The organism is Magnetospirillum moscoviense (genome assembly GCF_001650635.1).
Classification (GTDB): Bacteria; Pseudomonadota; Alphaproteobacteria; order Rhodospirillales; family Magnetospirillaceae; genus Magnetospirillum; species Magnetospirillum moscoviense.
Window position 1 is genome coordinate 1 of the sequence record NZ_LWQU01000130.1, and the last position, 115,343, is coordinate 115,343.

The 115,343-nt window shown below is 65.3% G+C and carries 87 protein-coding genes and 1 pseudogene (1 of these 88 running past the window's edge); 40 read left to right on the forward strand and 48 right to left on the reverse strand.

Annotation, left to right across the window (positions count from 1 at the left end):
* Positions 1 to 491: 491 nt before the first annotated feature.
* The 5 genes from A6A05_RS08160 to A6A05_RS08180 form a co-directional block, all read right to left on the reverse strand.
* Entirely contained in the window at positions 492 to 917 is a 426-nt protein-coding gene (locus tag A6A05_RS08160; protein WP_068499279.1) for a hypothetical protein, read from the reverse strand.
* On the reverse strand, positions 914 to 2,224 hold the full coding sequence (locus A6A05_RS08165) for a methyl-accepting chemotaxis protein (RefSeq protein ID WP_068499280.1): 1,311 nt from the start codon (positions 2,222 to 2,224) through the stop codon (positions 914 to 916). Before A6A05_RS08165 ends, A6A05_RS08160 begins: the two co-directional genes overlap by 4 nt.
* Before the next feature lie 128 nt (positions 2,225 to 2,352).
* The gene (locus A6A05_RS08170) at positions 2,353 to 2,883 is read right to left on the reverse strand and encodes a PAS domain-containing protein (RefSeq protein WP_068499282.1); all 531 of its coding nucleotides are present in this window, start codon (positions 2,881 to 2,883) and stop codon (positions 2,353 to 2,355) included.
* Positions 2,884 to 2,907: 24 nt separating this feature from the next.
* Positions 2,908 to 3,213, reverse strand: a complete 306-nt coding sequence (locus A6A05_RS08175) for an STAS domain-containing protein (RefSeq protein WP_068499516.1) — start codon at positions 3,211 to 3,213, stop codon at positions 2,908 to 2,910.
* A 111-nt stretch (positions 3,214 to 3,324) separates the two neighbouring features.
* Complete coding sequence (locus tag A6A05_RS08180) at positions 3,325 to 5,091, reverse strand: M3 family oligoendopeptidase (protein WP_068499283.1); 1,767 nt, start codon at positions 5,089 to 5,091, stop codon at positions 3,325 to 3,327.
* A gap of 67 nt (positions 5,092 to 5,158) precedes the next feature.
* Here A6A05_RS08180 and A6A05_RS08185 point away from each other — a divergent pair, with 67 nt between their 5' ends.
* Positions 5,159 to 6,964: an AMP-dependent synthetase/ligase gene (locus A6A05_RS08185; RefSeq protein ID WP_068499285.1), complete on the forward strand. Its 1,806-nt coding sequence runs from the start codon at positions 5,159 to 5,161 to the stop codon at positions 6,962 to 6,964.
* A gap of 66 nt (positions 6,965 to 7,030) precedes the next feature.
* On the opposite strand, the gene A6A05_RS08190 is transcribed toward A6A05_RS08185, so the two are convergent.
* A complete protein-coding gene (locus A6A05_RS08190) occupies positions 7,031 to 8,011 on the reverse strand; it encodes an NAD-dependent epimerase/dehydratase family protein (protein ID WP_068499286.1) in 981 nt (326 codons plus the stop codon).
* 189 nt (positions 8,012 to 8,200) lie between these two features.
* Here A6A05_RS08190 and A6A05_RS08195 point away from each other — a divergent pair, with 189 nt between their 5' ends.
* A complete protein-coding gene (locus A6A05_RS08195; RefSeq protein WP_068499288.1) occupies positions 8,201 to 11,581 on the forward strand; it encodes an indolepyruvate ferredoxin oxidoreductase family protein in 3,381 nt (1,126 codons plus the stop codon).
* Here the strand turns inward: A6A05_RS08195 and A6A05_RS08200 are convergent.
* Positions 11,578 to 14,814 carry a FecR domain-containing protein gene (locus A6A05_RS08200; protein ID WP_172822226.1) on the reverse strand — a complete coding sequence of 1,079 codons (3,237 nt, stop codon included), beginning with the start codon at positions 14,812 to 14,814 and terminating at the stop codon, positions 11,578 to 11,580. The genes A6A05_RS08195 and A6A05_RS08200 overlap by 4 nt on opposite strands.
* A gap of 211 nt (positions 14,815 to 15,025) precedes the next feature.
* Here A6A05_RS08200 and A6A05_RS08205 point away from each other — a divergent pair, with 211 nt between their 5' ends.
* On the forward strand, positions 15,026 to 18,655 hold the full coding sequence (locus A6A05_RS08205) for a tetratricopeptide repeat protein (protein ID WP_068499291.1): 3,630 nt from the start codon (positions 15,026 to 15,028) through the stop codon (positions 18,653 to 18,655).
* Positions 18,656 to 18,951: 296 nt separating this feature from the next.
* On the opposite strand, the gene A6A05_RS20760 is transcribed toward A6A05_RS08205, so the two are convergent.
* The gene (locus A6A05_RS20760) at positions 18,952 to 19,215 is read right to left on the reverse strand and encodes a DUF1127 domain-containing protein (RefSeq protein WP_156520957.1); all 264 of its coding nucleotides are present in this window, start codon (positions 19,213 to 19,215) and stop codon (positions 18,952 to 18,954) included.
* Positions 19,216 to 19,397: 182 nt separating this feature from the next.
* Here A6A05_RS20760 and A6A05_RS08210 point away from each other — a divergent pair, with 182 nt between their 5' ends.
* Entirely contained in the window at positions 19,398 to 19,865 is a 468-nt protein-coding gene (locus A6A05_RS08210) for a RidA family protein (protein ID WP_068499518.1), read from the forward strand.
* Positions 19,866 to 19,873: 8 nt separating this feature from the next.
* On the opposite strand, the gene A6A05_RS08215 is transcribed toward A6A05_RS08210, so the two are convergent.
* Positions 19,874 to 21,073 (reverse strand): GGDEF domain-containing protein, encoded by a 1,200-nt coding sequence (locus A6A05_RS08215; RefSeq protein ID WP_068499519.1) that lies wholly within the window; start codon positions 21,071 to 21,073, stop codon positions 19,874 to 19,876.
* Between the two features lie 193 nt (positions 21,074 to 21,266).
* Between A6A05_RS08215 and paaI the strand changes: the two genes are divergently transcribed.
* The 11 genes from paaI (at position 21,267) to A6A05_RS08270 (ending at position 33,180) form a co-directional block, all read left to right on the forward strand.
* Positions 21,267 to 21,719: a hydroxyphenylacetyl-CoA thioesterase PaaI gene (gene paaI / locus A6A05_RS08220; protein ID WP_068499292.1), complete on the forward strand. Its 453-nt coding sequence runs from the start codon at positions 21,267 to 21,269 to the stop codon at positions 21,717 to 21,719.
* Positions 21,716 to 22,918, forward strand: a complete 1,203-nt coding sequence (pcaF, locus tag A6A05_RS08225) for a 3-oxoadipyl-CoA thiolase (RefSeq protein WP_068499293.1) — start codon at positions 21,716 to 21,718, stop codon at positions 22,916 to 22,918. The genes paaI and pcaF overlap by 4 nt, the downstream gene beginning before the upstream one ends.
* A 68-nt stretch (positions 22,919 to 22,986) precedes the next feature.
* Complete coding sequence (gene paaK, locus A6A05_RS08230) at positions 22,987 to 24,315, forward strand: phenylacetate--CoA ligase PaaK (RefSeq protein ID WP_068499296.1); 1,329 nt, start codon at positions 22,987 to 22,989, stop codon at positions 24,313 to 24,315.
* Between the two features lie 210 nt (positions 24,316 to 24,525).
* Positions 24,526 to 24,885: a HigA family addiction module antitoxin gene (locus A6A05_RS08235; protein WP_068499298.1), complete on the forward strand. Its 360-nt coding sequence runs from the start codon at positions 24,526 to 24,528 to the stop codon at positions 24,883 to 24,885.
* A gap of 1,577 nt (positions 24,886 to 26,462) precedes the next feature.
* Positions 26,463 to 27,032, forward strand: coding sequence for a GAF domain-containing protein (locus A6A05_RS08240; protein ID WP_216635774.1), 570 nt, complete (start codon positions 26,463 to 26,465; stop codon positions 27,030 to 27,032).
* Between the two features lie 436 nt (positions 27,033 to 27,468).
* Entirely contained in the window at positions 27,469 to 27,726 is a 258-nt protein-coding gene (locus tag A6A05_RS08245) for a type II toxin-antitoxin system RelB/DinJ family antitoxin (protein ID WP_068499301.1), read from the forward strand.
* Positions 27,713 to 27,994: a type II toxin-antitoxin system YafQ family toxin gene (locus tag A6A05_RS08250; RefSeq protein WP_068499303.1), complete on the forward strand. Its 282-nt coding sequence runs from the start codon at positions 27,713 to 27,715 to the stop codon at positions 27,992 to 27,994. The genes A6A05_RS08245 and A6A05_RS08250 overlap by 14 nt, the downstream gene beginning before the upstream one ends.
* Before the next feature lie 82 nt (positions 27,995 to 28,076).
* Positions 28,077 to 29,207, forward strand: coding sequence for an efflux RND transporter periplasmic adaptor subunit (locus A6A05_RS08255; RefSeq protein WP_068499305.1), 1,131 nt, complete (start codon positions 28,077 to 28,079; stop codon positions 29,205 to 29,207).
* Positions 29,204 to 32,275, forward strand: coding sequence for an efflux RND transporter permease subunit (locus A6A05_RS08260; protein WP_068499307.1), 3,072 nt, complete (start codon positions 29,204 to 29,206; stop codon positions 32,273 to 32,275). The genes A6A05_RS08255 and A6A05_RS08260 overlap by 4 nt, the downstream gene beginning before the upstream one ends.
* A 70-nt stretch (positions 32,276 to 32,345) precedes the next feature.
* Positions 32,346 to 32,537: a hypothetical protein gene (locus A6A05_RS08265; RefSeq protein WP_068499308.1), complete on the forward strand. Its 192-nt coding sequence runs from the start codon at positions 32,346 to 32,348 to the stop codon at positions 32,535 to 32,537.
* 31 nt (positions 32,538 to 32,568) lie between these two features.
* Positions 32,569 to 33,180 carry a LysE family translocator gene (locus tag A6A05_RS08270; protein WP_068499311.1) on the forward strand — a complete coding sequence of 204 codons (612 nt, stop codon included), beginning with the start codon at positions 32,569 to 32,571 and terminating at the stop codon, positions 33,178 to 33,180.
* Between the two features lie 29 nt (positions 33,181 to 33,209).
* Here A6A05_RS08270 and A6A05_RS08275 read toward each other — a convergent pair whose 3' ends face one another.
* Positions 33,210 to 33,509, reverse strand: coding sequence for a type II toxin-antitoxin system RelE/ParE family toxin (locus tag A6A05_RS08275; protein ID WP_068499317.1), 300 nt, complete (start codon positions 33,507 to 33,509; stop codon positions 33,210 to 33,212).
* Positions 33,499 to 33,744 (reverse strand): type II toxin-antitoxin system ParD family antitoxin, encoded by a 246-nt coding sequence (locus tag A6A05_RS08280; RefSeq protein ID WP_068499319.1) that lies wholly within the window; start codon positions 33,742 to 33,744, stop codon positions 33,499 to 33,501. Before A6A05_RS08280 ends, A6A05_RS08275 begins: the two co-directional genes overlap by 11 nt.
* 95 nt (positions 33,745 to 33,839) lie before the next feature.
* On the opposite strand from A6A05_RS08280, the gene A6A05_RS08285 reads away from it, so the two are divergent.
* On the forward strand, positions 33,840 to 34,262 hold the full coding sequence (locus A6A05_RS08285) for a VOC family protein (protein WP_068499321.1): 423 nt from the start codon (positions 33,840 to 33,842) through the stop codon (positions 34,260 to 34,262).
* A 196-nt stretch (positions 34,263 to 34,458) separates the two neighbouring features.
* Here A6A05_RS08285 and A6A05_RS08290 read toward each other — a convergent pair whose 3' ends face one another.
* The 10 genes from A6A05_RS08290 to A6A05_RS08335 form a co-directional block, all read right to left on the reverse strand.
* Complete coding sequence (locus A6A05_RS08290; protein WP_068499323.1) at positions 34,459 to 34,791, reverse strand: ATPase inhibitor subunit zeta; 333 nt, start codon at positions 34,789 to 34,791, stop codon at positions 34,459 to 34,461.
* A 44-nt stretch (positions 34,792 to 34,835) separates the two neighbouring features.
* Entirely contained in the window at positions 34,836 to 36,128 is a 1,293-nt protein-coding gene (locus A6A05_RS08295) for a Ni/Fe hydrogenase subunit alpha (protein WP_068499324.1), read from the reverse strand.
* A complete protein-coding gene (locus A6A05_RS08300; RefSeq protein WP_068499326.1) occupies positions 36,121 to 36,897 on the reverse strand; it encodes an NADH-quinone oxidoreductase subunit B family protein in 777 nt (258 codons plus the stop codon). Before A6A05_RS08300 ends, A6A05_RS08295 begins: the two co-directional genes overlap by 8 nt.
* Positions 36,898 to 36,899: 2 nt before the next feature.
* Positions 36,900 to 37,736, reverse strand: a complete 837-nt coding sequence (locus tag A6A05_RS08305; RefSeq protein WP_068499329.1) for an FAD/NAD(P)-binding protein — start codon at positions 37,734 to 37,736, stop codon at positions 36,900 to 36,902.
* A 2-nt stretch (positions 37,737 to 37,738) separates the two neighbouring features.
* Positions 37,739 to 38,323, reverse strand: coding sequence for a cyclic nucleotide-binding domain-containing protein (locus tag A6A05_RS08310; RefSeq protein WP_068499330.1), 585 nt, complete (start codon positions 38,321 to 38,323; stop codon positions 37,739 to 37,741).
* Between the two features lies 1 nt (position 38,324).
* Positions 38,325 to 39,461, reverse strand: coding sequence for a 4Fe-4S dicluster domain-containing protein (locus A6A05_RS08315; RefSeq protein WP_068499331.1), 1,137 nt, complete (start codon positions 39,459 to 39,461; stop codon positions 38,325 to 38,327).
* A gap of 114 nt (positions 39,462 to 39,575) precedes the next feature.
* On the reverse strand, positions 39,576 to 45,569 hold the full coding sequence (locus tag A6A05_RS08320; RefSeq protein WP_156520958.1) for a cadherin-like domain-containing protein: 5,994 nt from the start codon (positions 45,567 to 45,569) through the stop codon (positions 39,576 to 39,578).
* A 27-nt stretch (positions 45,570 to 45,596) separates the two neighbouring features.
* Positions 45,597 to 46,946 carry an HlyD family type I secretion periplasmic adaptor subunit gene (locus tag A6A05_RS08325; RefSeq protein ID WP_068499333.1) on the reverse strand — a complete coding sequence of 450 codons (1,350 nt, stop codon included), beginning with the start codon at positions 46,944 to 46,946 and terminating at the stop codon, positions 45,597 to 45,599.
* A gap of 1 nt (position 46,947) precedes the next feature.
* Entirely contained in the window at positions 46,948 to 48,921 is a 1,974-nt protein-coding gene (locus tag A6A05_RS08330; RefSeq protein ID WP_245644232.1) for a peptidase domain-containing ABC transporter, read from the reverse strand.
* 31 nt (positions 48,922 to 48,952) lie between these two features.
* Positions 48,953 to 50,401 carry a TolC family protein gene (locus tag A6A05_RS08335; protein WP_245644233.1) on the reverse strand — a complete coding sequence of 483 codons (1,449 nt, stop codon included), beginning with the start codon at positions 50,399 to 50,401 and terminating at the stop codon, positions 48,953 to 48,955.
* Between the two features lie 190 nt (positions 50,402 to 50,591).
* On the opposite strand from A6A05_RS08335, the gene A6A05_RS08340 reads away from it, so the two are divergent.
* From A6A05_RS08340 to A6A05_RS20095, 7 genes and pseudogenes are all read left to right on the forward strand, one after another.
* The gene (locus A6A05_RS08340; protein WP_068499337.1) at positions 50,592 to 53,426 is read left to right on the forward strand and encodes a cache domain-containing protein; all 2,835 of its coding nucleotides are present in this window, start codon (positions 50,592 to 50,594) and stop codon (positions 53,424 to 53,426) included.
* Positions 53,423 to 54,151 carry a response regulator transcription factor gene (locus A6A05_RS08345; protein WP_068499339.1) on the forward strand — a complete coding sequence of 243 codons (729 nt, stop codon included), beginning with the start codon at positions 53,423 to 53,425 and terminating at the stop codon, positions 54,149 to 54,151. Before A6A05_RS08340 ends, A6A05_RS08345 begins: the two co-directional genes overlap by 4 nt.
* A gap of 120 nt (positions 54,152 to 54,271) precedes the next feature.
* Complete coding sequence (locus A6A05_RS08350; RefSeq protein ID WP_068499341.1) at positions 54,272 to 55,894, forward strand: acyl-CoA synthetase; 1,623 nt, start codon at positions 54,272 to 54,274, stop codon at positions 55,892 to 55,894.
* A gap of 25 nt (positions 55,895 to 55,919) precedes the next feature.
* Positions 55,920 to 57,680, forward strand: a complete 1,761-nt coding sequence (locus A6A05_RS08355; protein WP_068499520.1) for an acyl-CoA dehydrogenase — start codon at positions 55,920 to 55,922, stop codon at positions 57,678 to 57,680.
* A gap of 157 nt (positions 57,681 to 57,837) precedes the next feature.
* Positions 57,838 to 58,062: a hypothetical protein gene (locus tag A6A05_RS22100; RefSeq protein ID WP_082910800.1), complete on the forward strand. Its 225-nt coding sequence runs from the start codon at positions 57,838 to 57,840 to the stop codon at positions 58,060 to 58,062.
* A gap of 204 nt (positions 58,063 to 58,266) precedes the next feature.
* Entirely contained in the window at positions 58,267 to 59,886 is a 1,620-nt protein-coding gene (locus A6A05_RS08360; RefSeq protein WP_068499342.1) for a GGDEF domain-containing protein, read from the forward strand.
* A 162-nt stretch (positions 59,887 to 60,048) separates the two neighbouring features.
* Positions 60,049 to 60,240: pseudogene (locus A6A05_RS20095) on the forward strand (transposase); the annotation flags it as partial.
* A gap of 33 nt (positions 60,241 to 60,273) precedes the next feature.
* Here the strand turns inward: A6A05_RS20095 and A6A05_RS08365 are convergent.
* The 11 genes from A6A05_RS08365 to A6A05_RS08415 all read right to left on the reverse strand — a co-directional run bounded on the left by A6A05_RS08365 (position 60,274) and on the right by A6A05_RS08415 (position 71,122).
* Positions 60,274 to 61,083, reverse strand: a complete 810-nt coding sequence (locus A6A05_RS08365) for a universal stress protein (protein WP_068499343.1) — start codon at positions 61,081 to 61,083, stop codon at positions 60,274 to 60,276.
* 20 nt (positions 61,084 to 61,103) lie between these two features.
* The gene (locus tag A6A05_RS08370; protein ID WP_068499344.1) at positions 61,104 to 62,087 is read right to left on the reverse strand and encodes a branched-chain amino acid ABC transporter permease; all 984 of its coding nucleotides are present in this window, start codon (positions 62,085 to 62,087) and stop codon (positions 61,104 to 61,106) included.
* Positions 62,088 to 62,091: 4 nt separating this feature from the next.
* Positions 62,092 to 62,979, reverse strand: coding sequence for a branched-chain amino acid ABC transporter permease (locus A6A05_RS08375; protein WP_068499345.1), 888 nt, complete (start codon positions 62,977 to 62,979; stop codon positions 62,092 to 62,094).
* A gap of 78 nt (positions 62,980 to 63,057) precedes the next feature.
* Complete coding sequence (locus A6A05_RS08380; protein WP_068499347.1) at positions 63,058 to 64,281, reverse strand: ABC transporter substrate-binding protein; 1,224 nt, start codon at positions 64,279 to 64,281, stop codon at positions 63,058 to 63,060.
* Positions 64,282 to 64,429: 148 nt separating this feature from the next.
* Positions 64,430 to 65,140, reverse strand: a complete 711-nt coding sequence (locus A6A05_RS08385; protein WP_068499350.1) for an ABC transporter ATP-binding protein — start codon at positions 65,138 to 65,140, stop codon at positions 64,430 to 64,432.
* Complete coding sequence (locus tag A6A05_RS08390) at positions 65,133 to 65,897, reverse strand: ABC transporter ATP-binding protein (protein WP_068499352.1); 765 nt, start codon at positions 65,895 to 65,897, stop codon at positions 65,133 to 65,135. Before A6A05_RS08390 ends, A6A05_RS08385 begins: the two co-directional genes overlap by 8 nt.
* A gap of 309 nt (positions 65,898 to 66,206) precedes the next feature.
* Positions 66,207 to 66,947, reverse strand: coding sequence for a phosphocholine cytidylyltransferase family protein (locus A6A05_RS08395; protein ID WP_068499354.1), 741 nt, complete (start codon positions 66,945 to 66,947; stop codon positions 66,207 to 66,209).
* On the reverse strand, positions 66,947 to 67,525 hold the full coding sequence (locus A6A05_RS08400; protein WP_068499356.1) for a gamma-glutamyl-gamma-aminobutyrate hydrolase family protein: 579 nt from the start codon (positions 67,523 to 67,525) through the stop codon (positions 66,947 to 66,949). The genes A6A05_RS08395 and A6A05_RS08400 overlap by 1 nt, the downstream gene beginning before the upstream one ends.
* The gene (locus tag A6A05_RS08405; protein ID WP_068499358.1) at positions 67,522 to 69,831 is read right to left on the reverse strand and encodes a PEP/pyruvate-binding domain-containing protein; all 2,310 of its coding nucleotides are present in this window, start codon (positions 69,829 to 69,831) and stop codon (positions 67,522 to 67,524) included. The genes A6A05_RS08400 and A6A05_RS08405 overlap by 4 nt, the downstream gene beginning before the upstream one ends.
* A 2-nt stretch (positions 69,832 to 69,833) precedes the next feature.
* A complete protein-coding gene (locus A6A05_RS08410; RefSeq protein ID WP_068499363.1) occupies positions 69,834 to 70,610 on the reverse strand; it encodes a class I SAM-dependent methyltransferase in 777 nt (258 codons plus the stop codon).
* On the reverse strand, positions 70,607 to 71,122 hold the full coding sequence (locus tag A6A05_RS08415; protein WP_068499364.1) for an adenylyl-sulfate kinase: 516 nt from the start codon (positions 71,120 to 71,122) through the stop codon (positions 70,607 to 70,609). Before A6A05_RS08415 ends, A6A05_RS08410 begins: the two co-directional genes overlap by 4 nt.
* Before the next feature lie 158 nt (positions 71,123 to 71,280).
* On the opposite strand from A6A05_RS08415, the gene A6A05_RS08420 reads away from it, so the two are divergent.
* Both A6A05_RS08420 and A6A05_RS08425 read left to right on the forward strand, forming a co-directional pair.
* Entirely contained in the window at positions 71,281 to 71,865 is a 585-nt protein-coding gene (locus tag A6A05_RS08420; RefSeq protein WP_068499365.1) for a TetR/AcrR family transcriptional regulator, read from the forward strand.
* Positions 71,858 to 75,289, forward strand: a complete 3,432-nt coding sequence (locus A6A05_RS08425) for an acyl-[ACP]--phospholipid O-acyltransferase (protein ID WP_068499369.1) — start codon at positions 71,858 to 71,860, stop codon at positions 75,287 to 75,289. Before A6A05_RS08420 ends, A6A05_RS08425 begins: the two co-directional genes overlap by 8 nt.
* 70 nt (positions 75,290 to 75,359) lie before the next feature.
* On the opposite strand, the gene A6A05_RS08430 is transcribed toward A6A05_RS08425, so the two are convergent.
* Positions 75,360 to 76,178: a tail fiber protein gene (locus A6A05_RS08430; RefSeq protein WP_172822227.1), complete on the reverse strand. Its 819-nt coding sequence runs from the start codon at positions 76,176 to 76,178 to the stop codon at positions 75,360 to 75,362.
* Between the two features lie 220 nt (positions 76,179 to 76,398).
* On the opposite strand from A6A05_RS08430, the gene A6A05_RS08435 reads away from it, so the two are divergent.
* Entirely contained in the window at positions 76,399 to 76,701 is a 303-nt protein-coding gene (locus A6A05_RS08435) for a hypothetical protein (RefSeq protein WP_156520959.1), read from the forward strand.
* A gap of 7 nt (positions 76,702 to 76,708) precedes the next feature.
* Here the strand turns inward: A6A05_RS08435 and A6A05_RS08440 are convergent, their stop codons facing one another.
* From A6A05_RS08440 to A6A05_RS08450, 3 genes are read right to left on the reverse strand one after another with little or no spacing between them, the layout of a single operon-like run.
* Positions 76,709 to 78,049 carry a tetratricopeptide repeat protein gene (locus A6A05_RS08440; RefSeq protein WP_068499374.1) on the reverse strand — a complete coding sequence of 447 codons (1,341 nt, stop codon included), beginning with the start codon at positions 78,047 to 78,049 and terminating at the stop codon, positions 76,709 to 76,711.
* Positions 78,046 to 79,230 carry a hypothetical protein gene (locus tag A6A05_RS08445; protein ID WP_156520960.1) on the reverse strand — a complete coding sequence of 395 codons (1,185 nt, stop codon included), beginning with the start codon at positions 79,228 to 79,230 and terminating at the stop codon, positions 78,046 to 78,048. The genes A6A05_RS08440 and A6A05_RS08445 overlap by 4 nt, the downstream gene beginning before the upstream one ends.
* Positions 79,227 to 79,820, reverse strand: coding sequence for a hypothetical protein (locus A6A05_RS08450; RefSeq protein WP_068499376.1), 594 nt, complete (start codon positions 79,818 to 79,820; stop codon positions 79,227 to 79,229). The genes A6A05_RS08445 and A6A05_RS08450 overlap by 4 nt, the downstream gene beginning before the upstream one ends.
* A 214-nt stretch (positions 79,821 to 80,034) precedes the next feature.
* On the opposite strand from A6A05_RS08450, the gene A6A05_RS08455 reads away from it, so the two are divergent.
* Complete coding sequence (locus A6A05_RS08455) at positions 80,035 to 82,869, forward strand: DUF2135 domain-containing protein (RefSeq protein ID WP_082910802.1); 2,835 nt, start codon at positions 80,035 to 80,037, stop codon at positions 82,867 to 82,869.
* A gap of 51 nt (positions 82,870 to 82,920) precedes the next feature.
* Here A6A05_RS08455 and A6A05_RS08460 read toward each other — a convergent pair whose 3' ends face one another.
* The 3 genes from A6A05_RS08460 to A6A05_RS08470 are packed head-to-tail and all read right to left on the reverse strand — an operon-like array spanning position 82,921 to position 85,638.
* Positions 82,921 to 83,661, reverse strand: coding sequence for a hypothetical protein (locus tag A6A05_RS08460; protein WP_156520961.1), 741 nt, complete (start codon positions 83,659 to 83,661; stop codon positions 82,921 to 82,923).
* A 37-nt stretch (positions 83,662 to 83,698) separates the two neighbouring features.
* On the reverse strand, positions 83,699 to 84,190 hold the full coding sequence (locus A6A05_RS08465) for a hypothetical protein (protein ID WP_156520962.1): 492 nt from the start codon (positions 84,188 to 84,190) through the stop codon (positions 83,699 to 83,701).
* Complete coding sequence (locus tag A6A05_RS08470) at positions 84,187 to 85,638, reverse strand: DUF6531 domain-containing protein (RefSeq protein WP_068499379.1); 1,452 nt, start codon at positions 85,636 to 85,638, stop codon at positions 84,187 to 84,189. The genes A6A05_RS08465 and A6A05_RS08470 overlap by 4 nt, the downstream gene beginning before the upstream one ends.
* A 316-nt stretch (positions 85,639 to 85,954) precedes the next feature.
* Here A6A05_RS08470 and A6A05_RS08475 point away from each other — a divergent pair, with 316 nt between their 5' ends.
* Genes A6A05_RS08475 through A6A05_RS08500 form a run of 6 tightly spaced genes read left to right on the forward strand, consistent with a single transcriptional unit; the run spans position 85,955 to position 89,333 of the window.
* On the forward strand, positions 85,955 to 87,103 hold the full coding sequence (locus A6A05_RS08475) for a radical SAM protein (RefSeq protein ID WP_068499383.1): 1,149 nt from the start codon (positions 85,955 to 85,957) through the stop codon (positions 87,101 to 87,103).
* Positions 87,096 to 87,596, forward strand: coding sequence for a peptidoglycan-associated lipoprotein Pal (gene pal, locus A6A05_RS08480; RefSeq protein ID WP_068499385.1), 501 nt, complete (start codon positions 87,096 to 87,098; stop codon positions 87,594 to 87,596). The genes A6A05_RS08475 and pal (A6A05_RS08480) overlap by 8 nt, the downstream gene beginning before the upstream one ends.
* Positions 87,597 to 87,605: 9 nt before the next feature.
* Positions 87,606 to 88,115, forward strand: coding sequence for a peptidoglycan-associated lipoprotein Pal (gene pal / locus A6A05_RS08485; RefSeq protein ID WP_425411939.1), 510 nt, complete (start codon positions 87,606 to 87,608; stop codon positions 88,113 to 88,115).
* An 11-nt stretch (positions 88,116 to 88,126) separates the two neighbouring features.
* A complete protein-coding gene (locus tag A6A05_RS08490) occupies positions 88,127 to 88,444 on the forward strand; it encodes an OmpA family protein (RefSeq protein WP_156520963.1) in 318 nt (105 codons plus the stop codon).
* Entirely contained in the window at positions 88,441 to 88,746 is a 306-nt protein-coding gene (locus tag A6A05_RS08495; RefSeq protein ID WP_068499389.1) for a hypothetical protein, read from the forward strand. The genes A6A05_RS08490 and A6A05_RS08495 overlap by 4 nt, the downstream gene beginning before the upstream one ends.
* A gap of 29 nt (positions 88,747 to 88,775) precedes the next feature.
* Complete coding sequence (locus A6A05_RS08500) at positions 88,776 to 89,333, forward strand: hypothetical protein (RefSeq protein WP_156520964.1); 558 nt, start codon at positions 88,776 to 88,778, stop codon at positions 89,331 to 89,333.
* A gap of 59 nt (positions 89,334 to 89,392) precedes the next feature.
* On the opposite strand, the gene A6A05_RS20765 is transcribed toward A6A05_RS08500, so the two are convergent.
* The 4 genes from A6A05_RS20765 to A6A05_RS08515 all read right to left on the reverse strand — a co-directional run bounded on the left by A6A05_RS20765 (position 89,393) and on the right by A6A05_RS08515 (position 96,229).
* Positions 89,393 to 89,656, reverse strand: coding sequence for a hypothetical protein (locus A6A05_RS20765; RefSeq protein WP_156520965.1), 264 nt, complete (start codon positions 89,654 to 89,656; stop codon positions 89,393 to 89,395).
* 237 nt (positions 89,657 to 89,893) lie between these two features.
* Complete coding sequence (locus A6A05_RS08505) at positions 89,894 to 91,210, reverse strand: HlyD family type I secretion periplasmic adaptor subunit (protein ID WP_068499393.1); 1,317 nt, start codon at positions 91,208 to 91,210, stop codon at positions 89,894 to 89,896.
* Positions 91,207 to 92,076, reverse strand: a complete 870-nt coding sequence (locus tag A6A05_RS21280) for a 6TM ABC transporter family protein (protein ID WP_068499395.1) — start codon at positions 92,074 to 92,076, stop codon at positions 91,207 to 91,209. Before A6A05_RS21280 ends, A6A05_RS08505 begins: the two co-directional genes overlap by 4 nt.
* Before the next feature lie 166 nt (positions 92,077 to 92,242).
* Positions 92,243 to 96,229 carry a calcium-binding protein gene (locus A6A05_RS08515; protein ID WP_068499397.1) on the reverse strand — a complete coding sequence of 1,329 codons (3,987 nt, stop codon included), beginning with the start codon at positions 96,227 to 96,229 and terminating at the stop codon, positions 92,243 to 92,245.
* A gap of 555 nt (positions 96,230 to 96,784) precedes the next feature.
* Here A6A05_RS08515 and A6A05_RS08520 point away from each other — a divergent pair.
* Positions 96,785 to 97,153, forward strand: coding sequence for a PRC-barrel domain-containing protein (locus A6A05_RS08520; RefSeq protein ID WP_068499400.1), 369 nt, complete (start codon positions 96,785 to 96,787; stop codon positions 97,151 to 97,153).
* Here the strand turns inward: A6A05_RS08520 and A6A05_RS08525 are convergent.
* The 4 genes from A6A05_RS08525 to A6A05_RS08540 all read right to left on the reverse strand — a co-directional run bounded on the left by A6A05_RS08525 (position 97,141) and on the right by A6A05_RS08540 (position 107,109).
* Complete coding sequence (locus A6A05_RS08525) at positions 97,141 to 97,608, reverse strand: transglycosylase SLT domain-containing protein (protein WP_172822229.1); 468 nt, start codon at positions 97,606 to 97,608, stop codon at positions 97,141 to 97,143. The two genes, A6A05_RS08520 and A6A05_RS08525, sit on opposite strands and share 13 nt — an antisense overlap.
* 91 nt (positions 97,609 to 97,699) lie before the next feature.
* Positions 97,700 to 98,017, reverse strand: coding sequence for a BON domain-containing protein (locus A6A05_RS08530; RefSeq protein WP_068499403.1), 318 nt, complete (start codon positions 98,015 to 98,017; stop codon positions 97,700 to 97,702).
* A gap of 97 nt (positions 98,018 to 98,114) precedes the next feature.
* Entirely contained in the window at positions 98,115 to 98,510 is a 396-nt protein-coding gene (locus A6A05_RS08535) for a PRC-barrel domain-containing protein (protein ID WP_068499405.1), read from the reverse strand.
* Between the two features lie 112 nt (positions 98,511 to 98,622).
* On the reverse strand, positions 98,623 to 107,109 hold the full coding sequence (locus A6A05_RS08540; protein WP_068499407.1) for a glycoside hydrolase family 94 protein: 8,487 nt from the start codon (positions 107,107 to 107,109) through the stop codon (positions 98,623 to 98,625).
* A gap of 530 nt (positions 107,110 to 107,639) precedes the next feature.
* Between A6A05_RS08540 and A6A05_RS08545 the strand changes: the two genes are divergently transcribed.
* The 6 genes from A6A05_RS08545 to A6A05_RS08565 all read left to right on the forward strand — a co-directional run bounded on the left by A6A05_RS08545 (position 107,640) and on the right by A6A05_RS08565 (position 115,000).
* Positions 107,640 to 111,992 carry a CheR family methyltransferase gene (locus A6A05_RS08545; protein WP_281193261.1) on the forward strand — a complete coding sequence of 1,451 codons (4,353 nt, stop codon included), beginning with the start codon at positions 107,640 to 107,642 and terminating at the stop codon, positions 111,990 to 111,992.
* A gap of 328 nt (positions 111,993 to 112,320) precedes the next feature.
* A complete protein-coding gene (locus A6A05_RS20105; RefSeq protein ID WP_082910807.1) occupies positions 112,321 to 112,479 on the forward strand; it encodes a DUF3309 family protein in 159 nt (52 codons plus the stop codon).
* Between the two features lie 198 nt (positions 112,480 to 112,677).
* Complete coding sequence (locus A6A05_RS08550) at positions 112,678 to 113,583, forward strand: OmpA family protein (protein WP_068499411.1); 906 nt, start codon at positions 112,678 to 112,680, stop codon at positions 113,581 to 113,583.
* A 63-nt stretch (positions 113,584 to 113,646) separates the two neighbouring features.
* The gene (locus A6A05_RS08555) at positions 113,647 to 113,889 is read left to right on the forward strand and encodes a hypothetical protein (protein ID WP_068499412.1); all 243 of its coding nucleotides are present in this window, start codon (positions 113,647 to 113,649) and stop codon (positions 113,887 to 113,889) included.
* A 32-nt stretch (positions 113,890 to 113,921) separates the two neighbouring features.
* Positions 113,922 to 114,428, forward strand: coding sequence for an OmpA family protein (locus A6A05_RS08560; RefSeq protein WP_068499413.1), 507 nt, complete (start codon positions 113,922 to 113,924; stop codon positions 114,426 to 114,428).
* A gap of 71 nt (positions 114,429 to 114,499) precedes the next feature.
* Positions 114,500 to 115,000: a hypothetical protein gene (locus A6A05_RS08565; RefSeq protein WP_068499414.1), complete on the forward strand. Its 501-nt coding sequence runs from the start codon at positions 114,500 to 114,502 to the stop codon at positions 114,998 to 115,000.
* A gap of 103 nt (positions 115,001 to 115,103) precedes the next feature.
* On the opposite strand, the gene A6A05_RS08570 is transcribed toward A6A05_RS08565, so the two are convergent.
* Positions 115,104 to 115,343 carry the end of a lipid A deacylase LpxR family protein gene (locus A6A05_RS08570; RefSeq protein ID WP_068499415.1) on the reverse strand. 789 nt of this gene lie beyond the right edge of the window, so 240 of the gene's 1,029 nt are visible here — the last part of the coding sequence; its start codon lies off the right edge, out of view; its stop codon occupies positions 115,104 to 115,106.

The window sequence follows — 115,343 nt, forward strand, 5'->3', positions numbered from 1 at the left end:
GGCATCTCTGAAATCCAGCGCCTGGGCCAAGCCAGGACGAAGCCGCCTGCGCGAAACTATTGACAGCGAACATGAGAGCAGGCTGCTAAAAAACTCGCTCCGCCTTCCATTCCAGCGTCACCCCCGCGCAGGCGGGTGTCCATGTTGGGGCGAAATGAATATCCCTACCACAAGATATTGAGTGGCTGCTGCATGGATTCCCGCTTTCGCGGGAATGACGGGAGTTTTTCCGCAGCCTGTTAGATTGACTCACGCCCCCACACTGCGACATGGACATCCCTGATTGCCCGGCCAAGCCCGACAGCGATAATAAAGAATGGCTTGCATCGCCTACGACTTTCGCGACGACGTCGTCCTCAAGGTCAGAGCAGCCCAATTCAGGGGGTTCTCACCGTACCCTCGGGGGGCACGACCCGCTTTCGAAAGCGGGGAGACCAAAAGAAAGCAGGCGGGCGACCCGTTAATATTTTACCGAAATAAGCCCAAGCGAATCAGGCCAAGGCCAGGACACTCGACACCGCCATCGCCAACAGCAGCGGCACCAAGATCAGCAGCGGCAATCCGCCTGGCCGGCGGAGCAGCGGGACGGCCACCACCAGCCCCCACGCCACCAGCACCAGCGTCACCACGACGGCGAATTCGCCCGGCCCGTGCGGGCGGAACAGCGGGAAGCCCCAGCGGGTTTCAACGAAGACGCCAGAGGGGTTGAACAGCGCCGCCAAGCTGCCGGCCAGGGCCAGGGCATAGGGGCGGCTGACGGCGCAGCCGCAGCCGCCACCAACCCGGGCGGCGGCATGGATGAACATGGCGGCAGCCAGCGGCCGCAGGCCGACGGCGATCAGACCGACCGGTTCAGGGAAGATCGGCGCGACCAAGGCCGCCACCACCAGGACGGCGCAAGCCCCCAGCCCGATCACCGCACTTTCTGCAGGTATTGCTCGACCCGGCCGCTCAAGGATTGCACCACCTCGCTCAGCAGGTTGGCACTCCAGATCACGCGGATGGTGCCGCCGCAGGCCTGGGCCGACACCTGCGACACCACCGCCACCGAGTGCGACACCTCTTCCGCCTTTTGCGCCACGTCCTCGATGTTGGCCGAGATGTCGCGCGTTGCCGCTTCCTGCTTCTGCACCGCCTGGGCGATGGTCGCGGTGATCTCGTCCATCTGGCGGATGGTGCCGACGATCTCGTCGATGGCCGACACCGCCTCGCGCGCCGCGCTCTGGATGGCGCCGACCTGACTGGTGATGTCCTCGGTGGCCCGGGCCGTCTGGTTGGCCAGGCTTTTCACCTCGTGCGCCACCACCGCAAAGCCCTTGCCGGCTTCGCCCGCGCGTGCTGCCTCGATGGTCGCATTCAGGGCCAGCAGGTTGGTCTGGCTGGCGATCTCGCTGATCAACTGGACCACCGTGCCGATCTTCGTGACCGCCTGGGCCAGGCCGTTAACCCGCTGCGAGGTCGAGGAAATATTGGCCACCGCCTCGTGGGCGACCGAGCTGGACAGCGTCACCTGCTGCGAGATTTCGTTGATGGCTTCGGCCAGTTGGCGGGTCACTTCCGACACCGCCTGGGCGCTTTCCGAGGTCGCCTGGGCGGCGTCGCCGACATCGATCGAGCGCGAGCCGGCCCGTTCCGACCGTTGGGCCATCTGGTCGGCGGTCTTGGCGATGCCGTCGGTCGACTTGGCGACCTGGCTGACCATCGCCTTGACCGCTTCCTCGAAGTCGGCGGTTTCCTTGCCGCGTTCCTCCATGTCGCCCAGCACCTTGTTGATCAGGCGGGCGAAGGTCAGGAAGTCGCCGCGCAGCCCCTCTTCCGGGATGATGCGGAAATATTCCTTGCGGCCGGCCCGGGCCATGGCGGCGCCGGTATCCTTGGCGAATTCCTCGGACAGGTCCAACAAGCGGTTGACGCCGTGCAGCAACCGGCCCAGATCGTCGTCGCGGCCGATACGCAGGATGCGGGCGTTGAGGTCGCCGGCCGAGGCCGCCATCACCACATCGGCCGAACGGCGGATCAGCTCACGCTCGGTCGCGCTCTGCCCGCCGCCACCGCCGGCCAGCCCGATCGCCGCCAGGGCGGCCCCCGCCATCGCCAGCAGCAGCACCCCCAGGGCGACACCATCCAGCCCGCTTTTCACCGCCAGCGCCAAAGCGGCCGCCGCCAGAAGGACCAAGCCGATCCAGCCCCACAGGGCCTTGCCGCCGGAAGTTGGGCTCGACATCGGTGCCTCCTCGTGTGGTGTTTCTGAAATTCGCATGGCAATTCGAATTGCAGAATCACCACACAATTCAACAAATGAGTGGCCTGCTTATCCCCGGAATTCGCTATGCGAATTTCGGGGGCAGGACACTACCGACAAATAGCGAAAATCAGCTGGTCGTAACTGGAAAATCCCAACTGGCCGACCGTGGCCTTCAGGGCGGCATAGGATTGCTCCAGGCCGGCCTTGCGATCGGGATTGGATTTTTCGATTTCCAGCAACTGGGCGTAAAGCGGCTTGACGGTGTCGACCGCCGATTGCTTGGGCACCCGCCGATTGGAATGATAGCCGACGATGGCGCCGTCGGGGCCGAAATTGGGGGTGACGTGGGCGAACACCCAATATTCGTCGCCGTTCTTGGCGCGGTTCAGCACATAGGCAAAGATTTCGTCGCCCAGCTCGATCACGTCCCACAGCAGGCGGAACACGCAGCGCGGCATGGCCGGATGACGCAGGATCGAATGGGGGGCGCCCAGCAACTCGTCCTCGGAATAGCCGCTCATGGCGATGAAGACGTCGTTGGCATAGGTGATCTTGCCGGTCCGGTCGGTCTTCGACACGATGATCTCGTCGGGGCGGAATGACCGCTCCTTGCCGGTCAGAAACAGATCGGCCGCCATCTCAGCTCTCCTGACCAGAAATCATCATGGGATGATCTCGAAGGTCTTTGCGGCCTCGGTCAGCTCAAGCAGGCGGGCGACCTTGTCCTTCGGTCGGGCCAAGGACAGCTTGGCCCCGATGGCGGCGACGTCTTCCTGGGCGATGTACAAAAGGCCCAGCCCGACGGAATCGATCATCGTCAGTTCCGACAGGTCGAAGACCACCGCCTGGGGGCGCTTCGCGACGATGTTGGCCAGCAACTCGCGGAATTCGACGTTGACGGTGAAGTTCATTTGTCCGGTGAACGTCACGGTGACGGTCCCGGACTGTTCGCTGAACCGGTAACTCATGCCATATCCCCTGAACAGGACCATGCGACGCACAGCCCACTAACCATTCGGTTATAGTATGAACCCGCAGGCAGGATTGGAAAGTGGAATTCTCATCTCTCCACTAACTTATCACATGGCTTCAAGTTCATCGATAAAGCCCACCACCACGTCCAGTCCCTGGCGCCAGAAGGCCGGGTCGGCGGCGTTCAGACCGAAGGGCGCCAGCAGATCGCCGTGGCGCAGGGTGCCGCCGGCCTTCAGCATGTCGAGATACTTGTCCTGGAAGCCCGGTGCGCCCTGCTGGTAGACCGAGTAAAGCGAATTGACCAGGCAATCGCCGAACGCATAGGCGTAGACATAGAACGGCGTGTGGACGAAGTGCGGGATATAGGTCCAGAACGCCTTGTATTCGTCGTGGAAGCAGAGCGCCGGCCCCAGGCTGTCGGTCTGGATCTTCATCCAGATTTCGCCGATCCGTTCGGCCGACAATTCGCCCGAGCGGCGTTCTTCGTGCACCATGCTCTCGAATTGGTAGAAGGCGACCTGGCGGACCACGGTGTTCAGCATGTCCTCGACCTTGCCGGCCAGCATGGCCTTGCGGCGCTTCGGCGTGGCGGCGCCCGCCAGCATCGACTGGAAGGTCAGCATCTCGCCGAACACCGACGCGGTCTCGGCCAGGGTCAAGGGGGTGTCGGCCATCAGGCCGCCCTGGCCGGCGGCCAGGACCTGATGGACGCCATGGCCCAATTCGTGGGCCAGGGTCATGACGTCGCGGGTCTTGCCCTGGAAGTTGACCAGCAGATAGGGGTGGACGCTGGTGACGGTCGGATGGGCGAAGGCGCCCGGCGACTTGCCGGGCCGAACCGGCGCGTCGATCCAGTTGGAATCGAAGAATTTCCGCCCGATTCCGGCCAATTCGGGGCTGAAGGCCTGGTAGGCGGTCAGCACGGTGTCACGCGCCTGACCCCAGGTGAAGGTGGTATCGTCGTCATCGGGCAGCGGCGCGTTGCGATCCCAGTAATCCAGGCAACCAACGCCGAACCACTTGGCCTTCAGCCGATAATAGCGGTGGCTCAATTGCTCGTAGCACGAGCTGACGGCGGCGACCAGGGCATCGACCACCTCGTCTTCCACCTGGTTGGACAGGTTGCGCGACGATTGCGGCCGGGCGTAGCGGCGCCACTTGTCCTCGATCTCCTTGTCCTTGGCCAGGGTGTTGGTGATCAGCGCGAACAAGGGGGCGTTCTCGCCCAGCACCATTCCCAAGCCCTTGGCGGCCTCGCGGCGCTTGGCCGGGTCGCGGTCGCTCATCAGATGCAGGGCCTCGGCCGAGGTCAGCGACTGGCCGCCGATGGGAAAGCGCAGCCGGGCCATGGTCTCGTCGAACAGGCGGTTCCAGGCGGCGCGCCCGGCCACCGACTTCTCGTGCAGCAGCTTCTCGCACTCGTCGGACAATTGGTGATCGCGGAACACCCGGACGTCGCGCAGCCACGGCGCATAATGGCCGGCGGCCGGGTCGGCCTGCTTGGCGGCCAGCACCGCATCGTCCAGGCGGTTGATTTCCAGCGTGAAGAACAAGGTGTGGGTCGAGATGTCGGTCACCCGTTCCTGGATGCCCTGATAGAAGCGGGCGCGTTCCGGGTCGGTCTGGTCGCCGGAATAAAGCAACTGGGCATAGGACAGGGCGCGATAGATCACTTCGCCCAGGCGCTCGTAAAGGGCGATGGCGGCACCGAACTCGGCCCCCGACAGATCGGCCAGCCGACCGGCGAAGCGCTCGGAAAAAGCCTTGGCCTGGGCCTCGGCATCGTCGAGATCGCGGGCCAGTTCGGGCGAATCGGGCGCGGCATAAAGGTCGGACAGATCCCATTCGGGAAGGGTGTCGATGTGGTTCATGCCGGGAGCCTCCTTGCCATCGGACCGAAAAACGCGTTGAACTAACAGCTAAGGGAGGGAGGCCCCCATGTCCATCGATTACGACGCGGCCCGCAGCATACCGGCCATTTTCCTGGCGCAGGCCGACCAATTGGGCGACAAGCCCTTCCTGGCGGCCAAGCAGGGTGGGGCTTGGTGTTCCATCTCGTGGGCCGAGGCGCGCGACCGCGCCCTGGCCCTGGCCTCGGGCCTGAAGGGTTTGGGACTGGCCCCGGGCGACCGGGTCATGCTGGTGTCGGAAAACCGCCCGGAATGGGCCATCGCCGACCTGGCCATCATGCTGGCCGGCGGCATCACCGTGCCGGCCTATGTCACCAACAATGCCGCCGACCATTTGCACATCCTGACCGATTCGGGGGCGCGGATCATCCTGGTCTCGACCGCCGCCCTGGCCGAGCGGGTACTCGAGGCCGCCGTCCGCTCGGCCCGACCGCCGACAATCATCTGTCTGGACATGCCCGAGCGCCACCAGGCCCATCAGGTCACGGTGCTGGACTGGGCCGAAACCGCCCAGGCCGAGCCCGACGTCGTCCAGCTCATTCGCCGTCAGACCGCCGACATTCGCCGCGACGACATAGCCTGCCTGATCTACACCTCGGGCACCGGGGGTGCGCCAAGGGGGGTCATGCTGTCGCACGGAGCCATGATCGCCGATTGCGCCGGCGCCTTCCGGCTATTGGAACGGGTCCGCCTGGCCGACGAGGTCTTCCTGTCGTTCCTGCCGCTGTCGCACGCCTATGAACACACCGTCGGGCTGATCTTCCCCATCACCATCGGCGCCCGGATCGTCTATGCCGAGGGGCTGGAGCAATTGGCCGCCAACATGGCCGAGATCCGGCCCACCATCATGACCGCCGTGCCGCGCCTGTACGAAAGCATGCGAGCGCGCATTCTCAAGGCGGTCGAGCGCCAAGGCGGCGCCAAGGCCAAACTGTTCCACCAGGCCGTTGACCTGGGCCGGAAGCGATATCTGCACGGGCGGCTGGGGCCGCTGGACTGGCTGGCCGACAAGGCGCTGGACCGGCTGGTGCGCACCAAGGTCGCGGCTCGTTTCGGCGGCCGCCTGAAGGCGCTGGTGTCGGGCGGCGCGCCCCTGGCGCCCGAGGTCGGGTTGTTCTTCACCGCGCTGGGCGTGCCGATCCTGCAGGGCTATGGCCAGACCGAGGCCGGGCCGGCCATCTCCTGCAGCCCGCCCGACCGTATCCGCATCGAGACGGTCGGCCCGCCGCTGGCCGGCATCGAGCTGGCCATCGCCGAGGACGGCGAGATCCTGGTCCGCGGCGAGGTGGTGATGACCGGCTATTGGAACGACCCCGCCGCCACCGCCCGCACCATCGACACCGACGGCTGGCTGAAGACCGGCGACATCGGCGAAATCGATCCCGACGGCTATCTGCGCATCACCGATCGCAAGAAGGACATCATCGTCAACTCGGGCGGCGACAACGTCTCGCCGCAGCGGGTCGAGGGGCTGTTGACCCTGCGCCCGGAAATCGCCCAGGCGATGGTGCATGGCGACCGCCGCCCGCATCTGGTGGCCTTGCTGGTCCCCGACGGCGACTGGGCGGCCCAGTGGGCCAGGGACAATGGCCAAGCCGGCGAGTTGGCCGAGTGGTGCGCCCTGCCCGCTTTTCGCCGCGCCGTCGCCGACGCGGTCGATCATGTCAATGCTGGATTGTCACCGATCGAGAAGGTCCGCCGCTTCGTCCTGTGTGCCGAGCCCTTCACCACCGACAACGGCATGATGACCCCGACACTGAAGGTCCGCCGCCATGTGGTGCGCGAACGGTTCGGCGCCCAGCTCGAGGCCCTTTATCATACGAAATCCGAATAATTCGGATTTCAAGGCCCTCGCCGGGCGGGGCCTGCGGCCCCTTGGCCGCGCCCTATGGGCGCCGGATCACAGCCCGTGATAGGTCTTGAACCACTCGATGAACTTGGGCACGCCTTCCGCGATCGGCGTCGTCGGCGCGAAGCCGACGTCACGCTGGATGGCGGTGATGTCGGCATAGGTTTCCTTGACGTCACCCGGCTGCATCGGCTCGAGCACGTATTCGGCCTTGCGGCCCAGGCACTTCTCGATCAGCCCGACATAATCCATCAGGCTTTCGGAAGAGTTGTTGCCGATATTGTAGATGCGATAGGGCGGCAGGCCGCCTTCATCCTTGGGCGGATTGTCCAGCACCCCGATGACGCCCGAGACGATGTCGTCGATATAGGTGAAGTCGCGGCGCATGTCGCCATTGTTGAAGACATGGATCGGCTTGCCGTCGACGATGGCCCGCGCGAACAGGAAGGCGGCCATGTCGGGGCGCCCCCACGGGCCGTACACCGTGAAGAAGCGAAGTCCGGTGGTCGGCAGCCGGTACAGGTGCGAGTACGAATGGCTCATCAGCTCGCACGAGCGCTTGGTGGCGGCATAAAGCGAAATCGGGGTATCGACCCGGTCATCGACCGAGAAGGGCAGCTTGGTGTTGGTGCCATAGACCGACGACGAACTGGCATAGACGAAATGGCGGCAATTGGGATTGTTGCGGGCCATTTCCATCAGGACCAGATGACCCTCGACATTCGAGCGGGTGTAGTCGTGCGGCGCCTTCAGCGAATGGCGCACGCCGGCCTGGGCCGCCAGGTTGATATAGGCGGTGATGTCGGGGAACAACTCGGCCACTTCGGCCATGGCCGGGCGTTCGGCGATGTCGGCCTGGATGAAGGAAAAGCCCGGATGCTCGGTCAGCCGCGCCAGACGGGCGCGCTTCAGGGCCGGATCGTAATAGGGGTTGAGGTTATCGACCCCGACGACCTTTTCACCGCGCTCCAGCAGGCGAAGCGAGGTGTGGTAACCGATGAATCCGGCGGCGCCAGTGACGAGAACGCTCATGAGACGACCCTGATATGAATGACGCCCTTGATATACCCCGGACGGCCCCGGAAATCACCCCCTCAAATTGGCCGGCGAATTGGCAAGTTTGTTGCCTGATCGACATCAATTTAATGATTTGATTGCGTTTTTTCGCCACCTCTTCCGAAATCCGCCTTTCCTCCCCACGTCAAATCAAGGGAGGCCACCATGTCCGTCACCCCGAATCTGACCCTGGATCACAAATATACCGCCCGTTCCGGGCTGGTGCTGCTGTCGGGCATCCAGGCCCTGGTGCGGCTGCCGATGCTGCAGCGCGCCCGGGACAAGGCCGCCGGCATCAACAGCGCCGGCTTCATCTCGGGCTATCGCGGCAGTCCGCTGGGCGGGCTGGACAAGGAATTGTGGCGGGCCGAGAAATTCCTGAAGCAAGCCGACACGGTGTTCCGCCCCGGCCTGAACGAGGATCTGGCCGCCGCCGCCATCTGGGGCAGCCAGCAGGTCACCTTGTTCGAGGGCGCCTTGGTCGATGGGGTGTTCGCCCTGTGGTACGGCAAGGGCCCCGGCCTCGACCGTTCGGTCGATGTGTTCAAGCACGCCAATTCGGCCGGCACCGCCCGCCATGGCGGCGTGCTGGTGGTGGCCGGCGACGATCACGGCTGCAAATCCTCGACGCTGGCGCACCAGTCCGAACAGGTGCTGATGGCGGCCCAGATGCCGGTGCTGAACCCGGCCAACGTGCAGGAACTGGTGGATTACGGATTGCTGGGCTGGGCGCTGTCGCGCTGGTCCGGTCTATGGGTGGGCTTGAAGGCGATCACCGAGACGGTGGAAAGCTCGGGCCTGGTCGATGTCGATCCGTGGCGGCTTGCCATCCTTACCCCGGGCCAGCGGCCGGACCTGGCCATCCGCTGGCCCGACCGCTTCCTGGAACAGGAAATGCGTCTGATGGGGCCGAAGATCGAGGCGGCCCTGGCCTTCGCGCGGGCCAACCATCTGGACCGGGTGGTGGTGGATTCGCCCCAGCCGCGCTTCGGCATCGTCACCACCGGCAAGGCCCATCTGGACGTGCTGCAGGCGCTGGACGATCTGGGCATCGACCTGGATTACGCCGCCCGCATGGGCCTCAAGGTCTACAAGGTGGGCATGAGTTGGCCGCTGGAGGCCGACGGCATCCGCGCCTTCGCCGAGAGACTGGACGAGATTTTAGTGGTCGAGGAAAAGCGCCCGGTCATCGAGGACCAGCTGAAGGCCCAGCTTTACAATTGGCGGGAAGACGTGCGCCCGCGCGTGGTCGGCAAGCAAGACCAGGACGGCGCGCCGCTGCTGCCCAGTCATGGCGAGCTGACGCCGGCGATGATCGCCCGAATCATCGCTGCCCGCATCGGCCGCTTCTACACCTCGCTTGGCATCCGCGAGCGCCTGGCCTGGCTGGATGCCAAGGAAGCCGCCTTGCAGGCCGTGCCCCAGGGCTTTGCCCGCGTGCCCTATTTCTGCGCCGGCTGCCCGCACAACAGTTCGACCAACGTGCCCGACGGCAGCCGCGCCGCCGCCGGCATCGGCTGCCATTACATGGCCACCTGGATGCCCGAGCGCCGCACCGAGACCTTCACCCATATGGGCGGCGAAGGTGCGCCATGGATCGGCCAGACCCCGTTCACCACCACACAGCACATCTTCCAGAATCTGGGCGACGGCACCTATTACCATTCCGGCCTTCTGGCCATCCGCGCCTGTGTCGCGGCCAACGTCAACATCACCTACAAGATTCTTTACAACGACGCCGTGGCCATGACCGGCGGCCAGCCGGTCGATGGGCCGCTGTCGGTGCCGGCCATCGCCGCCCAGGTCCGGGCCGAGGGGGTGACCCGCATCGCCGTGGTGTCGGATCGTTCCATCGCCTATGCCGACCAATTGCCGCCCGGCACCAGTACCCATCACCGCGACGACATGGACGCGCTGCAGCGGTCCTTGCGCGAGCATCCCGGCGTGTCGGTGCTGATCTACGACCAGACCTGCGCCGCCGAGAAGCGTCGGCGCAGAAAGCGCGGCCTGATGGACGACCCGCCCGAGCGGGTCTTCATCAACCAGGCGGTGTGCGAGGGCTGCGGCGATTGCGGCGAGGTGTCGAACTGCGTCGCGGTGGTGCCGGTGGAAACCGAGTTCGGCCGCAAGCGGGCCATCGACCAATCGGCCTGCAACAAGGACTTCAGCTGCCTGAAGGGCTTCTGCCCCAGCTTCGTCACCGTCACCAACGCGACGCCCAAGCGGGCCGCTGCCGCCGACTGGGCGGGCGATTTGCCGTCCCCCACCCTGCCCGATAGCCGCCAACCCTTCGGCATCATCGTCACCGGCATCGGCGGAACCGGAGTGGTCACCGTCGCCCAGGTGCTGGGCATGGCCGCCCATCTGGACGGCAAGGCGGTCACCGCGCTCGATCAGACCGGTCTGGCCCAGAAGAACGGCGCGGTGGTCAGCCATGTGCGGCTGTGCGACGACCCGGCCCGCCTGCATGCCGTGCGCATCGCCGATGGTGGCGCCAATCTGCTGCTGGCCTGCGACATGGTGGTGGCCGCCGGGTTCGACACCCTGGCCAAACTGAAGGCCGGCCGCACGGCGGCCATCATCAACGACCACCAGACCATGCCGGCCAGCTTCACCCATGCGCCCGATTTGGCCTATCCGGCCGGCTCGATGCATGACGCCATCAATAATGCCGTTGGAGGGGCCGGCCACTTCATCGATGCCGGTCGCATCGCCACGCGATTACTGGGCGACGCGCTGGCCACCAACCTGTTCCTAGTCGGCCTGGCCTGGCAAAAGGGCCTGATCCCCCTGTCGGAAGAGGCCATCGACGGCGCCATCGCCCTGAACGGCGCCATGGTCGAGTTCAACCGCGCCGCCTTCCTGTGGGGCCGCCGCGCCGCTCACGACCGCAAACAGGTCGAGGCCCTGGCCGATCCCCACCCCGCCCCGGCCCTGTCACAAAATCTGGACGAATTGATCGCAGCCCGGATGGTCCATCTGACCGCCTGGGGCGATCAAGCCTGGGCGGCGCGCTACCGCACCTGGGTCGAGCGCGCCCGCGCCGCCGAAACCGACCTGGCCCCGGGCTCGACCCGCCTGACCGAGGCGGTGGCCCGCTCGCTGGCCAAGCTGATGAGCTATAAGGACGAATACGAGGTGGCAAGGCTGTATGGCGGCCTGGACGACCAATTGAAGGCCCAGTTCGAAAGCTGGGACAAGGTCCTGCCGCACTTGGCGCCCCCGTGGCTGGGCACCCGCAAATACAAATTCGGCCCATGGATGCTGACCCTGTTCGAAGGCCTCAAGCACTTGAAGAGCCTGCGCGGCACCTGGCTCGATCCGTTCGGATATTCGGCCGAGCGCCGGCTGGAACGCGCCTTGATCGACGAGTATCAGCGGGTGCTGGACGACCTGCTGTCGAACCTGACCGCCGACAAGTTGGACCTAGCAACCGAGATCGCCCGTCAGCCGCTGGCGATGCGCGGCTTCGGCCATGTCAAGGCGGCCAACGTCGCCAAGGCGCGGACGGAAACTGAGCGGCTGATGAGTGTGTGGAAAGGTTAATTGCCGCGATCGACGTCGCTGTTGGCGATGCCGGCCAGGCTGGTCACGCCGTCCAGGGTGGCGATCTGGTAGGAATTGCTGGTGCTCGCCGCTTCCTGCGCCTCGGTGTACCACACCTGCAGCGGATTGCTGCCGTCACCGATGATAACGATTGCCTTGCCGGTCGAGGCGTCGCCGCCATTGAGGTCGGTCGCCGTTGCGGTCAGGGCGGTGGCGGTCTCGATATACTCGATCGACCCGGCGGTCACGCTGAGCGCCCCCGACGTGCCCATGGCGAAGGTCGGGTTGGACAGGCGGACGACATCGACACCCGAGGTGAAGCCGTAAATGGTGTCGGTGCCCAGCGACATGTCGGCGACCACACCGTTGACCAGCGGCGTGCCGTACTGGCGGAACTCGAACACGTCGGCGCCGTTACCGCCGGTCAGGCTGTCAGTGCCCTGGCCGCCGATCAGGGTGTCGCCGCCCATGCCGCCGATCAGGGTATCGCCGCCCTTGCCACCCCACAGGATCAGGGCCGCCGAGGTCTCGCCCGAGCCGTCGAGAATGACCGTCGAGGTGGTCCCGTTGGTGTGGGCATCGACCGTTAAGCCGGTGGTCGGCGCCGTCGAATCGGCCAGCGTGACGTTGAAGGAACTGTCGTAATTGCTGTTGCCGAGATTGATGGTCTCGAAACCGGTGATGTTGTCGAAGGTCATCTGGCCGGGCATGGTGCCCAACAGGTCCAGCGTGTCGGTGCCGGTGCCGCCGTCCAGGCTCATGGTGTCGGCGGTCGCAAAGGAATTGCAGATCACGCTGATGGAATCGTTGTCGGCCCCGCCGGCCAACGACACCAACCCGCCGCCAAAGCGCAAATCGATGGTGGCGTTATCGATGCCGGCCCCGAAATCGAGATTATGCAGATGCCCGAAATTCTGGAACGGCTGGGTGATCAGATTGTCATTGCCGCCCGACAGGGTCAGGTCGCCGGCATCCCAGGCCAGCACCTTGAGCTTGGCCGCCCCACCATCAAAGACCGAGGGCGAACCGGAATAGCGGTCGAGTGCCTCGAAATCGGCGCCCATCTGACCGGTGACGCCGGAAATCACCAAGGACAGACCCCACATGCCGTCCTGGCCCCAGCCGCTGGCGGTGGTGCTGGTGGTCAGGTCGGTGCTGGTCAGGCCGGAAAAGTTGAAATGGTTGAGGTTGCTGTCCGGCCGGCTGTCGGCGTTGGTATCGACATTGTCGGTGGCAGTCGATCCGCCCGCCAGCAGCAGGTTGCCGCCATTGCTGATGGAGAAGGTGTCGCCGCCGCCTTTGCCGAACGCCACCAGCCCGGCCATCATCAGATCGTCGGGAATCGCGATGGTATCGGCGGACGAACTGCCGGCATAGGCATAGCCGGTCTTGTCGGCCCCCATGTTCTTGATCGGCACGACGCTGCTTAGGGATTGCGGACCGCTGCCATAGCTGAACGAGGAGCTGCTGGTGTAGTCGGTGATGACCTGGGACGACGAGAACAGAAATTCCTCGATGCCCGAATAGGTCATGACATCGGCCAAGGTTCCCGACAGCGTCGAATAGAAGAAGGCCTGGCCGGAATTGAGGGTCGCCTGGTCGGTGACGATCTTGACCCACATGTCGTCCATGCCGTCGATCGCCAGTTGGTCGGTGCCGTCACCGCCGCCGATACTGTCGGTGCCGCCGACGGTCGAGTTGGGGTCGTCGTGAATATAGAAACTGGTGTTCTCGCCCGCCGACCCGGTGACGGAATCGTTGCCCGCGGTCAGATTGATCTTTTGGGAAAAGGTGGTCGGATTTTCCACGTCCAATTGCGGCATGTTGGGGTCGTTGGCCAGCAGATTCTCGATAAACGCCTTCTCGGCCTGGTCGCTGACCGCCGCCAGGAAATCCTGGAATGTCTGGTTCTGATTTTCGGGCGCGAACTGCTCGGCGACGTCGCCGATTTCGGCCAACGGATTGAGCATGTCGGCGATGCTTTGACCGCCGCTCAAGAATCCCAGCGAGCCGAAGGCGTCGCCATACATGGCGCCCGGCTGGGTGAACACCCCGTAGATCGAGCCCGACACCCCGCCCGGCAGGTCGGTGGCCGACAGGAACAGATCGGCGGCGGCCTGCAATTCGGCCAGCGCTTCCTTGGCGGCTCCTTCCGGGATCAGCCCTTCCTTGACCGCTTCCTTGATCGCCTCTTCGGCGGCGGCCTGGCCTTCCTTGGCGGCCGCTTCCTTGGCGGCGGCGGCCTCGGTGCCGGTGGCGCCGGCGTTCGGGCCGCCCTCGGCCGGTCCCTGCTGGCCCTGCTGCTGTTGCTGCTGTTGGTTCTGCGGCGAGATCGGGTTCTGCCCCGGCGGCGGCGGTGCCGGGCGGGCCGAGATGGCGTCGCCGTACTGCGCCTGCACCTGGGCCTGTGTCAGCGTCACCGGCGGCGGCGGCGGCTGGGTGAAGCTGGTCAGTTGCATGCTTTGGAACGGCTGGCTCATCACCTGGGTACCGCCGGCGGTGGCGATCGAGATTTGGCCGGTGCCGGCGCCCTGGTCCAGCAGGGTGACGGTGTTGTTGCTGCCCTCGGCGGCGGCGAAGCCGGCCACCGTGGTCCCGCGCACGCCGATGGTCATCACCGGCGTCCTGACCTTCATGGCATCGGGCGCCGCCTTGGCCACCTCGCCCGAGACGAACGAGAAGGTGCCCTGCACCACCGAGACCTGGGAATGCGCCTCGTTGGGCCGGCCGGGATCGAACACCATGTCGTCCAGCACCATGCGGCCCTTGGCGCCCAGCGCGAAGGTCGAACTGTCGGCCAGGATCAGGCCGACCGCCCCCTTGTCGCCGGTTTCGATGACGTCGCCCTGGGCCAGCTTGGCGTTCAGGGCCAGCGGCTCGCGGGTGCCGTCGCCATGGCGTACGAAGGCCGGCCCGCTGACCTTGCTGACGATGCCGATATATTGCAGCGCCCCCATCGGATCGCCGGCCTGTGCGAACATGCCCGGCGCCAGCGGCCCGGCCAGGATCAAGGCCAGATCGGCGGGAATCTGAGCGCCCGAGGCAGTGGCCAGGCTGGGCGGATTCGGCTGTTCGTACCAGCCGGCCACCATCACCTGCTGGCCGTCCTCGCCCTTCAGGATCAGATCGTGACCCGAACGGACGAACTGGGCGGTCAACAAAAGATCGCCGCCGGGCACGATGACAGTCCCGCCCGAGTGGGCTTGGACAACCACCTGTGGCGTGATCTTCACCACGAGCTTCGGAACTGGCGACACCGCGTTCATCGGACCAATGCCCCCCTTCAGGCATCCAAGGCTCGACTAAGACTCCTGCCCTAATTATGCCACAAGTGCGGCTTCGACGCTAACCTCATCCTTTTTGGCAAGCCTGCTCGCTTTGCGCTTGACCCCTGCGGATTCGCGCGGTTGACTGCCTTTCAGGGAGCGTTCGAGGGGAACCGGTATGAGCGAGGACCATCTTGCCGGATTTGGGGCAGGCAACGCCGGATTCGGCAGCTTCGAGCTGGCCGCCGCCGAGGCCGCCCGCGCCACCGGCGACCTGGTCACCGCCCTGCATTGGTACGATTCGGTCCTGGCGCTGGACGCCGGCCATGTCGAGGCCCAGGTCGGCCGTTGCGGCGTGCTGCGCATCATGGGCAAAACGCGCGAGGCGATGACGGAACTGGCCCGCATCCTGGCGGTCCACCCCAAGAACTTGCCGGCCCGGTTGGAACTGGCGCTGACCCTGCAACGCATGGGCCGCAGCGACGAAGCCCGCACCACCTATGCCATGCTGGTCCGCGAACCCAATGCGCCGTCCGAGGCCTGGCACGGATTGGCCCTGGTCCTGCTGGCCGAGGGCAAGGAACAGGCCGCCGAGACGGCGCTGCGCCGCTCGCTGGCCCTGGCCCCCAACCGCATCGAAGGCCGCCAGCAACTGGCCGACCTGATCGCGCGCCGCCAGGACCTGGTCACCGCCGCCGATCTTTACCACGACATCCTGGCCATCGCCCCCGATTCCGCCGCCGCCCACGCCGGCCTGGGCCAGGCGCTGATCGGCATGGGCCGCATGGACGAGGCCCGCGATCAGTTGGAACGCGCCCTGGCGCTGGAATCCGAGAATTCCACCGCCCATCTGGGCCGCGCCCGCATGAATTTGCTGGAAGGCAACCTGGCCGCCGCCTGGGACGACATGGAATGGCGCTGGCGCCAGTCGCCGCGCCCGCGCCCGCAAGCCCCCGGCGAGCCATGGGGCGGCAACCACGAGGTGACCGGCCGCACCATCTTGCTGTGGAGCGAGCAGGGCATCGACGACACCTTGCAGATGCTGCGCTATGCCCAGATCTTCGCCGCCAAGGGCGCCCAGGTCGTCCTGGCCCTGCCCGAGCCGCTGGTCCCGCTGGGCAAGGGCGTCGCCGGTGTCGCCCGCACCCTGGCTTCGGGTAAGCCGCTGCCGCCCGATCTGCAGGTGGATTACAGCGTGTCGCTGGCCGACCTGCCGCGCCTGTTCGGCACCACCCTGACCAGCATTCCGCCCGCGCCCTATATCGAGGCGCCGGCCGGGCACCGTCCGCGCGTGTCGGCGCCGCCCGGCGCGGTGCTGAAGGTCGGCCTGGCCTGGGCCGGGCCGCGAGCCGCCTGGGCCGTTCCCTTCCCGCAGATGATGACCCTGATGGGCCATCCCGGAATCGCCATGTTTGGCCTGCAGCTCGGGACCCGCGCCGAGGATGCCCACCGCCTGGCCCACCCGACGCTGGTGCACGATTTGTCGCCCAGTATCGGCAATTACGCCGACATGGCCGGCCGCATCGCCGAGATGGACCTGATCATCACCGTCGACGGCAATGTCGCCCATCTGGCCGGCGCCATGGGAAAGCCCGTGTGGGTGATGCTGCCCTACGCGCCTGATTGGCGCTGGATGCTGCACCGCGACGATTCGCCGTGGTACCCGACGGCGCGCCTGTTCCGTCAGGAACGCGCGGGCGATTGGACCGGAATCATCACCCATCTGATGGTGGCCCTTGATGAACGGGTCGGCGCCGAGCACCAGCGCCGCCAGGCCGAGGCCCGCGGCCAGATGGGGCCGAAGGCGGCGACCCGGGCGTTCCTGTCGACCCATCTGAAGGCCGGCGACCTGTTCGTCGATATCGGCGCGGGCGACGGCACCCACAGCCTGGACGCCGCCTGCCATCCGGCCGGCGACATCCGCGTCCTGGCGATCGACGCCAAACCGTCCGATGCGGCCATCTTCAGCGACACCGTCGATCTGTCGGGACTGTCGGACCAGATCGAGGTGATGTGCCAAGTGGTCGGCGGTGGGCAGGGGCCGGCATTGGTGGCCGGGCGGCCGCGCGCCGGCCGCACGGTTTTCGCCCTGCCCCAGTGGGTGCGATCCGACAAGCGCTCCACCACGGTCGATGCGCTGATCGCCGACCGATCCGACCTGATCGCCGCCCGGCTGATCGTGCGCATCGGCGCCGCCGGTTCGGTGGACGATATCGTTTCCGGCATGAGCGGATCGCTGGCCAGCGGCAGCATCGCCATCCTGGTGTTCGAAAATCGCGAGGGGATCGCGGCGCCGCAGGTGCTGGCCGATTTCGGCTATCAACTCTTCTGCTTCCCGTCCGAGATCGCCGCCGGCCGGCTGGTGCCGTTCGACGGGCGCCCCGGCATCGTGCTGGCCCTGGCCGCCGGCCAGAAGCCGGCCACCGAATATGGCGACGCCAACGACCCGACCTCTCCGGCGGCGATGTCGCGGGCCTCGGCCCAGGCCGCCGAGCTGGCCGGCTGGGGCGTCAACGAGCTGAATGCCGGCCGCCCCAACGCCGCCGGCGAGATGTTCGCCAAGGCGCTGGCCCAGGACCCCGGCAATGTCGAGGCCAACGCCAATCTGGGCGGACTGCTGCGGCGCATCGGCCGCGCCGAAGCCGCCGCCGCTTGTTGGCGCCGCGCCCTGAAGGCCGGCGGCGGCCCGGTGATCCGCGCCAATCTGGCCAACGTGCTGCGCGAGATGGGCCATGCCGCCACCGCCGAGGCGATGTTCCTGAAGGTGCTGGCCGACGATCCGGCCAACCCGCGCACCCTTTATGCCTTCGCCATGCTGCTGCGCGAGCAGGGCCGCGCCAAGGAATCATTGGCCACCCTGGAACGGGTCGCCGCCGCCGATTCCTCGCTGCTGAAGCCGCACGACCTGGCCGTCGGCCTGCTGAAGGCCGGCAATCTGGCGCGCGGCATGGCCGAGATGGTCAATCGACGGCCGGTGCCCCTGCCCCAGCATACCGCGCCGGAATGGGATGGCAGCCGCCTGGAAGCGCGCACCATCCTGGTCCGCGACGAAGGCGATGCCATCGACACCATTCAGTTGGCCCGCTATCTGCCGATGGTGGCGCGCGAGGGCGGCCTGGTCACCGTCGAATGCGTCCCCGAACTGGCCCGTCTGCTGTCCGGCGTCGCCGGGGTCGAGCAGGTGGTGCCGCGCGGCGAGCCGCTGCCCGCCGTCGATTGCGCCGTCCGCCTGCTGGATGTGCCGCGCCTGCTGGGCACCACGTCGCGCACCACGCCGATCCGCGACGTGCCCTATCTGCGATTGCCCGACGACGTGCCGGCCTTCCGCTTTCCCGACGACGGCCGCCTGCGGGTCGGCGTCGCCTGGTCCGGGCGCCCCAATTCGCGGCAGGTGCCGTTGTCGGCGCTGCTGCGGCTGGCCGCCGACCCGACGGTCAATCTGATCAGCCTGCAACGCCCGCCGGAAGCCGATCAGCTGGTCCAAAGCGGGTACCGCACTTTCTTCGAAGACATGGGCAGCCGGTGCGCCGACCTGGCCGAATCGGCCGGCATCATCGCCGGGCTCGACCTGGTCCTGGCCGGCGACACCGCCGAGGCCCACATCGCCGGCGCCCTGGGCAAGACCGTGTGGGTGATGCTGCCGCTGGGCAATGACTGGCGCTGGGTCGATGGCCGCGACGACAGCGTGTGGTATCCGACCATGCGGGTGTTCCGCCAAAGCCAGGACGGCACCTGGGATCGCGCCATCCAGCGCGTGTCGGAAGCCCTGGCGGCGATGGCCGCCGGCAAGCTGGGCCGGCGCAGCTAAAGTCTGTCTGAGTTTGGTGGAACGGGATTTTTATCTCGCCACCCTCGGGCTTGACCCGAGGGTCCACGCGCTGGGGCGCAAAAATCATTTGAAACAATGGAATGGGCGGAGCCACGTGGATGCCCGCGTCAAGCGCGGGCATGACCGGTGGAGGAAGCGTGCTTCGGCTTACTCTACCCCACAAACGATAACGCCCTGCCTGTCCGAGCGCCCGGGGAGAGGGGCGGCGCTCAAGGACAAACAGGGCGTGTCGAAATTCTGCCCGGGACCGTATCGGATTACCCGGGTTCAGGCGCTCAGTGCTTCGGCTTCCACTGATTGACGAAATAGGGAACCTCGTCCTCGGACAGTCCCAGATCCTTCAATTCGCGGTGATCCAGGCCGGCCATCTCGGATTGCAGACGATTGCGGGCGATACGGTCCTGCACCGGACGGACGACGGTGTCTTCCAGGAAAGACACGGCCTGCTGCCACAGAGAGGTCGCCGGACGGCGGGGAACAGGGCTCGGCCCGCAGACCGGATTGGGGGCACAAGGCCCGAAGGCGGGGGACAGGGACATCGGCGGCTCCATCGAGCAGGGTTTGAATGCTTGTAAGAAGCATATGGTTTGGCAACGCCGAACAACAAGATACATTTTTGCATGACTGCAGGCGTTTTTTGCATCACTTCCACACCCCCTTCCCCGCCACGCATTTGCCGGCTACCCTGGCCGCCCTCGACCGCCCCCCCAAGGAGACCAAGATGGCCGCCAATCCGGAAACCCGCCTGACCGAGCTGGGGATCACCCTGCCGGTTCCCGCCGCCGCCGTGGCCAATTACGTGCCGTCGGTGCTGACCGGATCGTTGCTGTTCGTGTCGGGCCAGCTGCCGCTGGAAAACGGCAAGGCAGCGGTGGTCGGCCGATTGGGCGACAATGTCACCATCGAGGATGGCGTTCGCGCCGCCCGCCTGTGCGGGCTGAATCTGTTGGCCCAGGCGCGCGCTGCCTGCGACGGCGACCTGAACCGGGTCAAGCGGCTGGTGCGCATGACAGCCTTTGTCGCCGGCACGCCGGACTTCTTCGACCAGCCCAAGGTGGTCAACGGAGCGTCGGATTTGATGGTCGAGGTGCTGGGCGAGGCCGGCCGCCATGCCCGCGTCGCCGTGGGCGTCGCCGCCCTGCCACTTAACGTCGCCGTCGAGATCGAGGCGATCTTCGAGATCGCCTGAAGATCGGATCAGCTGGCGGCGATGGCCTGTTCGGGAAGGTCGCCGCCGGCAATCAGCTTGTCACCGTCGCCGACGACCCGGTCCTTGCCGGTCTGCTTGGCCATATACATGCGATGGTCGGCCTTTTCGACCAGTTCCTGCCATTGCTGGCAATCGTCGGCCGTGCGCTCGGCCACGCCGATCGAGGCGGTGACCGGGTTGCCGTCGGGACGCACGCCCAACCCGGCCTCGCGCAGGCGCAGCATGGCGATGCGGGCCCCTTCGGGATCGGTGTTGGGCATCAGGGCCAGGAATTCCTCGCCGCCCCAGCGGATCAGCACGTCGCCGCGCCGCAGCACCTTGCGAAGCGCAGCCGAGGCCGCCCGCAAGGTGTTATCCCCCTCTTCGTGGCCATAGCGGTCGTTGATCGACTTGAAATTGTCCAGATCGACGAAGGCCAGCGAGAATGGCGTCTTCGAGCGCATCGAGGTCAGGAATTGCTGGACCAGCATCTCCTCGCCGACGCGGCGGTTATAGGCGCGGGTCAGGCCATCGTGCGAGGATTGGTCGACCAGCTGGCTCATGAAATGCAACTGGCTCATGCCGGCCAGGGTCGCCACCACCGCCAGCAGCAGCAGCAGCCACTGCGCCCCCAGGTGCGAGGCGAACGGCAGCAACTGGTAGCCCAGGATGCCGGTCAGCAGATAGGCCAACAGCAAGGGCAGCGACAGCAGCGCACCCTCGATGGCGGTGATGGGGAACACCGCCAGCCCGGCCACCATGACGAAGGGCAGGAAGGCGTAGCCAGCCGCCACCACCTGCTGGGCCGGATCGGAAATGGCGAACTGAGCCAACAGCGGATGGCTGATCAGGAAGAACACCGTCGGGATCGACAACAGCCAGATCAGGCCCCAGCGGGCCACCGCCACGCTGTCGGCACCGCGATAGGCCAGGCACAGCAAGATGAAGGCGATCGAGGCCAGCACGCGCAGCGCCGCCAGATACATCGACAACGCTGTCTCGAAAATGAACAGATCGACGGGGATCCACAGGGGCGTCAGCACGGCGAAAACCGCAGAAACCAACCGCACACGCGACAGGATCAGCAGCGAGCGGCGGCGCTGGACGAAGGCCGACTGGCGCGTGGGGATAAACAGATCGAAGATTTCCGCCAGCGTCATCCCAGAGAAGACGATGGACAACACCCTGCCGATCAACACCTTGACCATGTTCACTTGGCGGTATCCTTTTGCCCCCGTGACCACCAGTTCCATCGAACGGTACTTGGTCCATCTCGCACATGCAAGGCCTTTGCACACAAGGCCTTGCGCCGTTGCGACACGGCCATTGCGTTTGCGACAATAATTCGGTATCAAAATACCGAAATGGGGCGAAGACCCCGAGGGAGGTTCGACCGTCACCATGCATGCACGCCACAAGGACGCCCAGGCGCTGGCCGAACAGGTCGGGAGGGCCATCATGGCCAACGATCCCAGCTCGCATTTCCTGGGGGTGACCCTGGACGAGATCAGGCCCGGCTATGCCCGCATGTCGATGCGGGTGACCAAGGACATGCTGAACGGGCTGGGCATCTGTCATGGCGGCTTCACCTATAAGCTGGCCGACGACGCCTTCGCCTATGCCTGCAATTCCTATAACCGCCACGCGGTGGCCTTGGCCTGCACCATCACCTATCCGGCGGCGGCGAAGGAAGGCGACCTGTTGACCGCCGAATGCGTCGAAACCCACCGCAAGGGCCGCAACGGCACCTACGACGTCACCGTCAGCCGTCCCGACGGCGAGGTGGTGGCGCTGTTTCGCGGCCATTGCCGGGTGATCGACGGCCACCACATCCCCGAGGAAGCCCATCCATGACCGACGCCCTGATCTGCGCCGTCAAGCGCACCCCCATCGGCCGCTTCGGCGGCGTGCTGGCCGGCATGCGCACCGACGATCTGGCCGCCCATCCGATCAAGGCGCTGATGGAAAGCCATCCGTCGATCGACTGGCGCGATCTGGACGAGGTGGTGCTGGGCTGCGCCAACCAGGCCGGCGAGGACAACCGCAACGTCGCCCGCATGGCGGTGCTGCTGTCGGGCCTGCCGGTCGAGGTGGCGGCGACCACCATGAACCGGCTGTGCGGGTCCGGCATGGACGCGGTAGCCCTTGCCGCCCGCGCCATCCGCCTGGGCGAGGCCGATCTGATGATCGCCGGCGGCGTCGAAAGCATGAGCCGCGCACCCTTCGTCATGCCCAAGGCGGAAAGCGCCTTCTCGCGCGAGACCGCCATCTACGACACCACCATCGGCTGGCGCTTCGTCAACAAGGCGATCGAGGCCCAATACGGCATCGATTCGATGCCCGAGACCGCCGAGAATTTGGCCGAGGAATTGTCCATCAGCCGCGACGACCAGGATGCCTTTGCGTGGCGCAGCCAGGACCGCGCCGCCAAGGCGCAAGCGTCGGGCCGGTTCGGGCTGGAAATCGCCCCCGTCACCCTGCCCGCCCGCAAGGGCGATCCGGTGGTGGTTGAACGTGACGAGCACCCCAGAGCCACCTCCATCGAGGCCCTGGCCAAGCTGAAGGCGCCGTTCAGGAAGGGCGGTTCCGTCACCGCCGGCAATGCCTCGGGCGTCAATGACGGGGCCTGTGCCCTGCTGATCGCCAGCCCGCGCGCGGCGGAAAAATACGGCCTGACCCCGCTGGCCCGCATCAAGGGCTTCGCCTCGGCCGGCTGCCCGCCGCGCATCATGGGCATCGGCCCGGTGCCGGCCACCCGCAAGCTGCTGGACCGCCACGATCTGACCGTCGCCAATATCGATCTGTGGGAAATGAACGAGGCCTTCGCCGCCCAGGTGCTGGCCTGCGCCCGCGCCCTGGGCCTGCCCGACGATGCTGGACACGTCAACCCCAATGGCGGCGCCATCGCCCTGGGCCATCCGCTGGGCATGACCGGCGCCCGCATCGCCGGCAGTGCCGCCATCGAGCTCGCCCGCTCGGGCGCCAAGATGGCCGTCGCCACCATGTGCGTCGGCGTCGGCCAGGGCGTATCGCTTTTGCTGGAACGCACCTGACTTCATGACATTCGGCGGCCGATCCCCGCGCCAAGACGGGGGCCGCATCCAAAAAGAGGGAGGATCCATTGAACGCCGTCAGCACCCGCCGCAACCCGCCGCCCCGCGACATCCTGGACCCGATCGAGATCGCCAGCCGCGACGAGATCGCCGCCCTGCAGCTCAAGCGCCTGCAATGGTCGCTGAAGCACGCCTATGACAATGTCGGCCACTTCCGCGCCAAGTGCCAGGCCAAGGGGGTACACCCCGACGATGTCCGCGAGCTGAAGGACCTGGCCCGCTTCCCCTTCACCACCAAGGACGATCTGCGCCAGACCTATCCCTTCGGCATGTTCGCCGTGCCGCAGGATCAGGTGGTGCGGGTCCATGCCAGTTCCGGCACCACCGGCAAGCCGACCGTGGTCGGCTATACCGCCAACGACATTTCCATGTGGGCCGACGTCATGGCCCGCTCGATCCGGGCGTCGGGCGGGCGCAGGGGCGACAAGTGCCACATCTCGTATGGCTATGGCCTGTTCACCGGCGGCCTGGGCGCCCATTACGGCGCCGAGCGCCTGGGCTGCATGGTCATCCCGATGTCGGGCGGCCAGACCGAGAAGCAGGTCCAGCTGATCCAGGATTTCAGCCCGCGCATCATCATGGTGACGCCCAGCTACATGCTGGCCATCGCCGACGAGATGGACCGCCAGGGCATCGACACCAAGACCTGCCCGATCGAGATCGGCATCTTCGGCGCCGAGCCGTGGACCGGCGCGATGCGCGAGGAAATCGAGGCCCGCATGGGCATCGACGCCGTCGATATCTATGGCCTGTCGGAAGTGATCGGGCCGGGTGTGGCCTGCGAATGCATCGAGACCAAGGACGGCCTGCACATCTGGGAAGACCATTTCTACCCCGAGATCATCGACCCGCAAACCGGCGAGGTTCTGCCCGACGGCGAGATGGGCGAGCTGGTGTTCACCAGCCTGAGCAAGGAAGCTTTGCCGATCATCCGCTACCGCACCCGCGACCTGACCCGTCTGGTGCCGGGCACGGCGCGGTCTTTCCGCCGCATCGAAAAGATCACCGGCCGCTCCGACGACATGATGATCATCAGGGGCGTCAACGTCTTCCCGACCCAGATCGAGGAACTGATCTTGAAGGATTACCGCTTAGCACCCCATTACCAGCTGGAAATTTCCCGCGACAACCACCTGGACAGCCTGGCGGTCAATGTCGAGATGCGATCCGACCAGCCTTATGACGATGATGCGGCCAAGGCGGCGGCCAAGGATCTGGTCCATCACATCAAGTCGTATATCGGCATCTCGACCAAGGTCAACGTGGTGGCCCCCGACAGCATCGAACGCTCGATGGGCAAGGCCAAGCGGATCATCGACAAGCGGCCGAAGTCGTAAGGATTGAGGAAACACGGATGACACGGATGCGCCGCTTTGCGGCGCCACGGATAATCACGGATATCGGCTAAGCCCCTCGGGCCGAGGCGACCATCCGTGTTCATCCGTGGCCGCGCAAACGGCATCCGTGTCGTCCGTGTTTTGAATTTCCTGGACGGCGGACGGCGCCGAGGACGTCGAGTTCTGTGATTACCACGCATGAGGTGCGCCATGACCATTCGCCGTGATGACCTGGAATCGGGGCGGATCGACCTGTCGGAGGTGGCCGACCCGAATGCCGCTCGCCTGCCCCCCGTGCATCCGGGCGATGTGTTGCGCCATGAGTATCTGGAGCCCGCCGGCATGTCGGTCTATCGCCTTGCCGAACAACTGCGCGTGCCCCGGTCGCGCATGAACGAGATCGTCCAGGGGCGCCGTTCGGTGACGGCCGAGACCGCCTTGCGCCTGGCCCGCCTGTTCGAGACCAGCGCCGATTTCTGGCTGGGCCTCCAGGCCGCCTATGACCTGGAAACCACCCGGCTCGCCCTGGGGGAGAAGATCAACGCCGAAGTGCGGCCCCATGCGGCGTGATGGGGGTCGGTGGCCGAGCCAGCGGCATCGGAATGTATCGCATCGGTGCGAGTGCGATTGATTCGATGCACTGTCACCGTAATCCGATGCACTGTCACCGTAATCCGCGCTTGGGAGCGATGCTTTTATTCGCGAGATCGAAGAACTGTCCCATCGCTCCCTCAAACCAGCAAAACCAGGGCCAAAGCCGAAGACAAAAGATGCAGGCAAACAAATTAAACTAATTTAGTGCACTGTCACCGCAACTAATTTAGTGCACTGTCACCGCAACCTTGGCGCCATGGGGCAGCGGTTGGCTAGGTTGAAATATACAGCGCGGTTTTCAACGCGCTAACAAGCTGGCTCACAGATTCCGTCTCGTCACAATCCCCATCTGGTGAAAGCAATCGGCGCCTGAGCAACCGGTTATCAACATCTGGTTTGGAATGCCCCGAGGTGCCGCTGAAGGTATGCCTTAGGACCGTTGCGTAACACGCTGATATGCAGCCATTACGGCTGCTATGCATCGCGGGCTTGCTATAAGGAGCAGGCCCTATCTGCGCACTGCTCGCTGGAATTGCAGGCCGGGCATGCACAAATGAGCGGCACTTTCGGTTGACCAGCTAGGCCCGGCCTCATACTTTCGTTTCGGTAGACGATACGAAAGGAGGGGGAAATATGTTGTCAATCTGTGAAAACGTGCTGGAGCTTTCACGCCAATTCGCAAAAAACGGGATGCGGGCAATGTCGGAAATGGTGGACGCCTGCCGCTCCGATAGTTGTGGGAATTGCCGCGAGTTTGGCGGCTGCTTTTTCCGACCACGTGCGAGCACGCCGGCCGGTTCCGATCACGCCACCGTGACTGATGACATCGGCTCCCGAACGACCCTTTCGGACGGCGACGATTTCATGTTGGTGCATGGCGGTGCCAGCCACCGCCGCGACGATATCGAACTGTTCCACCCGATAGGTAGCAACTGCGGGGGGGGGGCTCCAATGCGGCCCACTCCTCCAGCCAATGGAGGAGACCGGAAATGTTTGCAGCATGTAAATCAATAGCGGCTTTGGTACAGCATCTGATGTTTTCAGGAGACCGCCGTGGCGCGAAAGCGATCATCAAGGGTCTCATTGGACACTGCGAGAGCTGTTCAGTTCGAACAGGATCTTGCGATCCGACCGTTCGGGGCGCCATGGGCTGCCGACCGGTAGTCAGCAACGTTCAAGATTTCATCCGAGAACTGTGCGGCACGCTAGAGGCCGTATCTGCGGAAGCCAGGCAGTTTGGGATCATCCCTGATTTCATCATTCGGCATCCCAAAACCGCCAGCGATGTCGTTAGGTTGGAAGTGGATTTCCGCGCCCAGTCGGTTCCCAGGCTTCCGCCCGCCAGTGCGGGCCGGGTTTATGACCGGGCATTTTCTTCTTCGCAGCAGGCCGAGGCTCCGCCGCAAGGCGTGGCTTCGCAGCGGTGGTTGGCCGATGTTCTTAGAAACGGCTCTCGTTCTGGTACCGTTAGGAGATGAAAATGGCCGACTGGGATACCTCGGCCGTCCATACGGCCCGGGGGACGACATGGATTGGAGGAAGCTGCTATGGAGATGCCTGAGAACGAAAGCCGGCGCCTCGCCGCACTTGATTCCTATCGCATCCTCGATACTGAGTTCGAGGATAGTTTTGACCGCATCGCCCGCGTCGCGGCGAGGCTGTTCGATGTTCCCATCGCGCTGATCACCTTGATTGACGCTAAGCGCCAGTGGTTCAAGGCGGCCGTCGGCGTGGATATCCGGGAAACCCCGCGGGACGAATCGTTTTGCACCTGCGCGATCCTCGAACCCGAAATTCTCGAAGTGCTGGACCCCACCCATGATCCTCGGTTTTGTGACAGTTTGCTGGTGACGGGGCCGCCAAATATTGCCTTCTACGCCGGAGCCCCGATAATCACCCCCGACGGGTTTTCCCTAGGAACGGTGTGTGTGATTGATAGGAGCGTCAGGCCCCCGCTCGACCAGGCGGGCAAACTGGCTTTGAAGGACCTCGCCGAAATCGTCGTCGATCTGCTGGAATGGCGCAAGGCACGATTTCTTGCATCTAAAAACTCCGACATTGCTTTGGTATTGGCCAAGACCTGCTCCCATTTCATGCCGCGCCACGTGAAGGCGGAACCATGATGCTTCCGAGTGGCGGGACACGAATGGAATGGCTCATGGAGGGCAGCGCGTTGTTTGTTAGCTAAACAACGCGCTGCCCTCTCATGGGCACGCACCGGCGTTCGCGGCGGCGCCAATCCGTCTCACGAATTAGAGGTTTGCCCCGACGATTGCGGGTTCTTCTCGGGATTACGGTGGGATTACGGTGATAGTAAATTCAATCAACACCCATCGTGTACTCGGTGAAACCGAGGTCGGAGTGGCACGAGGGAGCCCAATACATCTGCCCACATCCTAGACCGAGTGCGGCTTCCAGACAGCACCCCGTCAAGTTGCACCATGACCTCCCACGCTGGTGCACCGAGCGGTACGTTGCTCGTGGTCATTCTTCTGCCCCTGTGGACGGCATCACCATGTTTGGGCTACAATGTAGCTCGAGATTTGGAGTTCCCCCACCATGAACAAAGTCGTCCGCGCCCGCATCGACGAACATGTGAAGGACGAAGCCGCACTGGTGCTGTCGTCGATCGGACTGACCGTGTCCGACGCCTTCCGCATGATGATGGTGCGCATCGCCACCGAGAAGCGGCTGCCGTTCGAGCCGCTGGTTCCCAATGCCGAAACCATCGCCGCGATGGAAGCCGCCCGGCGCGGCGACGTGGTCCGGGTCGGCGGTGTCAAGGATCTGATGGCGGATCTGAATGCGGACGATTAACCGCACCGGCCAGTTCAAGCGGGACTACAAGCGTGAAAAGAAGGGGCGGCATCGGGAAACTCTCGACGCCGATCTTGTCGAGGTCGTCTCGAAGCTGGTGGCCGACAAACCCCTGGCGGAGCGACATCATGACCATGCCCTGACCGGGAACTGGAAGGATCATCGCGACTGCCATATCAAGCCCGACCTGATCCTCATCTACCGCCTCCCTGATGAGGAGACACTCGATCTGGTGCGCCTGGGCTCCCACAGCGAACTCGGCCTATAGCATCTAACCGACACGCCCCCCGTTACCATCCGTTACCGATCCCCGATTGACGGCGGGCGGCCGTTGAGGGATTGATCAGAGCATGCAGATCTCTCGCCCAGCCCTTATCGCCCTTGCCCTTGCCGCCGTCGCTGGCGGCGGCTGGCTGCTGTCGTCGAAGTCGGACCAAAGCACCCCGCCCAAGGCCGAATCCCGCCCGATGCCGGTGGTGACCCGCGCCGTCGAGGCCAAGCCGATGCCAGTGCGCGTTTCCGCCGTCGGCAATGTCCAGCCGCTGTCGGTGGTGCCGGTCCGCCCGCGCGCCGAGGGCGAGGTCATCAAGGTCCATATCCAGGAAGGCCAGGAAGTGCTGGCCGGCGATATCCTGTTCACCCTGGATGCCCGCCCGGCCGAGGCCGCGCGCCGTCAGGCCGAGGCCAATCTGGCCCGCGACCGCGCCCAGTTGGATCGCGCCAAGGCCGATCTCGCCCGCTATGCCAAGCTGTTGGAAACCGGCTCGGCGACCCGGCAAAAGGTCGAGCAGGCCACCGCTGACGTCGCCGTGCTGGAAGCGGCCATCAAGTCCGACCAGGCAGCCATCGACAATGCCCGCCTGACCATCGATTATTCGGCCATCAAGGCCCTGGTACCGGGCCGGACCGGGGTGGTCAACGCCAAGCTGGGCAGCCTGGCCAAGCCCAGCGACAGCCAATCCATGGTCACCATCACCCAGTTGCGGCCGATCCGGGTGTCGTTCGCGGTGGCCGAATCGGTGCTGCCGCGCATCCGAAGCGCCATGGCCCAGGGCGAATTGCCGGTCAAGGTGACCAGCGCCGCCGATCCCGGCTTGGCCGCCACCGGGGCGCTGACCTTCATCGATTCCGCCATCGACACCCAGACCGGTACCATCGGCCTGAAGGCCACCTTCGCCAACGACGACACCCGCCTGTGGCCGGGCCAGTTCGTCAATGTCAGCCTGACGCTGGGCACGGAAGAAGCCGCCCTGGTGGTCCCGGCCGAATCGGTGCAGACCGGCCAGATCGGCACCTATGTCTATGTGGTCACGCCGGAAAGCATCGCCGAAATCCGCCCGGTCACCGTCGATCGCGTCCTCGACGGCCTGGCGGTGATCGCCAAGGGAGTGGGCGCCGGCGACAAGGTGGTGATCGAGGGCCAGATGCGCCTGGGCAACGGCGTCAAGGTGGTCGAGCGCACCGCCGGGGCGCCGCAATGAACCTGTCGGCCGCCTTCATCGCCAGGCCGGTCGCCACGCTTTTGCTGACGCTGGTCCTGGTGTTCGCAGGCCTTGTCGGCTGGCAGCAATTGCCGGTGGCGGCGCTGCCCAACGTCGATTTCCCCACCATCAACGTCTCGGCCAATCTGGCCGGTGCCAGCCCCGAGACCATGGCCTCGTCGGTGGCCTCGCCGCTCGAGCGCGAGTTCTCGACCATCGCCGGGGTCGAGACCATCACCTCGTCCTCGGGCCAGGGCACCACCTCGATCACGCTGCAATTCAACATCGACCGCAACATCGACGCCGCCGCCCAGGACGTCCAGTCGGCCATCACCCGCGCGCTACGCCGGCTGCCGGAAGAAATGACGGTGCCGCCGTCCTTCCGGAAGGTCAATCCGTCCGACACCCCGGTCGTGCTGATGGCGCTGTCCTCGGCCACCCTGCCCCTGTCGCAGTTGGACGAATACGCCCAGACCATCCTGAGCCCCCGCGTCTCTCGGCTTTCCGGCGTCGCCCAGGTGCTGATCTATGGCAGCCAGAAATATGCCGTGCGGGTCCAGGTCGATCCCGATGCCCTGTCGTCTCGCAATATCGGCATCGACGAGTTGCAGGGCGCGGTCAAGTCGGCCAACTCGATCTCGCCCTTGGGCGTGCTGAACGGGCCGCGCCAGCAATTGGTGCTGCAATCCAATCCGCAATTGCCCAACGCGGCGGCCTTCGCCGAGCTGGTGGTGGCCTGGCGCGATGGCGCCCCGGTGCGGCTGAAAGATGTCGCCACCGTGTCGGATTCGGTCGAGAACAACCGCACCGCCAGCTGGTTCAACGGCACCCGCGCCATTGTGGTGGCGGTCCAGCGCCAGCCCGACGCCAACACCGTGTCGGTGGTCAACGATGTCCGCGCCCTGTTGCCGCTGGTCCAGGCCAGCCTGCCGGCCAGCGTCAAGATCGACGTGATGAACGACCGGTCCAAACCGATCCGCGCCGCCATCGCCGACGTGCAATTCACCTTCGGCCTGACGGTGGCGCTGGTGGTGATGGTGATCTTCCTGTTCCTGCGCCGGGTGTCGGCCACCCTGATCCCGGCGGTGGCCATGCCGGTGTCGCTGATCGCCACCCTGGGGGCCATGCATCTGTTGGGCTTCTCGCTCAACAACATCTCGCTTTTGGGCCTGACCCTGGCGGTGGGGCTGGTGGTCGACGACGCCATCGTCATGCTGGAAAACATCCAGCGCCACGTCGATGCCGGCATGAAACCGCTGGAGGCGGCGCTGCTGGGCTCGCGCGAGATCGGCTTCACCATCGTCTCGATCACCGTGTCCTTGATCGCGGTGTTCATCCCGATCCTGCTGATGGGCGGGGTCATCGGCAAGATGTTCCACGAATTCGCCGTGGTGGTCAGCCTGGCCATCGTGATTTCCGCCTTCGTGTCGCTGACTCTGACCCCGGTGATGTGCGCCCGCTGGCTGCGCCCCGAGCATGATTCCACGGCCGGCCCGGTCGAGCGGGCCTTGGAGAAGGGCTTCGAGCGCCTGGCCGAAAGCTATCGCGTCAGCCTGGATTGGGTGCTGGTCCATCGCGGCTCGATGCTGGTGGCGACGCTCGTGACCATCGTCGGCACGGTGGTCCTGTTCCGCGAGATCCCCAAGGGCTTCTTCCCCACCGAGGATATCGGCCAGATCTTCATCCAGACCGAGGCGGCGCAAGATATCAGCTTCAATGCCATGGCCGAGCAGCAGCAGAAGGTGATGGCCATCATCCAGGCTGATCCCAACATCGCCACCGTCACCTCGGCGATGGGGGTGTCGGGCCTGTCCAACGCGGTCAATTCGGGCCGCATGTTCATCAATCTGGTGCCCCGCGACCAGCGCGGCCCGGTGACCGAGGTCATCGCCGCCTTGCGCAAGAAGGTGTCGGGCATCCCCGGCATCAACGTCTTCATCGTGCCGGTCCAGACCCTGAATCTGGGCGGCCGGTCGTCGAAATCGCAATATCAGTACACCCTGGAGGGCATCGACCAGGCCGAGCTTTACGCCTTCGCCGAACGGCTGGAAGATCGCCTGAAGCGCGAGCCGCTGATCCAGGACGTCACCAGCGACCTGTTGATCAAAAGCGCCCAGGCGCTGGTCGATGTCGATCGCGACAAGGCCGCCGCGCTGGGGATCAAGCTTGATGCGGTCCGCTCGGCGCTTTATTCGGCCTATGGCACCCGCGAGGTATCGACCATCTATGCCTCGGCCAACGATTATGCCGTGGTGATGGAACTTGATCCCCGCTTCCAGACCGACATGGCGGCGCTGGCCAAGCTGAAGATCCGCTCGGCCAACGGGCCGCTGGTGCCGCTGGACGCGGTGGCGACAATCCGCCGCACCGTCGGGCCGCTGACCGTCAACCACCAATCGCAGTTGCCCGCCGTCACCATCGCCTTCAACCTGGCCGGCGACACCGCCCTGGGCGCCGCCACCGCCCGCATCCGCGCCATCGAGACCGAGATGGGCATGCTGTCCGGCATCACCTCGAACTTCGCCGGCACCGCCAAGGTGTTCCAGGAATCTTTAAGGAACCAGGGCTTGCTGCTGCTGGCCGCCGTGGTGGTGATCTATGTGGTGCTGGGCATCTTGTACGAAAGCCTGATCCACCCGGTGACCATCCTGTCGGGCCTGCCGGCGGCGGCCGTCGGCGCGCTGGCCACCTTGCTGGCCTCCAAGATGGAACTGTCGGTGATCGCCATCATCGGCATCTTGATGCTGATCGGCATCGTCAAGAAGAACGCCATCATGATGATCGACTTCGCCCTGGAGGCCACCCGCCACCAGGGCCTAAGCCCCGATCAGGCGATCCGCCAGGCCTGCCTGTTGCGCTTTCGCCCGATCATGATGACCACCATGGCGGCGATCATGGGCACGCTGCCCATCGCCCTGGGTCACGGCGCGGCGGCCGAGCTGCGCCAGCCCCTGGGCCTGTCGGTGGTGGGCGGGCTGGTGGTCAGCCAGGTGCTGACCCTTTACATCACCCCGGTCCTGTATCTGTGGTTCGAACGGGCCCGGGCGATGGTCGTCAAGGCGGCCTGAACTTTCACCAAAACGCCACGGGAAAACCGCAATCGGCTGGCTTACTCTGCCCGCCAACAGGAGAGGACAGATGTACGACCACGACGACGAATTCCACCATTGCCCGCAATGCCAGCGCCGCACCCGCCACCGGGTCAGCCGGGGCGAACGCAAGCTGGCCGACGCGTTGTGGTGCCAGACCTGCTATCACGTCCACATGCGCGCCCAGACCGAGGCCGCCCGCCCCCGTCCCCCGCATCGTCAGGCCGAGCGCGCGGCTTGACCCAGGCCTGCTGGCCCGGCACCATCGGCGCATGGATTTCGACACCTGGCTGATCTATCTGGCCGCCGCCATCGGCCTGTCGCTGTCGCCCGGCCCCAACAGCCTGCTGGCGCTGACCCACGGCGCCCTTTACGGCCACGCCCGCGCGCTGTGGACGGTGGCCGGCGGCGCCTTGGGCTTCATCATCGTCATCGCCGCCTCGATGTTCGGCATCGGGGCATTGCTGCAGGCCTCGGCCCATTGGCTGGTGGCGCTGAAATGGATCGGCGGCGCCTATCTGGTGTGGCTGGGCATCGGCGTATGGCGAGCCCCGCCGATCGGGCTTGACCTGCCGGCGGCGGCAAGCGCCGTGACGGCCGTCACCTTGTTCCGCCAGGGCGCCTCGTCGGCGCTCAGCAATCCCAAGGTGCTGCTGTTCTTCGGCGCCTTCGTGTCGCAATTCATCGACCCGGACCGGCCGCTGGTGCCGCAATTCATCATCATGGCCGGCACCTTTGCTGTGACCGAAACCGCCACCGAATGGGGTCTGGCCGCCAGCGCCCACAAGGTCCGCCAATGGCTGGCCCGGGTGGGGCGACGCTTCAACCACGCCTGCGGCGGCCTGTTCGTGGCGATCGGGGTGGCGTTGCCGCTTCGGGGGTGATGGGACCGTCCGGTCCGAACGCGGTCAGATTACAGGTGCAACCCCACATCCATGCGCCGATGCAGGATGCGGATGACGATAAGTCCGGTCTCGGCGATCCGGTAGTAGAGCATGTGGGAACCGACCGGATACTTGAACATGCCGGCCCGGACCTCGGCGGCGCGCCCGCTTTTTCGGCCCGACGCCAGGTCGCGAAACGCCTCGACAAGGGCGGTGTGGTAACGATCGGCCTGTTCCAACGACCATGTCTTGAAGGAATAAAGCCAGATTTCCTCGAGGTCTGCTTCGGCACGCGGAGTAAGACGGACGCCGCCCCCCTTAGCCGGCATACTTGGCCCGCATGCGCGTCAAGAACGCTTCGTCATCGAACGGAACCGGCGGGCCGGATTCCTCGCCCGCGACAAGGGCGTCCTGCAGGGCCTTCACTTTGACCTCGTGTTCCTCGAGCAGGCGCAAGGCAGCCCGCACCACGTCGCTGGCCGAGCCGTAACGACCGGTCTGGACCTGCGCGTCGATGAATTGGGCGAAATGATCGCCCAGCGAAACCGAGGTATTGCGAGCCATGACCTCTCTCCTTGATGGGTACCAATATATACCATATTTTGGTAATAATGCGAATCGCCATCGTGGTGACATCAAAGCACCCAGGAGGCCATTCCATGGACCAACGCATCAGCCTGATCACCCTGGCCGTCGCCGATGTCGGCCGTTCGACCGCGTTCTATCAGGCGCTGGGGTGGAAGCGTTGGACCGGCATCGACACGCCGAACATCAGCTTCTTCCAGTGCGGCCCGTTGGTGGTGGCGCTTTATTCCGCCGCAGCCCTGGCCGCCGATACCGGCCTGGATGCCCCCCGCCCCGGCGGCATCACCCTGGCCGTCAACATGCGCAGCAAGGACGAGGTCACCGCCACCCTGGACCATGCGGTATCCGTCGGCGCGAGCCTGCTGAAGCCGGCCACCGAACAGCCATGGGGCGGTTTCGTCGGCTATTTCGCCGATCCCGACGGCCATCCGTGGGAAGTGGCCTGGGTGCCGCAATTCCCCCTGGCCGAAGACGGCGCGCTGATCCTGCCGGGCTGATCAGCCGGGCGACGAGGCCGGATTTCAAATTGGCTGATTTCATCGTCATGGTCGGCCATGGCGGAGTGTGAAATTATCTTGAACCACAGAGACACAGAGGCACAGAGGTGTCCGACCCGTGGCGACAGGGTTGCCCCACGAAAATCCCCTCTGTGCCTGTGGTGAATTGAATTTTCCCCAAGAAGTCCCAGGCTGATCAGCCGGTCCGTTCCAGCCAGGCCTGGCGCTCGAAGCGCTGGAAACGGTCGCGCAGATCGTCCAAGGACTGCACCACCCCGAAACCCAGCAGGTCGTTTCGGATCTTCAACAGAATCCAGCGTTCGGCCTCGTGGCTTTCGACGCGGGCGAAATCCTCGTCCAGCAGCAATTTCAGATAGCTTTGGCTGTCGGCGTCGGTCAGGTCGGAAAACCACTCGGCCAGCAGCCGGTTGCGCCTGGCCCGCACCCAGAAGGCGGCTTCCTGGTTGGCGATGAAGTTGACCTGGCTGGTCGCCCCCTTGGCATCGACGGTGCGGACGTAATCTGTCATGCCCTTAATGTAAGGGCGAACCCCCGGGGCGCAAAGCCCCGGGGTCAGCCCCGATCCATCTCCAGCTTCAGGAAATGGGTCGCGCAGGAAATGCACGGGTCGTAATTGCGGATGGCCTGTTCGGCCTTCCACTTGATGGTGTCGTCGTCCTTTTGCAGGTTCGCTTCCACCACCTTCATCAAATCCAGCTCAATCACCTTCTGGTTCTGCGCCGTCGGCGGGACGATGCGGGCGTCGAGAACGGTGCCTTCCTTGTCGATGCGATAGCGGTGATAGCAGATGCCGCGCGGCGCCTCGGTGCAGCCATGGCCCTCGCCGGCCCGCACCGGCGCCTCGACATAGGCACGCTCCGGCACGACGTAATCCTGTACCAGCTTCAAGGCGTCCTCGCACACCTGCACCAGCTCGACCGCGCGCACGACGATGGACTGGAACGGGTTCTTGACCACCTTGCCCAATCCCGCCGCCTTGGCCGAGGCCTTGGCGGTGGCCGACAGCTTGTCGTAATTCAGGTTATAACGGGCCAGCGGACCGACATGGTGGGCCGAGCCATCCTTGGCCACGCCGTGCAGGGCGTTGGACCACGGCACATGCTCCTCGTCGATATGATCGAGGAACTTCGACACCGGAATATCCAGACCGGCCGAGGTGACCAGGCGGCCTTCATGGATGGCGTACTCGTCGGGGTGACGCAGCGCCATGAAATTATAATCCTGGGTGATGTCGGGGAAATCGAAGCCGCCCACCAGCTTGGCGGTGGCGATCGAGGTTTCCAGCGCCCACTTCAAATCCTCTTCCAGGCCCTTCAGCGCCTTCTTGTCGGGCAACTTAAAGAAGCCGCCGACCTTCAGGCCGACCGGGTGGATGGCGCGGCCGCCGATCACTTCCAGGATCTCGTTGCCGACCTTCTTGAGCCGCAGGGCGTTTTCCACCAGCGGCCGGTTGACGGCGGCCAGTTCCAGCGCGTCGGACAGGCCCAGGAAGTCGGGCGCGTGCAGCATATAGACATGCAGCGCGTGGCTTTCGATCCATTCGCCGCAATAGATCAGACGGCGAAGATCGCGGATCGGCTTGGTCACCTGGATGCCCAGCGCGTCTTCCATCGCCTGGCTGGCCCCCATCAGATAGGCGATGGGGCAGATACCGCAGATGCGCGCGGTGATGTCGGGGACCTCGCGGAAATCGCGGCCCTTTAGGAAGGCCTCGAAGAAACGCGGCGGCTCGAAGATGCCGAAATGCAGCTCCTTGACGCGGCCGTCCCTGATCTTGACGTGCAACGAGCCCTCGCCCTCGACGCGGGCCAGGGCTTCGACCTTGATGGTGCGTGTCTCAGCCATGGGTCTCGCTCTCCTTGCGGAAGGCCTCGGCGTTGGCGTTGTAGCTTCTGAACAGGCGCTGGACGTCGCGGCCGGAACAGCCCAGTTCCTTCAGATGCGCGGCCAGGGCCGCCGTGTTGGGGGTTTCCATCGGGCCGAAGCAGCCGAAGCAGCCGCGATCCTTGCCGGTGCACAGGCTGCCGCAACCGGCCTGAGTGACCGGACCCAGGCAGGGCGTGCCGGCCGCGACCATGCGGCAGACGATGCCGTTGGCCTTGCATTCGATACATTCCGAATGCCGGGGCACGTTGGGTTTGCGGCCGTTCAGATAGGCGTTCAGCACTTCCAGCAATTGATGCTTGGAAATCGGACAGCCGCGCAGCTCGAAATCGACCGACACATGGTCGGAAATCGCCGTCGAGGTGGTCAGGGTGTCGATATATTCCGGGTGGGCATAGACGCAGCGGATGAATTCCTTGACGCTCTTGAAGTTCCGAAGCGCCTGGATGCCGCCCGCCGTCGCGCAGGCGCCGATGGTGATCAGCGCCTTGGACTGGCGCCGCACCTCGCGGATGGCCTTGACGTCGTGCGGCGTGGTGATCGAGCCCTCGACCAACGAGACGTCGTAAGGCCCCTTCTCGATCTTGCGGGTGGCTTCCAGGAAATAGCTGATGCGGACCTCTTCGGTCAGGGCCAGCAATTCGTCCTCGCAATCCAGCAAGGACAGCTGGCAGCCGTCGCAGGACGAGAACTTCCACACCGCCAGTTTCGGGCGTTTTCTTTCGGCCATGGCTAAAGCTCCCTGACCTGGAACAGATCGGCGACGCTGTCGTAACGAAACACCGGCCCGTCCTTGCAGACGAAATGCGAGCCCCATTGGCAATGGCCGCACAGGCCGACACCGCACTTCATGTTGCGCTCCATGCTGATCCAGATGGTGTCGCGCGCCACGCCCTTCTTTTCCAGGGCGCTAGCTCCGTAACGCATCATCACTTCCGGGCCGCAGACGAAGGCGGTGGTGTGCAAGGGGTCGAAGCCGCCCCTGGCCACCAGATTTGTGACGACGCCGACATTGCCGCTCCATTTGCCGGTGGCGCGATCGACGGTCACCAGCACGTCCATGTCGAAGCGGCCGCGCCAGCGTTCCAGCTCTTTCTTGAACAAGATGTCCTCGGGCGTGCGGGCGCCATACAGCACCATCACCTTGCCGTAACGCTCGCGGTTGTTCATGGCGTGATAGATGGCCGGACGAAGCGGCGCCAGGCCGACACCGCCGGCCACGAACACCACGTCCTGGCCATAGGCGGACTCGATCGGCCAGGCGGTGCCATAGGGGCCGCGCACGCCGATCTGGTCGCCGGCCTTCAGGGAATCCAGCGCCGAGCTGACGGCGCCGACGGCGCGGGTGGTGTGCACCAGCACCGAGCGGTCGCCCGGATCGCCCGAGATCGAGATCGGAATCTCGCCCACCCCGAAGACGTAAAGCATGTTGAACTGGCCGGGCTTGAACGAGAACTCGCCCCCGGCCTCGGGCACCAGTTCCATGGTGAAGGTGTCGGACAGGTCGCGGCGCACCTTTTCGATGCGGAACAAGACCGGCAGCATCGGATCCCTGGGGACGGCCGTCATGATCAGGAATCCTTCTTCGACTTCTTCGCCGCCTTGGCCAGCCGCGCCGCCGGGCTGCGGTTGGTGCCCTTGGTCTTGCCAGCTGCCTTGACCTTGGCCTTCTTGACCTTTTCCGGCTTGGCCGACGGCCCGTACAGATCCAGCATCTGCAGGCGGGCCGACGACAGGCGGTGCGCCATCATCGGCACGAAGCGGCGCAGCACCTCGTAGCCCAGGGCCGGATCGGCGGCCATCTTCTTTCGCAGGCACTTGCCGTCGAAGGAAATGGCGCGAACCAGGCCGATGGCGCGGGCGTCGAAGGTCGAGCGATAGGGCTCGACGATCCACGACCAGCCGGCCACCTCGCCCTCGCCGATGGTCTCGATGACGATCGGCTGCTTGCCGGGCACATCGATTTCCACCGCCACCGTGCCGGCGCGGACCAGATAGAACTTGGCCGCTTCCTGCCCCTCGCGGAACAGGAACTGGCCGGCCTCATAGCGCTCGTTGGCGGCGCAGCCGACCAGCAGGGCGCGCAACGTATCGTCGATACCCTGGAAGAAGGGATGCTCGTCGATGATCTTCCCCAGATCGTCCGGCTTGACCATGTCACTTCCTCCCCTTGGTGCTGTCGTGGATGGCCGCTACTTCCTCGGTGATGTCGATGCCCACCGGGCACCAGGTGATGCAGCGGCCACAACCGACGCATCCGGCCTGGCCGAACTGATCATGCCAGGTCGACAATTTGTGCGTGATCCATTGGCGATAGCGCGAGCGAACCTCGGTGCGGATGGCCCCGCCATGGATGTAGGAAAAATCGACGGTGAAGCAGGAATCCCACTTGCGCCACCGCTCGGCATGGTCGCCCTTGAGGTCGGTGACGTCCTCGACCGTGGTGCAAAAACAGGTGGGACAGACCATGGTGCAATTGCCGCAGGTCATGCAGCGGGCCGCCACCTGATCCCAGCGGGCATGCTCGGGCACATCCTTCAGCTTGGCCGAGGTGGCGGTCTCCATCTTGCGCGACTGCTTGGCCGCGGCCTTGACCGCCTTGGCGGCGGCAGCGAGGTCGGCCTCGGCCGCCGGTTTGCCCTTGGCCGCCTTCAACAGCTTGGCGCCCTTGTCGGTGGCGGCGGTGGCGACATAGGTCACACCGGCCTTGCCGACCATTTCCACCAGCTTGATGTCATAGCCCGTGCCCACCTCGGGTCCGGTGCCCATCGAGTCGCAAAAGCAGGTGTCGCCGGCCCGGGTGCATTCCACCGCGACGATCAGCGCGCCTTTCAGGCGGCCCTGATAGCCGGGATCGGCGAAATCCTTGTCGCCGAACACCTTGGCCTGAACATTGATGGCCGCCATCTCGCAGGCCCTGACGCCGATCAGCGCCAGCGGCGCGTCGGGTTGTGCCATGGGATCGATGGTGAAGCCCGAAGCCGTGCGCTTGGCCGAGAAAAGCTTCTGGCGCGGCGGGTACAAGACCCGCTTCCAGCCCTGCGCCCCGCTGGTATAGCCGAACAAGGCCTGGTCGCCGCGCGCCTTCAGGCGGTAATACCCGCCCTTCTGCTCGTCGCCCACGCCCATCGGCAGGTCGGCCACGGTCTCGATCTCGTCATAGATGACGGCGTCGTCGGCGACGCGTGGACCGATGGTGCGCCAACCCTTGGCACGAATGGCGGTCAACAACCCGTCCAACCCGGCCTGGTCCAGGATCACCGCCAGAGGTGCCGTCCCTTCCGCTGCAGGCATTTCGATCCCCCCTTCGGTCCGAACATCGAAAGGTATCGTACACCCCTGCCAGAAACGCGCAAATGACCATTTGGATGCGGTCAGCCCTGCGCATGGATCATTAGAAGGGGGGCGTCACACCGCCAGGTGGAAACTGGTGTTGTCCAACGCCGTGGTGTCAACCCCGGTGACGGTGCCGACCAGGGTGGAATTGGCGGTGGTCGCCGCCTCCATCGCGGTGGTGCTCCACAGCTCGACATTGCCGCCATTATCGATGGCGACCAGGCCGGTGCCGGTGTTGCCGCCGCCGTAATCGGTGGCGGTGCCCGACATGGCCGTGGCGCTTTCGGCATAGTCCGAGGTCAACAGGTCGCCGGCGGTACCGAAGCTGAATTCCGAGTTGGACAGGGTGAAGAAGTCAGAACCTGATGTGAAATCGGTGATGGTGGCGGCGGCGCTGGAATCCAGGCCGAACGCATCATTGCCCAGACCGCCGGTCAAAGTGCTGGCGCCGCTGCCGCTGGCAGTCAGGGTGTCGGCATAGCCCGAACCGACCACCTTTTCGATGTTGGTGAAGGTGTCGGTGGCGCCCCAGCCGTCGGTGGCGGTGCCGAGCGCCAGGTTGACGGTGACCCCGGCCGCGTCGGACGAATAATCCAAGACATCGGTCCCCAACCCGCCATCGATGCTGTCCGCACCTGCACTGCTGACGAAGGTGTCGGCGCCAAGGCCGCCGCTCAGCGAATCGGTGGCGGTGCCGCCGGTGAAGACATCGTTGCCGGAACCGCCGGCCAGCGATATCGAACCGGTATAGGCGCTGACGTCGATGGCCAGCGACCCGGTCGCCGCAGTGGCATCGACTGCGGTGATGCCGCCGGCCTGGGCCTCGGCGCCCAGCGTCAGGGTCTGCGCCGTCGCCGCGGTCGAGGCCAATTGCAGTTGCTCGATCCCCGAGACGCCGAAGAAGTCGCTGTCAACCAGGGTGACGGCATCGGTAAAGCTGATAGAATCAACACCCGACCCACCGACCACCGTCAAGCCGGCATCCATCACCGCATCGGTGGTCTTGATCGCGTCGGCGCCGTCACCCAGGTTGACAATGTCAACGCCGCTGCCGACCGTCAGGGTATCGGCGGTGGCGGTGCCGGTCAGCGTCAATGGTGAGTAGACGGTGCCGTCGGCGGCGAAGCGCTGACTGTAGATGCCCAGCAGATTGCCATCCTGGCTGGCCGACTGCCAGGTGACGACGAAACCGCCGTCGGACAGCGCTGCGACCGCCGGGGCTGATTGTTCGCCGGTGGCGGTGGTGTTGACCTGGAATTGGCTACCCCGGGCGGTTCCGTCCGCATCGTAAAGGCGCGCCGCCACGCCGATGCCATTACCATCGACACTGGCGCACTGCCACACCACCACGAAACCGCCATCGGCCAAGGTCGTCACCCGGGCCAGGCTCTGGTCGCCGGTGGTGGTTAGGTTGTTGATGGTGAATTGGGACCCCGACATGGTGCCGGCATTGGTGAAGCGCTGGCCGACCACGGCCAGGCCCGAGCCATCGACACTTTCCGATTCCCACACCACGACGAAACCGCCATCGAGAGCGGCGATCGACGGATAACCCTGGATTCCGGTCACCGTGGTGGCCAGTTCGAACTCGTTGGCGCCCATGGTGCCCGACGAACTCATCAGGCGGCCATAGACGGCCCGGCTGGTGTCGCCGCTATCTTGCTGGTCCGACTGCCACACCACCATGATGTCGCCATTGGAAAGCTGCACCGCGTCGGAATAGTCCTGGTGCTGGGTGGTGAACTGGTTGACGTCGATTTCCACCCCGCCGACATTGCTGGCATCGAAGATGCGGGCGGTGACGCCGGAATAGCTGGCGTCGTCAACTTTGTAGGTGACGATATATCCGCCCGAGGCCAGGCCGCTGACGTTGGGCGTGGTCTGGTCGGCGGCGATGGTGGTATTGACGACGAACTCCGCTGCCGTCTGGGTCCCGGTGGAATCAAAGCGCCGCGCAATGATACCGCCGTAATCGCCGTCCTGTCCGGCGCTGCCGGCCCCCCAATTGACCCAGGTGGCGACAAAGCCGCCATCGGTGAGCGCTGCCAGAGAAACGTCGTATTCCTCATCACCGGTGTTGGTGTTGATGCCGAATTCCGCGCCGCGGACCGAACCGTCGGCGTTGTAGATCTGGGCGTAAACTCCCCACGAAGCGCCGTCCTGGCCGTTCGACTGCCACGCCACCACCCAGCCGCCGTCGGCGAGCGTGACGACATCGGCGGCCTTCTGGTCGAGGGTGGTATAGGTGTTGACCTGGGTCTCGGCGTAAGCCGTGCCGCCCGACAAGGTGAGGTCGCGATCGGAAAAGCGTAAGGTCTCGATGCCGGTCAGGCTGTCGGCGCCACCGCTGCCGGTCACGGTCAGCGCCGTGGTCCCACCGGTGAAGGTCTGGCTGGCAGCGGTGGCGGAATAGACCGCCACGTCGGCGCCGGCCCCGCCGGTCAGCACGTCGTTGCCGGCGCCGCCGACGAAACTGGTGCCCTGGGCGTGGCCGACCAGGGTGACCCCCGCGCTGGTGCCGCTGACCTCCATCACCACCTTCTCGATGGCGGAAAAGGTCTTGCCGCTGATGTCCAGCGTTCCGGCCTGGGTCTGAGTGAAGGTGGCGGTGTCGGTATCGCCGCTGCTGCCGTCGCCGTCCAGGATGAAGCCGGCGCCCGGCGCCGAGACGTCGTCGAACGACACCGAATCGCTGCCGGTGCCGGTCGAGATGGTCTCGATGCCCGAGATGGTGATGCCGGTCAGGTCCAAGGTGGTGCCGGCCGCGGTCAGCTGGATGGCGTCTGCCCCGGCGCCGCCGGTGATCGAGGTCAGTTGCTGCGGGTCGGCACCGCCGCCCAGGACCATGGTGGCCCCGGCCCCGGTCGATACCGTGATCTTCTCGATGCCGGTCACCGTTCCGGCCGCCAGATCGGTGGAGCCGGTGGTGGTCAGGTCGATGACGTCGATGTCGCCGACAAAACTTCCGGTGTCGGTGATGGCGTCGCCGGAGGCAAAATTGGCCGCCGCCACCCGATAGGTATTGCCGCCCAAACCGCCATCCAAGGCATCGACACCCGCCGTCGCCGCCAGGGCGCCGGAGACGGTCAGGGTGGCACTGGCCGCCACCGTGCCGCCGTTGCCGTCGGAAACGGTATAGCTGAACGTCACCGTTCCGCTGGTGCTGGCCACCGGCACGAAGGTGTAGGTGCCGTCCAGGTTGTCGGTCAGGCTGCCGGAACTGGCGGTGACCCCGCTCACCGACAGGGTATCGCCGTCGGCGTCGGCAGAGCCAGCCAGCAATTGGGCCGTGGTGATAGTGACGGTGGTGTCCTGGTTCACGGTGACGAAGCTGCCATCGATCCAGGTCGGCGTTCCGGTCGCGCTGGCATTGCCGAACGAGCTGGTGGCGCCGTTGGTGGCGGTGGTCCCCGACCCTTCGGTCAGCGGATACCACGCCTCCAGCGTCGGTTCGGCCCCGGTCGGGTCGTTGTAGGCGTCCGAGGCGACCTGGGCGGCGGTGCGGGTTTCGCTCCACACCTTGACGTCGCTGATCGAGCCGACGAAATGGACCGAGGTATCCTGCGAGATGCCGATCTGCAACGACACCGGATCGGCGAAGGGCAACGCCGCCCCGGTGGCTTCGGCGATCCCATCGACATAAAGGGTGATGGTGGTGGCGTCGAACGAGACGGCGACATGGTGCCAGTTGCTGTCATTGATCAGGGTGGTGCTGGTAAGGGTCGTCAGGCCGCTGCCATCCGACACTTCCAGAATCACCCCGCCGGAAAAATACTTGTTCAGCTGGACCCATTTGGTGGTGCCGCCGGTAGTGGTGATGATGCCGCCCCACATCGACGAGCCGTTATCCTTGACCCAGGCTTCCATCGTGAAGTTGGTACCCAGCGACTGGGCACCGGCCGAGGTCAGGTATTCGGCCCCGGCCAGGGTCACGGCGCCGTGATTGGCGTTGGCGGTGAAGGTCGGCACGTCGTTGATTGCGGTGACAGAACTGGTCAGTTCGGTGGCGGCGGCGGTGATGCCGCTGGCGCCGCCCGGGCTGCCGGTGTTGACGGTGACCGAGGTGGCGGTGCTACTGTCCGACCAGCCGCCGGCATAGGTGGAATCCAGGCCGCGCACATAAAGTGATGGGGTGGCGCCGCTGAAATCGGCGCTGGGCAGGAAGCGAACCAGCGTCGAGGCCGACAGCGCCAGCGCCGCCGAACCGTCATTGACGCCGCCGATATCCACCCAGGTGGTGCCGCTGTCGCTGGAATATTGCCAGTCGCCGTCGGGTGAAACCACGTTGTTAGAGATCACCGCGATGCCGGCCAGGCTATTGCCGTCGGCATCGGCGAAACCGGTATTCAGCAGGCTGGTCACCGTCTGCCCGGTCGGCGAGACGGTATCCTCGGCGATCGCCGTCAACGCCACGCTGGCGGCCATGGTCGGCGAATCGTTGACCGAATTGATGGTCATGGTGGCGCTGCCGGCCGCCGTGCCGCCATTGCCGTCGCTGACGGTATAGGCAAACGTCACCGCCGCCGCAGAATTGGCCGCCGGAACGAAGGTGTAGGTGCCGTCCAGATTGTCGGTCAGGCTGCCGGAACTGGCGGTCACGCCGGTCACGTCCAAGGTGTCGCCGACATCGACGTCGGCGGCGTTGACCAACAGTTGGGCCTTGGTGATGACGACGCTGGTATCCTCGGTGCCGGCGGTCAGGGTGACCGGACTGTTGGTCGGCTGGTCGTTGATGCCGTCGAACACCACGGTCACCGCATTGGATGCCGTCACCTTGCCGTCACCGGCGACCACAGTCAGCACCATGTTGCCGGCGAAGTCGGCATTGGGGATGACTGTATAGGTGCCGTCGAGATTGTCGATCACCGAGCCATGGTCGGCGGTTACCGAGACCAGTTGCAGCGGATCATTGTCCGGGTCGGAGAACGACGCCAGCAGTTGGGCGCCGCTGACCGTGTGCGACAGGTCCTCGGTGCCGTGCGTCCCCAGGGTCTGCGGCGTTCCGACCGGCGGCTTATTCTCCGGGGGTGGTGGCGGCGGCGGAGGAGGAGAAGGTGGTGGTGGTGGCGGCGGCGGCGGAGGTGGCGGCGGCGCAGGCGCGGGCGGAGGCGGAGGCGGCGGAGGCGGAGGCGGAGGCGGAGGCGGCGGAGGCGGCGGAGGCGCCACATCGACCGGCCCACCATCGCCACCGGGATTACCGTCACCGACATTGCCGTCACCGCCCTTCCCGGCATCGCCGCCATCGCCGCCCGGCTTGCCTTGAGCGTCACCGCCCTGGCCCTGGCCCTGGCCTTGACCTTGAGCTGCCCCCTGCCCCCCGCCTTGTCCCGGCCCACCGGTTGGCGCCGCCGGGGCGGCCGGCAGGCTGGGTGGCGCGGCCGGCGGCGGCGAGGGTGCCGGCGCCACCGACGACATCACCGCACCGGCATTGTTGCTGGCGGTCAAGCCAGAGCCGCCCAGGGTGGCGCCCAGCACGCCGCTGCCTGCGGAATTCAGCACCAGCGGCGCGTCGGAGCTGCCGACCTTGCTGAGCACGATCTGGCCGACAAAGGAACTGCCGGGGTCGGCCTGCAGTGCCACCGAGGTGGCCCCGTCCGAGCCCACCAGGCCGGAAACGGTGGTGCCACGCACGCCGATGCTCATCACCGGGGTCGCCAGGCGGGCGGCGTCGGGCTTGGCCTTGGCGATGTCGCCCGACACGAAGGAGAACGCGCCTTGCGCCACCAGAATGGTTTCGTGGCCGGTCTTGGTGGCCGGATCATAGCTGAAATCATCGACCGCGATCATGCCGCGATCCTTCAAGACGAAGGTCGAGCGATCGGCGAACACCAGGGAAATCTGGGAATCGTGGCTGGTTTCGATGCTGTCGCCCTTTTGCAGGGCGGCGCCCTGGGTGGCGGCGATCTTTTGCCCGCCGCGCACGATCCACGCCTCACCCTCGACGGCGTCGACCTTGCCGATGACCACGGGCGCCTTGCCGGCGGCGGCCGGAACGGCGGGTTTCTCGTCGGCGACCTGGGTCACCGGCAACTTTGGCTCGGCGACCGGATTGGTCAGAATCGGCATGGCCTTCACCTTTCTGGGAATGGCTCGTCAGGGTAGTCTGAACGAATTCAGTGAAAAAATCATCTCATTGCGCAAAAGCGGGTCGAACACCATGCGAAGGATGGATTTGCGCCCTATGACGATCGACGCGGTGCCGGCCATGCCCGAGCGCACCGCGTGCTCGACGCCCTTGGCATCGGTCAGCACCGCCTGATCGGACTGGATGGTCACCTTGTAATAGGTCTGGGTGGTGGTGCCCTTGGCATCCTCGATGGAATCGGCGCCCACCGCCATCACCTGGCCCTTCAACTGGCCATAGCGGAACGGATCATAGGCCGACAGCCGGATCGAGGTCTTGAGGCCGGGGCGCAGATGGGCGATGTCCTCGGGGGCCACGCGGGCCTCGACCACCAGGGCGTCGTCCAGCGGCACGATGTCCATCAAGGTGTCGCCCGGCTTGGCCACCTGGCCGACACTGGTGATGGCCGCCATCTTGACCACGCCGCGGACCGGCGAGCGCACGTCCGAGCGCGATTCGCGGTCGGTGGCCACCTCCATGGTCGCCTTCAGCGAGGAGATCTCGGCCTCGACCTTGCTGATCTCTTCCAGGACGTCGGTACGCCAGCCCTTCTCGAATTCCGACAGCTTGGCCTCGGCCTCGTGCAACTGGGCCTGCAGGCGCGAGATGGTGTCGCGCGCGGTGGCGACCTCGGTGTCCAGCATCAATTGCTCGCGTTCGAGGCGGACGATTTCCTGGTTGCCGACCACGCCGGCGTCGAACGCCTTCTTCTTGATGCGCATTTCCTCGTTGCCCTTGGCTTGGGCACGCACCAGACCGGAATGGCGGGTCTCGGTCTCGGTGACCTCGCGACGGCGGCGTTCCATCTCGCGCTGGATCACCGTGATCTGCTGGGCGCGGTGCGACAGACGCTCGGTGTGGATGCTGAGCTCGCGGCGCTTGGTGTCGGCATCGATGGAGATGCCGGCCGGCCACTCGATGTCCTTGGTGCCGGACAGGTCGGCCTTCAGGCGGGCGGCGCGGGCCTGAAAGGCCAGCCAGCGGGCGCGCTTGTCGGCCAGATCGCCCGCCCCTTGCGAATTGACCAGCCGGACCAGAACCTCGCCCACGGCGACGAAACTGCCTTCGCGCACCATCACTTCCTGGATGGTGCCGCCCTCGAAATGCTGGACATGGCGGATCTGGCCCGACGGCTCGACCCGGGCCGGCGCGGTGACCACCTCGTCGATTTCCAGCACCGCCCCGGCCACGATCAGCCCGACGAAGGCGGCCGTGGACCAGCGCAGCAGCGCATTGGCCGAAGGCGGCGTCAGTTTCGGCGCGATGCCGTGGATCGGGCTGCGGAAGGGATCGATGACGGGGTTCGGCTTGCCGGTCATGTCACGCCCCCTTGGCGGCGGGCGCGGCCGGCGGCTCGCGCTGGGTCAACTGGGTGATCTTGCCCTTCTCCATGGTGGCGGTGCGCAACGCCAGGGCGCCGACCGCCGACCGGTGCGAGATCACCACCAGGGTCCGGGTGCCGATGGCGCGGTGGATGCCCGAGATGGCCTTGCGCTCGGTCGCCTCATCCAGGGCGGCGGTGGGTTCGTCCAGGATGGTCACCGGGGCCCCTTGCAGCAGCGTGCGCGCCACGGCCACCAATTGGCGTTGGCCGCCCGACAGGTTGCGCCCGCCTTCCATCACCTCGAAATCCAGCCCCATGCCGACCGGCATGATGCCCCCCGCCCCCAGGGAATTCAGCATCGCGATCATGTCGTCGTCCGACACCAGGCCGTCATAGGACAGGTTTGAGCGCAAGGTGCCGCTGTAAAGCGGCGGATTTTGCGGGCACACCGCGATATGGCGGCGCAGGTCGGCCGGGTCGATCAGGGCGATATCGATTCCGTCCAGCAGCACCCGGCCGGTCTCGGGCCGGATGATGCCGCTTAGGACCTTTTCCAGCGTGGTCTTGCCCGAGCCCGACGGCCCCACCACCGCCAGCCGGCGGCCGGCGCCGATGGCCAGGTCGATACCGTCCAGCACCGGATGGGCGGCTTTGGGATAGCGGGCGACCAGCCCCTCGACGGCGATGGCGCCCTGGGCCAGCGGCCTGTGGATCAGATGCACGCCCACCGGCCGTTCGGTCGGCCGGCCGGTGACGGTGCGCAAGGCCTCGAGCGAGGCCAGCGCCGACAGGGTCTGCGGCACCACGCTCATCAATTGCATGGTGGCCCCGGTGAAGCGGGTCGCCAGCATGGTGGCGGCCAGGATGATTCCGGCGCTCATCTGGCCCTCGACGGCGCGCCAGCCGCCCAGGCCGATGGCTGCCAGCATGGCCAGGTTCTGCGCCAGCATCGACAGGTTGCCGCGCCCCGCCGCCATGGTGCGGATGGCCCGGGCCGCCTGGGCGTAAAGGGCGGTGCCCTGGCGGAAGCGGCCCTGCAGATAGGTCTTGGCGCCGACCCGGCGCACCGTTTCGGGATCGAAGAAGCTTTCCTGCGCCGCCTGGGCGCGGAAACTGGCGGCGCGCGACAATTCGGCATGCAGCAGTTTCTGGCGATGCAGCGCCACCAGGGTCGAGCCGGCCACCACCAGATTCAGCCCCAGCACCGCCAGGGCGATCAGCGGATCGCACAGGAAAAGGCCCAGCATGAACAGGGCCATGAACGGCAGATCGGCCAGCAGCGACACGGCGGCGGCGCCGAAGCCGTCGCGGATCGAATCGAAATCCTGCAGCATGCGCATCAGATGACCCGATGGCGCCGCCGCTCCGTCGAAGCGGGTTTCCAGGATGCGCCGATGCATGTCCATGGCCAGGCGGACATTGCCCTCGTGCAGGGCGTCCTCGACGAACAGGCCGCGCAGGCGGCGGAACACCTGTTCGAAAATGGCGGCGACCAGGAACATGATGGCCATGGCCGCCAGCGAATCCAGCAATCCGTGCGGCAGCACGCGGTCATAGACCTGGGCCGAGAATAACGGCGCCGCCAGCGCCAGCACGTTGGCCAGACCGCCGGCCAAGCCGGCCCGCACGATCATCGGCCGCCACGAGGCCAACAGCGCCGGCCAGGCGGTGGGGGTGTCGGCGACCGACTTGTCCAGCAACGGGCGGACGAACAGCATTGTGGCCGCGCCCGGCTGCAACGGCGGCGCCATCAGGTGGCGCGGCTCGGCACCACTTAGCAGCACGCAGGGGAACAGATCGTCCGACAGGGTCGAGGGGTCGATCCGGTCCTCGACATGGGCGGCGAAGCCGTGCCGGCCCAGCGCCACCGGCCAGGGCTGGGTCTCGCCCTCGGCCTCGGCCATGCGGTAGGAATCCTTCAAGGCGGTCGCCGCCACCGCCTGGCCCAAGGCACGCAGGCAGGCGGCCACCGCCTTGGCCTGGCCGTCGAGAATGTGCGGCTCAGTTGGTGAGGGCAGCGGTGGCAGGGGGCTTCTCCTCGCCCGGATGGCTGGGGTCCAGGCCCATGGCGGCGTCCAGGCGCGCCTTGGCCGCCTGCAGATCGGAATAAAGGATGAAGCGGCGCATCGCCGACAGCATCGACGAGGCCTCGGCCTTGATTTCTTCCATGGCGCTGCCGCTGCCGGCTTCCTTGGACTTGCCGGCCAGCGAGGTGATGCGGCGGTCGATGCCGGCCATCTGCTCGGTCAGGCGGTATTCCTTCAGGGCGTGGCGGTACTGGATGTCGGCGACCCGGACCTGGGTCACCACCGCCATGCCAAGGGCCAGACGCCGGGCCCGAGTGACCTCGACGTTGCTTTGGGCCTGGCGGATGCGCTTGGGCATCGACAGCACGTCGACCAGATTCCACGCCACCTGCACGCCGGCATCGGCCCAGGCGTTGTATTTCAGATAGGAATTGCTGTCGTGGTGGCCGCCGATGAACGGCCCGATACCGGGCAGCGACTTCAAAAGCTCGGTATAGATGTCCTGGACGTCGATCCGAAACTGCGCTTCCTCGCTGCGTAATTCCGGGCGGTTGTCCAAGGCCACCTGCTGCAGCGCCTCGACATCCGGGGCGGGCGGCGTGACCGTCAAGGTGGCACCTTCCGACAATTCGGCCAGGCGGAAGGCGCCGATCGACTGAACGCCCATCAGCCCGGCCAAGTCGGCCCGGGCCGTCGCCGTCTGGCGCTGCATCTCGGCGATCTGGCGCATGGTATCGACGATGGCCCGCTGGTGGGCCAGCATCTGCATGGGGTCGCCGACCTTGCTGCGCTCGGCCTCTTCCGCATCGTTGACCGAGCGGATCAGGCGCAGTTCCAGCGCGTTGTACTTGGCCTCGGCGAATTCGTTGATGACCGCCTTCCAATAGGCGGCCTGGACGTCCTGAACCAGCAGGTGAAGCGCGCGGCGGCGCTTTTCCAGCGCCAGCTTGACGCGGTCCTCTTCCTGGTCGGACCGCAACATGGCGATGCCGAAATCCATCAGGTTCCAGGTGGCGGTCAGGTCGCGGGTGCGGCTGATGACGTCTTCGCTGGTCGAATAATTGCCGGTGGTGCCGTCGGTCAGATCCTTCGAGGTGGTGGCCTTGCGCGGGCCGCGCCGCGACAGGTTGGCCTTGGCCGCCATGGTCGGCAGCATGGCGAAGATCGACAGGTCGGCCTTGCCCTGGGCCAACACCTCTTCCAGCAGGCGAACGCGGGAATCCAGATTGTGGGTGACGGCCAAGGCGATGGCATCGTCGACGGTCAGCGGCCGGGACAGCACCTCTTGCGGCAAGGTGTCGGCGTGCTTTTGCAGGTCCTGGCGAATTTCGGCCAGCTGTTCGGGTTCCAAGGCGCAGGCCGACAGCGTCGACGCCAGCGCCGCCGCGATCATGACCGAACCGAAAGCCCCCGATCTTTTCAAAGGACAATACTCCATTCCAACATCAACACTTATTTCCGGACCCCTTAACGATGCGTTTAAAGCGCACAGAAAACATCAGGCTCGGTCGGCATCCGCTTCATTTTTCGAGGTTTTTTGCGAGACACTTGAGCCGCCCCCGGCTTGCGGATAAGGATGGATGCCGCACCCACGCCCGTCGCCGGGACCACGCATGATCCGCTCTCGCCTGTTTCACCGGCTGTTTTCCACCATGTTGATCGTCGTCGGCTCGTTCTCGGCGGCGGTCTATCTGTTGGTGGTGCCGCTGGTGCAGTCCAGGGCCTACACCATCGAGCTGAACGCCAGCGGCGCCATCCTGGACAACGTCTTCACCATGGCGACCAAGATCAAGGGCGGGCTGGAGGAGCAGCGCAGCCTGACCGAGGCGTCCTATAAGCAGCAATTGCGCAGCATCGTCCAACTGGCTTCGGGCTATGTCGATTGGGTGTTCGGCCAGCGCGACCGCGGCGAGATTTCCGATTCCGAGGCCCGGCGCCTGGTGTTCGAGGGCCTGCGGTCGATGAAATACGGCCGCGACGATTATATCTGGGTCACCGATTATTATTCGAACCTGCTGTCGCACCCCGACCCCGAGCTCCAGGGCAAGAATGCCGCCGACTTCCGCGACCAGTCGGGCAACACCATCATCCCGATGATCATCTCGACCGCCCGGGCCTGGGGCGAGGGATTCCACACCTATCCGTGGCGCCGGGCCAAGGGCGGGTCCACCGAGCAGAAGATTTCCTATTTTCGCGACCTGCCCGAGCACCGTCTGGTGGTCGGCACCGGCGCCTATCTGGCCGATATCGACGCCGAGGTCGAGCGGCGCAAGGCCATGGCCATCGAGGATCTGCGCCAGGTCCTGCGCGCCATCCGCATCGGCGTCGCCGGCTACGTCTATATCTTCGACGCCCGCAACAACATGGTGATCCACCCCAACCCCAATATCGAGGGCAGCGAGTTCTCTGGGCTCACCAATCCGCAATCGGGCCGGTCCATCGCCGACGAATTGAAGGCCGCCGCCGATTCCGGCGAGCCGGTCTATTACCTGTGGGACAAGCCGTCCGACCCCGGCCATTACGTCTATCAGAAGATCAGCTGGGTGCGGCACTTCTCGGGCTTCGACTGGTACATCGCCTCGTCGGTCTATGTCGAGGATCTGCGCCGCTCGGCCGAGGAATTGTCCAACCGCATCATCTGGCTCACCATCCTGATCCTGCTGGTCGGCATCACCATGGCGTGGATGGGGGCCCGGCGCCTGGTCCGGCCGCTGCGCCGGCTGGTCGATACCGCCGCCCAGGTCCAGGCCGGCGACCTGACCGCCAGGACCGGCATTTCCAGCGAGGACGAGATCGGCATCCTGGCCGCCGGCCTGGATACCATGATCGACCGGGTCCAGGACAACATCGCCACCCTGGACAGCCGGGTGCGTGAACGCACCATCGAACTGGAAGACAGCAACCGCCGCCTGCAGACCGCCATCGGCCAGCAGAACCGCGCCCAGGCCGCCCTGGCCGAGACCGAGGCGCGCCAGCGTCTGATCCTCGACGCCATTCCGGCGGCCATCGCCTATCTCGACCGCGACCAGACGATCCGCTTCGCCAACCAGCGCTGGGCCGACCTGATGCGGCGCGACAAGTCCGAGGTGACCGGCCGCCTGCTGGCCGATGTGGTCGGCCGCTCGGCCCACGGGGTGCTGGCGCCCTATCTGGATCAGACCCACCAGGGCGCGCCGGTCACCTTCGAATATGCCTTCCCGTTCGGCGACGACAGCCAGAACATGGTGACCAAGAACACCCTGATCCCCGAACTGGCCAACGGCGAGGCCAGCGGCGGCATGTTCGTCCTGTCGCTGGACGTCACCGCCGAGCGCGAGACCGAGCGCCGGCTGATGGAAGCCCAGCGCCTGAACGCCGTCGGCCAGTTGTCGGGCGGGCTGGCCCACGATTTCAACAATCTGCTGTCCATCATCATCGGCAACCTGGCGGCGGCGCGCGAACGCTATGGCAATGTCGCCGGGCTGGACGATTATCTGGAACCGGCCCAGCGCGCCGGCCGGCGCGGCGCCGACATCACCAGCCGCCTGCTGGCCTTTTCGCGCCGCCAGCCCCTGAAGCCGCAGCCGGTCGACGTCGCCCTCTTGATCCGCGACATGGCGGTGCTGCTGCGCCGCTCGCTGCCCAGCTCGATCCAGATGGACATCGCCGACGAAGGCCTGTCCTGCTGGGCCATCGCCGACCCCAACCAGCTGGAAAACGCCCTGGTCAACCTGGCCCTGAACGCCAAGGACGCCATGCCCGACGGCGGCAGGCTGGGGATGTCGGCGGCGATCCGGGTGCTGGACCAGCCCGAACAATTCGACGAAATGGCTCCGGCCGGCGACTATCTGTGCATCCAGGTCGAAGATAGCGGCCACGGCTTCGAGGCCGGCACCGCCGCCCACGCCTTCGAGCCGTTCTTCACCACCAAGGAAGGCGGCTCGGGCCTGGGTCTGTCGATGGTCTATGGCTTCGTCAAGCAGTCGCACGGCTTCATCAGGATCGACAGCCGGCCGGGCGCCGGCGCCGTCGTCACCATCTTGCTGCCCAGGGCCGAACCTGTTTCGCAGGACCAGGCCCCGGTCTCGGCAAAAATCGATCAGGCCTGGCCCGGCCGCCTGGCCTTGGTGGCCGAGGACAATGCCGATGTCCGCCGGGTGATGCGCCGGCAACTGGTCGAGTTGGGCTTCTCGGTGGTCGAGGCCGAATCCGGCGACGAGGCCTGGGACCTGGCCCAGCAGATCGACGGCTTGCATCTGGTGGTGTCGGACATCGTCATGCCCGGCCTGTCGGGAACCGACCTGGCCAAACGGCTGAAGGCCGCCCGGCCCGAGATCGGCATCGTGCTGATCAGCGGATTCGCCATGGATGACAGCGTGGTCGGATCGGATATCATCGTGCTCGGCAAGCCGTGGGATAAACGGGACCTGATCGACGCCATCGCCAAGTTGGGGGAAGCAACCGGGTGAGCAGCAGGAAACTTCTTTACGTCATCGACGACGAACCCGACATTCGCACTCTGGTCCGCTCGGTGCTGGAGGGCTATGGCTACGAGGTCCAGACCTTCGGCAATGGCAAGGACGCCCGCGCCGCCATCCGCCGCCAGCCGCCGGAGCTATGCATCGTCGATCTGGGCCTGCCCGACATGGACGGCCTGACCCTGGTGCGCGAATTGTGGGGCGACGCCCGCATGGGGGTGGTGATCCTGACCGGGCGCGGCGGGGTGTCCGACCGCGTGCTGGGCCTGGAACTGGGCGGCGACGATTACATCGTCAAGCCGTTCGAGCCGCGCGAGTTGGTGGCGCGCATCAATTCGCTGGTGCGCCGCCGCGAACAATTGGCGGCGGTGGCGGCCGGCAACAATCTGCAGCGCGCCCGTTTCGGCGAGTGGGTGTTCGACCCCGGCAACCTGACCCTGGCCGCCGATGACGGCCATCAGGAAAGCCTGAGCGCCGCCGAGGCCAGCCTGCTGATGGCCCTGTTGAAGGCCCCCAAAAGGGTGCTGTCGCGCGACCAGTTGCAAGGCGCCGATTCCGAGCGCGACGATTGCGCCTTCGACCGCTCGATCGATGTCCGCATCTCGCGCATCAGGAAGAAGATCGAACGCGATGCCAAGGGGGCGCGGCTGATCAAGACCGTTTACGGCGCCGGCTATCTGTTCGCCGCCGACGTGGTGTGGCTGGGCGCAGAGTAATCCCCCTCCCGCAACAATTCGTCACAATCCTGAGACACTTAGGAAATGCCCGCCTGATACAGCTTTGACCAACGCTGCGAAAAGCGGCGACAGGGAAACCTTGGCCAAGGGAGAAAGCGCATGGGCGGCGCCAGCGTGTACGAGCAGGATCTGGACAAGAACGACGCCAATTTCGTCGCCCTGACCCCGCTGACCTTCCTGGAACGCGCCGCCGCCGTGTGGCCGGACCGCATCGCCCTGATCCATGGGGCCCGCCGCCAAAGCTGGGCCGAGACCTTCATCCGCTGCCGCCGCCTGGCCGCCGGGCTGAAGGCGCGCGGCATCGGCACGGGCGACACCGTTGCCATGCTGGCCGCCAACACGCCCGAATTGTTCGAGGGCCATTTCGGCATCCCGCTGGCCGGTGCCGTGCTGAACGCCATCAACACCCGCCTGGATGCCGAGGCCATCGCCTTCATCCTAAAGCACGCCGAAGCCAAGATGCTGATCGTCGATCGCGAGTTCTCGGGCGTCGCCAAGCGGGCGCTGGCGATGCTGGACTCGGCCGTCCCGGTGTTCGACATCGACGATCCCACCTATGCCGGCGGCGAGTTGATCGGCCAGGGCCTCTATGAGGACCTGCTGGCCGCCGACCTGCATCCCTGGACCATGCCGGCCGATGAATGGCAGGCCATCACCCTGAACTACACCTCGGGCACCACCGGCAACCCCAAGGGCGTGGTCTACCACCATCGCGGCGCCTATTTGAACGCGGTGTCCAACGCGCTGTCGTGGAACATGGGCGACGGCCCGGTCTATCTGTGGACCCTGCCGATGTTCCATTGCAACGGCTGGTGCTTCCCGTGGACCCTGGCGGTCACCGCCGGAACCAGCGTGTGCCTGCGCCATGTCCGGGTCGAGCCGATCCTGGAGGCCATCCGCACCGAGCGGGTCAGCCATTTCTGCGGCGCGCCGATCGTTTTGAACATGATCAACAACGCCCCGCCGGCCTTGAAGGAGGGCATCACCCAGCCGGTCAAGGTGATGACCGCCGGCGCCGCACCGCCGGCCGCCGTTATCGCCGGCATGGAGCGGATGGGCTGGGAAGTCACCCATGTCTACGGCCTGACCGAGGTCTATGGCCCGGTGACCCTGTGCGTGTGGCACGACAAGTGGGACGGCCTGACCCTGGATGAAAAGGCCAGCTTGAAGGCCCGCCAGGGCGTGCGCGGCCCGATGCTGGAAGCGGTGATGGTGGCCGACCCCATGACCCTTGAGCCCTGCCCCAAGGACGGCCGGACCATGGGCGAGATCTTCATGCGCGGCAACAACGTCATGAAGGGCTATCTGAAGAACCCCAAGGCGACCCAGGAATGCTTCCAGGGCGGCTGGTTCCATACCGGCGACCTTGCGGTGTGGCACGCCGATGGCTATGTCGAGATCAAGGACCGGTCCAAGGACATCATCATCTCGGGCGGCGAGAACATCTCGTCCATCGAGGTCGAGGATGTGCTGTACCGCCACCCCCAGGTGATGGAGGCCGCCGTGGTGGCCCGGCCCGACGACAAATGGGGCGAAACGCCGTGTGCCTTCGTCGATCTGAAGCCCGATGCCACCGTCACCGAGGCCGACATCATGGCCTTCTGCCGCGACCACATGGCGCATTTCAAGATTCCGCGCACCGTGGTATTCGGGCCGCTGCCCAAGACCAGCACCGGCAAGATCCAGAAATTCATGCTGCGCCAGCGGGCCAAGGCATTGTGACCCACCGGGCGGAGACCGATTGACCATGACCAGCTATACCGCGCCCCTGGCCGACATCCGTTTCGTGCTGAATTCGCTGGCCGGGCTGGCCGACATCACCGCCCTGCCCGGCTTCGAGGATGCCAGCCCCGACCTGACCGACAGCATCCTGGAAGAAGCGGCCAAGATCGCCGCCGGCACCATCGCCCCCCTGAACCGGGTGGGCGACCTGGAAGGGGCGCATCTGAAGGACGGCAAGGTCAGCCTGCCCGAGGGCTGGCGCCAGGCCTGGGACGTGCTGGTCGAGGGCGGCTGGAACGGCCTGGCCTTCCCGGCCGAGTTCGGGGGCATGGGCCTGCCCAACCTACTGAACGTCGCCGTGCAGGAAATGTGGCATTCGGCCAACATGGCCTTCGCCCTGTGCCCGATGCTGACGCAAGGGACGGTCAACGCCATCGCCGGCTACGGCTCGGACGACCAGAAGGCGACCTATCTGCCCAAGCTGGTCAGCGGCGAGTGGACCGGCACCATGAACCTGACCGAGCCGGCCGCCGGCTCGGACCTGGCCGCCATCCGCACCCGCGCCGTGCCGGCCGAGGACGGCAGCTTCCGCCTGTTCGGCCAGAAGATCTTCATCACCTATGGCGACCACGAGATGGCGGAAAACATCGTCCATCTGGTGCTGGCCCGCCTGCCCGACGCGCCCCCGGGGGTCAAGGGCATCTCGCTGTTCATCGTGCCGAAATTCCTGGTGGGGGCCGACGGCGCGCTGGGGGCCAGGAACGACGTCGCCTGCGCCTCGTTGGAACACAAGCTGGGCATCCATGCCAGCCCGACGGCGGTGATGGCCTTCGGCGAGAACCAGGGCGCCGTCGGCACCCTGGTCGGCCAGGCCAATCGCGGCCTGGAATACATGTTCGCCATGATGAACCACGCCCGCCAATCGGTCGGGCTGCAGGGCCTGTCCATCGCCGAGCGGGCCTATCAGCAGGCGCTGACCTATGCGCGTGAGCGCATTCAGGGCCGCCCGGTCGGCTGGAATGGCGAGGACCGCACCGGCATCGTCAACCATCCCGACGTGCGCCGCACCCTGATGGACATGAAGTGCCGCATCGAGGCAATGCGCGGCCTGATCTACAAGGCGGCCGCCGCGGTGGACATCGCCCACCATCACCCCGATGCCACCCGCCGGGCCGAAGCCCAGCTGCTGGCCGACCTGCTGACCCCGCTGGTCAAGGGCTGGTCGACCGAAATCGGCAATTTCGTCGCCTCGGCCGGCGTTCAGGTCCATGGCGGCATGGGCTTCATCGAGGAAACCGGCGCCGCCCAGCATTTCCGCGACGCCCGCATCACCACCATCTATGAAGGCACCACCGCCATCCAGGCCAACGATCTGGTGCTGCGCAAGACCTTGCGCGATGGCGGCGCCGCCATCGACGGATTGCTGGCCGACATCGCCGCCACCGCGGACCGGTTGACGGCGCACGATGCGGCCCTGGCCGCCCGTCTGGGCGCCGCCACCCAGGCGGCCAAGGGATCGGTCCGCTGCCTGGTCGGGCTGCCCCAGCGCGAGGCGGCGGCGGTGGCGGTGCCGTTCCTGGAATTGATGGGCACCCTGGTCGGCGGCCAGATGATGGCCGAGCAATTGATCGCCGCCCAAGCCGCGCCATCCGACCGTTTCCTGGCCGCCAAATCCGTCACCGCCCGCTTCTATGGCGAGCACGTGCTGACGCGGATCGATGGCCTAGCCCAGCTGATCCAGGCCGGCGCCGGTCTGGTGATGGCGCTGGACGAGGATCTCCTTTAACCGGCGGGCTCCCGGTTTGGCGCCGTCCCTCCCCAGGCGGCGTCGGCGAAGATGTCTCCCTTCACGAGAGCCACACCTGAAAAAGGGCCGGACGTCCCAGACGCCCGGCCCTCTTTTTTGTTCGGACTGCTTTGACCTATAGCGTGATGCGCATAATGTGCATCACGCCAGCCGCCATTGCGGCGGCGGCCACTGCGCCCGCCCCGAGGTGATGGACTGGTGCGACGCGCACGGCATCGACTATGTCTTCGGCCTGCCGGGCAACGCCGTGCTGGCTCGTGCCGGGGACAACGCCGCCAATGACGGGGCGGATGGACCGCCTATCTGGGAAATGTCGAATAATTACTATCGGGCATGGTTTGTGTTGGTTAAAGTCCTCTAATGACGCAGTAATGTTTGAAGCCGGAATGTATGAATTTGACATGCCTCCCCGGGTATGATTACCATTTATTTACATGTTCAACCCTGGGGGATCGGTGGACAAGGCGATTGATGGCGCTCTGCCCTGGATTTTCGCCGCATGGGCGGTCGTGACACTGGGAACCCTGGCGGGCCTGGGGTATCGCTCGGCCCTGGCTGCAATCCTATGCGCCGCCTGATCCATCCCTTCCGCCTGGAAGCCACGTACGACGATCGCCTGCTGCCGTATCGCCAGCAGGCCGACCGCATCATGCTGGGCATGTGCGTGTTCCTGTTGGCCGTCTGCGCGGCGATCGCACCCTATAACCAAACCTGGGGATCGTGGCTGTTGATCGGCGTGCCGACGCTGCTTGTCGGGGGATTATTGACCTGGCGGGCGGCGGGCAGCCTGCTGACCCGGCTGTTCATGGCCTGCGCCTTCATGGCCTTTACAGGGCTGATCATCCACCAGACCGGCGGCGACATCGAAGCCCATTTCTCGGCTTTCGGCCTGATCGGCGTGCTTCTCTACTACCGGGACTGGCGCACGGTGGCGGCGGCGACGGTATTCATCTATTTCCACCATCTTCTGGTCGGGCTGGCGCAAAGCCTTGGAGCGCCGGTGTTCGTGTTCGACACCCAAGCCTTCTGGTCCACCTTCGCGCTGCACGTCGCCTATTTCCTGCCCTTCGTGGCGATGATGGGCTACCTGTCGATTGCCCTGCGGCGCGAGGGATACGAGAACCGGCTGGTCATTGAGATGGCCCAGAAGATCGCGGCCGGAGACCTGGCCCACCAGGTCGCGGTCGAGGACGGCTCGGTGGTGACACACGGGCTGCTGCGGGCGGTGCGCATCATGCACGACCGCATCCTAGACATTCTGGCCTCGATTCCCACCCCCACCATGGTGGTGCGCCTGGACAGCGAGCGGGTCGTCAACATCAATGCTGCCTGGCTTCGCACCTTCGGCACCGCCGATGCCAGGCCGGAGGGAACCATCGGCGCGGCCGTCCGGGATTTGGGGATCTGGGAACGGGCCGGCGACTGGGAGAGGGTGCGCGATGCCGCTTCCAACGCGCCGGTCTCGCTGGTCTTTCTCGCCCGGGCGCTGGCGGACCAGGAGTGCCACCGGCAGGTCGAAGTGTCCACCATCCTCTACGAGGCCTCGGAAATCCGGCTTCTGATCGTCGTCGCCGAGGACGTCACCCTGCGCCGCAAGGCCGAGCAGCGGATGCGTGACCTCGCCTATCGCGACATGCTGACCGGGCTTGCCAACCGTGCCGCCCTGCACGACTCGCTGGCGGTGGCACTGGATGGCCTGCACCGGCACGACCGCCCGTTCACCCTGATCTTGCTGGATCTGGACGGCTTCAAGCCGGTCAATGACACCTACGGACATGACGCGGGCGACGAGGTGCTGGTCATTATCGCCGACCGGCTGCAGCGCCTGTTCCGCAGCAATGACGTGGTCGCCCGCCTGGGCGGTGACGAGTTCGTCGCGATTCTGACCGAGGACGGTGACCTCGCCCACGCCCAGGTCGTCGCAGAACGCGTCATCGAGGCCATCGAACGCCCCATCGCCTTGCGCACCGCTAACACGGTGACGATCTCAGCCAGCGTGGGGATCGCCATTGCCGACACCGCCGCGGCGCCGGGCGACGCGGACGCCCTGCTGAAGCAGGCCGACCTCGCCGTCTATGAAGCCAAGCGACGCGGCAAGGGCTGTGCGGTCATTCATGACCCGAAGATCGCCGATGGCTGGCGGGCGCACCAGGGGGCTCTGGAAGTCCGGCCATCGGTGAACTAGTGTCCTGCCCCAGAAATTCGCAAGTGAATTTCTGGGATGAGCAGGCCACTAATCTGTTGAATTGTGTGGTGATTCCGATGTCCGCATTTTGATGCGAACTTCGGAATCACCACACTAGGGCGCACTCAATTAAGGGATTCCCAGTGAGCCCGCGACTGGCTTGCCGAACGCGGCTGCGAAGCCGTTATCCCGCCAAACCCGACACGGCAGAATCCCCACGCCTACGACCGCATCGTCTACGGCAGACGTAACTTGGTCGAACGCATGTTCTGCCGTCTGAAGGACTTCCGAAGGATCGCCACCGGTTACGACAAACGCGCGGACACGTTCCTCTCGGCCGTCTTCCGCGTCGTTGCACGCGTATGGTGGCTCAATCGCGTCCGGACCTTAATGGCTCATCAACACCGGCAGGGTCATGTGCTTGAGGATGTGGCGGGTGCCGCCGCCCTTGAAGAAGGGCAAGCCCTCGCCGCTCAGCGCGCCCATCACCAACAGATCGGCGCCCTGGTCGCAGGCCCGGGACAGCAGCAGGTCCATCACCCCGATATCGTCGCCGGCCAGCACCTCGCGGGTCACCTTGGCGCCGTGGCGGGCCAGATGGTCGGTGATGGACAAGGGCGGCAGGCCGGCCGCCGGTACCGCCGCCTCGCCCCGGCGCACCGACACCACCTCGACCACATCGGCACCTTCCAGCAGGGCCATCGCATCATTCAAGGCCCGGGCCGCCTCGCGGCCGCCGTTCCATGCCACCAGCGCATTCGAGCCGATGGTCGGATAGTCGCCCACCGACGGCAGGATCAGAACCGGCCGACCCGATTGCACCACCACCTGCTCGATCAATTGCTCGGGCGCGTTCTTGCCGTCGTGATGCTGGCCCAGGATGGTGAGGTCGTGGAAACGGGCGCATACGGCGGTCTCGGCCAGAACGTGCGACGGTTCGCCATGGGCCAGCCGCCACCAGCGGCTGTCCAGGCCCGATCCAGCCAGGCACTCGGCGAACTGACGCTCGGACTGGGCGGCCGCCGCCTCGAAGGCATCGGAGCCGCGATGGGCCACCATCGCCAGTCCCTGATGCTCGAGCCGGGCGAACAGGCCGGTCAGACGGCCGCCGAACCGCTTGGTCAGCACCATCGCCGCCTTGATGCGCAAGGAATCGCGCTCGCCGCCGTCCAGATGGACCAGGATGTCCTTGAACATGGTTGTTTCTCCGAATGGGATCAGGCGTCGATGCCGCGCTTCTTCAGCCAAGGCGCGAAGACGCCAACGATACCGGCCCTGAAGGCCAGGACGCAGATGACGAAGATGATGCCCTGGATGATGGTCACCCACGACCCGGCGGTGGCGAAGTAGTTCTGGATGGTCACCACCAGGAAGGCGCCGGCGGTCGGCCCCAGCACGGTGCCGACGCCGCCCAACAGGGTCATCAGCACCACCTCGCCCGAGGCGTGCCAATGGACGTCGGCCAGCGAGGCCAGCTGGAACACCAGGCTTTTGGTCGATCCGGCCAGCCCGGCCAGGCCCGCCGAGATGACGAAGGCCACCAGCTTGTAGCGTTCCACCTGATAGCCCAGCGAGATGGCGCGCGGCTCGTTGTCGCGGATGGCCTTCAGGACCTGGCCGAACGGCGAATGCACCACCCGGTACAGGAAGAACACGCCGATCAGGAAGATCGCCAGCACGAAGTAATACATGTTCATGGTGTCGTTCAGGTCGATCAGCCCGAACAGATGGCCGCGCGGCACGCCCTGGATGCCGTCCTCGCCATGGGTGAACGGGGCCTGCAATGCCACGAAGAACATCAACTGCGACAAAGCCAGGGTGATCATGGCGAAATAGATGCCCTGGCGGCGGATGGCCAGCCAGCCGACCACCGCACCCAGGCCGGCCGCGCACAAAGTGCCCAGCAAGATGGCCAGTTCCGGGGTCAGGCCCCATTCCTTGGCGGCATGGGCGGTGATATAGGCCGACCAGCCGAAGAACATCGCATGGCCGAACGACAACAGGCCGACATAGCCCAAGAGCAGGTTGAAGGCGGCGGCGAACAGGGCGAAGCACAGCCCCTTCATCAGGAACACCGGATAGACGGCGAAGGGGGCGGCCAGGGCCACGATCAGCAGCACCGCCACGAACAGCGACTGGCGCTTGGAAGAGGCGGCGACGGTGGGCGCCTGAACCGCCAGGGAAACCGGGGAATGGGTCATGGCGTCACGCTCCCTTGCCGAACAGGCCGGCGGGCTTGATCAGCAGCACCACCACCATCACCATGAAGATGACCGTGCTGGCCGCTTCCGGGTAGATCACCTTGGTCAGGCCTTCCAGCATGCCCAGCATGAAGCCGGTCACCACCGAGCCCAGGATCGAGCCCATGCCGCCGATCACCACCACGGCGAACACCACGATGATCAGGTTCGAGCCCATCAGCGGGTTGACCGAATAGATGGGTGCTGCCAGCACGCCGGCGATGCCGGCCAGGGCCACGCCGAAGCCGTAGGTCAGGGTGATCATCACCGGCACGTTGATGCCGAAGGCCTGGACCAGGGCGGGGTTCTCGGTGGCGGCGCGCAAATAGGCGCCCAGCTTGGTCTTCTCGATCAGCAGCCAGGTGCCCAGGCACAGCACCAGCGAGGCCACCACCACCCAGGCGCGATAGATCGGCAGATACATGAATCCCAGATTCCAGCCGCCGGCCAGTTCCTTCGGCACCGCATAGGGCATGCCGGAAATGCCGTAAAGCTGGCGGAAGATGCCTTCGATGATCAGGGCCAGGCCGAAGGTCAGCAGCAGGCCGTACAGATGGTCCAGCTTGTAAAGCCTGGAAAGCATGGTCCGTTCGAGGACGATGCCGAAGGCGGCCACCGCCACCGGCGCCAGCACCAGGGCGACCCAGTAATTGGCCCCCAGATAGGTCAGCGCCAGCCAGGCGACGAAGGCTCCCATCATGTATTGGGCGCCGTGCGAGAAATTGATGATGTTGAGCAGGCCGAAAATCAGCGCCAACCCCAGGCTGAGCATGGCGTAAAAGGCACCGTTGATCAGTCCGAGCAGCAATTGCCCGAACAAGGCGGCGGTGGGGATGCCGAACAGGGTCATCATGGCTATCGGGCCTCGCTTGGGCGGGTTCCGCCCGGGACGGTGCGCCTTGATCGCGCCCCGCCCCGGCCGGACGTCAACTTACTTCTTCACCAGATCGCACTTGCTGTCGGCCAGCGGCTGATAGGCCTCGTCGCCGGGGATGGTGCGGGTGATCTTGTAGTAATCCCAGGGGCCCTTCGATTCGGCCGGCTTCTTGACCTGGGCCAGATACATGTCGTGGACCATGCGGCCGTCGGCGCGGATCTTGCCGTTCTTGGCGAAGCCGCTGGCATCCTTGATGGGCAGGGCGCGCATCTGGTCGGCGACCTTCATGCCGTCGTCGGTCTTGGCGGCGGCCAGACCCTTCAGGTAATGGATCACCGACGAATAGGTGCCGGCATGGACCATCGACGGCATCTTGCCGTCCATCTTGGCCGACCAGCGCTTGGACCAGGCGCGGGTCTCGTCGTCCATGTCCCAGTAATAGCCGGTGGTCATCATCATGCCCTGGGCGGTGTCCAGCCCCAGCGAGTGGATGTCGGTGATGAACACCAGCAGGCCGGCCAGCGACTGGCCGCCCTGGGTGATGCCGAATTCCTTGGCCTGCTTGATGGAATTGATGGTGTCGGCGCCGGCATTGGCCAGGCCGATGATCTGGGCACCCGAGCTTTGCGCCTGCAAAAGGAAGGACGAGAAATCCGAATTGGGGAAGGGATGGCGCACCGCGCCCTTGATCTCGCCGCCATTGGCCTTGACCACGCGCTCGGTCTGGGCCTGCAGATCGTGGCCGAAGGCGTAGTCGGCGGTCAGGAAGTACCACGACTTGCCGCCATTCTTGACCACCGCGTTGGCGGTGCCGTTGGCCAGCGCCGCGGTGTCGTAGGTCCAGTGGAAGCCGGTGGGCGAGCACTTGGCGTTGGTCAGCGCGGTCGAGGCCGCCCCCGACACCAGGTCGATCTTGCCCTTTTCCTTCGACACCTCGCGCACCGCCACGGCGGCCGCGGTGGTCACCAGTTCGGCGATGGCATCGACCTGCTCGGTGTCATACCACTTGCGCGCGATGGACGAGGCGATGTCGGCCTTGTTCTGGTGATCGGCCGAGACGATCTCGACCGGCACGCCATTGACCTTGCCGCCGAAATCCTCGATCGCCATCTGGGCGGCGATGATGGTTCCCTTGCCGGCCAGGTCGGAATAGGTGCCCGACAGGTCGGTCAGAATGCCGATCTTGATCTTGTTGTCGCTATAGGCCTGCTGGGCCTGGGCCTGGGCGACGGTCATGGCGGTCAGACAGGCCGCTCCGATCAAAGCTTTCTTCAACATCGTCTCTACTCCCGTTTGGTTTTATCTTGTCCCTGGACCGGCTTCCGCTTGAGCCAAAACCGGTCCAGAGTCTTATGTATGGCCCGTAGCGGGCCGCTCAGGCGCCGCTCGGGCTCGCCCGCGTGTTCACGCTTGGCGTGAACACGCTCTAAACGCCCAAATATCCCTTCAGCTTGTCCATGCTTTGGGACAGCTGATCGTTGGGGATCATGTCGATGACCTTGCCGTGCTCGACCACGTAATGGCGGTCGGCGACGGTGGCGGCGAAGTGGAAGTTCTGTTCCACCAGCAAGATGGTGAAGCCCCTGGACTTCAATTGGCGGATGATGTCGCCGATATGCTGGACGATCACCGGGGCCAGTCCCTCGGTCGGCTCGTCCAGCAGCAAAAGCTTGGCGCCGGTGCGCAGGATGCGGGCGATGGCCAGCATCTGCTGCTCGCCGCCCGACAATTTGGTGCCCTGGCTGGAAGCGCGCTCCAGCAGACGCGGAAACAGACCGTAGACCTCGTCCAGGCTCATGCCGCCTTCCTGCACCACCGGCGGCAGCACCATGTTCTCGCGCACGTTCAGCGAGGCGAAGATGCCGCGCTCTTCCGGGCACAGCGCGATGCCCAGCCGGGCGATGCGGTTGGACGCCAGGCCGACGGTCTCGGTGCCGCCGAAGGTGGCGCTGCCCTTGCGCTTGGCCACCATGCCCATGATCGATTTCATGGTGGTGGTCTTGCCGGCGCCGTTGCGGCCCAGAAGCGTGACCACCTCGCCGGCCGCCACCTCGAAGTCCATGCCGTGCAGGATGTGCGATTCGCCGTACCAGGCTTCCAGCCCGGAGACCTTCAACAGCGCGTCGGGCTTATGCATGGCTGCCCACTCCGTGTCCCATATAGGCCTCGATCACTTCCGGGTTCTGGGAAATCTCGCCGTAAGGCCCCTCGGCCAGCACCTTGCCCAGCTTGAGGACGGTGATGGTGTCGGACAGGTCGGCGACCACCGACAGATTGTGCTCGACCATCAACACCGTGCGGCTGGCCGACACGCGGCGGATCAATTGGGCGGTGCGGGCGACGTCCTCGCTGCCCATGCCGGCCATCGGCTCGTCCAGCAGCAGCATCTCGGGCTCGAGCGCCAAGGTGGTGGCGATCTCCAGCGCCCGCTTGCGGCCATAGGACAATTCACCGGCGGCGGTGTCGCGGTATTCCAGCATGCCGACATCGGCCAGCAATTGCTCGGCCCGCTCGTTCAGGCTGTCCAGCGAGCGGTCGGACTGCCAGAAATGCATCGAATTGCCCTGCTTGCGCTGCAGCGCCACGCGAACGTTTTCCAGCGCGGTCAGATGGCCGAACACCGCCGAGATCTGGAAGCTGCGCACCATGCCCAAGCGGGCGATCGCCGCCGGCTCGGTCTTGGTGATGTCGCGGCCGTTCAACAAGATTTGCCCGCGCGACGGCTGCAGGAACTTGGTGATCAGGTTGAAGCAGGTGGTCTTGCCGGCGCCGTTGGGGCCGATCAGCGCGTGGATGGTGTGGCGGCGAACCCTGAGATTGACATCCGAGACCGCGACGAATCCCTTGAATTCCTTGGTCAGATTCTTCGTCTCGACGATGAAATCGTCACCCATTCCTGCCTCCCGCAGTCACACCGGCGCCTTGGTCGCTGCCAAAATTGCAGATTGGATTGCCATGTCGGAATTGCAACCCAGCCATCCAAATTTGCCGATGAAAATTGTCATGCGGGACAGAAGAAGTCAAAGGTATTATTGTTCACAAACAATAGTGTTTTTGAAATGATTAGTATTATTTGCGTACAATTCGTTACATTTGATGTAATGAGCCGACGACCAGCCCGGCCTAGTCTATAGACACAACCCAATCCAGAAACAGCGAAGGCGGCCGATGGGCCGCCTTGCGTGTGTTTGAGGATAAAGCCGTTACTCTGGCAGGCCGAAGCTTTTCGGTCGGGCCTGATAGACCGCCAGGTCGGTTTCGGCATCGACCTCGCCCCACGGGAAGGGGGCCGGGACGGCCTGGATCCTGGCACCTTGCTCCAGCAGCCGGCGCAGCATGCCGGTCATGTCCAACCGGTCGCGCTGGTCCGGGGGAAGGCTTTGCCGCAAATCCTGAACCCTGCGCCAGCCGGCCGGGGTGAAGCGCAGCAGGCCCATATACTGGCCTTGGATCTCGTCCAGACTGGCGGCCCTGGCGCCGATCTCAAGCAGGAAGCCCTGATCGTCGCGGCGGAAGGTCTCGGCGTCGGCCAGCGGCTCGGCGAAACGGGCCTGCCACAGACCCAGCCAATGGGGATCGAAGGTGATGGCGATGTCGGCATCGGCGGCCAGCAGCGCCTGGACCGCCTGCGCCTGGTAGAAGATATCCGAGTACGACACCACCACCGGCCCGTCTTGCAGCCATTCCTCGGCGCAGGCCAGCGAGGCGACCATGTTGGTCTGGGCCCAGCGCGGATTGTGGAACAGGGTCAGCCCCCTGCCCTCGAGCGCGTCGGCCATATAGCCAGTGACGGCGCCGATGGGGCCGCAGCCGGCCCCGGTCAGGGCGGCCAATTGGTAATCCAGCAACGGCCGGCCGGCCAGTTCCACCAGCCCCTTGGGGCGGTCCTCGGTCAGGGCCAGCATGCGGCTGCCGCGCCCGGCGGCCAGGATCAGGGCCTTCATCACAAACCTTTCAGCAGGGCGATATCGTCGGGATGGGGCTGTGCCTCGCGCTCGGGGTGCCACAAGATGGCGGTGCGGTTGCCCAGGCGAAAGGCCTCGATGCTGCCGTCGGCCGCCCGGGCCAGCACATCGGCGCCAGGCGGGGCCTGGGTGATGGCCCAATCGTGGAAGCTGTTGACCTCGCGGCCCAGGGGCTCGACCCGGTGGCGGGTGCCGGCATGGCCGCCGACACGTTCCAGCTGCCCGCCGGCCAGATGGGCCAGATGCTGGGCGCCGCGACACACACCCAAGACCGGCAGCCGCTCCGCCGCCCAATCCAGCAAGGCCCGCTCGGTTTCGTCGCGTTCCGGCGCGTCGCCAGCCAGGGCGGCCAGATCGTTGCCGCCGGTCAGGATCAGCGCCGCCAGGCCGCAGGCCTGGGCCACCTGCAGCGCCGTTTCGGTATGGTTGGGCAAAGGCACGCCGGTCATGCCGCAGGCGGCCAGGAAGGGCATCCAGCGCTGGTCAAGCGCGTCGCGCCGCTCATTGGTGCGGGGATCGACCACCACCCGCTGGCTCAGTCCGACCAGGCGGGTCATCTGACCACCTCGACCTTGCGGTTGGCGCAATCCAGATGCAGCACCGAAGCATTGGCCCAGCAGCTGTACTTGGTCAGACCGGCCCCGATCACCGCCGGAATGCCCAGCTCGGCGGCGCGGATGGCCATGTGCGAGTTGGTGCCGCCGAAGGCGGTGACCAGGCCGGCGATCCCATGGGCGAAAATCCAGTCGAAGCCGGGATCGGCGCTTTCGATGCAGACGATGGCGCCGGCCAGGCTGGAATCGCCGGTGCGCCGGGCCGGGGCGGTGACCGATTTCAAGGTGATGAAGTTGGGATCGGTGTCCAGGGTGGCGAACGACCACACGTCGCCGGGAACGGCGATCAAGGCCGGCAGCAGCAAGGCCTGGGTCAGGCGGTATTGCGCCCGGCCGCGGGCGATGGAGGCGGCCAACGTATCGGCGTCATCGGCGCAGGATGCCTGCCACTCGCGCACGACGGCGATATCGGCGAAGGCCATGTCGTCGCGGGCGAAGCCGGCGCTTTCGCCCAGTTCGGCCAGCAATTCCAGCGCGTCGGACAAAGCGCGGGTGAAGATGAACTTCGACTTCTCGCGCCCTTCGATCGCCGCCTGGAAGAAGTCGAACAGGCCGACCACGTCGTTGTCCAGGCCGTGCTGGGCCAGCAAGGATTCGATGGCGCGCATCTGCGGCAGCGACAGAGCGAAGCGCGGCCGCGGCGGCGGCTCGCCACCATGGCCGTCGCCGATGCCATACAGCTCGGGGGCACGGTCATAGCGGGGCGAGCGCAGATCATAAGTACCGGGGCGCAGATGGCCGTATTTGGCCAGGAAGGCCGCCTTGTCCAGGCTCTTGGTGTCGTGCGCCAGTTCCGAGCCGACGGTGTTGAGCCCGCCCAGGAAGGCGTTCAGCTCCTCGGGCGCCAGCACGCCGGCCGCCACCAGCGAGCGCAGCATCTGCACGGCGACGAAGCCGGCCCGCGCCAGGCCGGCGAAGGGCAGCGTGCCATAGCGCTTGCAGTCCTCGAGCAGCCAATAGACCTTTTCTCGCGCCGACATCCGGCTGGTCTGGATCAACTGGCGGCGTTCTTCCAGCACCCTGACCTTCTCGATGTCCGCCTGCCACAGGCCGGTCTTGCGATTGATGATGGTGTTGGTCAGCCGCCTAAGCGCATCGGCCAGGCCGGTGCACTCGTCTTCGGAAAAGCCGTGGGCGGCCAGGGTGTCCAGCCGCTGATCCATGTCGAAGGTGTAGGCCGACAAGACGATCTCGAACTCGACCTTGTCGTGCAGGCTGGGCCGGGCCAGCAGGCGCTCGATGTAATAATCGACCAGCTTTTCCGCCAGCTCGCCATCGACATCGCGCGGCACGAAGGAATTGAAGCTGACGCGGACGTCGATATAGGGCAGCCCGTGGAAATGGACCAGCAACGGGAAGCTTCTGAGGTTGCGATAGCCGTAATTGTGCCGCTGATAGGCCCAGATGCTGTCGGTGACCAATTCGCGGTACAGCGACAAGGCCAGCGGACTGGGACGCACGCCGATGATCTCGGCCGGGTTCCAGTCGGGCATGATGCCGAACACCGTGCGCGCGCCCTTCAACAGCGGATGCGGGCACATCGCCTGGCCGACCTTGGCCATCACCTGACGGACGGCGCGGTCCAGTTCGGCATCCTCGACGCCGGTGGCCACCGCCAACGGGCGAACCTGCAGCAGCCACAGGCGGCCACCCTGGTCGAAGGCGAACTCGATATCCAGCGCGTCGCGGCCGGTGATGGCGATCAGTTCGCGGGCCAGCAGCAGGATCGGGCGGATGCGGTCGTCTTGCGGTTCCGGGCCGAAGCGCCAATGGGTGCGGCACCAGGTGGCGCCGGCCTTGCCGCCGGTCACCACCGAGGTATCCGCGCCCTCGGCGCCGTTGACCACCAGATAGGGCGAGCCGGTCGAGGGATCGCGGGTGAAGGCCACGCCCGAGGCGGCGACGCCCGCCAGCATCGGCTGGATCAGCACGCGGTCCTTGGGATTGTCGCGGCCATAGGCGGCGGCCACCCGGTCGATCGCCGCCGGGGCCTCGGCCAATCCGACATCTTGCAGCGACAGGAACTTGCCGGCCATGGAACAGCATTCGCCATCCTCGCCCTCGGCGCTGGAGCGCACGATCAGCGGGGCGCCGGCCCAATCCAGCCGGCCCAGGCGGGCCAGCACGCCGTTGCGGTCGGCTTTCCACTCGGCGGTACCGACATGGAACAAGGGCAGGACCGACGCCGATTGCAGGCGCCCGGCCAGCGCCTCGAGCGTTTCCGCCTTGCTGCGAAAGACGAAGCCCATGTCTATCCTTTTCGCCTGGCCGTCCAGGTGCGGGTGCGGTAGGTGGTCTCGATGAAATCCATGTCCTTGATGCGGGCCTCGGCCCGGTCCAGGAAGGCGGCGAAGCGCTCGGCCCCCAACTGGGCCTGCACGTCGTTGACCGAGCGCCAGGCCCCCAGATACTGGGCCGGGCTCTGGCGGGCGACATGCTCGCCTTCCAGATACAGCACGTCGTCGTAAAGCGGGTGGGCGCGCAAGGTGGCCGCCAAGGTCTCGGTCACGCCCGAACGTCCCGACGACACCCGCTTCAGATCGGGGCACAGCTCGGTCAGATAGGATTCGATCTCGACCAGCAGCGGATTGGCCTCGATCCAGCGCGGGTTCCACAGGGCGACGAAGCGCCCGCCGGGCCGCAGGACGCGGGCGAACTCGGCCAGCCCGGCGGCGGTGTCGACCCAGTGGAACGACGAGGCCATGCTGAGCCAATCGACGCACGCATCGCCCAATCCGGTGGCATCGCCGGTGCCCTTGCGCCAGACGATGCCGGTGCCAGCGCTGTCGCGCTCGCCGTTGGCCCGCATGGAATCGTCGGGTTCGACCGCCACCACCGAACGCACCCCGGCGGCCGCCACCATTCGCGTCCAGATGCCGGTGCCGGCGCCGACATCGGCGCAATCGATGGCGCGCGACGGATATAGCCCCAGCAGGGCCGACAGCACCGACGGGCAATAGCCGGGCCGATAGGCGGAATAATCGTCGGCCAGCCGCGAGAAATCACCGGGACGCAACGAGCTGGTCATGACGGATGTCCTTTCAGATGGTCCAGAATAAGGTTCACGGCCTGATCGGGCGCCGTGGCGCCGAAATTGTCGATGACCAGATCGGGGGCCTCGGGCTCCTCGAACGGCAGATCCAGGCCTTGCATGTTCACCCCCTTGGCGTAAAGACCCTTGGGGTCGCGGCGCACCAGTTCGTCCAGCGGCACCTTCAGATAGATCTCGACATAACCGGGGATATGGTCGCGGTTCCACCGCCGGACCGCATGGAACATCGAGATGGTCGAGCACACCACGACGGCCCCTTGCTCGGCCAGCACCTTGCACATGCGGCCATAGGTGTGGGCCAGGGCCAGGCGCTGTTCCGGCCCATGGGCATCGACCGCGCCCAGCATCTCGCGCAGCACGTCGCCGTCGAGATACAGCGCCGGCTGGCCGGCCTCTTTAAGGGCGTTCCACAGCAGATGCCCCAACGTGCTTTTCCCCGCCCCCGAAAGGCCGGTGATCCAGATGACGGCGCCAACCCGGTTCGGCATCCCCACGTCCCTACCCCTGTTCTGGGAGATAGAATCGGCGATCGCACTTAAAAAGCGGTTAGCGTAAGCCGAACCATTGGCGGGAGTCGCCCCCCCTCTTGACGGCGGCACGCCCTGCTGTCATTGTGAGTGAACGTTCACATTAGGCAGGTAGGGTCATGCGGGACGGACGAGCGACCAAATTGCGCATTCACCAGGCGGCGCTGACGCTGTTCGTCGCCAAGGGCGTGACCGAGACCAGCGTGCGCGACCTGGCCCAGGCGGCCGGCATCGCCGAGGGCACCCTTTATCGCCACTACGCCTCGAAGGACGATCTGGTCGCCGACCTGTTCGCCAGCAACTACGCAGCCTTCGCCGATCGGCTGACCACGCTTGGGCGGCAGCAGGCCGGCTTTCGCGCCCGGCTGGCCGCACTGGTGGCCGAGGTGTTTCGCTTCCACGACAACAACCCGACCCTGTTCCGCTTCCTGCTGCTGGTGAGCCACCAGGCGCTGGCGCGCGTTCCCGACGATGCCGCCAACCCGGTTTCCGTGCTGCATTCCCTGGTCGAGCAAGGGGTGCAAGACGGCGAGATCACCCTGACCGACGCGGCACTGGGGACAGCCATGATCCTGGGGCTGATGCTGCAGCCGGCCACCGCCATCGTCTATGGCCGGCTGGAAGCCCCCCTGTCCCGTTTCACCGACGACATCGCCGCCGCCTGCTGGCGCGCGCTTAATCCCACGGAGGCCCCCCATGGCTGACAAAACCTTCCACCTGTTGGCGCGCCGCCGTTTCCTGCCGTTGTTCGTCAGCCAGTTCTTCGGCGCCGCCAACGACAATTTCTTCAAGAACGCGCTGGTGATCCTGGTGGTCTACCAATTGGGGGCGCGGGCCGGCATGGAGCCGCAGGTGCTGGCGACGGTGGCGGCGGGCTTGTTCATCTCGCCCTATTTCCTGTTCTCGGCCACCGCCGGCCAGATGGCCGACCGCTTCGAGAAATCCATGCTGATGAAGGGCTGGAAGGCGGCCGAAATCGCCATTTCCGCCCTGGGCGCCTGGGCGCTGGTGGCCGAGAACGTGCCCGGCATGCTGGTTGCGCTGTTCCTGCTGGGCCTGCAATCGACCTTCACCAGCCCGATCAAGTACGCCGTGCTGCCGGAATATCTGAAGGAAGACGAGTTGATCGGCGGCAATGCCCTGATCGAGGGCGGCACCTTCCTGGCCATCTTGCTGGGCACCATTGCCGGCGGGACCTTGGTGCTGGTCGAGAACGGCCTTTCCATCGTCGCCTGGTCGATGGTGGCGCTGGCGACCTTAGGCTTCGCCGCCAGCCTGGCGCTGCCCCAGGCCCATGGGGCCAATCCCCAGGTCAAGGTCGGCCTGAATCTGGTGCGCGAGACCGCCACGCTTTACGGCCTGGTCAGGAAACAGCGCGACCTGTTCTTGTCGGTGATGGGCATTTCGTGGTTCTGGCTGGTGGGCGCGACCTATCTGTCGCAATTCCCCGCCTTCGCCAAGGACGTGCTGGTCGCCGACGAGCATGTGGTGACGCTGATGCTGACCATGTTCTCGATCGGCATCGGCGTGGGCTCGGTGCTGTGCGGCCGCATGCTGAACGGCGAGGTCTCGGCCCGCCACGTTCCCTTCGCCGCCCTGGGCATGACCCTGTTCGCGCTGGATCTGTGGTTCGCCGCCGGCCCTGCGGCGGGCGGACCGGGCCTGGCCGGCCTGTCCGAGTTCCTGGCCCGGCCGGAATGCTGGCGGGTACTGGCCGACCTGCTGGCCTTCTCGGTGTGCGGCGGCATCTATATCGTGCCGCTTTACGCCATCTTGCAGGCCCATTCCGACGAAGCGGTGCGCTCACGCGTGGTGGCCGCCAACAACCTGGTCAACGCCGCCTTCATCGTCGCCGCCGCCCTGGCCAGCGCCGGCATGCTGGCGGCCGGCTTCACCGCCACCGACATCTTCCTGACCCTGGGCCTGGCCAATCTGGGGGTGGCCATCTATATCTGCGGCCTGCTGCCCGATACCGTGCTGAAGGGCCTGTTCGCCTGGTTGTTCCGCCGGATGTACCGGGTCGAGGTGCGCGGCCTGGAAAACCTGCCCAAGGCTGGCCTGCCTGCGGTGATCGTGGTCAACCACACCTCGTTCCTCGACCCGGCGCTGCTGGCCGCCTTCTTCCCCCAAAAGCCGGTCTTCGCCATCAACACCTTGACCGCCAAGCAATGGTGGGTGAAGCCGTTCCTGCGGGTGGTCGAGGCCTTCCCGGTCGATCCCACCAACCCGATGTCGACCAAAAGCCTGATCCGCGTGGTGCAAGAGGGCAAAAGCCTGGTGATCTTCCCCGAGGGCCGCCTGACCGTCACCGGCGCGCTGATGAAGATCTACGAGGGGCCGGGCATGATCGCCGACCGCGCCGGCGCGCCCGTGGTGCCGATCCGCATCGACGGCGCCGAGTTCACCCCCTTCTCGCGCCTGAAGGGCAAGCTGCGCCTGAGGTGGTTTCCCACCATCACCATCACCGTGCTGCCGCCCCGGCGCTTCGACGTGCCGGACGAGATCAAGGGCCGCGTCCGCCGCCGCCGCATCGGAATCGCCCTTTACGACGTCATGTCGGCGATGATGTTCGAGACCGCGCACCGCGACCGCACCTTGTTCGGCGCCCTGCTGGACACCGCCCGCATTCATGGCGGCCAGGCGCTGGCGGTCGATGACGTCAACCGCAAGCCCCTGACCTATGACCGGCTGGTGGCCTCCAGCCTGGCCTTGGGCCGGGTTCTGTCGGGCGACACCCGCCCGGGCGAGGCGGTCGGCCTGTTGCTGCCCAACGCCGCCGCCACCGCTGCCGCCTTCTTCGCCCTGCAGGCCACGGCGCGGGTGCCGGCCATGCTGAATTTCTCGACCGGCGCCGGCAATGTGCTGGCGGCCTGCCAGGCCGCCCGCATCGCCACCATCGTCACCTCGCGCCGCTTCATCGACCAGGCCCGCCTGTCGGCCATGATCGAGGCGCTGGAGGCCAAGGTCCGGGTGTTGTACCTGGAAGACATCGGCGGCCGCATCGGGGCGGTCGACAAGATCCGCGCGCTGCTGGCCCGCCCCTTCGCCGCCACCCTCCATCGCCGCACCGGGGCCAAACCCGACGATCCGGCGGTGATCTTGTTCACCTCGGGCTCGGAAGGCACACCGAAGGGAGTGGTGCTATCGCACGCCAACATCTTGTCCAACTGCGCCCAGTTGGCCGCCCGCGTCGCCTTCAGCCCCACCGACATCGTGTTCAACGCCCTGCCGGTGTTCCATTCCTTCGGGCTGACCGGTGGGCTGCTGCTGCCGGTGCTGGCCGGCATCAAGGTGTTCTTGTATCCCAGCCCGCTGCATTACCGCATCGTGCCCGAGTTGGTCTACGACACCAACGCCACCATCTTGTTCGGCACCGACACCTTCCTGTCGGGCTATGCCCGGGTCGCCAACCCCTACGACTTCTACAGCGTGCGCTATGTCTTCGCCGGCGCCGAGAAGGTCAAGGACGAGACAAGGCGGGTGTGGATGGACAAGTTCGGCCTGCGCATCCTGGAAGGATACGGCGCCACCGAGACGGCGCCGGTGCTGGCGGTCAACACGCCGATGCACTTCCAGGCCGGCAGCGTCGGCCGCCTGCTGCCGGGCATCTCGCACCGCCTGGAATCGATGCCCGGCATCGACGAAGGCGGCAGGCTGTGGGTGAAGGGCCCCAACGTCATGCTGGGTTATTACCGGGTGGAAAAGCCCGGCGAGCTGGAGCCGCCGCCCGAGGGCTGGTACGACACCGGCGACATCGTCACCATCGATGATCTGGGCTTCGTGCGCATCGTCGGCCGGGCCAAGCGCTTCGCCAAGATCGCCGGCGAGATGGTGTCGTTGGGTAAGGTCGAGGCCGAGCTGGCCGCCCGCTGGCCCGAGGGCCAGCACGCGGTGGTCGCCCTGGCCGACGACAGGAAGGGCGAGCAATTGGTGATGCTGACCGACCGCGCCGACGCGACGCGGGACGCGGTGCTGTCCCACTTCCGGGCCCAGGGCCTGGCCGAGCTTTTGATGCCGAAGGTGGTGCTGAAGGTCGACCGCATCCCGCTGCTGGGCACCGGCAAGACCGACTATGTCGGCGCCAAGGCGCTGGCGGAAGCATTGGTGCGGCCGGGGGGTGCCGGCTAGAGAGTCGCGTTCGCGGGCAAGAACCCGATCCGCGGACAAGAATGCACCATCAAATGCCGGAACTAAACACCTAAGGATAGCAGGTGGCCATGAACATCAGACCGTCATGGACCTTGACCCATTCCCGCCTGACCGCCAGCTTCCTGGTCTCGGGGTGGGTCCAGGTGTATTGCGCCCAGCCGCCGGCCGGAGATTGAGTGGCGGACTTGATCATCTCCTCGACGACGAGAAGGCCATTGACGTCCTTCAGTTTGACCATCTCTGGGTTATCCACCAGCCGGAAATTCGGATGAACCTTGAAGAGGCCGTCCTTGGTGGCAACCGCACCGACTTGCGGGGCGTTGAACCAATCGGAATCCCGTCTCATGAAGTCTGCGAAGGCAAGGTCGCGCCCGACCCGCTGATAATGGGCGATCATCTTATCGACCTGCAATTGGGCGTCCTGGCAGGCGCCGGTGACCGGCGATCCCGCCGGGACGGCATTGGACTGGGCCGATGGAGTGACGGTTGCCGGTGGAGATGTGGTCGATCTCGCCGCGGTTTCGCCCCGGGGCGGATAAAGTCCTTGGACGGCGATGCAGACCGACAGGTACTGGCCGCCAGCCGACTTTTGCTCGCGCATGTCGGGCAGCGCGAAGGTCGACGAGCCGTTCCCGCCGAATCGTGACCCCAGCAGGGAATACAAGGCTTGGTGGGAGGAGATCGGCACTGTGCGCCCATCCGCCGGCAAATAGCCTTCCGGGCAATAGGTTCCAGCGAAACTGCAGATTTCCCCGATATACGGCTCCGGGCCGCAGGCCCGTGCTGGACTGGGCAGAAGAAAGCCGCCGGCCAGCACAACAAGGCCGGCAAGGCGGACAATAACGCCCTTGGTCTTCAATGCCGCCACCGTCAATCCCCCCTACCCCGCTGATGACACCAATCTAGCCCATCCCCGCCCCGCCCAGAAGAGCGAATGGAGCGAACCAGGTCCTGGTCGGTCCGCCCGATTTGCACGTTCGGCGATCCGGGAAAGACAGGGTAACATTCCGATTGGGCTTGCCGACGGGGGGCTGATCCAAACAGCCGCCCGCACGCCCCGACAAATTTCAATGGAAGGCGGAATGGGCATGACCCAGCGACAATTGACCATCGCCGTGAACAAAATTCTACGTGAAGAGGCGCGCTATGCGACCGGGCTGGAGAAAGGTGGCGATTTCGGCCGGGCCAAACTGGCCCATGCCGCCATCGAGGAGATCAAGCGTGCGGTCAGGATGGCTGCCGGTGCCGACGACGATTCCTATGCCGGCGCCTTGCGCGCAGCCCTGATCGAGCGCCGCGCCGAATATCGCCAGGACTGGAACGACGAGGACGGCGTCGGCACCTCGACCTTCTCCCGCGTGCTCGACTTGGTCGATGAGGATGGCGCGTGACGAAGGATCAAAAATCATCGGGAAGATCAAGGTCGTCCTTATAGCTCAGACAGCGCTTGTTGTAGCGATCGACCATGTCGTTATAGGCCTTGACCTGCCTTTTGTGATCGTCGATGGCGGCGTTCACCTCGCCCCTCAGCTTGTCCCGATCGGGGGCAAGGTCGAACGCCCGGAGCGTGGGAGTCTGATATCTCTGGCTGGTCTCTTGCTGTTGCTCGACCAGTCTGTTGAGGTTCTTCAGACGCTCCTTGTCGCTGTCGATGTCGTTCCTGAGCTGCTTGTACGACGCTTTCTGCCTGGCCATGGCGTCCACCAACTTCTGGCAGACTTCTATTTCCCGCTCTTCTCGCGCCTGCGCGGCCAGCCGGTCCTGCTCTTCCTTCAGCGCATTGGCCCGCCGGACCTCGTCCGCCTTGCGCCGGTCCTCGGCCTTGGCGGCCAGGACTTTTCCGACCGCCTCGTACTGGGACCGGCCGACCAAATCCTCGAGAAAGGCGGCGATTTCTGGCTTCTTGAGCCATTCCGCCATGTCGGACAGGTCGCCCAGTAGGTCCGGGCTGGCCAGGTCCATCCGCGCCAGATCCTTCAACGCGCCGCGCAGAGCGGCGCCATCGGTGCCGCGGGCAAGGGTTCGGGCGCGCTGGACGTAAATGTCCGGATAGGTGGGATCGGCAGCCTCGGCCTGTTCCAGCCGACGCAGCGGCTCGTCGCCGGAAAGGCCGCGCGCGGCCCCGACATGGTCCTGAGCGATGGTGCGAAGCGTCGGGGCGATCTTGTGCAGTTCGGCCTGGGCCAACTCGGCCTCGGCCCCGCCCGGCAGGGCGGCAATCAGCTGCCGCAGGACGCGGCCGGCATCGACGGGCGTCTTCAGGCGATTGGCATAAAGATCGGCCGCCTTCAGCCCAAGGTCCGGGCGGGCCCGCCCGGCCGCCCAGGCCCGCTCGTAGGCAAGCGCCGCCTTACCGATCAATCCGTCGGCCAGGGCGGCCGAAGCGGTCTTTTCGGCCTCCGCCTCGGTCTTGCGGATCGTCACCAGATCGCCCAGCTTTTCCGCGGCGACGCGCCCGCTTTCGGGGGCCAGGGCCAGGGCCTTGGCGGCGGCGACCTGGGCCTCTTCGAAACGACCAAGGCCCATCAGCGCCATGCCTTGATAGTAATGGCCCTTGAAGCCCGCCGGGTCGAGCTTGACCGCTTCGGCCGACGCGGCCAGGGCGCCCTCGACGCCGCCCCCTTCCAGAAGAAGGCGGGCCTGGGCGATCAACCCGTCATAATCGGCCGCGCCAGCATCGCCGCAGGCCACCATTAGGGCGAACAGGGCAGCGCGCAGAACCTTGCCGGGGCGGATCATGGAATGGCTCTGGCGCCGACGGGAGGGGCGTAGCTGGTCAGATAGTGCGGGCTGGCGCTGAAGCGGTCGATGAAGACGCGGACATTGGGAAGCACGGCGACCTCGTGTTTCGGGTTGTGATCGCCCATGCGGTAGAAACCGCCCAACCCGCCCAACCCCACATCCGGGATCGGAGAAGCGTTGGCCCTGGACGCGATGAAGTGGGAAATCTCGCCGGAATGGATATAGCCGTTAAGCTCGTTCCTTTCGGAATTGGCGGTCGCGGTGGCCCGCGCGCGGTCCTTCTCGTTGGCGAGACGGCGCCGGTCCCGCCGCTCGTCCAGTTCGGCCCGCATGGTCTTCCAGCTGTCCCAATCCCGGTTCAGTTCCTCGTCCTTGCGTTTGTCCTTGTTCCAAACTCTCTCGGACGAGATTTTGCGGAGCTGGCTGTCGATTTCCTCCAGCCGCGCCTTGTGGGCGACCTCGTCATCGTGATCGGCCAGGGCGAGCAGTTCGTATTCGAAGGTGACGGCCGTCCGCCATAGTCTTAGCCCGTGTTCAAGCTGATCCAGCGCCTCGTCGCGCTCGGCGATGGTCTGGGCCAGCTTGCTCCGCACCGCGTCGAGCTCGCGACGAAGCCGGTCGATGGGGGCTTGCAATTCCCGCTCCTTGGCCTCGATTTCTTCGGGCGTGGGCTGAACGATGCGCTGCCCCGGATGCGGGAAGGTCTCGCCCTTGGCGTGGATTTCCGAGCGCGTCAATCCGCACCCCGAGCAGAACAGCCCGCTGCGATATTCCTCCAACTTGATGTCCCTCTCGGCCATCAGGTCGGCGAGCTGGCGTTCAAGATCGGCCTTTCTCTGGGTCAGACGCTTGACCTCGGCGATCAGCCGAATGGCCTCGGAGGCGAGGCCCGCCATGGAGGCGACCACCGAGCTCGCCATCGAGCGGGCATAGCCCGGCGACGAGCGTTTGGGCCGCGCCTCGCCGTCGCCGGCCGTGGCGGATGGCAAGGTGGCCCTGACCCGGCTGCCGTCCAGCAGATCGTCGGGGGCCGCCCCCTTCGGCGCCTGGCCGCCCTTACCCAGTTTGGCGGGGTCGAGAAGATCGGATTGGGCCGCCGCCGGACCCAGCCGGGCAAAGGCGATCCCGCCGGTCAGCCAGGCCATCACCCGGCGACGATCGGCCCGACCGTCCATCATGAACCGGCTATACGGATCATCCGAACGCCCTCCCAATCATCGGGCTGGCGTTCCAGAATCGGCGCCAGATCCTCGTAGAAGGCAAGAATCTGCTCGCGGGACAAGGGCTTCGGCGCGTTCCACCGATCGGCGCCGTCGCGCTTGAAACCGTGGGTGGACAGCAGTCCGGCACATTGGGCGTCGCACTGCCCTTTGGGGCCGATATACCACGTCACCTCGCCGGACGGGGCGACACGCACGGGAACGTAGGTGGTGGCTTCCCCGGGCTTCTTCTCCACCGGCGTGCCGTTCTCGATGGCGTCGGTGGCCTGGAAGATGAAGAAACCGGGCGTCCTCAACGCCACGAATCCGCCGATCAAGGTGACGGGACCGCTGTCATCGGGCTCGAAATGGAACTCGACATGATCGGGCCGATTGACGATGGATGCGAGCCTTGGGGTGCTCTCGTTGACGGCATAGCGACCGTCCGCCAACGCCTGGGAATACTCGCCGGCGGCGAAATGCCGCGTACCGCTTTCCAGGACGAGAGGCGTGCAGCCCGCCAAACAGAGAAGCAGCAGGGCAAAGCTTTGGCGCCAGCGCGTGATCATGGGAATTTCCAATCGCAAGGATTCCTGCGCAAACCGCGCCATCACAAGCACGGTATCTGGAATTTACGGCGCAGATTAGGCGAAATCCAGGATTTTGCGGGGCGGGTGCTCCTTCCCCTCGCCCTTGGTTTAATCTACGCTGACGGTTCCAGGTGGCCATCAAGGCGGTTCTCGGGGTGGGGGCGCGGCAGACCTGGATCATTGGGGGGGCAATATGCGCACATGGGTTACGGGCATCGTGCTTGCTTTGACGGTGCTGTCCCAGCCCGTCGCCGCGCAAATGCAGACTCCGATCATCAGGGCGACCTCGGGCAAAGAGCCCATCGAGGTTTGCGGCATCTGGATCAAACCCCGCATCTATGCCCGCGTCGTCGTCACCGAGACCGAAATCTGCCTGGAAAATCCCAATTCCACCCCGCTGGAAGGCGCGCTGAGCTTTCCTTTGCGCGAGAACCAGACCATCACCAGCTTCTGGCTGTCGCCGGCGGCGGAAGGAGGCCCGGTGCTGCAGGCGGTGCCGGTGCCCAAGGCCAAGGGGACCTCGGTCTTCGAAGCGATCGAACGGGTCGCGGCCGACCCCGCCTTGATGGAAAAGGCCGAGGGGAACATCTATTCCCTGCGGGTCTATCCCCTGCTGCCGAAGATCAAGCGGGTAGTGACCTTCGTCACCACCGAACCGGTGATGCCCGACGCCAAGGGTGTGAACCGGTTCGATCCGACCCTGGCCTTCGCCGACATCCGGGGCGTCAAGAACACCGTGCTGTCGGTCGAGGGCGGCACGACCGGCATTCCCAACGGGGTGGTTCAATTCGCCCCCAAGTACAAGAGCACGGGCTTCGTGCGCCCCTCGGCGACCGGCATCCAGTTTTCCGGGTTCCTGCCGCTGGATAAACGGCGCGACGGGCTTGGCATCACTTGGACCGCGCCCGGTGGCGATTCCGTCATCGGCTCGTGGTTCGAGCGGCATTCGTACTTCTATGCGGACGTCCCGGTCGCCGGGGGCTCGGTGCCCCGCCCCGCCCCGGCCGCATTGGCGCTGGTGTGGGACGCCTCGGGCTCGGGCGCCGCGCGCGACCATGACCGCGAATTCGCCCTGCTCGACGCCTATTTCCGCAAGCTGGGCACGACCGAGGTGACGTTGGTGGTCGCCCGCGACCAGGCCGAGACGCCCCGGCAATTCACCATCGCCAACGGCGATTGGTCGGCCCTGCGCGCGGTTCTCGAAACCGTTGCCTATGACGGCGCCACCAACCCGTCCGCCTGGTCGCTGCCCGAGGGATTGACCGGCGACAAGACCCCGGCGCTGCTGTTCTCGGACGGTCTGGCCAATTGGGGGGCGCCGCAGCCGCGCGTCGCGGCGCCGCTGTTCGCGATCAATGCCTCGTCCCAGGCCGATGCCGGCCGCCTGCGTCACCTGGCCGAGACCTCGAAGGGCCAGTATCTCGACCTGATGGCGCTGTCGACCGGGCAGGCCCTGGCCGATCTGACCACCATCCGGCCCCGCCTTTCCGCCCTTAGCGGTGAAGGCGTCGACAATCTGGTCGCCGGCTCGATCTACCCGGAATCCGGCCGGCTGGTCCTGGCCGGCCGGGTGACCGGACCAAAGGCCGTGGTGACGGTCGAGACCATCGACGGGGCCGGCAAGACCAGCCGCAGGACGCTTGCGGTCCCGATGGACGAGGACCGCAACTCGGACGGATTCGCCGCCAAGCGCTGGGCCGATCTGCGGATCGCCCAACTGAAGAGCGACGGCAACCGCAATCGCGCCGAAATCCTGAGCCTGGGCGAGACCTTCGGCGTGATCTCGGACGAGACCTCGCTGTTGGCTTTGGAACGGCTGGAGGATTTCCTTCGCTACGACGTCATGCCGCCGCCGGGTAACATGCGGGCCGAGTTCCTGGCCCGGAGACAGCCGAGCCGCCTGGACCCAAAGGCCGACAGCCAGCAAGTCGAGAATTTGGTGCGACGCTTCGACGCCCTGGCCGACTGGTGGAACCGCGACTTCCCCAAGGGGGAAAAGCCCAAACCCAAGCCCGAACCGGAATCACGGGACCGAGCGGTCTCTGCCGCCCCGGCCCCAGTCGCCGCCATGTCCGCCAGGCCGTCGTCGGGCGGAACCGGGCCCAGCTCGGCCAAGGGCCCCGAGATCGAGATCCGCCTGAAAAAGTGGGTTCCCAACGCCCCCTATCTGCGCAGCATCAAGGATGCGCCCGCCGATCAGCGCTATGGCGCCTATCTGGCCCAGCGCCCGGCCTATGCCAACAGCACCGCCTTCTACATCGATGCCGCCGACATCTTCTTCGAAGCGGGACAAGAGGATCTGGCGGTGCGGATCTTGTCCAACGTCGGCGAACTGGGCTGGAGCAACCGGTCGCTGCTGCGCATCCTGGCCTATCGCCTGATGCAGGCCGGAAAGGCCGACCTGGCCTTGACAGCGCTGACCCGCGTCCGCGACCTGGCTCCGGACGAGCCGCAATCGTGGCGCGACCTGGGGCTGGCCAATGCCGCCGCCGGAAACCCGCAAGAGGCGGTCAATTTCCTGTGGCATGTCGCGTCCCACCGCTGGGACAGCCGCTTCTCCGACATCGACCTGATCTCGCTGGGCGAGATGAACGCCATGGCCGCCCGCGCCAAGACCTTGGACCTGTCGAAGGTCGAGCCCCGGCTGCTGCGCAACCTGCCGGTCGATATGCGGGTGGTGCTGACCTGGGACACCGACAATTCCGACATGGATTTGTGGGTCATCGATCCGAACGGCGAGCGGGCCTTTTACGGCAACCGCCTGACCTATCAGGGCGGGCACATGTCGCGGGACTTCACCGGCGGCCTTGGCCCCGAGGAATTCATGCTGAAACGGGCAAAGCCCGGAACCTACGAGGTCAAGGCCCACTTCTATGGCCATCGCCAGCAGATCCTGTCGCCCTACACCACCTTGATGCTGAAATTCACCACCGGCTTCGGCACTGACGAGCAAAAGGATCAGGACGTGGTGCTGCGGTTGTCGGGCCGGGGCGAAGAGGTCATGGTCGGTACGTTCGAGGTCAAGTAACCGCCCGACGCCGATCCGGGCCGCCACGTCCTCGGGCGGCCAGGATTGCCGTCAGCATTTTGGGGTCGGCATGACGTCGAGTTCCAGCGTCACCGTGTCGGGGAACAATTGCCAGCCGTCGCGCTTCTGGATGAAGACGATGCGTGTGCGCTGCCCCTGGGCCGAGGCCCAGAACAGGCCGTCCCCGTCGCGGGGTTCGGGCGGGCGGGACGGCAGCCATTTTCCCTCGCCGCCATAGGGGAGATGTTGCGCCTCGGCCACCTCCCAGCGATAGCCTTCGGGCAGGGGAATCTTCAGGCGGATCTGGAAGGTGCGATACTCGGCGACGCTGCCGGTGAATGTCGGCCCCTCGACGGTGAGCGTCGGCGGCGGCTCGGGCGGTTTGACCGTGACCGAGACCGGCACATCCTGGGGCTCGCCCCGCTTCGGGACGTAGCGCACCGGTATCTTGGTGTCGCCTTCCGTCCTGCCCTGGACAGTGATCGTCAACCGGCCGTCGGTGAAGGGCTGGGCCGACCAGCCGGCAATCGCGTCCCCGCCCTGCCCGGCGCTGTCCCAGCGGTCACCCGGTTCAAAGGGGGGAAGCCGGAAGAAGCCGGATTCGCCCGCATGCAGCGAGCCGTCGACATACCAGCGAAGCCAGCGTTCGCCGGTCGCGGTATTGGTGACGAGGAGCGGCCGGATCGCATGGCCATGGCCCAGATCCTTCGGGCCGCCGCCGCAGGCCCAGGCCGGCCCCGCGATCACGCCAAGCCCGAAGAGGGCAAGAAAGCTCCAGCTTGTCCGCACCATGATCGCTTCACTCCTATCTCTGTCGGCGGATCGCCATTCAGCGCAGCGGCGCCAGCCGATCCTGCCATTCCCGCTCGGAAATCGTGGCGGCATGCGCCGGAAAGGCCGGAATCAGGTCGAACTCCAGCCGGCTGTCGCCGTCGCGCCACGATCGCAGCGCCAGGACGGGGACGCGCAGCAAGCGGGCGGAATGGGGCAGCAAGATGGCGCCCGAGACGATCACCCTTCCATCCACTTCCAGCGCGAAGCATTGGTCCCACAGACCGGCCTTCGAACCGGTGGCGTCGTCGTCTGTGCCCAGCGCGACCTGCCCGTCCCGCCAGCGCACCACGGCCCGCGAGGTCAACCGGCGCGCCGCCGTGGAATGGGCGCCCAACGCCGTGGCGGCGTGGGCGGGACAATCGGACAGGCTTGCCGGCGATGACGGGGGCACGATCCACAAACGCGCCTCGGAGGCCCGGGCGGCTTGGGGCGAAAGCAGTACCGCCCCGACGATGGCCAGGAATGAAAGGAAAGAACGCCTCATCATGGCGCGATCTTCAAATTGGCCGGCTTGACCAGTTCCAGCAGATTCTGGAAGGTCCGCGTCACCTTGAGCGCCATGGCCGCCCCTCCATCGCTTTGGACACTGGTGATCTCGCCCTTGCCGTCATACACCACATCGATGGTTCCCCCGCCTTTCAAACGGATGCGGGTGGGCTGGGAATCCCGGTTGTAGGTAAAGGACAACTGCGTCCCCTTCTCGGTGATCCAGGCGATCCGCCCTTGCGGGTCATGGCCCAGAGACACCTTGCGCCCCTCGCTGTTGGCGGCGCCATTCAGATTGCCCTGGGCGTCGTAGGTAAAGCGCGACCAGGAATGCCGGCCATCGGCCATGCGATCGATCCGCGCGACTTTCCCCGTCTGGGGATCATAGGCGATGTCGATGGCCTCGGCTGGCGTTTCCTTGTGGACGAGGCGGCCGGCCCGATCATAGCGAAAGCCGGCGCCCAGCCCATTGTCTTCCCGGATGGTCGCCACCAGCCCAAGGTCGTTGTACTCGGTATCCTGGGTGCGCCCGTCCCGTTCCCGAAGCTCGCGCCACCTAACGCTCTGGCCGGACGAATCGGCGCGGTAAAGCCGGATGGTGCGGTCAAGGATAAGGCCGTGGCGACCGGCATCCTCGGTCTCCTCCCACGATTCGGTCCACCCCTCGCCGTCACGGCGGCCGAAGCGGCGGACCCCGCCGTTCTCATCCAAGCGGGCCAGATTGCCGGCTTCATAGCGTGCCGTGACCTTGCCGCCGCCTGGCGCTTCCACCGCAGTCAACACGCCATCTTCGCCATAGGTGTAGCGATGCTCGCCGCCGTCGGGATCGATGGCGGCGATCATGCGGCCCTCGCCGTCGAAGCGGTAACGCGCCTCGCGGCCGACATCGTCACCGATGCGGACGATGCGCCCATCCGCGTCATAGGAAAGGGTCATGACCCGGCCGAAATTGTCCTCGATCCTGACGACGCGCCCTTGCTCGCGGTGAAGCGATACCCAATTGCCGTTGGAATCGGCGACGCGCAGCAATCGCCCATCGGTATCGAACCGCTCGCTGCGGCCGTCGGCCATGTGGCGCTCGAACCCGCCGGGATTTGCCGTGATCGACTGGACACCGCAGCCTCTCGCCTCCCACCGCCCGGCGTTTCCCGGGACCGGAACGAACAGCGTGGTCGCGGCGCATCCGCTCTCATGGGTCATCAAGCTCCCGTCGGCCTGTTTTTCGACGCGGGTTTCGTAGCGGCTGGACCAGCCGCGACCGAACAGGCCAGAATCCCTGGAATCCGAGCGGTAGACCCGTTCGAGGCTCGGTTCAAGCCCACCGGGAAAGGCGATATCCGTCTCGGTGATTCGAAGATTGCGGTCGCAGACTGAAAGTTCGGCCATGGCCGGGGCCGCTTGCAAAGACAACGCGATCAGGGAGGCAGCGGCAAGCAGAGGACGTTTCATGATGGGCTCCTTGTGTCGGAGGCAACGATTCCAGCTTCCGAACCAGGCCAATCATGCGTGCGCATTATGACGCCAATAGGGCACCTTCCAGCGATTATACATCCCGATTACTTGCGGATCACCCCCTGATTTGGGCAAATTTGCGGCAATCAATAATAACTCCAATCACGCTTCACGAAGCGCAACTGATAACGCACCTGAAATAAATTGATTCCAGGTCAAAGCGCGTATTAAATTCTACGGATGCCATCGTTTCGACAATATCGAACAGAAAAATATCATCGTCGAACATATGGCTTGGGGAGGGGCGGATTTCATGGACAACCTTGCCAGGGATTTACCTGGGGCCAAGGGTGCGGACGCTGACGAAGCCGCCCTCGTCGCCCGGCTCGAGCGTTTCATCGATAACAAGGCACAGCTGGCGAGCGAACATCCCCTGCGCTACCTGTTCTGGGAATCCACGCTTCGCTGCAATCTTGCCTGCCGCCATTGCGGCAGCGATTGCTTGCGCGACAACTCGACCCGCGACCGCGAACTGGCGCCCGATGCGGTCAAGCGTCAGTTGACCGCCATCGCCGACCGCTACGACCCGCGCTCGATCACCTTCGCCATCATCGGCGGCGAGCCGCTGATGCGCCACGACATCGAAGAGGTCGGCGCCTTCGCCGCCGGTCTGGGATATTCCTGGGGCATCACCACCAACGCCATGCTGCTGGATGCCGATCGCCTGGCCTCGGTGAAGGCGGCGGGCCTGTCCACCATCTCGGTCAGCCTCGACGGCCTGGAAGCCGAGCACGATTCCCTGCGTCAGCATCCGGGCGCCTTTCGCCGGGTCTCGGACGCCCTGGCCCGGCTGGTCGCCGATCCGTTCACCCGCGCCTTCGATGTCATCTGCTGCGTCAGCACCCTCAATATCGACCGGCTTGCCCCCTTCGTCGATCATCTCGCCCGCTTGGGCGTGCCGCAGGTGCGCTTCACCCCGGTCTTCTCGCGCGGGCGGGCCGGGCGTCAGTCGGGGCTGATGCTGTCGGGCGACCAGTACCGGCAATTGCTGGCCTTCGTCGCCGAATCCCGCCAAAGCCGCCGCGACATCGTCGTCACCTTGTCCGAGGAAGGCTATTGGGGGCCGAACTGGGAATGCCGCGTCCGCGACGCCATGCATTATTGCGGATCGGGTACGGTGATCGCCTCGATCCTGCATGACGGCGGCGTCATCGGCTGCCCCAGCGTGTCGCGCCGCTTCACCGAGGGCAACATCAAGGATGCCGATTTCCTGACGCTGTGGGACGCGGGATTCGGGCGCTATCGCGCCGACCGCCGCGCCACCGCACCGGAACGCTGCGGCAGCTGCGATCACTGGGATCTGTGCGAGGGCGGCGGCTTCCACCTGTTCGATCCGGAAGATCCCGGCTCGGCCCATTGCGGCCTGAACAAGATCGGGGAATCGGGGGTGTGCCATGACTGACAGCCGACGCGACTTCCTTTTGCGCTTCGCCGCCACCGCGCTGGCGGCCGGCACCGCCGGGTGCCAGTCGGCGCCCGAGCATTCCGAGCTCTTCGGCGACAAAATCACCCCCCATGTGGTCTATGGCGTACCGCCCAATCCGCTCGGGGATTTCGTCAGCAGCGTCGGCGACAAGGTATATTTCGACACCGACCGCTCGCTGCTGCGCGCCGATTCCAAGGCGATCTTGGACCGCCAAGCGGAGTGGGCACGGCGCAATCCTGCCTTCACATTCACCGTCGAGGGCCATGCCGACGAGCGCGGCACCCGCGAGTACAATCTGGCCTTGGCCGAAAAACGCGCCCAGACCGTCAAGATGTATCTGGCCGCCAGGGGCGTCGATCACAAACGCATCACGGTGGTTTCGTATGGCAAGGAACGCCCCGCCGCCCTTGGTTCCAACGAAGCGGCCTGGGCGCAGAACCGCCGCGCCGTCACCATCCCCCATCCATAGGAGAGGCCCGTGTCCGACACCCGCCGCGACTTCTTGATGCGTTTCGCCGCCGCCGCCCTGGCGACCACCGGCGCCGGCTGCGAGATGGCCGAAAAGACCGAGCCCCAACACCATGTCGTCTATGGCGCACCGCCGCCTCGCCCGTCATCGGCGCTCACCCCCGGATCGGTCGAGGATTTCGTCGCCAACGCAGGCGACCGCGTCTTCTTCGATGTGGACAAGGCCAGCCTGCGTGCCGACGCCAAGGCGACCTTGGGCAAGCAGGCCGCCTGGCTGAAGAGATACAGCGTTTACACCCTGACCATCGAAGGCCATGCCGACGAGCGCGGCACCCGCGAATACAATCTGGCCCTGGGCAGCCAGCGGGCCGAGGCCATCAAGGCCTTTCTGGTTGCCAGCGGTGTCTCCTCCCATCGCATCAAGACCGTCTCTTACGGCAAGGAACGCCCGGTCGCCCTTGGCTCGAACGAAGCCGCCTGGAGCCAGAACCGCCGCGGCACGACCGCTCTGGACCGATAAGGGACCTGACCGTGACCGACAGCCGACGCACCTTCCTTCAGCGTTTTTCCGTCACGGCCGTCGCCATGGGATCCTGCGGCGCGGCCGGGCTGCTGGTGGGCTGCGTCTATGGCCCGCCGCCGCCCCCGGACCGGCACGAATCCCCGTTCGCCCAGGACCTCGAGGCGTACCAGGCCAGTGTGGGAAGCCATCTGCCCTTCGGCCTCGACAGCATCGTGCTGGCGGGTGAACCCAAGGCCCAATTGGACCGTCAGATCGCCTGGCTGAAGGCGCACCCCGTCTTCGATGTCCGGGTCGAGGTTCTGCCAAGGCTGCGATCGCACCCATGAAGCGGATCATCAATGGCCGGATCTACGACACGGCCTCGGCAATCCCGGTGATGCGTTACGGTTACGCCAATGCCCGTGGACAGCTTGTCGATGCCACCTTTTACCAGGGCACGGGGCTGACGCTGTTCATCCTTCACCTCGATCCCGATGACCAGCCCTTGCTGGAACCGGTGACCGCCGCCGAGATCCACGCCATCGTCACCAGCAAGAGCGGCCGCTTTCGTGACGTGACGATCATGCACGAAGCGATCATCGCCCAGTTGATTGAAGACGCCATCGCGGTGCAAGGGGGGCTGGCATGAGCCACATCGATTCGTTTCGCCATGCCCAGGTGGGAAGCCTGGCCGGCATTTCCGTCTATCTTTCCCTGGAAGACATCGATGGCGACTTCCGCTGTCCATCCCACAGCCTGATCATCGGCGGCGGCAGCGGCGAGCATCCGGCCGCAACCTTGTCCGATCCATTGCGCGCCGTCGCCGTCTTCGTGGTTACGGAATTGCCGTCGCTGAAGCTTCGTCCCGCCGTGCGGGCTCAATGGACGCAAGCGTGCCAACTCTTCCTTACCCAGACGGACAAGCCCATCGTCACCTATTTCGACTGGTTGCCCGAAGACCACGACAATTTCCGCGCATCCTGCCGAAGCCCAATGCTGGAGAATTCCTACGCCATCTGCGCGGACGACATGGAATTCGACGACTGGCTGGCCTTGGGTTTGGGCGAATTCATATTCTTCGCCATGCCAAAGCTTGCCGCCCCCTTGATGGCCCAACTGGAAGGCCTGCCATCGCATTTCCGCCACCTGCGCTACAGCAACATTCTGCTGCGCCCGCCCAATGTTCCGACCTATGCCAATGGCGGCAATGCGTTCGATATAATTGTCCGCTACTGACCCAGAGCCGTTTTTCCGATCGAACGGAATCGGCTCTGGGTTTGTCTGCACGCCCTGGGTCAACGATGCCCACGGCCATGATGCCCGTGGTGCGGCCGGTCATTGAAATAGACATTCCGAGGGGGCGGCGCCGGGGGAAAACTCAGGGACGGCGGCCGCTGATAGCCATAGGAAGGGCCTCGATAGGCCGGCGCTCCATAGGAAGAATATCCATAGGAGGGCTCGGGCTGGTTCAAGGCGCTGCTCAGGGCGGCGGCATCGATCACACAGCCGGACAGGCTCAGCGAGAGCAAGGCGGCGATGGCAATCAAACGGGTCTTCACTGTCTTTCTCCTGTGCCCCACTTGGGGGTGACAAGAGATATGCTGCCTCGAACTGATGGCGAGAGATTGATGGAATTGAGGCAAACCCCGACTACAATGATTATTTTCCGCCGCAAACTCGGCTTATTTCGCGGGGAACCGGTCAGACATGGACGTGTCTGTATAAAATGCGCCATCGCCACCATAACACCAAGGCAGGCAATGGTGGCGACGGCCCCCTGCATTCGCCAACCTCGCTCATCGTTCGCTGACCGCCCGATCAAGGTCGGCGAACAACGGCCCCATGAGCGCGGCCAACACCGTGCGTGTCCCGGTGATGATGGCGACCGATACCGGGACGCCTGGAACCAAGGGATAGATTTCGGCCGCATCGCCGGTGAATTCGGTGGCAGCCGGCGTGATCTCGACCAGATAGTGGAACTGGCCGGACCGATCGTCGGCGCTGCTGTCCGGGGCGATCTGCGAGACGATTCCCTCGAGCGGGCGCAAGCCGCCATCGGCCGGCAACAAGGTAATCCTGGTCGTCTGCCCGATGCGAACATGCCCCACCTCTCCCGCCGGCAGTTTCACCGCGATCACCCGCCGGGCATCGTCCGGGACGATCTCGACGGCGGCTTCGCCCGGTCGAAGCGTCGAACCGGGTCCGGTCACGGCAGCCGACTTGACGGTACCAGTCACCGGGGCGACGATCCGCATGTCCGACAGCCGTTTCTCCAGCTTCGGCCGTTGACTGGAATGGCTTTCCAGCTTGGCGTGTGCATCCTTCAGCGCCAGGGCGATGTCTTCTTGCCGGACGACATCGATCGAGCTCAGGCGATGGCGGGCCTTTTCCTCGTTGGCCCGCGCCTCTTGCAGGCGGCCGGCCAGTTCGGCCACTCGGGCCTCGTCCTCGTTGACCAGAAACGACGATGCCAGCCCCTTCTCGGACAGGCCGCGCCGGGCCTGCATGCGCAGGCGCAACGGCGCCAAGGCGGCGGTCAGGCCGATTACCACCGCCCTATTGGCGGTGATCTCGGCCTGCGCCACGCGCAAGTCCTCGGCATGCCGGTGTTGGCGGCTTTTGAACAGCGCCGTCTGTTGCGAGCCGATCGCCGCCGGCAGGCCGCCGAAATCGGGAACCTGACCCAGACGTTCGGCATCGAGGCGGAGAATATCGCCCGACAGCACCTCGCCTTCCGCCTTCAGTTGCGCCAGGTCGGCGCGGGCCGCGGTCGGGTCCAGGTCGATCAAGGCATCGCCGGCCGTCACGTGTTGGCCGGTTCGAACATGAAGGGCCGCCACCCGCCCGCCCTCGGCGTGCCCCAGAACCTGCACCCGTTCGGGCGGCACCACCCGGCCGTCGGCCACCGCCATGATGGCGACGCGGAAGCTGGCCGCCCAGACCAGGCCCAAGCCGAAGATCGCCAGGATGGCCATCGCCGATATCCTGGCCGCCCGGCCGGGATTGTGTCGATCCTGGTCGATCGACGGTGACGGGGCCAAGGCGGCAACCGCCGAGGTTTGCGCGTGGTTTGCGGCGACGGTGTGCACCGGGTCCGAGACGATGTGGTTCATGACGCGCTCCCCTTCCCGCTTTGCAGGAAGCGGACCACCGCTTCCATGGCCGGCTGGCCTCGTTTCAGGTCGTTGAGCGTCCCGGCGGCCTTCAGGGCCGTCCCAATGGCGCGCGACGCGATCAATCCGATTCCGAACAAGGTCCCGGCCGACAGGGTGCCGTCCACCACCATGACCGCCCCCACCGCCAGGACAAAGGCATAGGCGGCGCTGTTGGCCGCCCCCATGGCGGTTTCGCGGACATTGGCGACGCGCGCCACCGCCGCGCCCTGATCCATCCAATGGACCACGGCGGACAAGACCGTCCCGGCCTCGGTGGCCGAGAAGATTCCGCCCCGCGCGCCGTCGCGGCCGGCCCCGGCGACGGCGGCAATTCGCGACAGCGCCAGCTCGACCGCGATGGCCGCGACCATCGCCGCCGACACCGCGACCCCCACCGCCGGCGACAGCAGCCATAAGGCGGCCAGGTAAAGCACGACGGCGGCGACATCCATGAAAGCGGCGATCTTGGCGGCGGAATAGGTGCCGGCGATCATCTCCAGCGCGCCGATGGCCGGCCCCCGTGCAGCCTCGCCGGTACGGGACAGGATCTCGACGGACAAGGAATCGTCGGCCGACAGGCAGATGCCTTCCAGCAGGCGATGACGCAAGGTGCGCAAGCCCATCTCGGCCAGGATGGCCAGCACCAGACCCAGCGACAAGGTGACAAGGGTCCCCATCTGGCCATGGGCGGTGAAACGACCCATCACCTGGGCGGCATAGACGCTGGGCATCAGGCCCAGGATGGCGATCACGACGGACAGGGCGACGGCCAACCCGGCAAGAAGCGGCTGGGTGGCCAAACGGCGGGTAAGTTCCGAGAACATCTCGCGCTCCGATGGACGGACGGCGCCGGATCTTCCCGGCGCCGCATCGACCCAGACCGTTTTCCGCCCGAGCGGAAACCGGTCTAGAGTCTTAAGTTTGGCCCGTGCCGGGCCGCTCAGGCGCCGCTCGGGCTGGTCGCGTGTTCACGCTTGGCGTGAACACGCTCTAAACCAGGTGGAACCAGTGGGCGGCCAAGGCATTGACCTCGATATCTTGCAGCGTGACGTCGTGCCGGTCGGAAAGGTGCAGCACCGCATCGCCATCCGCATTGGCGGTGGCCCCTGACATCACGTCCAGCGCGGTCATCGCACTACCGCCCGTGCTGATCTCCAGCGTGTCGAAACCGGCCTTGAAGGCGATGACGGTGTCATGCGCCGCCGTACCCGTCTGAAACACGAAGGTGTCGGCCCCGGCTCCGCCCTTCATGATATTGGTCCCGGCCCATCCTTCGATCCGGGTGGTGCCCCCGGCCCCGAACAGGAAATCGTCGCCGCCGCCGCCTCGCAGCACATCGGTCCCGCTTCCACCGATCAGGATGCTGTCGCCGTTGCCGCTGACCAGGACGTTGTTTCCCGACAGGGCGGCCAGCAGGCCATGGGCGCTGGTGGCCTGGGTGGTCCCGCCGGTGCCGTAAAGGACCTCGGAATTTTGCAGATGATGTCCATCGGACAGGGTCGGCGTGATGTCCCAGGTCTGGGTCGCCGCATAGCCGGTCGCGCCCTTGATCAGGCCGGGAGTCTGGCTGGTGACGTAGGCATAGGCTGCCAGATCGTCGATGTCGTGGCTGGCGTCCCATTGGACCGCCAGCGCCGCCTTGGCGATGGCGGCATAACCGCCGCTGGCGTCATTGGGCGAGCCCGACATTTGGGTCGGCACCGCCTGCCCGCCATAGGTCGAGGCATAGACCTCGCCCCAGGTCTGGAACAGCGCCACCCCCGGATCACCCGAGCCGGTGGGGGCGTAACGGGTCGTGTCCGCGGCGGGATCGGCGATGTTGATCCAATAGCCGGCCCCGTTCAGCGGATTGTAGCCATCCTCGCCATGCAGGAAGCGGCCGGCGGTGAAATTGTTCTGCCAGGCCATGAATTCCTTGGCCCCGGCAAATCCCAGGTCGGCGGCATGGGCCATGGCCAGGGTCAGGAAATCCTGCTGCCACGGCGCGGTGATGGTGGCGTGGTACGAGTCGAACACATAGCCCTGCAACTGCCCTTGCGCGGCGCCCTTGGCGGTCCCGACATACTGGTCGATCAGGTTCTGGATGTTGTTCTCGAGCTTCTCGGTATAGTACGCCTTGAGCGGATCGCCATCGGCGGTGACATAGGCGGCGTCGGCCAGATCGCGGATGACCCAGGCAATCTCGCGGATTTCCCCCATGACGATGCCGGTGCTGCCGCCGCGATAGCCCGGGTTATAGGACAAGAGATCGTAGTTGGCCTGGGCCTGGACCTGCCGGACATAGTAGTCGCTGCCCTGGGTCAGCGCCGCCATGTAGCCCAATTCGGGGATATGGGCGGTATCGAGAACCCAGCCGGTAGCGCCTTGGATGCTGTCGAAATTGTTGGCAGGCTTGACGGTGCTTTGATTGCGGCCGTCCAGCCACAAGGTCGGGTGGCTGTCGATGGTGATCAGGCTGCCGTCGGCATTGACCGCATGGAACGGCGATGACCCGGCGGCATCGGCGCTGGCCAGCATCACCTGTTCGCCCGCCTGGTTTTGTGACACCAACCAGTTGGCGTTCCATTTGCTGGTGATGCCGATATCGCCCCGCCCCCCGGTCATCGGCTGATATTGCACCACCTGGGAATTGCCCAGCAGGCTGTGATCGCCCTTGGCGATGGCGGCAAGATCGGCGTTGATGCTGTTGGCGGCTACTCCCACCGAGGTGTCGTAGCCCATCACCGCGCCGGTCTGTTCGAGATAGGCGACGTCATAGACCACGTGGCTTGCCGGCGCCGAGATCGCCGCCCGGGCATCGCTCCACACCTCTTTGTGCCATTCCTGCATGGCGACATGGCTCAGGCCGGCTTCGGCGAACTGAACCTGCCCGTGGCTGGAAATCGCCACGTCGTAATCGTAGGTCTTGGCATCGGCACTGAAGATTCGGTCGTTGCGGACCTGGACATCGGTCAGGAAGGTCCCGTCGGCGTTGCCGCGGATATTCATCACCACATGCAGCGAGCCGTTGATCGCCGCATCGACCTGGACCTCGCCGGCCTGAGGACCGGACAGGACGGTCCTGGCGGTGCCGGCCGCCAGGGCATCGGACAGGACCTGGCCAGCATCGACGGTGCGCACGCTCGACGAGCCGTCGGCATTGTGGAAGGTCAGCGTGACCTGGGTGTCGTAGCCATGGCCGACGAAGCCGTGGGGATCGAGGGCCGAAGGCGTCGCCGCCGTGCCGCTTCCCCGGCCCAGCATGATGTCGATGGCGGAACCGGCGCCAATCGACGGGGCGGCCAGCGACAAAACCGCCTGCTGCACCGAACCGTCTTGGTGGTGGGTGCGAACATCGATCTGGACGGCGACGGGCTGGCCATCAACCATGGCGACCAGCGAGGTTCCGGCGGGCAGATCGCCCTTGGCGAAGACCTGTCCGAAACTGACCGTGCGCGCAGCCGACGCGGTGGACGTGTTGTTCTCGAGATGAACGGCGACGATGTCATTGGCCCCGGTGGCGGCCTGCACCGTCGGCGCGTGATGGACCACGCCGCTGTTGACCACCCCGCCGCTGGCGGGCACCACCGGCGCCGCGACCGGCGGCGTCGCATAGGTCCCGGTCGCCACATCATAGACCGCATTGGAAAAGGCGATCTTGCTGATGCCGTCCAGGTGGACCACCGTCCCGGTGGCGTGAATGTCGGTCACGTCAACGCTGCCGCCGGCATTCCTGGCGATCGAATACCAGGACGAGTAGTTGGCGAAGGCTGCGGTATCGAGCCCGCCATGTCCATCCACCAGTCGGGTGTTGGCCGTCACCTTCAAGATATCGTTGCCGGCGGTGCCGTCCACCGTGCCCAGCGTCGTGCCGTCGGCGAACTTCAGCACCTGGATGTGACTGGCGATCACACTACGCGTTGTGGCGACATCGACGACGGTGAAGGCGCCGCCTGCCCCGGAGGTCACGGTATAGGCGCTTTGAACCTTGGCGAAGATGGCGGTATTGACCCCGGCGCCGCCATCGACCACCTGGGCGCCGGCCGCGACCTTCAAACTGTCGTCGCCGCCGGTGCCACGCTGAACCAACTTGGCCGAGGCGGCATCGTAGCGCAGGCCATCCTTGAAGGTCAGGGCGGCGATGCCGTCAAGATGAACGCGGGTGCCGGTCGCATGAATGTCGGTCACATCAAGGCCGCCGCCGGCACTTTTCTCGATCCGGTACCAGTTGCTGTAATTGGCGAAGGACGCCTCGTCCAACCCGCCCTTGCCGGTCACCAGCCGGGTCAGGCCGGTCACCTGCAATGTGTCGTTGCCGGCGGTTCCCTCTAGCAGGCCGACGCGACCGCCATCGGCAAACTTCAGCACCTGGACATTGCTGGCGATCGTGGTTTGCTGCGTGACCTTGTCAAGGATGGTGAAGCTGCCCGCCGCCCCCGACTTCACCTCATAGGCGCTTTGCGCCTTGGCGAAGACCACAGTGTTGGTGCCGCCGCCACCATCGATCACCTGGGCCGCGATATTGACCTTGAGGGTGTCATTGCCGGATGTCCCGAACTGGACCAGCTTCCCCTGGGACGGAACATAGGTCAGACCATCCGAGAATTTCAGCGCACTGATCCCGCTGATCACCGTGCCCTGCAGCGTTTGGTGAACACGATCGGTCACGGTCAGCGAACCGTTGGCGTTCCGCTCGATCAGGTAATTGTCATGGCTGTAGCCCAGCACGACGCTGTCGTTGGCGAATTTGCCCTGGATTGTCTTCAGAAGGCTGCCCGTATCGGGGATGAGGAAGGACTGATCCGCCGCCGTGGCGACGATCCCCCACTGGCGGCTGGCCGCCGCATAGGTCCAGTGATCGCTGAACGAGTAGGTGTTGGCCCCCAATAGCGGCACATCGGCAACGCCCGGGAGAGAGCAATGCAGCGCCGAACTTCCGTCGGAACGGGTGATGATGCTGTACATCGTATGATCGAATTGCAGGGTGATGGCGGCCATCTCAAGTCCTTTCCCCCGCCGCACCACAATCGGTACGGCAGAGCTCGTTGACATGCTCCATGTTCAGGAACAGCAGCGACCGGCCCCACGGGAGCTGGAGGAAGGGATATTGCCGGGCTTCTGCTTATTCTTGCCAAGAAATCTGCAAAGATACTTGGCAGATCAATGCATAGAAGCAATCGAAATCACAGTCAATACATTCTTAATATTATAAATTGTCGACAAATGTAATCATTTTTACGGGTTAATTGCCGACACACAAAACGCGCCAACTATGAAACCATGGGTTTATGTTCGATGATTGCCGAATACAGCCAAAGCAACGCCTAAAAAAGCCAGGCTCACGCGACAATTCACATCCGAATGCCGATACAAATCAATATTTGTCGAAACTCAAAACAGCAAACATTAGTCATTATCACGCACATATATGTTTTTATTTTAAAAATGCGTACAATCCGAACCTTTCACAATATATATTTAAAATGATAATCTTCACAGCACTTTGACACACACATCCCGTGTGCATCGAATATACACTTGGAGCCATTTCCCATGACTGAGATGACATCAATCACAACTGGTTCTCTTATTGCCGCCGACAAGGTGAATGGCACCGCCGTGTTCGACCTGACGGGCGACAAACTCGGCAGCGTTGAGAACATCATGATCGACAAGGCCAGCGGCCGCGCCATCTATGCGGTGATGTCGTTCGGCGGCTTTCTGGGAGTGGGCGAGAAGCACCATCCGCTTCCCTGGGCCGCCTTGAAGTACGACGAAGGCAAGGTCGGCTACGTGATCAATATGGATAAGAAGCAGTTGGAAGGCGCGCCGAATTTCGATGGCGGCTCGGAATTCAACTGGACGCAGGATTACGGCCGGTCAGTCGATGCCTTCTACAAGACGCACAGCTACTGGATGTAGCCTTCCGAGGCCCGACCTTCGACGCCAATCTGGTCGTCGGGGTCGGCGCCGCGCGGGGACGCGATCAATTCCATGCCGCGATAGGATCGCGCCCAGCTGATGACGCGATCCACATAGCCGCGCGTGAAGGCATGGATGACGAACCGACCATCGGCACTGCGCAGGTTTCCACCATTGTAGTGGGACAAGGCCAGTTCCCAATCCTGGCCGTAACGATCGAACAGCCGCTCGAGATAGGCGATGCCGACCCGGACATTGTGCAGCGGATTCATCAAACTCTCTGGCGCGACCCCGAACTCGCCCATGGCGGTGCGCGGCGTTATTTGCATGACGCCGCGCGCCCCGGCGGCACTGACGGCGCCGGCACTGAAGTTCGACTCGACCTTGGCCACGGCCAGGGCGATGGAAACGGGGACGCGCCGATTACGGACGGCTTCATCGGAAACCATCTGCATGACCTCGTCCCGACTGGCGGCGAAAGCCGGGGTTTTGCAGACCATCAAAACCAGGCCCAGTGCCAGAATCGACGCCCGCCGCCCCTTCATGTCAACGAACGATAAGATTGTTCTGCACCGCGTTGACGCCCTCGACGCCGCGAGCCACCTCGCCCGCCCGGCTCTTGACCTGCGCCGATTCGACGAAGCCGCTCAATTGAACGACATCTTGCATGGTTTCGACGCTGATCTGCTGCAGCTTCAGCATCGGATCGTTGAAGATCTGAGCCTTGACCTTGGTGGTGATGGCTGCGTCATCGACGTATTCGCCGGGCGTTTCGCGGCCGGTGACCGCGGCACAACCGGACAGCATGATCGTCACGGCAAAGGCCGCCGCGAACGTCTTCAGAAGAGATTTTGTGGTGAGCATAGCGATGATCCTCGTGTCCTGCCCCGAAGTGTTGGGGAGCGGACTTTCAGGTCCGCCCCCGACACCGGCATCTTGAAAGCTGCCCCGATGTTACCGCCTACTTGGCGTAAACGAATTCGGGCAGGGCCTTCAGGCTGTCCTTGGTCGCGCCCGGCAGGGAAAAGCCCTTGTCATCCTTGGTCGGATGCAAATCTTCGTAGCGCACGGCGATCAGCTTGTCGCCGATCCCCAGATAGCCGCCGACCGAGATGATCGCGAACAGGGCGCGCTGGTCCTTCGAGATGATCATGTCGTCGATCTTGCCGATGGTCTCGCCCTTGTCGTTGTTGATGCTGCTCCCGACAATCTTGGTGCCGCGATAGCCCATCGCCACCGACTTCACATCCATGGCGCTGATCACCTGCGGCGCGCCTTGCGCGAAAGCCGGTGCGCTGACCGTGACGGAGGCAACGGTCATCATGAGGCCGATGGCAGTACTCGTGAGAATCTTCATATTATTGTCCCTCGATCCAAGCGATCAGCGATATGCATGACCGCGCACACCATAGAAGCGGACAGACAAGACAGAAACCGTCGGAAACTACTCATCGCATTTCATCAAACAATTACCCCATGATTACATGCAAATAGTGTGTCATGCCATCATCGATCAAACTAATATACAATGGACGCTGCTCCACGACCGTAGAATCGAAGGTTGCGTAGGTAATTCCCGACTCGACGCCCGAAGGGTTCTCGACGGCGATCTCGATCCGCGCGGCACCGAAATTCAGCACCAGTTCAAAACCACCCCAGCCCTTGGGGATGCACGGTCCGAACCGCAGGATGTCGCCATGCAGGCAGGCCCCCAGGATGCTTTCGATCCCGGCGCGCTGCATCCAGCCGGCCGAACCGGTGTACCAGGTCCACCCGCCACGTCCGACATGGGGCGGCCTGGCATAGATGTCGGCCGCGACCACATAGGGCTCGACCTTGTAGCGCAGCAAGGCCGAGCGGGTTTTCGCGTGATTGATGGGGTTGAGCATGGAAAACAACGCCCCGGCCTTGTCGCCCTGGCCCTGCGCCGCAAAGGCCATCACCGACCACAGGGCGGCATGGGTGTACTGTCCGCCATTCTCGCGGATGCCGGGGGGATAGCCCTTGACGTAGCCGGGTTCCAGAGTGGTCTTGTCGAAAGGGGGCGCGAACAGCAGGGCCACACCATCTTGCGGACGGATCAGGTCGCGCTCGACCGCCGCCATGGCTTGGCGGGCCCGTTCGGGGTCCGCCGCGCCCGACAGCACGGCCCAGGACTGGGCGATGGCGTCGATCCGGCATTCCTGGCTGGTGGCCGATCCCAACGGCGTCCCGTCGTCGAAATAGCCCCGCCGGTACCAGGCGCCATCCCAGCCCGCGCCCTCAAGGGCGGCCTGCAAGGCGACGGTGTGGGCCTTCCACCGGGCGGCGCGGACATCCTGGCCGCGAGCCTGGGCCAGCGGAACAAAGGCCATCAACGTCGCATAGAGCAGCCAACCCAGCCACACGCTCTCGCCTTGCCCGCCCTCGCCGACCCGATTCATGCCGTCGTTCCAGTCCCCCGTTCCCATCAACGGCAAACCGTGGCTCCCCAGCGACAAGCCAAGATCCAGACCGCGGGCGCAATGCTCGAACAACGAGGCGGCCTGATCGGAACGCCTGGGCAGATAGAAGCTGTCATGCTCGCCCTCGGCCAGTTTCTCGCCTTCCAGGAACGGCACCGACTGGTCGAGAACCGCCTTGTCTCCGGTCGCGTCCACATAATGGGCGACGGCATGGCCCAGCCAGACCCGATCATCGGAAATGCGCGTGCGCACGCCCTGGCCGGAGTGGGGCAGCCACCAATGCTGGACGTCGCCTTCGATGAACTGCCGCGACGCCGCCCGCAGCAGATGCGCGCGCGTCAGGTCGGGACGGCAGCCGACCAGCGCCATGCCGTCCTGGAGCTGATCGCGAAAGCCATAGGCGCCGCTGCCCTGATAGAACCCCGACCGCGCCCAGAACCGGCACACCAGCGTCTGATAGAGCAGCCAACCATTCAACATGAGATCCATGGAGCGATCGGGAGTCTTGACCGCCACCCGCCCCAACACGCCGGTCCAATGGCTGCGGACTTCGGCGAACACCGCGTCAAGATCGGCCGCCCGATAATGGGCGATCAGGCTTTGCGCCTCGTCGTCGCTGGCGGCTTGCCCCAGAAAGCAGACGATCTCGATCTCGCCGTCGGCCGGCAAGGTGAAGGCGGTGCGCATGACGCCGCATGGGTCCAGCCCCGCGCCGACCCGATTGGACAACCGCCCCGCCCCCACCCCCGCCCTGGCCCCAGCCAACGCCAAGGGAGAGGCCAGCGAACCGTTGCGGCCGATGAATTCGCGGCGATCGCCGGTCCAGTCGGTCTGGCGCCCGCCCAGATCGAGGAAGGCCACCCGCGAACCGAACGCCGCGTTCCAGGGATTGCGGGCGAACATCGCCCCGGTCTTGCCGTCGATGCCGGTGATGAGAAACGGGCAAGACAAGGCGCGGGCGGCGCCCAGTATCCACTCGACATAAGCGGTGGCGCTAAGATGGCGAACCCGGCCAGACCGATTGCGCAGCACCAGCCGCGAAATCTTCACCGACCCGTTCATCGGCACGAACTGCACCAAATCAGAGGCGATTCCGTGCGCCGTGTGCTCGAAGCGGCTATAGCCCCAGCCATGGCGGGCGACATAGGTCGCCGCCTCGTCGCGGATGGGCAGCGCCGTCGGGCTCCACACCGCTCGGGCGTCCCGGTCATACAGATAGAAGGCCTCGCCCGACCGATCCGAGACCGGGTCGTTGGACCAGGGGGTGATCTGGTTTTCGTGGCTGTTGACCGACCAGGTGAAACCCCCGCCTTCCGTCGGAACCTGAAAGCCGAATTCCGGATTGGCGACGACGTTGACCCATGGCGCCGGCGTCGCCTGGCCCGGCCCGAGGATGGTGACGTATTCGCGCCCATCCTCGGCGAAACCGCCCAGGCCGTTGAAGAATTCCAGCGGCAATGGTGGCGGCAACGGGGTGGACGGAGATTTCCGCCCGGGCCGCCTTGCCGCCGGCAGATCCTGGGTCCCGGCAAATCGCCCGCCCCAGTTCAACTGCTCCGACAAGGTCCCACGGTGCGCCACCAGCACGATCCTCGCCACGGCGGCAAGAAGGTGCTGAACCTCGTCCGGCACCAGCGCGGCTCGCAGCAGGAACACCCGCCCTTGCGGCCCATCGCCGCCACCCGCCGCCCGTGACTGGCTGGTCCTGACCAGGGTCTCGAGAGCGACGTGCAGGTCCTGGACATACGAGGATTGGTGTTCGTTCAAGATCACCAGATCGACCGCCAGGCACTTCAGGCGCCAATATTCGTGGGCCTGCAGCAACTCGTGAACGATCTGCAGATATTCCAGGTCGGCAATGCGCAGGAACACGATGGGCAGATCCCCGGAAATCCCCAGCCCCCACAAGCCGGATTGCGGGCCGGCGCCCCGGCTGATGGTGTCCGAGATGGGGCGCACCAGCGGCGTGGCATGGATCACATGGCCGGCCAGACGCTGGAACACCGCGGATTCCCCGGCGGAAATCCCCAGATGGTGCAATTGCACCTGCGCCTGGGTCCAGGCCAGCGTTGCCGCCCGGGCAAAGGCGGTGGCGCTGCGGTGGCGGTCGATGCTGTCCAGCAATCCGGTGCGGGTCGAGGCAAGCATGGTCCAAAAGGCGATCCGCACCACCGCGCCTGGCGCCACCCGCACTCTGCGGCGCAGGGCGAAGACCGGGTCGAGCACGGCGCCGACCGTCCCCGACAGTGGCCGCCCATCGACCATTGCCAACGGCGAGCGAACCCCGCGGCTGCGCCCCAGGAAGCGGGACCGGTCGGTTTCGATCTCGAGCGGGCCGATGACCTCGCCGTCAACCACGGACAGATGCGCCGCCCAGACCTCCGGTTCGGACGCCGAGCGCCGCCGCCGCGTCGCCACGATGGCGCCTTGGGCGGGCAGAAGCTCGGTCTCGACGAACAGTTTGTAGAAGGCCGGGTGCGCGATGTCGTTGCCCTGGGTGGTCAGCACCAGTTCCGCATACGAGGTAACCTCGATGACGCGGGGAAGAGGACCGGAATTGGAGATCGAGACGCGCCGGACCTCGGCATCGTCCTCGGGGGACACCAGCACCTCCATCGAGGTGGTCAGCGTTCCGTCGCGTCGGGTGAATTCGGCCCGGTCCTCGTTGAAGGCGACATGATACTCGTCGGGTTCGATTGCGGTGGGCTGCAGACCCGCCGACCAGAATGCCCCGCTCTGGGTGTCGCACAGAAAGATCGCCGACCCGCTGTCGTCGCAGGTCGAATCCTCGCGCCAGCGGGTCACCGCCATGTTGCCCCAGCGACTATAGCCGGACCCGGCCGTGGTCAGCATGGTGGCAAAACGTCCGTTCGACAGCAGAAGGACCGCCGGCGTGGCCTGGTTGGCCGAGCTGAAGCGCCGCCCGCCGGACGGTTCGACACCATCGGCCCGGGTGTCGGATTGCACTTCCGCCGCCCAGGCATGGGCCACCGACATGTCGCGCGGCACGCGTTCTTGCAGCAACAGCTCGGTGGCCTGGATCATCGGATCGGCGTGAAACCTGGCCCGCATGACACCATCGAACAGGGCGTTGGCGATGGCCACGATGGTCATCCCCTGGTGGTGGGCCATGAAGGCCCGGACGATGGTGACGGTCTGGCCGGCCGGGACCCGGGCCGGGGTGTAGTCCAGGGCCTCGTAGAAGCCGTGGCGCCCGCGCCCGCCCGCCGCGGCCAGCCGGGTCAGATTGGCGGCGGCGGCGGCGGGATCGACCATGGTGGCCAGGGCGGTCGCATAGGGCGCGATGACCAGATTCTCGCCAAGCCCGCGCTTCAGACCAAGGCCGGGAACGCCGAAATTCGAGTATTGGTAGGTGAGTTCCAGATCGCGGGCGTTGAAGGCGGATTCGGAAATGCCCCACGGCAACGCCAAGCCGTCGGCATAATCGATCTGACGCCGCACCGCCAGACGGGCGGTCTGCTCGATCAGGCTGCCGGCCGGAGCCCGCATGACCAACGACGGCATCAGATACTCGAACATCGAGCCCGACCACGAAATCAGCGCCGCCCGGTGCGCGACCGGCGTGACCGAGCGGCCCAGGCGGAACCAGTGCCGGGCGGGAATATCGCCCTTGGCGATGGCGAAGAAACTGGCCAGCCTCGCCTCGGACGCCAGCAGATCGTAACAATTGCCGTCCTGGCTCGCCTCGGCGGGCAAATAGCCGATGGACAACAACATGCGCTCGCGGTCGAGCAGGAAGGCGAACTGCATGCCCACCGCCAAGCCCCGCGCCGTGCCGGCAATGGCCTCGGCGCGGTTGTTGCGCGCCACGGCCAGGTTTTGCCCGAGATCGCGGCGCTGGCTGGCGATGGACGCCACGCAGGCCCCGGCCCAGAACAGCATGTCGCCGGCGGCCGGGTCGTCGCGTTCCATGGCCAGGGCGCGCGCGATATCGACCATGATCTCGGCACTGGCGGCCAATTCCGACCAAAGCCGCGCGACCGGTTCCGGACCGATCGGCGTCTGGCCCGCCAACGCGGCCAATGCCGCCAGCGCGTCGTCCAGTTGGCCCAGGGTCACCGTCTGGGTCTGGCGGCCATCGCGCAAGTGGGCCACCTCGTCGCGGGTCAGGGCGATCGCATCAAGGAGTCCGGCCAGGACCTCCTGGGTTCCCCGCTCCCGGCCCTGCCATTCGCGGCACGCATTGGCCAGGGCGATCAGATGCCCGGCCAGATTGCCGCTATCGACGGACGAGACGTATTTGGGCTCAAGCACCCGTAGATCGCGGGTGTCGTACCAATTGTAGAAATGACCGTTGAAGCGCTCCAGCCCGGCCATGGTGGCCAGCGTGGCCTCGATCCGGTCCATGGCCTCGTCGGTGCCGATCCACCCGAAATCGCGGGCGCTCACCACCGACAGCAGGTAAAGCCCGATATTGGTGGGCGAGGTTCGGTGAGCCAGGACCGGAACGGGATCTTCCTGGAAATTGTCCGGCGGCAGCATATGGTCGAGAGCGGTCACGGTGGTTTCGAAGTACCGCCAGGTTCGCCGTGCCGTCAGGCGCAGGATCGCCCTATCGGCGGCGGTCACCGGGATTCGCCCGGCGACAGCGGGCGACCGGCTGGCCCACCACGCCACCGCCGGAGCGATTGCCCACAGGGCGGCGAAAGCCAGGGCGACGATCCAGCTTCCCGGTTGGGCGGCGATCAAGGCCACCGCCACCGCCGGCACACCCAGCACCATCCCGCCGACCATCCTGCGGGTGAACCCGGCCGGGCCAAGCCGTGCCCCGTTGGCCGCCTGCGCCGCCGGCACCCATTCCAGCAGATGAATGCGGCTGACGAACAGCCGCCAAACCGTGCGGATGATCGCATCGCCCATGACCCAGGCGGTATGGGCCAGAAAGGTGATGATCAGTCCCGACAGCGAGGCGGCAAGGCCAAGATCGGCGGCCAGAGCCCGCAAATGGCTGATCAGGCTGACCTCGCGGCGGCACGGCGCAATGGCGGCGACCACCGGAATCAGGGTCGGCAGGATGATGGTCGACAATATGAAGGCCGTCCAGATCAGGGCCTGGTCCAGCGGTAACGCCACGCCGGCGGCAAGGGCCATGATTGCGGTGGGGGCCGACAGGGTGCGGCGCAGATTGTCCACCATCTTCCAGCGGCCGATGGCGGGAACGCCGCCGCCGGCCCGACCGGCCCCGCGGCCGAAGATCCACGGCAGAAGCTGCCAATCGCCGCGCGCCCAGCGATGGCTGCGCAACGAGCAGACGTCGTAGCGGGCGGGAAATTCCTCGATCACCTCTACATCGGTCGCCAGTCCGGCCCGGGCGAACACGCCTTCGAACAGATCGTGGCTGAGCAGCGAGCATTCCGGCACCCGGCCGGCAAGGGCGGCTTCGAAGGCATCGACGTCATAGATCCCCTTGCCGGCATAGGAGCCCTCGCCGAACAAATCCTGATAGACGTCGGAAACCGCCGAGGCATAAGGGTCGATCCCGCTCAGACTGGAGAAAATGCGCTGAAACAGCGACCCCTCGGTGCCGATGGGCAGCGACGGCGTGACGCGGGGTTGCAACACGGCATAGCCATCGATGACCCGGCCGCCCGCGCTGTCGAACCGGGGGTGGTTGAGCGGATGCGCCATCTTGCCGATCAGCCGGCGCACCGTGTCGCGCGGCAGACGGGAGTCGGAATCCAGGGTCACCACGTAGCGAACATCCGAAGGCACCATGCCGCCGATGAACGAGGTGTCGGTGGCGCCGCGCAGCAGACGGTTCAACTCGTGCAGCTTGCCGCGCTTGCGCTCCCAGCCGATCCACCGACCCTCGCCGGGATTCCACTGGCGGCGCCGGTGAAGCAGCAGGAATCGCGGGCGGCCGCCGGGAGCCGGACCGTAGCGGGCGTTCAGCCGATCGATTCCGTGGATTGCCGCGACAAGAAGCGCCTGGTCCCCGTCGACCTGCTCGGTCACCGCATCGGTCCAGTCCGACAGCAAGGCGAAATGGAGATGCCCGCCCAGGCTGGCGAGATGATGTACCTCCAGGCTCTCGACCTGTTGATCGATACCTTCCTTCGAGGTCAGCAACGTCGGAACCGCCACCACCGTCCGCAACGAAGCCGGCACGCCGTCGCGCAGTTCCATGGCCGGCAACAGCGTCGCATGAAAACCCGCGGTGACCGCGCGATTGACCAGGGCCACCGCCGCGTCGATGGCGGGGATCAGACCCAGCCCCGCCAGAAGTCCCAGTCCCCAGCCCCCCAGGCCGCCCATGAACAGGATCGTCAGCGGCAGCGCCAGAAGACACCCGGTGGTCAGCATGATGGCCAAGCCAAAACCGCCTATGCCGGGAGTTCCGACCAGGCGCCGCAGCCGAACCCGCACCGGTACGCGATATCCCAAGGTGGCCTCGAACGCCTCGCGGCCGGCGGACAAGAGATGGTAACCGGGGTCGACCTGGCGCGGATCGCTCCCCGACGACATGGCCGCCGCCGCCCGCACCGCCAGTTGCGCCACCTCGATCTCGCCTCGCTTCGCCCCCAGGGCCAGATCCTCGACGGCGGTGCGATAGAGGTTGCGTGTGGGAAAGTCCATGTCGCTGAAGCCGGGGGCGCCGGCCAGCACCTCGTTAACCAGACTGATGCCCTCGAAGAACTCGGTCCAATCGACATCGGAAATCAGGCGCAGGCTGGTGATGATATTGCGAACGGTCACGGTCGAGGCGCCCTGCTGCCGGTGCACTTCGCGAACCACCGCCTCGGCGTTGGTTCCCTGGGCGGCAAGACGCTCGTCGAGCATGGTCAGGGCCGGGGTGATCCGTGGGTCCTGATCACGCAGCCGGTGCAGCAATTGCACGGCGAACGGGTCGGAAAACGGCCGCCGCTTCTGGTCGGCCAGCACCACCGGCAGCGGCTCGGCCGCCCCCAGCAATCGATCGGCCAATCCGTCGGCCTGCTGGCGGGCCAGGCGGTTGCGCATGATCGCATCGGCCAGGCGCCGCAAGTTCTCGATCAGCACCACCTTCAAGGTGATGCCCAGCGCCCACAATTCCCCGATGGTCAGCGGCTGGACCTGCTGATAGGCCAGAACATAGCGGCGCAGCATCAAGGAATCGAACCGGCTGTCGGTATGGGCGACGAATCCCCAGGCGATCCCGAACACCCGCGGATAGCCGGCGAACGGACCGACGGCCAGCTTGGGCAGTTGGCGATAGAATCCCGGCGGCAATTGGGCGCGGATATCGCTGATCTGCCGCTCGACCAGATGGTAATTGTCGATCAGCCACTCGGCAGCCGGCGTGATGGCCGCGCCCGCGGAAATGGTCGTCACCAGAAGACGATAGGCCGCCAGCAGCACCGAGCCATTGTCGGCCAAACGGTCGGCCAACGGATGGCCCCTGATCAGTTTGGGCGTCACCGTCTGCGCCTCGGCCAGGCTTCGGCCGTGTTCCTCCAGCCGCCCGACGCTGAACAATTCTTCGCGAATCGGCGGCAGGCAATCCAAGGACATGGGCCAACGTCGGCACCACAATGCCCGCCGCAGAAATCCGGCCAGACGATTCCTCCTGCATGATGAAAGCAACCTCGATCCCCCCTTGGTGAGAATGCCGCGATGTCATTGCTCTACAGAGCGACGACGGACGCGGGCACCCGATGGCGGGTCGGCGCGGTACGTGCGATGCCTGAAGAAGGAGAAATGAACCGGGTTTACGCCCTAGCCACACAATAGCGGACCAGTGCGGGAGGAATGCAGGGTCGGAAAATACCGAAGTCGGGCATTCGCCACGCCGCGAACCGGCTCCGGCGGGTCCGATGCCGCCCGTGTGACGGGAGTAAATTCCGAACCTCCCAATGCTGCGCAGCACCAATGTAGTGTGCCGCGGTCGGCTGGGCCTGGGTATCGACCGGCGCCTAGCGGCCCCTAACAAATGTAGGTCTGCCAGTAATTTGGGCCACCCGACAAAATAACCATGTTACAATTAATCGATGCGCGTTTCCGGGGCGCAAGCTGAGAGATACTCCCAAATGCAGAACCAAGAGATGCCGCCGTCCGGCGCACCGGAACCGCAGCACAGCCAGGAATGCTTTCCCGTTGTTGGCATTGGCGCATCGGCCGGCGGACTTGACGCCTGCGAAAAACTTCTGTCCGCCATGCCAGATGCAATCGGCGCCGCCTTCATTCTGGTGCAGCACCTGGATCCGACCCACAAAAGCCTGATGGTCGACCTGCTGGCCAAGCATTCGGGCATGGTGGTAAGGCAGGCCGCCGACGGCATGGTGGTCGAGCCCAATTCCGTCTATGTCATTCCGCCGGGAACCTACCTGTCCGTCGCCGACGGCACCCTGCGCCTGACGGCGCCGCAGGCGCGCCACGGCACCCGCCTGCCCTTCGATTTCCTGCTGCACTCGCTGGCCGATGAATATGGCGCACGGTCGGCCTGCGTCGTCCTTTCCGGCACCGGAAGCGACGGCAGCCTGGGACTGAGGTCGATCAAGGCCAGATCGGGTCTGGTCATCGCACAAGATCCCGACCAGGCCGGCTATGACGGCATGCCCCGAAGCGCGATCTCCACCGGCGATGTCGATCAAGTGCTTTTGGTGGAAAGCATCCCTGCCGTTCTGGCGGATTTTTCCCACCGGCTGTCCCTCTCCCTTTCCGACGACCAGGATGCGAAGCCGGCCGATCGCGAGGACTGGCTGCCCGAGATCATCAGCCACCTGCGGGCCCAGACCTCGCACGACTTCACGCTTTACAAGCGCGGCACGCTGCAACGCCGTATCCTGCGGCGCATGGGGACCGACACCATCAGCCCGGGCGATATGGCGCGCTACCTTGACCGCCTGCGGGCAGAACCGGACGAGGCCGAGCTTCTGGCCAAGGACCTGTTGATCAACGTCACCAGCTTCTTTCGCGATCAGAAGGTGTTCGAGTTCCTGTCGGAAAACATCATCCCCGACCTGATCGCCCGGCGACAGGCGGACAACACCCTGCGCGTCTGGATCGCCGGGTGCAGCACCGGCGAGGAGGTCTATTCGCTCGCCATGCTTCTGCGCGAGCAGATCACGGTGACGGCCGGCAGCACCAAGGTGCAGATCTTCGCATCCGACGCCGACCCCGATGCCGTGGCCGCCGCCCGCGAGGGTCTGTACCCGGAAACCATCGCCGCCGACGTTTCAGAGGCGCGACTGACCCGGTTCTTCATCAAGGAAGGCCACAATTACCGGGTTACCCCCGAACTGCGCACCATGGCGGTTTTCACCGTGCATGACGTGTTGTGCGACCCGCCCTTCTCGCACCTGGACCTGATTTCCTGCCGCAACCTGCTGATCTATTTGCGTCCCGAGGCGCAGGCCAAGGTGATTTCGCTGTTCCACTTCGCCTTGCGCGACGGCGGCATTCTCCTGCTCGGCAGTTCCGAAACCGTCGGGAGCAGCGAAAGCCGCTTCCGCGTCGTGTCGAAACCAGAGCGGATCTATCGACAGATCGGCCGCCACCGTCCCGGCGATCTGGGCCTGTCCCCGGCCTCGGCCCCGGGAATCCGCCCGGCCACACGGGTGGGGCAGTCCGCCGGTGCCTCGCGCCAGGCGGTGTTGGCCGAACTGTGCCGCCGGATGGTGTTGGACGCCTTCGCGCCGGCAGCCATCCTGATCAACCGCAAGTTCGAGTGCCTTTATCTGCTGGGGCCGACCGACCGCTATCTGAGCGTCACGCCCGGCTATCCGACCCATGACCTGCTGTCGCTGGCGCGGCCCGACCTGCGCACCAAACTGAGATCGGCCATTCACAAGGCCAGCCAGGACGGCGCCAGGACGGTGGTGGCCGGCGGCACGGTCAGCCATGACGGCTTCGATCATGCCTTCGCCATCGATGTGCAGCCGGTGGCCCATGAAGGCGAAGACCTGTTGCTGGTCTGCTTCATTGACGCCCCCCAGCAGACGGAGGCGACGCCAGCGGTCGCACCGGCGGATCGCACGCGCGTTGCCGAATTGGAATTGGAACTTGAAGCGACGCGGTCGGAATTGCTGGGCGCCATCCGCGATCTTGAATTGTCGAGTGAAGAGCAGAAAGTCATCAACGAGGAAGCCCTGTCTGTCAACGAAGAATATCAGTCAACAAACGAAGAAATACTGACGTCAAAAGAGGAACTTCAGTCGCTGAACGAGGAGCTTACCGCACTCAACAGTCAGCTTCAGGAAACCCTGGAGCAACAGCGCACGACAGCGAACGATCTGGAAAACATTCTATGCAGCACTGACCTTGCCACGATATTCCTAGACCTTGCATTCAACATCAGGTTCTTCACCCCAAGGACAAAGAATATCTTCAGCGTCATTCATTCCGATATCGGCCGCCCCCTGGCCGACCTGAGTTCGCTGGCCGAAGATCCCACCTTGCTGGAAGATGCGCAGACGGTGGCGCGCACCCTTGAGCCGCTGGAGCACGAAGTCGAAGCCCGCAACGGCAGTTGGTACCTGCGCCGCATCCTTCCCTATCGCACCAAGGAAAACGGGGTCGAAGGCGTGGTGATCACCTTCACCGACGTCACCGAGCGGCACAGGATCGCGGACGCCCTGGAGGCCGCCACGCAGCAGGCGCAAGGGGCCAACATCGCCAAGTCCCAGTTCCTGGCCGCCGCCAGCCACGATCTTCGCCAGCCGCTGCAGACCCTGACGCTTCTTCAGGGATTGCTGGAATCCACGGTGACCGGCGATACCGCCCGGGACCTGGTCGCCCGCTTCGACGAAACGCTGGGCGCCATGTCGGGTATGCTGAACACCTTGCTCGACATCAATCAGCTGGAGGTCGGCACCGTTCATCCCGAGCGGGTCGATTTCATGATCAACAAGATCCTGACCTCCCTTGCCTCCGAATTCAGCTATCATGCTCAGTCGCGCAATCTGACCCTTCGCGTGATGCCGTGCACCATGATCATCAACAGCGACCCGCGCCTGCTGGAGCAGATGATCCGAAATCTGCTGTCCAATGCGTTGAAGTACACCCAAACCGGCAAGGTGCTTCTGGGCTGCCGCCGCCGGGCCGGACGGCTGAGCATCGAGGTGTGGGACACCGGCATCGGCATTCCCGCAGACCAGATCGACGCGATTTTCAGCGAACATTATCAGATCGATAATCCGGCCCGGGAACGCGGCCGGGGGCTTGGCCTTGGCCTGTCCATAGTCCAGCGGCTTGGCACCTTGCTGGACCACCACATCCGGGTCGACTCAAGGCCGGGCCAGGGCTCGATGTTCGCCATCGAGGTGGGACCGATCGCGCCCGCGTCGCCTTGCTCCACCCAACGCCCGAGCCATGGTGTGACCTCGTGGGCCGCTCCCCGCAACGGCCAGATCCTGATCGTCGAGGACGACCCCGAGGTCCGCGACCTTCTTCAGCTCTATATCCGGGCCGAGGGTCTTCGCTCCGCCTCGGCCTATGACGGCATCGCGGCCATGGAGATGGTCACCGCCGGAGCCATCCACCCCGATTTGCTCCTGTCGGATTTCAACCTGCCCAACGGCATGGACGGCGCCCAGCTGGCGACCAATATCCGATCCCACCTTGGCCGCCAAATCCCGGCCATCATCCTGACCGGAGACATCTCGACCGAGACGTCGCGGGCCATTTCACGGGCCAATTGCATCAAGATCAACAAACCGGTGCGATTGCAGGACCTGAAGCGGACCATCCTCATCCATCTTCCCACGCTGCCACCCACTGCTCCCGCAGCGGCCCGTCCGACCGAGAAATCGGCCGAGCCGGCACACGACTCCCCCACGGTCCATGTGGTCGATGACGACGACCAGATTCGCGACACCATCCGCGAACTCCTGGAAGGAGTCGGGCTGGCGGTCGAGGATTATGCGTCCTCCGAGGCGTTTCTGGCCTCGTTCCGGCCCGGCCGCGAAGCCTGCCTGCTGATCGACGCCTATTTGCCGGGAATGAGCGGCATCGATCTGCTGCACCGTCTGAAGGATACCAACCAGAACCTGCCGTCCATCATGATCACCGGCCACGGCGATGTTCCCGTCGCGGTCGAGGCGATGAAGGCCGGCGCCCTGGATTTCATCGAAAAGCCGGTCGGCCAGGCCAAATTGCTGGACTGCGTCAGGCATGCCATCGACCTGTCCCGAGACGCCGTCAAACTGACGAGCTGGCGGGAAACGGCCGCCAACCATCTGGCCAGCCTGACCCCCCGGCAACGCCAGATCATGGAACTGGTTCTGGCCGGCCACCCCAGCAAGAACATCGCCGCCGACCTGGGCATCAGTCAGCGCACGGTGGAAAACCACCGCGCCTCGATCATGAAAAAGACGCGCGCCAAGTCGCTTCCCGCCCTTGCCCGTCTGGCCGTCGCCGCCGGCAAGGCCGGACAGGAAAGCCGACCCGACGAGTGATACCGGCCAACCTTTGATGTGACTCGTTGGCCGGTATCCTGCCGCCATTGCGGCGGCGGCCAAGCCCGCGGATGCGGGCGCCCGGCCGAGGGGCATTCACCAATCACGAACCGAATACAGACCCTGCAAAACGCTGCTGCCGATTGGCGGCAGGCGCCAGTCTTCGTGCGCACGAAGGTCAGGCATTATGTTGGTATATTCCACCCCTCCTCAAACCAACAACATTACAAGTATTATACATAGTACGTACATTTCAGATCGCGACATCACACATGCTCGCAATGCATCCAGTTCAACTGGATACATACATACCCAAGGAATTCATACGATGAGCTTAGGAACAATTCTGCTGATCGTGCTGGTTCTATTCCTGATCGGGGCTCTTCCCCGCTGGCCGCATAGCGCCGGGTGGGGATACTACCCTAGCGGCGGACTCGGCCTGATTTTGTTGATCGTCGTCATCTTGCTACTCACCGGGCGACTATAGCCAAATAACCTGGGTATTTTCCGACGCTGTACCAACAGCGACGCAAGGTAATACCCTGCACATCCGCAATAATGAGACAACTTCTTAATTTCCGGCAGACAATCTAGAGCCTCAGACGGTTTCCGCATGCCGCCTCATTATCGATGATGAGACATGCAAGATTATCTGTTTTTCCAAATGTATCCAAGGAGAACACAGATGAAATCGTACGCGAAGCTCGCGGCGCCTTTGTTTCTTTTCAGCCTGGCCGCCTGTAACGGCACCCCGGCCAACGGCTGGATCCCCGGAAGCGTCTACCAGATCGAACAATTGTCCATGGCGACCTTCAAGGGCTCGCCCTTCACCCAGGCCCTGGCCGCCAACTATCTGGCCCTCGCCCGGGCCGAAAAGGAAGAGTACGACTGGAATTCCCAGAAGACCTTCGCCTCCAAGGGCCTGATCGCCGCCAAAGGCACCGCCCCGCCGCCGGAGACGCTGGAATACTGGAACGTCTCGGACCGTGCCGCCGCCAAGGATCTGGGCATTGCCCGGGCGCGCCTGATGACCATGCTGGCCACCGACGCGCCGGCGCGGGTGCCGCAATGGGCCGCCAACGCCCAGACCAATTTCGACTGTTGGATTCAGGAACAGGAAGAAGGCTGGCAGTTCGACGAGATCGCCGCCTGCCGCACCGCCTTCATGACGACCATGGACCTGATCGCCGCGCCGCCAAAGCCGGTTGCCGCGGCAAGTCCTTCGGTGCCGCCCGCACAGCCGGCCGCCACCAAGCAGACCAACTTCCTGATGTTCTTCGACTTCGACCAGTCCGCTCTGACGTCCGAGGCGAGCAGGATCATCGCCAACGCCGTCAAGGCCATCGCCGCCGACAAGCCGGCGATCATCAAGATCATCGGCTACACCGACACCAGCGGCACCCCGGAATACAACATGAAGCTGTCGCTGCGCCGCAGTCAGGCGGTCGAGAACGAACTGACCCGCAACGGGGTTGCGCCGTCGTCGATCCGCGTCGAGGGCGTCGGCGAAGGCAATCTGCTGACACAAACCGCCGACGGGGTGCGCGAGCCGCAGAACCGCCGCGCCACCATCGACCTCCTCGGGCGATAGACAACCCTGCCCGGGTGGCGCCGATCCCGGCGCCCGCTCGGCCCCTTTGAAGGAACGGACATCATGAACCGCATCGCACTTGTTCTTGCCATGCTCGCCACGGCCGCCTCGCTCGCCGCCTGCGGGTCCTCGACCGGCGATCGCGCCATCAGCGGCGGCGGCATCGGTGCCGGCGTCGGTGCCCTGGGCGGCTTGCTCCTGGGTTCCCCCATCGAGGGAGCGCTGATCGGCGGCGCCGTCGGCGCCGGCGCCGGCGCGCTGACCAAGGAAAAGGACATCAATCTCGGCAAGCCGATCTGGCGCTAGAGCCGTTTCCGCGCCATTCCCAGGAGGTATCCATGTCTTATTTCATCAAGATTTCCCGTTTTGCCGTCGCGACTTGCGCCGTGGCGCTGGTTTCCGCCTGCGCCGCTCCGGCGAAGGATCCGCAGGCGGCCTCCTCCAAGGCCTATGTCCCGCTGGCCGGCGAGCCGGAACTGGTCGGGGCCTGGTATCAGGTCTATTTCGACAGCAACAAGGCCGAAATCGACGACCGCGGCCAGATGATCGTCAAGAAGGTGGCCTATGTGGTGGCCAACACCACCGGGTCGCGGGTGACCGTGATCGGCAAGACAGACCGTGCCGGCGACGCCTCCGCCAACATGGTCCTGTCGCAGAAGCGGGCCGACCAGGTCCGCGACGCCCTGATCGTCGCCGGCGTTCCTGCCGCCACCATCGACACCAGCTGGACCGGCGAAACGAAGCAGGAAGTCTCGACCGTCAATGACATGGCGGAAAAGCGCAATCGCGTGGTCGATATCACCGTGGTCAAGGCGCCAAGCACCGCCTTCCGCCAGGGCAACTGAGAATTCGACCCCTTTTGCGGGCGGGTCCGAACGGCCCGCCCCTTCGCCGCCCCGTCTCGAAAGGACGTCCCATGCTCAGCGATTCATTCGGCTATCGCCAACTGACCATTCTTTCGGCCCTGGCCCTGACCGGCCTGGCCCTGGTCGCCTGCGCCCCGCAATATCCGCCGCCCGAGCAGATCGGGTCCAGCAGCCCCAGGATCAGCTATAAGTACCATACCGACCAGGATCTGGTTCAGACCAACCAGACCGCGGCGAACTTCTGCAGCCAGTATCAATCGGTGGCCCGGACCATGACCTTCGCCAACGACCCCGACGGCAGCAAGTCCGTCTCGTATGAATGCGTCAGGCCGGCCCCGCAATATATGCCGCAGACGGTGGCCCAGCCGGCCCCGGCCCCCTATTACAACCCGAACATGGCCTATAGCTATCGATCGGAACAGGAATTGGCCGAAGCCACACGCAACGCCCAGGTCTATTGCATGAACAACGGGGCGCAGCAGGTCAGCTCGACCATTTCGACCAACATGGACGGCAGCAGAAGCGCACGCTTCTTCTGCTCTCCCCACTAATTACCGGCCGCGGTCCCTCCCGGCACCCCCTGGGGAGCGGATCGATCCGGTAATCGAAGGCAGAGCCGGGCTTGATGGCCCGGCTCTGCTGATTCCGGGTCGGTCACAGCGAGAATGAGATCGACGCCACCCCGATCACGTCGGCCTTGTCCTGGCCCTCGAATTCGCTGGTGCGACGAACCGCCCCCAGCATCATCTGCACATCCCTGGACCAGAACAGCGACAGCCCCGCCTGGAAATCGGCCACCACCGGCATCTTGTCCACGCCCGGCCCATCCTGGACCAGACTGCCGTCCAGGAAGATGTTGTGGGCGACGAGCCGGCCTTGAAGCCCGGCGAAGAC

Excerpts from the sequence above, each read along its gene's own strand:
- A6A05_RS08165 (WP_068499280.1), bottom strand. The coding sequence starts at position 2,224 with ATGTCGAGCCCAACTTCCGGCGGCAAGGCCCTGTGGGGCTGGATCGGC.
- A6A05_RS08170 (WP_068499282.1), bottom strand. The coding sequence starts at position 2,883 with ATGGCGGCCGATCTGTTTCTGACCGGCAAGGAGCGGTCATTCCGCCCC.
- A6A05_RS08175 (WP_068499516.1), bottom strand. The coding sequence starts at position 3,213 with ATGAGTTACCGGTTCAGCGAACAGTCCGGGACCGTCACCGTGACGTTC.
- A6A05_RS08180 (WP_068499283.1), bottom strand. The coding sequence starts at position 5,091 with ATGAACCACATCGACACCCTTCCCGAATGGGATCTGTCCGACCTTTAT.
- A6A05_RS08185 (WP_068499285.1), top strand. The coding sequence starts at position 5,159 with ATGTCCATCGATTACGACGCGGCCCGCAGCATACCGGCCATTTTCCTG.
- A6A05_RS08190 (WP_068499286.1), bottom strand. The coding sequence starts at position 8,011 with ATGAGCGTTCTCGTCACTGGCGCCGCCGGATTCATCGGTTACCACACC.
- A6A05_RS08195 (WP_068499288.1), top strand. The coding sequence starts at position 8,201 with ATGTCCGTCACCCCGAATCTGACCCTGGATCACAAATATACCGCCCGT.
- A6A05_RS08205 (WP_068499291.1), top strand. The coding sequence starts at position 15,026 with ATGAGCGAGGACCATCTTGCCGGATTTGGGGCAGGCAACGCCGGATTC.
- A6A05_RS20760 (WP_156520957.1), bottom strand. The coding sequence starts at position 19,215 with ATGTCCCTGTCCCCCGCCTTCGGGCCTTGTGCCCCCAATCCGGTCTGC.
- A6A05_RS08210 (WP_068499518.1), top strand. The coding sequence starts at position 19,398 with ATGGCCGCCAATCCGGAAACCCGCCTGACCGAGCTGGGGATCACCCTG.
- A6A05_RS08215 (WP_068499519.1), bottom strand. The coding sequence starts at position 21,073 with ATGGTCAAGGTGTTGATCGGCAGGGTGTTGTCCATCGTCTTCTCTGGG.
- paaI (WP_068499292.1), top strand. The coding sequence starts at position 21,267 with ATGCATGCACGCCACAAGGACGCCCAGGCGCTGGCCGAACAGGTCGGG.
- pcaF (WP_068499293.1), top strand. The coding sequence starts at position 21,716 with ATGACCGACGCCCTGATCTGCGCCGTCAAGCGCACCCCCATCGGCCGC.
- A6A05_RS08235 (WP_068499298.1), top strand. The coding sequence starts at position 24,526 with ATGACCATTCGCCGTGATGACCTGGAATCGGGGCGGATCGACCTGTCG.
- A6A05_RS08240 (WP_216635774.1), top strand. The coding sequence starts at position 26,463 with ATGCCTGAGAACGAAAGCCGGCGCCTCGCCGCACTTGATTCCTATCGC.
- A6A05_RS08245 (WP_068499301.1), top strand. The coding sequence starts at position 27,469 with ATGAACAAAGTCGTCCGCGCCCGCATCGACGAACATGTGAAGGACGAA.
- A6A05_RS08250 (WP_068499303.1), top strand. The coding sequence starts at position 27,713 with ATGCGGACGATTAACCGCACCGGCCAGTTCAAGCGGGACTACAAGCGT.
- A6A05_RS08255 (WP_068499305.1), top strand. The coding sequence starts at position 28,077 with ATGCAGATCTCTCGCCCAGCCCTTATCGCCCTTGCCCTTGCCGCCGTC.
- A6A05_RS08260 (WP_068499307.1), top strand. The coding sequence starts at position 29,204 with ATGAACCTGTCGGCCGCCTTCATCGCCAGGCCGGTCGCCACGCTTTTG.
- A6A05_RS08265 (WP_068499308.1), top strand. The coding sequence starts at position 32,346 with ATGTACGACCACGACGACGAATTCCACCATTGCCCGCAATGCCAGCGC.
- A6A05_RS08270 (WP_068499311.1), top strand. The coding sequence starts at position 32,569 with ATGGATTTCGACACCTGGCTGATCTATCTGGCCGCCGCCATCGGCCTG.
- A6A05_RS08275 (WP_068499317.1), bottom strand. The coding sequence starts at position 33,509 with ATGCCGGCTAAGGGGGGCGGCGTCCGTCTTACTCCGCGTGCCGAAGCA.
- A6A05_RS08280 (WP_068499319.1), bottom strand. The coding sequence starts at position 33,744 with ATGGCTCGCAATACCTCGGTTTCGCTGGGCGATCATTTCGCCCAATTC.
- A6A05_RS08285 (WP_068499321.1), top strand. The coding sequence starts at position 33,840 with ATGGACCAACGCATCAGCCTGATCACCCTGGCCGTCGCCGATGTCGGC.
- A6A05_RS08290 (WP_068499323.1), bottom strand. The coding sequence starts at position 34,791 with ATGACAGATTACGTCCGCACCGTCGATGCCAAGGGGGCGACCAGCCAG.
- A6A05_RS08295 (WP_068499324.1), bottom strand. The coding sequence starts at position 36,128 with ATGGCTGAGACACGCACCATCAAGGTCGAAGCCCTGGCCCGCGTCGAG.
- A6A05_RS08300 (WP_068499326.1), bottom strand. The coding sequence starts at position 36,897 with ATGGCCGAAAGAAAACGCCCGAAACTGGCGGTGTGGAAGTTCTCGTCC.
- A6A05_RS08305 (WP_068499329.1), bottom strand. The coding sequence starts at position 37,736 with ATGACGGCCGTCCCCAGGGATCCGATGCTGCCGGTCTTGTTCCGCATC.
- A6A05_RS08310 (WP_068499330.1), bottom strand. The coding sequence starts at position 38,323 with ATGGTCAAGCCGGACGATCTGGGGAAGATCATCGACGAGCATCCCTTC.
- A6A05_RS08315 (WP_068499331.1), bottom strand. The coding sequence starts at position 39,461 with ATGCCTGCAGCGGAAGGGACGGCACCTCTGGCGGTGATCCTGGACCAG.
- A6A05_RS08320 (WP_156520958.1), bottom strand. The coding sequence starts at position 45,569 with ATGCCGATTCTGACCAATCCGGTCGCCGAGCCAAAGTTGCCGGTGACC.
- A6A05_RS08325 (WP_068499333.1), bottom strand. The coding sequence starts at position 46,946 with ATGACCGGCAAGCCGAACCCCGTCATCGATCCCTTCCGCAGCCCGATC.
- A6A05_RS08340 (WP_068499337.1), top strand. The coding sequence starts at position 50,592 with ATGATCCGCTCTCGCCTGTTTCACCGGCTGTTTTCCACCATGTTGATC.
- A6A05_RS08350 (WP_068499341.1), top strand. The coding sequence starts at position 54,272 with ATGGGCGGCGCCAGCGTGTACGAGCAGGATCTGGACAAGAACGACGCC.
- A6A05_RS08355 (WP_068499520.1), top strand. The coding sequence starts at position 55,920 with ATGACCAGCTATACCGCGCCCCTGGCCGACATCCGTTTCGTGCTGAAT.
- A6A05_RS08360 (WP_068499342.1), top strand. The coding sequence starts at position 58,267 with ATGCGCCGCCTGATCCATCCCTTCCGCCTGGAAGCCACGTACGACGAT.
- A6A05_RS08365 (WP_068499343.1), bottom strand. The coding sequence starts at position 61,083 with ATGTTCAAGGACATCCTGGTCCATCTGGACGGCGGCGAGCGCGATTCC.
- A6A05_RS08370 (WP_068499344.1), bottom strand. The coding sequence starts at position 62,087 with ATGACCCATTCCCCGGTTTCCCTGGCGGTTCAGGCGCCCACCGTCGCC.
- A6A05_RS08375 (WP_068499345.1), bottom strand. The coding sequence starts at position 62,979 with ATGATGACCCTGTTCGGCATCCCCACCGCCGCCTTGTTCGGGCAATTG.
- A6A05_RS08380 (WP_068499347.1), bottom strand. The coding sequence starts at position 64,281 with ATGTTGAAGAAAGCTTTGATCGGAGCGGCCTGTCTGACCGCCATGACC.
- A6A05_RS08385 (WP_068499350.1), bottom strand. The coding sequence starts at position 65,140 with ATGCATAAGCCCGACGCGCTGTTGAAGGTCTCCGGGCTGGAAGCCTGG.
- A6A05_RS08390 (WP_068499352.1), bottom strand. The coding sequence starts at position 65,897 with ATGGGTGACGATTTCATCGTCGAGACGAAGAATCTGACCAAGGAATTC.
- A6A05_RS08395 (WP_068499354.1), bottom strand. The coding sequence starts at position 66,947 with ATGAAGGCCCTGATCCTGGCCGCCGGGCGCGGCAGCCGCATGCTGGCC.
- A6A05_RS08400 (WP_068499356.1), bottom strand. The coding sequence starts at position 67,525 with ATGACCCGCCTGGTCGGACTGAGCCAGCGGGTGGTGGTCGATCCCCGC.
- A6A05_RS08405 (WP_068499358.1), bottom strand. The coding sequence starts at position 69,831 with ATGGGCTTCGTCTTTCGCAGCAAGGCGGAAACGCTCGAGGCGCTGGCC.
- A6A05_RS08410 (WP_068499363.1), bottom strand. The coding sequence starts at position 70,610 with ATGACCAGCTCGTTGCGTCCCGGTGATTTCTCGCGGCTGGCCGACGAT.
- A6A05_RS08415 (WP_068499364.1), bottom strand. The coding sequence starts at position 71,122 with ATGCCGAACCGGGTTGGCGCCGTCATCTGGATCACCGGCCTTTCGGGG.
- A6A05_RS08420 (WP_068499365.1), top strand. The coding sequence starts at position 71,281 with ATGCGGGACGGACGAGCGACCAAATTGCGCATTCACCAGGCGGCGCTG.
- A6A05_RS08425 (WP_068499369.1), top strand. The coding sequence starts at position 71,858 with ATGGCTGACAAAACCTTCCACCTGTTGGCGCGCCGCCGTTTCCTGCCG.
- A6A05_RS08435 (WP_156520959.1), top strand. The coding sequence starts at position 76,399 with ATGACCCAGCGACAATTGACCATCGCCGTGAACAAAATTCTACGTGAA.
- A6A05_RS08440 (WP_068499374.1), bottom strand. The coding sequence starts at position 78,049 with ATGATCCGCCCCGGCAAGGTTCTGCGCGCTGCCCTGTTCGCCCTAATG.
- A6A05_RS08445 (WP_156520960.1), bottom strand. The coding sequence starts at position 79,230 with ATGATGGACGGTCGGGCCGATCGTCGCCGGGTGATGGCCTGGCTGACC.
- A6A05_RS08450 (WP_068499376.1), bottom strand. The coding sequence starts at position 79,820 with ATGATCACGCGCTGGCGCCAAAGCTTTGCCCTGCTGCTTCTCTGTTTG.
- A6A05_RS08455 (WP_082910802.1), top strand. The coding sequence starts at position 80,035 with ATGCGCACATGGGTTACGGGCATCGTGCTTGCTTTGACGGTGCTGTCC.
- A6A05_RS08460 (WP_156520961.1), bottom strand. The coding sequence starts at position 83,661 with ATGGTGCGGACAAGCTGGAGCTTTCTTGCCCTCTTCGGGCTTGGCGTG.
- A6A05_RS08465 (WP_156520962.1), bottom strand. The coding sequence starts at position 84,190 with ATGATGAGGCGTTCTTTCCTTTCATTCCTGGCCATCGTCGGGGCGGTA.
- A6A05_RS08470 (WP_068499379.1), bottom strand. The coding sequence starts at position 85,638 with ATGAAACGTCCTCTGCTTGCCGCTGCCTCCCTGATCGCGTTGTCTTTG.
- A6A05_RS08475 (WP_068499383.1), top strand. The coding sequence starts at position 85,955 with ATGGACAACCTTGCCAGGGATTTACCTGGGGCCAAGGGTGCGGACGCT.
- pal (WP_068499385.1), top strand. The coding sequence starts at position 87,096 with ATGACTGACAGCCGACGCGACTTCCTTTTGCGCTTCGCCGCCACCGCG.
- A6A05_RS08495 (WP_068499389.1), top strand. The coding sequence starts at position 88,441 with ATGAAGCGGATCATCAATGGCCGGATCTACGACACGGCCTCGGCAATC.
- A6A05_RS08505 (WP_068499393.1), bottom strand. The coding sequence starts at position 91,210 with ATGAACCACATCGTCTCGGACCCGGTGCACACCGTCGCCGCAAACCAC.
- A6A05_RS21280 (WP_068499395.1), bottom strand. The coding sequence starts at position 92,076 with ATGTTCTCGGAACTTACCCGCCGTTTGGCCACCCAGCCGCTTCTTGCC.
- A6A05_RS08515 (WP_068499397.1), bottom strand. The coding sequence starts at position 96,229 with ATGGCCGCCATCACCCTGCAATTCGATCATACGATGTACAGCATCATC.
- A6A05_RS08520 (WP_068499400.1), top strand. The coding sequence starts at position 96,785 with ATGACTGAGATGACATCAATCACAACTGGTTCTCTTATTGCCGCCGAC.
- A6A05_RS08525 (WP_172822229.1), bottom strand. The coding sequence starts at position 97,608 with ATGCAGATGGTTTCCGATGAAGCCGTCCGTAATCGGCGCGTCCCCGTT.
- A6A05_RS08530 (WP_068499403.1), bottom strand. The coding sequence starts at position 98,017 with ATGCTCACCACAAAATCTCTTCTGAAGACGTTCGCGGCGGCCTTTGCC.
- A6A05_RS08535 (WP_068499405.1), bottom strand. The coding sequence starts at position 98,510 with ATGAAGATTCTCACGAGTACTGCCATCGGCCTCATGATGACCGTTGCC.
- A6A05_RS08540 (WP_068499407.1), bottom strand. The coding sequence starts at position 107,109 with ATGTCCTTGGATTGCCTGCCGCCGATTCGCGAAGAATTGTTCAGCGTC.
- A6A05_RS08545 (WP_281193261.1), top strand. The coding sequence starts at position 107,640 with ATGCCGCCGTCCGGCGCACCGGAACCGCAGCACAGCCAGGAATGCTTT.
- A6A05_RS20105 (WP_082910807.1), top strand. The coding sequence starts at position 112,321 with ATGAGCTTAGGAACAATTCTGCTGATCGTGCTGGTTCTATTCCTGATC.
- A6A05_RS08550 (WP_068499411.1), top strand. The coding sequence starts at position 112,678 with ATGAAATCGTACGCGAAGCTCGCGGCGCCTTTGTTTCTTTTCAGCCTG.
- A6A05_RS08555 (WP_068499412.1), top strand. The coding sequence starts at position 113,647 with ATGAACCGCATCGCACTTGTTCTTGCCATGCTCGCCACGGCCGCCTCG.
- A6A05_RS08560 (WP_068499413.1), top strand. The coding sequence starts at position 113,922 with ATGTCTTATTTCATCAAGATTTCCCGTTTTGCCGTCGCGACTTGCGCC.
- A6A05_RS08565 (WP_068499414.1), top strand. The coding sequence starts at position 114,500 with ATGCTCAGCGATTCATTCGGCTATCGCCAACTGACCATTCTTTCGGCC.